The sequence below is a fragment of the Microcoleus sp. D3_18a_C4 genome (assembly GCF_036702415.1).
GTDB lineage: Bacteria > Cyanobacteriota > Cyanobacteriia > Cyanobacteriales > Microcoleaceae > Microcoleus.
Map to the genome: position 1 here is coordinate 1 of NZ_JAUBTI010000001.1, position 80,756 is coordinate 80,756.

The following is an 80,756-nucleotide window of genomic DNA, read 5'->3' on the forward strand; positions in this document are numbered from 1 at the left end:
ACTGAGCACCCTTTAGACAATTGAATTGAGATTTTGGGCTGCATCGTTCAATTGTTGAGTGCCTACTTTGGTTTGAGTAATACCACTAGCTGTTTCTTTTGCCGCTAGGTTGAGGGTGTTCATCGCCTCCACTACTTGTTTAATGGCCACTGCTTGTTGTTGAGCAGTTAGAGAAATTTGTTGATTGTTCAATACCACATTGTTAACAGCCTTTGCTACTTCCGAGAAAGCTACTGCCGTTTCTTGACTGATTTTGGTTCCTTCTTCTACTGTTTTAGTACCTTCCTTTGTCACCGTTACGGTGGAATTTATCGCATTCTTGATATCATCGACTAGGCGGTTAATTTTCTCGGCTGATTTCTTACTTTTATCTGCTAGTTTGCGGATTTCTGTGGCTATGACAGTAAAACCTTTGGCGTTTTCGCCCGCCCGCACTGCTTCTACTGAGGCATTCAGTGCCAGCATATTTGTTTGATTTGCTAAATCTGTGACATCAGTAGAGATATTCCCAATCTGATGGGTTTGTTCGCTCAATTGCAGAATTTGTGCCGCCATTGCCCCGACATTTTCTTTCAATATTGTCATCGATTCCAGGGTTTGCTCCACTGCTAGGGTTCCCCTTTCAGTGCTCTTTAAAGCTTGCCGTGCAGATTCCGCACCAGCTTGGGCTTGCTGGGCTGATTGTTGGGAAGCCGCGCCCAACTCATCCATTGTGATTGTCGTTTGATTTACAGAGCTAGATTGCTGTGTAGCTGTGCGTTCCTGCTGTTCTACTGTGGCCGCAATCTCTGTGGAAGAACTAACAATCATATTGACTGACTGATTCATGCTCTTTGCAATGCCTGAAGCAATCCACAGAGCGATCGCAATTGCCGTAAGTGCAGCTACAGCCGTGCTTAAAATCACCACTGTAGTCAGGAACTGCAAAGCTTGAATTTGCTCTTTTTCTTGCTCGATTAAAATCCCTTCCTCGGTGCTTTGAAACTCCTTAGCTATAGCATCAACCTGACGAAGCTTTGGTACAATTTGTGTCTTCCATAAGTTAACTCCATCGTCTCGCCTACCTTGAGCGACCAAAGAAAAGGCTTGTTTATAGCCTTGCTCTATCTGATTTTTTAAGACCTTCATTTCATCTAGCCGCTGGCGCTGTTGCGGGTTTTGTGCCCGCTCAAGTAAATCCTGATAGGATTTGTCAAAGCTGTTTGCCTCTTCATTGTATTCAGTTAAGAAAGCACTATCTTTTGCCAAAAAATACCCGCGAGCAGCTTTTTGCATACCTGCAAATCCTAGCTGTTGAGCTTTTAAGGCTATAACAACAGCATTAGAATTATTTAGAATTTTTGCTTTCTGTTCGACTTCTTTAGCATTAAAGAAAACCAAAGTAGCTGCTCCAACTGAAAGCAAAATCGGTAGGGAATATCCCCACAGAATACGCTCTCTTAATTTTGTGGATTTGAAGTTAATCATCTTAAATTTTTCCTATATTTAAAAAACGAACAAATTAATCGCCTACAAAGCAAGGGTAACTGCATATCCCAGTAGCCTCCGGCTTCTCAGCTTTAAGTTGGCAAACATGGCAATACCTCCTGTTGGGTTAGGTAGCGGAATTATCTCATTCTCAACCCTTGACTCAGACTCATCAAGAAAAACCTGAAAAAACTTCATATCGAGCAAGCTATGCAGGTCAAAGCCTTGAGAATTAAGGGTTGTTTTACCTGCTTGGATTTTGGATAAACCCTGTTTATTCGATTGTAGCGAGAAATTCAGGAACCAACCCCAAACATCGTCAATCGATTTTAGATTTGAGATTTGAGATTTTAGAGGCGACCCCACGGATAAATGCGGGGGCGTGAGGATTTTCGATTTTGGATTGATTCCACGGATAAATCACGTGGCGGGTACCACCTTTGAAATTCGTGGTCAAATTCTCTCCCCCACTCTTCCTCTCTCCCACTCTTCCTCTCTCCCACTATTGATTGGGGTTCAAGTCGATCGCATAAATGTTACAACCTAGTTAAGCAACAAAATTTTGAGTTCATGGAAATAGTAGTGACGCTGGTGCTGGGTTCGGTGCTGTTTGTCTGGGGAATGCGCTTCGGGCGGGTGTTAGTTCGCTCTGGAGTGACGGCTAACGATTTGTTTAAGGGCAGAAACTCGATCGCCCTGCTGTTTTTGGGTTTTTATATTGCCTTGCTGCTACTGGCTCTAAATATGCCTCAAATGCCTGCTTTGCCGATTGAGTGGCGTTTTCACGGGATGCGAGTTACTTGGACTTTGCTGAGAGTGATGCTGATGGGAGTCTGCGGTATTGGCTTTAGTATAAGTTGGTTGACAGCGCGAGCGCAAGTAATCGCAGTAATCTTAATTGGTTGCTTGGGATTGGGAGGATTTACAGGCGCTGAAAACTATTTTATGGCGCCAATTCACGATGATTTAATAGATAATTTGCAGCCAAACGGTGTATTTCGACAAACATCTAACAGCAGTTGCGCCCCCGCGGCGCTAGCAACAGTGTTAAGGCGTTGGGGAATCGACGCGACGGAATCGAGTGTAGCGCGTTTTGCCGGCACGAGTCGCTTGGGAACTTCGATGCCACAGTTAATAATAGCAGCAAGAGCTTTGGGCATAAATGCGATCGAACTAACGCCAACTTGGGAGCAAATTCAGCAAATTAATCGCCCCGGAGTGCTAGCAGTTTGGCTGTTTGACGGCCCTCGGAAGCTACCCCACGCGGTCGCTTTGCTGGGAATGAATGACAGTGTAGCGGCCATTGGAGACCCGGCGCGGGGCAGGATTTTCTATTTAGATAGAGCAACTTTTGCCCAGGTTTGGCGCGAGGAATACGTGCCGATTTTTCGTTCTGCGGATATCTGGTTAAGTGACAAACAAGCTATGGACTATTTGAGTAAATTAGGATATAATTCGGGTAATTTGCAAGCAGATATCGAGCGCTTTCAAACAGATAAAAAATTAAAAGTCAGTGGCAAGTTAGACCGGATGACTGAGTTAATGTTGAGCGGCAGTTTTTTGCAAGAAGTCCCCAGATTGGATGGGAAATAGTTATTGAAAATCGTCAACCGCAGAGGAACTGTTGACCGACAGGGAAGAGGAATCATGCGGTTTTTTTCAAACAATCTTTGAGTCATATTATTTCCGGTCTATTACCCATAATACGGTAGGGGCGGGTTCACGGAAAATATCTGCCAATAATTGACAATCTCAAAAACCCGCCCTTTTAATCGCTCGATCGGACATGATAGCATCCGTTCCTAGCGATCGCAAAGATTCGATCGCCCCAGCAGATAATCGGCGATCGCACATTGGTAGCGTGGCTGCATGAAATTACCGTAAGCGTAGGCAGTTACATCTCATTCCTGCTATATTTTTACGGTCGATCGCACCTTGGCTACGCCTCACCGTTTTTGACAATTGGGAACAGTTGAATCGCCCATTTTAGACTCAGACAGCTTGACTTCCCATCCAGGTAAATTCCACCAATTAACTCGCTGATTCGGCTGAATCCAAAAGTTTAGTTGCGTGATCTTGCCATCCTCAAACCTGAGTGTGGGAAAGGTAGGATAACTGGTATCATCGGTTTCGCGATAAGTACGTCCCAGGTAATTTAGGCAGGTCGTTAATCCCTCATTAATTCCCAATTCTTCCACTCCCGTTCCCTTCAATTTTGCATCATCGTAGCTGAAAGAACCGTTGAATGAATTGCCCGCTAACCCGCCTTTGGTAACAGTGATGGTGAAATCGTAGGTTACGGGAACTGCATAGGCTTGGGTTGCAGTTACAACTGTGCTCAGAATAGTCGTGGCGATGGCTACCGAGAGTTTAGAAATTGCTTGCACACTCGCATCCCGAAACAGAACAACACTATAAATTTCGTTTTCAGCCATCGGGAAACTCCTTAACTAGGCTTCGATCGTAAGTGATTTACCGGATATTGCAATCCTTACCCCAACCCTCCCCTTTGTCAGGGGAGGGAGTAAGAAATTCACAAATGATTTAGGATTGCAATATGATATCATAAGTAATCAGTTAAATGCGATCGCAGCCGAGTGCCAATCGAACAAAAACTACCGCATCTGGTTAATCATGTATACTTTTTTTGCACTGAAAAACCCAATAGAAAACACTCGTCTTTAATCGCCCAGAATTAACTCAGTAGATTTAACCACATTCATTCCCGCCGCCGCAAATTTTTGATAAGCTGCATCTGCTTGTTCCGTGAAATCAACAACACCCGGAACAACCACAGGCGAAGTGCAATCTTCCAGCAAATAAACCTTCTTTGCCAAATTCGGATCTCGCGCCAAAATTTCCGTTAACAAATCATCAATTGTCCAAGCAACGCAGTGACTTTTGGCTTGTCCGGCAATAATTACCGCATCAAAATCGAGCAATTTATCAATAAACTTAGCATTCTTTTCAGCAATCGGATTGCCGTCGAACCCATCTAACACTTCTGGCCGCAAAACCGAATAGTTTTCTGTCAGTGGATTCCCGCCTTTGATTTCAAAAAGTGCTTGGCTGTTGCGGGCTATAGTATGAAAAAATATTGCTTCTTCCACCGCAGAAACCAGCGCGTGTCCAATGCCACCCAGCATCGAGTGATAGGGCCAAATTGTCAGGGGATATTTCCCATCGGCGCTGAGTTTTTTGACGTAGTGGTAAGCGTGTTTTTCCAATGCTGAAAAATAGTCCCCGCTGATGCTGTTGGCGACGGCTGGATTGACTTTCCAAATGCCTTGCTGCACGTCTTCTAAAGTAATTGATGTGGCGGCTGGTAGGGGGTGTTCGCCTGCTTCGTTTATCCAAAAGATTGGATGAAAAATTTGCATGGCGGTGTGGGTATCCATTGTCGGCGCAATGGTTGTAATTGCGTTTAAATTGCGGTAGATAAATTCGCACAGCCGCCGGTTGTCGTCTACTGCACCGCTACCGGAACGCCCGCCCACAAATAATTCAAATTCGGGCAGACAAAAGGTATTTTGGGCGTCTATTATGAGCAAACAAATCTGATTTTTGTCGCTGGTGGCGGGCTGGATGCTGTGCTGCTTGGCCCACTCTTTGGCTTGGGCGGCGCGTTCTTGGTAGGGGAGTCGCCAGACTTCGCCTACTTTTTTGGGGTCGAAATGTTCGGGGATTGGAAGTTGGACTTTTGGTGTCATGACGATCGCTTTTAGGGTAGTTTACAGTAATAATTTAAGTTTGCAGTATAATGCTGATAAATATTTGCGGGTTAATCATGACAAAAGCACGAATCCAAGATTATGCTAGGGTAAAATTTAAACGCATAGTGTTGTTTTTTTCGATCGCACTTTTGCTCGCTCTCTTAATTGTAGCAACTAGATCCGCCTACGTTCAAGATGTTTTGAGAACTCTGTTAATGCGGATCGAGGATTTAGGGTGGTGGGGGCCGGTGGCTTTTGTCGCTACTTATAACTTGGCGACTGTGCTGTTTGTACCGGGTTCGGTACTGACGCTGGGAGGGGGGGCGATTTTTGGTTTGTGGTGGGGTTCGGTTTACGTCTTTGCGGCGTCCACTTTAGGTGCTGTATTTGCTTTTGCGATCGGGCGCTATTTGTGCCGCGATCGCGTGGTAAAATATATGGAATCTCACCCCAAGTTTACAGCTCTCGATCGCGCAGTTTCCCAACAAGGATTAAAAATAGTTTTTTTGACTCGTCTTTGTCCTTTATTTCCTTTCAATTTATTGAATTACGCTCTAGGAATTACTCAGGTTTCTTTGAAAGATTACGTGCTAGGTTCCTTTGGCATGATACCGGGTACAATTATGTACGTTTACTCTGGTTCTTTGGTGGGAGAGGTTGCTGCGATAGGCACGGAAACTGTGTATGCAAGTCCTCAAGATTCCGCAGTAAAATGGTTGATTAATATTATCAGTTTTCTGGCTACAGTCGCTGTTACTGTCTTTATCACTCGCATAGCCAGCAAAGCTTTGGAAGAAAGTATTTAATTAGGATAATTTGCCCATGTCGCAGTCAAAAGTCGATCGCGTAACTGTCCCCCCGATGGACGAGCACAACCAGAAATTAGTCTCCTATTTGCATCCGCCCGATTGGGTAAATCCGCAGCCTGCTAGCAGTTATAATTTAGTAGTAATTGGCGCGGGGCCCGCTGGATTAATTGTGGCTGCAGGTGCCGCAGGTTTGGGCGCGAAAGTTGCTTTGATTGAAAAACATTTGATGGGCGGCGACTGTTTGAATGTCGGTTGTGTGCCGTCAAAAGCTTTAATTCGCTCGTCCCGCACTGTTGGCGATATCTGGGAAGCAAATAAATTTGGTGTTAATGTTCCTGACAGTGTAGAAGTGGATTTTGCCGCTGTGATGGAACGGCTGCGCCGCATCAGGGCGGGAATCAGCGATGTTGATTCTGTTCAACGCTACCAGGACAAATTAGGCGTCGATGTTTTCTTAGGTTCCGGTCGTTTTACTAGCAATAATACAGTAGAAGTTGCAGGTCAAACTCTACGGTTTAAAAAAGCCGTAATTGCGACAGGTGCAAGGGCGCGACAACCACAAATTCCAGGTTTACAAGAAGCTGGATATCTGACAAATGAAACTGTCTTTAACCTGACAGAAAGACCTCAGCGTTTGGCCGTAATTGGCGCAGGGCCGATCGGCTGCGAATTGGCTCAAGCCTTTCGGCGGCTGGGTTCGGAAGTCGTATTGCTGCACAAAAATGCTCAGATTTTAGATAAGGAAGATGCGGAGGCTGCTAAAATCGTGCAGCAGGGTTTTCTACGCGAAGAAATTCAACTAATACTAGAATCCACAATAGACCGCGTTGAGAAAACAAATGCAGGCAAAGTAATTTATTATAAATCTCAAGGTAAGGAAGCATCGGTAACGGTAGATGAAATTATTGTGAGTACAGGGCGATCGCCCAACGTCGAAGGATTGAATCTGGAGGCTGTGGGCGTTGAATACGATACACAAACAGGCGTATTTGTCAACGACAACTTGCAAACTACTAATCCCCGCATTTATGCTGCTGGGGATATTTGCATGAAACATAAATTTACTCACGCTGCTGATTTTGCCGCGAGGATGGTAATTCAAAACACTCTATTTTTCGGGCGCAAAAAGCTCAGCGCTTTGACGATACCTTGGTGTACTTACACAAACCCGGAAATTGCGCGCGTCGGAATTGGGGAACACGAGGCTAAGGAAAAAGGCATTGATATCGATACCTTTTTAATTCCTTTCAGTCAAGTCGATCGGGCAATTATTGACGGCGAAGAGGAAGGATTTGTGAAAATTCACGTCAAGAAAGGCAGCGATAAAATATTAGGTGCAACTATTGTAGCCCGACACGCTGGGGATATGATCGGCGAGATTACTTTGGCAATGGTTAACAATATTGGTTTGGGAAAGATTGCTAGCACAATTCACCCGTATCCGACGCAAGCTGAGGCAATTCGGAAAGCGGGAGATGCTTACAATCGCACTCGTTTGACTCCGTTTGTGAAAAATTTGTTTAATCGCTGGCTGGCTTGGACTCGATAGTTTGAACTGTATTGAATCAACACCAGGTACAATTGAACCGTAGGGGCGGGTTCACCAACCATCTATGGAAAAAATTAATAATCTCCTAAACCCGCCCCCACCCGATCGCAAATACAAATTTACCATTAATTTATTGAATCAAATGTTGATGTAAAATTGGGCGGTGGCGGGGCGGGTTTATCAGATTGTTTGATTTGTGTTAAAAATTTCGGTGAACCCGCCCCTACAGAGATTGCGGTTTTCGACATTCCCATTTACGTTTCCGTACATTGATTGACTAATCAATTAAATGCAATCTATCCTCATAACCCCGCATTATCTTCTGTAATACGTGCCTTAACCTTTCAAAGTCAGCGTCTTCTAAGGAGAAAGTAATTGCGACCTCATCGCATTCTAGAAGAGTTATAGTATCGGAACCAAAGCGAACAGTAAATCGATCGCGACTAAGAGCAACCCAATCAACGCCTACATCTTCTGCCCAATATCGATCGTCCAATTCTGCATAGATATTTTTTCTGTTAGGAACAGCCTCTTCTTCAGACTCTTCGTCTCGTGCCAGGATGAAATAATGTTCGCCCCCCTTAGCTTCAGAGAAACCAATATATAAATTGGCTTCGATAGCCTCAAAGCTAGGAGCGAAAAATTCAGTTTTCATAATTTTAAAAATCCCCTTCATCTACTTGAAATACAGTCATTCCCAACGACCGCCACATATCAACAACTTGCTGGCGATCGTCCAAAACAAACTTTATGTTATACTTTCCATCAATATGCTGCCGATAGAATTCCTCTTTAATAATCGCATCCTTCCTCATATCTCCCGTTTTCCGCATATAAAGAGCAACATAATTGACATCGTACTGCTGCAACCATTTCTCAGTTTGAGGCTGACAATCATCCGTTCTCCCCGACACTACGATAATATTAGCGCTGGTTTGCCACTTGCGAACGGTATCTAAAACCGGCGGATTGGGCAAATCGCGATCGCACGTAGAAGCATCAAAAGGATTTCTGCCATTGAGAAGCGCTAATGTGCCGTCCATATCCACAATAATTGCATCCGGCAAATTCGGGTTATATTCCGGCGGCACAACTGGAACCCGCACGTACTTATTGTACATCTTCATTATCACATCTTTGCCCACCGAATTAAGCCTTTTCAAATCCCGTTTAATACATTCCTCAACCGGAACTTGTAGGAAAGAATCATTAACTTCGACAACAGCTTTACCTTTAACCAACTCCTTAATATGCTCGATGTGAGGCCCAAAATTAGTATCATCAACAATGACGTGCTTGCCGCTTTCCAAAGCCATCAAAATAATCGTATCTCTCAACTGCAAAATAAACTTTTCATTTGCCGACGACCAATGAGAAGCGTGAGCCATTTCTCTGAGCAAATCTTTATTGCTACGCACCCACTTTGCAGGTTCAGACAGCAGCAATTCCCTAGCAAATTGAGATTTTCCCGAAGCCGGTAAGCCGACAAGTACAATAACTCTTTTCATGGTAATTGGTAATTGGTAATTGGTAATTGGGCATTGGGCATTGGGCATTGGGCATTGTTTAAATACTTACCTCTTCATTCCATCCGTTACATCCCGTACATTGCTCGTTGCCGAACTTCCCTCTTCCTTAAACATCTGCCTCACGCTCGATAATTAATCCGTGTATCCGTGTCAAAATCCGTGTCGTGCCTTCTTCTTCACAATCCTAGGTGGATGTAATCTAAACCCAATAACTCTTCTATTTTATGAATAGTAACATCGCGGAGAGCTTCTTTCACTCCCGCAACTCTGCGAGCCCGCAAAGAAAACAAAATCCCAGAATACGGCAAATGTTTTACAGCTAACGCAAAATCTTTCTGAACTTCAATATGTTCGTGCTGTCGGTAAACCTCCTCGATTTCTTCAACCAAAGATTGATATTTGTCTTTAACTTGTTGATACAACTCACTCCACTCAGGAAAATAAGCTAAAAACTCTTCTCCTTCATTAGTTAAAACAATCTCGATCATCCTGCGGGTCGAAAACCCTTCGCGCAGATGGGAAATCGCGACATATTGCGGAGACTTTACTTTAACTCTGTTGAAGTTAGCATCGCAGATAATATACCCTTCCGAATTCATCGGATCTAAATGTTGAGCCGCTTCGATAACTTCTTTCCAGCTAGTTAAAGGATAGGATGCTACCAATTCCCAGCCGTATTTATTAGCCCAAATACTCGGATCGGTTTCTAGCAGCGTTTGAGTGTTGCGAACCCCGTGCAGCACGATTTGATTGTTTTGTTGCTGGACAACTATTCTATTGTAAGGCGTCATCAACTCAAAGATAAAACACTCGTCGGTTTCTTGTGGCAATTGATATCCTAATTCTTGCCAGACTTTCCAAAAAAGTTCGGCAAAGCTGAACCCAAAACCATTAACTTCGCCGGCGGCGTCGGGAGTGCCGCTAGATTGCACCCTCCATTCTCCCTTGTAAAAATACAGCACAGTCAGAGAACCGTCTAGTTTTTCATAAACTTTGGCATGACTCCAATCAATTGCAGCGGCGTGACCTTCCCCGTAATTAAAAAATTTGTCGTAGGGATAAGAAACTATCTGCCAATCTTGAGATGAATCTAAAATAATGCCTCGGCACTGCTGGACTATTTTTTCGCCCAAGGGAGATTCTATCTGCGAGTATTTCAGACAGACTAAATCGGGATATTGGCGGTGGCGGGTAACTTTGATATGATAAGTTTCGGACAAAGTTTCCAATCCGTACTGGCGCAAATACTCTTGCAGTTCCACGATCGACTCCTAAATTGCTCGCCTTCTCTATATTATATATGACTTCATATTCTGGCAACCTTGTCAAGATAGTCAAAAAACTTTTTTCCCGGAAAAGCGAATGTTAATTTGGTATTTTGAATTAGGGTTGTACATAGGTGAATGCGCTTCGCCGCCCAACTAAAATCTTGGAATATTAAGGAAAAATATCGTGAATAAAAAATTCTTACTTTTGGCTACTTCGGCTGGTGTATTAACTGCTTTATTACCTCTCTCGGTTGTTTTTGGATCTTCGCAATTGTCGCTGCGACAATCGGGCACAGCACAAATTGCTCAAGGAGGCACTGCGTTTCCGGTAAGTGAAATTTTGCCAAAGTTACAAGGCAAAACGCAAGTGCCTATTTTTATTCCCAGCAGGATTCCGCTTTCGCAAAAAATGTACTATCCAACTACAGCACAAGCAAACAGCTATAGTATTTCAATCGAGTATAAACCAGATTGCGGCGGTACGACAGTTTGCACTTTTGGGTCAATTCAAGGTCAAAAAGGCGGGGAGTTTACTACAAAACTAGAAGGGGTAACTAAGACGTTAAAAAATGTCAAACTTGCGGGCGGAGTGAAAGGAGTTTTTCATAACGGTTGCGGGGCTTACTGCACAGCAACTCTTCAGTGGAAAACTCAGGGTTTTATGTATACCGTCGCCATTAAGAACGGACGAGAATCTGATTTAATTTTAATAGCAAATTCTGCTATTCAAGCTGGGAAGCGTTAAGTTTTGGTAAGGGCGGGCAAAGATTATTTAAATTTCTCCAACTCCTCTTTCCAAAGCTGGCGAAGCAAGACAAAATGGTTGTGATGTCTACAGGGAAATCAGGATGAGGAGAAGATGGCTATCTGCGGCGATTTTTGCTTGTGTGGTGACTGCTTTTACGATTCCCTTGGGGATAGCTTCGCTTCACGCACCTTTGACACCAAACTCAGCGTTAGCAAGGACTGAACTCCCGATTACAGAAATCCGCTGGTTTAATTATTCCCCTGAAGATAGCTGGCAACCGATACAATTTATTGTACCCGATCGCAACACTGAAAAATCTGTCGGCAGCCGCAACTTGCGGTTGTACGATGTTCATATTGCCAAGATGTTTGAGATTTCTCATTTTCTGTGCGATCGCGATCGGGCTTCTGAGGGTTACAATTGGTCTTATCAAGGGGAAAATGGGAATATTGAGATAGGACGCTTCAAAATTAGCTGCAATCTCGCCCGTTCCACAGCCACAGCTTACGGCTTAGGGAAACCAGAAATTACAGTGATTCGCCGCAGCTTCAACCTGAAAAATGGTCGCCCTTCTTTTGCGCTAGAAAAATACTCTATTCCCACTTTGAACATTGCTAAAAATAGAGTTGTGCAGTGGAGGAATTTTGTGCAAAAAATTCCCCCAATCCCCGATAACTCAGGTGCAAACCAAGCTAACAGTCGTTTTCCTGCTAGTAACATCTTTAGACAAATCAAAGGCAAAACGCGAGTGCCTGTTTTTCTTCCGAGTAGACTTCCTTTATCTGACATTCAGCAACTTGATTTTGATGTGCAAGCCGGTGCCGGCGGTTACATTGTGGGAATGTATTTAGGCAAAGGATGCCGCGCGGGAGCCTGTTATTTCGGCACAATCGAAGCTAAAAGAAATGAACCGTTTTCGCCTCCTTCGCAATTGCCACAGGATACTTACAGAAGCGTTGAATTGGCGGGCGGATTCAGGGGGATTTATTTCAATAATTGTGGTGCTTACTGCACTGCTTTTGTTGAGTGGCAAAGGCTAGGGGTGCTGTACCGAGTCACAAGGAAAAACGGACGGCAGCAAGAAGTTGTCCAGATAGCAAATTCCGCACTTCAAGCAGGGCAACGTTAAATTATGGTGGGGAATGGAAAAGGTAGGGGCGAGCGAAGCTATCTTCCCGCAGGGGTTCCCGAAGAGTAGGGAATCGCCCTTTGGTCAACGAAGCTGCTACAAATAAATTCGATCGCCCTTTTCCCCTCGCAACTACATTTCTCTCCCCAATCGCGCAACCTTTGAGCTAATTCTTTCTCGCTGCAGCTAAGCTAACTCCTCATGTCAACCAGGTTCATCCGGCTCGACCCTAGGTAAATCTTACATCTTGCACCATTCTCAAGAACAGGCAAGATGCCTGTTCCACAAAGAGTAGATTTTCTTGTGGAACGGGCCGGAGAGCCCGTTCCTAAAAGGCTTATTGACAATGGTGCAACATCTCAGTAAATCATACATCGCCGGCAGGCTTTGCTTCGGAATGTCGATCGCCCCCATGCCAGCGACTCCCAATGCTGGATGGGAAACATCATCAAGACTCACTGCTACTGGCGGTCATACCATTTTAGATTTTAGATTTTAGATTTTAGATTGGCAATGGCTTATTATGTAAAGGTTTGGAGCTTGCCTACCGTTGCATCCTTTTTTCAAACAGGCCGTCAAAATCTGGTATTTCTATTTTATCGCCCGAATTATCCCAACCAGCAATTAAAGTCCCCACCTGCGGTACGCTAGATCAGGTGAATATATTGGCTGATTTCAAGCTATCCTCCGATCGATCTTATGTCTCCAACCACATCTGCCCCTTCCCGAACCGTTCGCATCGGTTCCCGCAAAAGCCAACTCGCTCTCGTGCAAACCCACTGGGTGCAAGAACAGCTACAGAAACACTTCCCGGAACACACTTTTGAAGTCCACACCATGTCCACCCAAGGGGACATAATTCTTGATGTCGCCCTCGCTAAAATTGGCGATAAAGGACTTTTTACCAAAGAATTAGAAACGGGAATGATTAACAATGAAACGGACTTTGCCGTTCATTCCCTCAAAGATTTGCCTACCAATTTGCCCGAAGGTTTAATTTTAGGATGCGTCACCGAACGGGAAAATCCCGCTGACGCCCTGGTAGTTCACTCCAAGCACAAAGACAAGCAACTCGACACCCTCCCAGAAGGTTCAGTAATCGGCACTTCTTCCCTGCGGCGGCTAGCTCAACTGCGGCACCATTTCCCTCATTTTGAATTTAAAGATATTCGCGGCAATCTCAATACTAGACTCGCTAAATTAGATGAGGGCGGTTACGACGCGATTATTTTAGCAGTTGCGGGATTGGAAAGATTGGGAATGGGCGATCGCATCCACCAAATTATCCCTGCTGAAATCTCCCTTCACGCCGTAGGACAAGGTGCTTTGGGCATCGAATGCCGCGCCGGAGACACAGAAATCATGGCACTGATTAAAGCTCTTGAACACTCGGAAACCGCCCAAAGATGTTATGCTGAACGCGCATTTCTGCGGGAATTAGAAGGCGGCTGTCAAGTGCCAATTGGCGTCAATACTAAAATAGAAAACGGTCAATTAACCTTAACCGGAATGGTATCGAGTCTCGACGGCCAGCGATTCGTCAAAGATAGTGTTTCCGGCGCCGCCGAGACTGCTGAAATGATCGGCATTGACCTCGCTCACCGCTTGCGCCAACAGGGTGCTAGTGCAATTTTGGAGGAAATATTTGTCGAAGTTCAACGTGGTTCCTAAAGGCGATCGGCATCTCTTTGTCAATGCTTTTAGACGCGATATATCGCCTTTTGTAAAATAAAAATAACAGGCGGTTTGCTTTGGCAAAACAGGTAGAGTAGCAGTCAGATTGTAGATTTTTGATGGGATTTTAGGTAGGACTTGCGCGATAGATTTCAAAAATATCTGACTAATTTAGGACGCTCCGCACGGGTGTTAAGCAACCCGGTTTCTGATGTAAGTCTCGCTGTATAGCCCAAGATTTATGGTAAAAACCGGTTTTTTTTCGTGAGTCCTATAATTCTTAACATCCCCATCCAAAATCTACAATCAAACATCGAAAATTAATCAGCAATTTATTTCAGGTAAAGGGCCAATATGAGCGCTAGAGAAACTCAATTAAAGCTGGAATTGAAAAAGGTTCAGCAACTTTATAGCAAAATGCAGGCAGACCAACAAGCTTTGCAGAAGCAATTGAAAGAGTTCAAAACTCAAGCCGGAAGTTTTTCGGATGTAGTCGAGCAAGTCTTGCCGTCCGTAGTTTCAATTTACGTCATGGATTGGGATACAGAAGAAGAGATTTCTTCAGGAAGCGGGTTCTTTGTATCGCCGGACATAATTGTCACGAACTATCACGTTGTAGAAGATATTGCCGATGAAGATTACTTCTATGAAGAAGATGAAATCGAACAGGTTTTAGTCGAAACTCACGACGGAAAATTGAGATTAGCAGAGGTGGTGTTTACTGGTAATGCTGAAGAAGATTTAGCATTACTCTTAATTAGCGATTTTACCTTCGACCCGAACACAGGGGAACAAGTGGACTCTCCCCAAGAATATCCTCCCCTAGAGTTGTCTTTGGATGTGAAAGTGGGAGATAGAGTAATTGCTGTGGGCAATCCTTTGGGGCAGTTTGCTTCAACTGTAACTCAAGGTATTGTGAGTGCAATTCGCGAACCAGAGGAATATGAAGAAGGCGACGATGAAGAAGATGTTGCTGAGGTGAAGGTGTTGCAAACTGATGCGGCGATTAATCCGGGAAATTCGGGCGGCCCGTTGATTAATATGGCTGGTCAAGTGGTTGGTGTGAATACCTGGGGATTGGAAGATGCCGACAGTATTAATTTGGCGATCGCCTCTGAAGCTTTGGATGATTTTCTAGCGGGATTTGAGGAGACTATTGAGGACAATTCTCAGAATTAGTCGGGAGTTTCTGTAATATGTCATTCGGGCGATCGCCCTCGATCGAAATAAGGGCGATCGTTCTTTTTTTACCGCAGATAAACGCAGATGGGATAAGAAAGATCGCCTGTTTTTTGCGAAAGAGCTCTCGCTATTTTCGATCGCAGATATATAGTAAATTTCACCACGTTTCATCTGTCAGTCCATCTGCAACTGTCGCGTCCCACTCCGGGTCATTTTCTAGAGATGCTTCTCGGTAGGCCGACTCTAGTTCCAGACTCCGCAATAACTTCAGTGCTACTTCTATTACTTGGGAGTCAGAGCCAAAAAACCGGGTTTTTTTATCAAAATACTTCGTTGGAACATGGCAGATTTGGTAACAAACCCGGTTTCTGACCGCCCGTGCGTCCAGGACTGTTTATGCAGCCTCAGTCAAAGTCCTGACACGCAAAACTTCATTAGACATCAACGGTTCAATTTCCGACTCAGCTAAGGTAATTACAGCTATAGTTTCACCTAAAGCATTAAAAACTTCGAGACTGTAGCCATCCTCATCGGGGTGGGGATGATGCTCAACAATAGTGGCAATATCTCCTCGACAGAGTTTGTACTTGGGTACATCGGTTCGTAATGCTACTCTTTTAAACAAAGGAAATTTCATTTTATACCTCCTTATTGGGATATAGGGTGATAAACTTGGTTTTTTGCGAGGGAAACTCTGTCATCCAAATAGTTACTACTGACAGGCTTGTTCCGTTAGGGCCAGTTAACGTGCCGCGAATTTCATACTTATTACCATAGCGCGTTTGTTCGGTTGGTGTTGCATCCAGAGGCAAAATTTGTTCTTTTAAGTCTTGTTCTAGTTGTTGCCAGTTATCTTGGGTGTAATTGGCTCGTGCAAGAAACAAAGATTTATCATCTTCTACTAAGAACTTGAGCAAATACTGAGTTATTTTTGCTTTAGCAATAATGGTATCATTGGGTAGTTTAACTTACTTAATTTGGTAAAATTAGTACGATTAATTTAAAATTATCTATTATTTTTAGAATATAGCACGAGCGAGCGAGTAAAGTAAATTTTACGCTTGATAATAGCGATCGCACTTCCCCAAAAAAGCGATGAGCTTGACAAAAGCGTAAAACAGGTGGTAATCTGAATAAGATGAATATAAATGGAAATTTTAATTATGCCAATTGCACAATTATTTCCTCTGCTTGGTCATTTATCCCGTGTGGATAAATTAAGAGTAATAGAATTTTTGGTTTCTGAGTTAGCAAAAGAAGAAGATTTGGCTAACTTAGAGTCTAAAGATAATTATTTTGAGATGTTGCATAATTCCGATGAAGGAGCACGTCAATTGGCACAGTTTCTAGAGGAACAAAAGCAACTGCAAAATGCTTAATGGTGAAAAATACTCTTTTGCCTCTAAATTCGATCGCTTTGGCGAGGTATCTTATGCGCCTTATTTACCGATAATATTAAGCTATCGAAACCAGTCAATTGAAGTGATGGGGTTGCTGGATACAGGGGCAAGCATGAATGTTTTGCCTTATGAAATTGGTTTACAATTAGGGGCTGTTTGGGACGAACAAACCTTTGTTATTTCTTTATCTGGAAATCTGGCAAATATCGAGGCTAGGGCTTTGTTGTTGTCAGGGACAGTCAGCAGGTTTGCACCAGTTAACTTGGCTTTTGCTTGGACTAGACAAAGAAATATGCCGCTCATTTTAGGAAGGTTAAATTTTTTGGCAGAGTTTGATGTTTGTTTTTATGTATCTGAACTAGGATTTGAAATTGCACCTAAGCAATCTCACTAATAGGTGGTTATAAGCGATCGCCCTTCCACACAAAAGAGCGATCGCCTCATAATATCTTTAGGGGCGATCGCTCTTTTTTTGAAAAGGCATGAAAAGAGCGATCGCGAACGAATAAAAATTATATATTATTTTTAGCAAGACCTGAATTGGTAATTACAAAGATTATTTTTAGATTATAGCACGAGCGATCGAGCCAAGTAAATTTTACTATTGACACAGCGAGATCCTGTTTTTTGGTAAAGCCTGTAGGGGGGGAACGCCTGTGATATTTGACACCGATCGACAAATTATGTAAACCCGCCCCCACCCCACCCAGAAATTAACAATTAATTGTATTTAAGGGTGAGGCGAGGATGGTTGTTCGGGGTTATCGGTTGGGTGGGGGCGGGTTTATCAAGATTATTGGTGGGTGGCAAAATTGATCGGCAAACCCGCCCCTACAGATTTTATTCAATATTTTACCATCAATTGTATCCCACATTTTACCATCCATGTAGGGGCGGTTTTATCAAGATATTTGACAGCCACCGCTCAATATCCACTATCCCAGTTAGGTGGACAAAGAATAGGCTTGTTTAAACCCAAGAAAGCAATTCTAGGATCGGTTTCCACCCCTTCCTGGCAAGATCCTGCGCGTGGGGCTAATCCACCAATAAACGTATTACAAATACCACATTGAGTTTTTCCATCTACAGGTCCGTCTTCTGTCATTACTGGTCCCTGGATAGCACATCCTCCCCGATTCATTGTCATATTATTGTACTTTTCAACACCTGTTACTCGGCAGTTTCTCAACTGCTGCTGTGCAGTTTGTAGACTTCCATCACATTCAGGAGGAGGTTGAGTATTACGTTGCGGTGTCCCAACAACCGTAGCGGTATAGGGTAATTGTCTTCTGGTCATATCTCTAGCCAGATCGCTATTAATTTTCGCTACTATTTGCTCAATACTTCCCTTACAAGGAGCATTAAAAGTTCCTCCACTCACTTGACCGTTATGGGAGTATTTATACTGAGCCGTGTATACACAGCAGGTACATACGGTACAACCCTCAGTTATAACTCTGTCTGCATCTGGATTATAGTCAAACTTTTCACAGTTAAGTCCCAGCCTCCTAGACTTAAGCATATTTTCAAATGATGACTTAAGGCGCTCTCTCGCAATTTCTTGTAGGTTATCAAAATTTATTCCTTTAGTTATAAGCTGAGTAATTGTGTCCCAATTATCTTTGACTTTTTTGATGAGTTTCAAAATCTTGTACTCAGATGAATCTTTTACAGCCTTCTCAAGAGCGGCATCAAGAGCAAGGTCTGTAGCATCGCCTGTAGCAGCATCAAGAGTCTTGTTGGTAATATCTTCACCAGCTTGACAAATTTCCCTGACTAGAGGTCTAAGAATACGTTCAGCAGGTCCCCCCATTTCCCTGAGTTTTTCGTCAACATCCTTTAATACTGAGGGGTCATTCCCCAAACCTAAGTCGTTTGCATTAATCCTGGGATCGTTTTCCGCTACCAGAATTGTAGTATTAGCTATCAAGATTGCTGGTTCTTTGTTGGTTACGGGTAAAAGCTTCTTTTTCGTAGAGTTTGGGCTTAATAAATTACTAGCTAAAACAAGATTTTGTGAAGTAGAATTCCTGTTTGGGTCAAAACGCAATACACCTTTTTTTCCTGAAATGTCATAGCGTAGTTCTATAAAGGGGTTATCGTCCACAAAGGTAAATTTTACATCAGAGCCAGCCTCAATATCAATTTGTTTACCATCTGGTTGGAACTGGTAAGAGTATGAAACCCCGCCGCAGGTGTTGTTATCAGGAGCAATAATTTGGATTGATTCTTGAAATATCTGCTCCTTATTAATGACTCTGAAAATTTTATTGACACGACAACCTTCTCCAGTAACAAACTGCGTTTCAAGTCGATCTGGCGCAATTTTTCGGGTGCCTACGAGTGAAGAGTTATTTCTCCTAGTACCGGAACGGGGTGACTGTGAATTAACAGGAATAGAAGGATTTGGAGACTGAGGACGATTTGGTGCATTAGAATTATCAAAATCAGGACGCAGCGGCTGATTCGGTCCCGGATCTTGAGGAAACGGCGGCGCCTGCGGATTACTCCCAGGCCGCACACTCGGTGCATCATCAAACTCCCCCGGAGCTCGCTGCACCAACCAATCCGAAATATTCCTTTCTACAGCAGGCGGAGTCGCCGCCACCACCCGATCGGACCAATTAGCTAAATTCACCGTGCAAATAGTAGAATTAAAACTAAAAACCGTACAAAGTGCAGCCGATAAAGCCCGATTAACAATCGTACCAGGAGCCAGCAAAGCACTCATTAAAAAAGCAAAAAAACTGACAATACCCAGAGCCAAAATACGAATATGACGCATAATTCACCTCAACTTAATGATTAAATGATTACTGAACAATAGTGACTAGAGTTCCTACCTTTACCTGAGAAAATAATTCCTCTGCATCCTGGCTATACATCCGCAAACAGCCGTGAGAAATAGCCTGTCCCACTGTTTGTGGCTGGTTGGTGCTGTGAAAGCCATACCAAATTCGACCTTCAGCAGAAAATCCAATCCAGTAACTACCTAGCGGATTTGCCGGATCGCCGGCGGGGACAATTTGACCAGTCAATGGGTTCATCCAAATTGGGTCGCGAACCATCTGAACAACGCTAAAAGTTCCAATAGGTGTTTCCCATCCAGCTCTGCCGATACCTAGGGGGTATTTTTTAACCTCAACTGCACCCCGGTAAACTGTCACTTGGCGACGACTAAGACGGACTTCTAGGCGAGTTTCCTGATTAACTGGCGGTTGCAATTCAAGAGATAAGCGATCGCTCACTTGGGCCAACACAAGAGGTTGGTGGCTAACAATTAAACCTGTGGCTGCTGTCCACAAAACTACCCAACTTGAGAGTGACGTGAAAATCTTAAACATCTTGTACATAAGCACTACCAACCACCACAAACCAGTTGAGAATTAGGAGGAAGGCGAGGCCAAGGCGCTTGTCGCTCCATTGTGAAGGGAATTGTCACTTTACTGCGATCGGGCTTACCATCGGAGAAGGCAATCTGACCCTTGATTTTGAAACCGCGATCGCTAATATCACCTGTTAATTGTCCGTTGCCAAATTGCAAAGGGATGCTGCTAGTAATCTGCTCTCCCAAACGCTGTCCTTTACCTAAACCGCTGCTATTTTGATAAAAACTGGAAATTGTGAGATTATCTCCATCCTCAGTAATTTCTACCATCGCAGTATAAGGTTGTCCTCCACCAACAAATCCCGATTCAGGGTTGTATCCAAAATCTGTAGGTGAACTAAATTTCCACTTGCCAGTAACAGGACAAGTAACCCTTGCGTTAGATATCGAGGGCGATGGAACGTTTGAATTTCGATCGGGATTATCAAATTCAGGGCGGATAATATTAGGCCCTGGATCTTCAGGATACGGCGGTGCTTGTCCATTGCTAGCAACAGACAGCGTACTTGCGACGGCAACAAAACTAGCGATTCCTAAAGCAAAACAACGAACATGACGCATGATTTCTTTCAACTCCTTTCAAATTCGTCTCTGCCAATAAATTAAAATCGATTGTCTTGTAAGGGCGGGTTCACCAATAACCATCGAACATTACAGACAAGACAAATAAACCCGCCCCCACCCCGTGAAAGCGCGATCGCCCTCACGCCCTAAAACGGCAAAATTCTCCGAATTCCCCTCTGAATCACATCCTTAAATACCTCTTGAGCAAAATCTCCAAACCAACCCTGCGCTTCCCCAGGTTTTACCTCTTCCGCATCCGCATTTTCCGCAGGTTTCTCATCAACCTTCAAAGCAGATTTCTCCATCCCCACCTGCGACATCATCCCCACAAAAGTATTAATCGGAATCGCTGAATTAAACCCCGTTTTTACTTCTTCTTGCCTTCCCCCTGCCTCATTTTGCACTCGCCCAACTGTATCTCCCTGTCCGTGAATGCCAATCACTCGGCCGCTAACATCAAATACTGGCCCACCACTCATTCCCCGCCGCGTCACTGCGTCGTAACGCATCGTATATCCTTGCTCGTTACTCGATCGCACATTAGTAACTTGCCCATTCGTAAACTGATATTCCCGTTCTTGACTTCCCACACCCGCAGGCAAAGGATACCCCGAAATATAAACCCCTGAACCGATTTCGGCTTCATCCGAATTGCTAATTGGTGCAACTGAATATTCCTCGTCACTCTCGAACATCACAACTGCTAAATCCGGCCCGCTGTCATTATTCTGAAAACCCTTAACTTCCGTCACTTTATGCTCTTTCTTCTTAGAAGTAACAATCACGTACTCGGAATTAGGATTTATCACCACATGATTCGCCGTTAACACCGTGTAAATCTTGCCTTTCTTAGCAATGATTACCCCAGAACCGCCTTTATCACTAGCTAGGGTATTATTAATTTGTACTGTAGTAGGAACGGCAATTCGAGCTACTTCTCTAGCCGTTTTTGCCATTGCGGGCTGACCGATCGCAATTGTTGCTACCGCTACCGTTCCTGCTATAATTCCAGGAATGTAATTAGACCGATTAAAACCTAAATTCATAAACTAACTCCGTTGATAATCTGAAACTAAATATCTTGCACTTTCTCGCCGATCCGACAGGGATTGAAATCCCTGTCTCAAAGCATAAGTCCACTTAAGTGGACTAAATATCCCGCTTATTTCTGAGTTCGCGTAGGCGGACTTCGTTTTTGTAGAAGCGATTTCAATCGCCGAGTGACTGAAAAATTCAGTCCTCTTTAGAGGACTTTAGCTAAAAGCCCCGTGGATTTTAATCCCTGGCGGATAATGGGTAATTTGCCGATCGACTGTAAGACGAAATAAATCGCAAATAGGTACTAATTGGAATTCCCCAACTAGAATTAACCATTTGCTCTAACATTGTCCCTGACGGTTCTGTTCCATCTTCAAACGCATACACTCCAAAATCTGGCTCGCGATTTTTTACCCGCCCATTAATGCCAATTAATAACCCCTGACTGTTAAAAATTGGCCCGCCGCTCATCCCGACAGCAATATCATTTGTGTAACCCAAACGATAGCCTTGAGCGAGGGATTTTGGCGGCAGCACTGATACAACGCCTTGAGTAAACCGAAAAGCTCGAATTCCTTGGTCGAATGTAGTAGTTGAACTACCTCCCCGATACATGGGAAATCCTGCGGCAAATACAGGTGCTCCTACTGTTAATAAATCAGTGCTAATTCTGGTTACTTGATACTGAATGGAACTGCGAAATTGGACGATCGCCAGATCCGCATTTCCCAACTGCAACGGCGCTCTCAAAAGCCGATACCTCTGGCCGTCGGGCGCAATAATGGTATGCTGCTGGCTGAAAGCCACAACGTGCCAACTCGTCAGCACCGTATAAACTTGCCCCTGTCGCCGGACGATCGCCCCGGAACCAGAAGAATTCGGTGTTAAAATTCGCACAGTCATCAACCTCGCCAACCGCTCAATATTGGCACTTTGACTGTCAGCAACCCCATAATTCGCCATCACCGGTTGAGCGGCGATTCTTATTGGAAAAAGACTCGCCGCGATCGCACAAATTGCCACGATGCGTAGCAAATTGCTCACCTTAAAGCTCCCGCATTCCACCACCAGTGGGCTGTTGAGGTGCCGGCTGATTGTTAGCCGGTGCTGGCTGATTGTTAGCCGGCGCAGGAGGCGCTACAGAGTTGCCGCCTTCGTCCCCTAACCGCGGGCGCGCGTCAATGTAAGGCATCGCATCGCTTTCAGACAGCGCAGGCGCACCCGCTTGCCCCTCGCGCAACCCCATGAATTGATACAATGTGCGAACCGCGTCTTGACCTGGTTTGAGTGTATAAATTAAGCCGTCGCAGCGTGAGTTGACTTGACTAGCGGTGCAAATCACTCGCTGTCCGTTCATGTAGCCAACTGTCACAAACTTTAGCTGTTTGTTCTGGCGGAAGGTTTCCAAGCGCCCGCTAACTTCGCGGCAGCGCGTCATGGGATCGTAGCCAGAGTCGCGGAAGTAGTCGGAAACCCAGTTAATCCAAACCTCCCGTACCCCTTGGCGGTTTTGGTAAACCGTCGATGGTGAACCGGAGGATGTGTCACACATAAAGCCTGACGCTGATTGGCTTTGGCTGGGTTTAGCGCTCAAAGCTAGGCTGCCGATCGCGATCGCCCCCGCTAAGACAGTTAGAAATTGTCGTTTAATCTCACTTTTCATCAACTTTACCTCACATTACAATTTGTTTCCTAAAACAACAGGCTGGGGGAAGTGGCAAAAAGATACAAAGTTCTTTGCCACTTCCCCCAGCCCCGCGAAACTCACATTCGTCACAGACTAGGCGCAGTGACTTGATATTCAGTAGTTTTTAAGGTCAAATGCTGTCGATATTCACAACCGTACAGCTACAATAGATACACTAATAGATACACTTGAGTTTTTTTCTCTATTGTTAATCATTATTGTAAATCCTTTTCAACAGCCTGTCAACGCCTCAATCAGAAATAAGTTTTTGGCTAGTAAAAGGTGGGGCGATCGCTATTTTTTTCACCGCACAGCGACGCGGATGGAAAAAGGGCGATCGCATTCTTGAGTAAAGTGCGATCGCTACAGCAACTCAGATTTATACTTGTTTTTGGAAGGCGCGTTAATATTGTGCCACTCGCCATTTAAACTTAATCTAGAGTAACAATCTCAAGGAACACAAAAAAATAATGCGTATTTTATTTGTATCCGCCGAAGCATCACCCCTCGCCAAAGTGGGCGGTATGGGCGATGTCGTCGGCGCTTTGCCGAAATTTCTGCGGCGCATGGGCCACGATGTCCGCATCTTCATGCCCTACTACGGTTTCGTCCCCGACAAAATGGACGTTCCCAAAAAACCTGTTTGGGATGGATCTGCCATGTTCCAAAGCTTCTCGGTGTTTGAAACTGTTTTGCCGGGAACCGATGTACCTTTATACTTATTACAACATCCATCTTTCTTACCGCGCCGCGTTTACGGCGGTGTAGATGAAGATTGGAGGTTCACTTTCTTTGCCAATGCTGCGGCTGAATTTGCCTGGAATCATTGGAAGCCCCAAATTATCCACTGTCACGACTGGCATACGGGGATGATACCTGTTTGGATGAGCCAAGATCCCGATATCAGCACGGTTTTTACTATTCACAATTTAGCTTATCAAGGGCCGTGGCGCTGGCGTTTGGAGCAGATGACTTGGTGTCCTTGGTATATGCAAGGTCACAATACAATGGCTGCCGCCGTACAGTTTGCCGATCGAGTAAATACAGTTTCACCGACTTACGCCGAGCAAATCAAAACCCCAGCTTATGGGGAAACTTTGGAAGGTTTGCTGTCTTATCTCGGCGGTAAAGTATCGGGCATTTTGAATGGAATTGATACAGAATCTTACAACCCAGCAACTGACAAGTACCTCCATCAACAATTTAGTGTTGATACTATTGAAAAGCGCCCCGCTAATAAAATTGCGCTGCAAGAAGAAGTCGGTTTGGAAGTAAATAAAAATGCCTTTTTGATCGGCATGGTGACAAGGCTGGTAGAACAGAAGGGATTGGATTTGATAATTCAAATGCTCGATCTGTTCATGGCCTATACCGACGCTCAATTTATTGTACTCGGAACGGGCGATCGCTACTACGAAACCCAACTCTGGCAAATGACAGCCCGCTATCCCGGTAGGATGTCCACCCAATTACTCTACAACGAGGCCCTCTCTCGGCGCGTTTACGCAGGCTGCGACAGCTTCCTGATGCCCAGCCGTTTCGAGCCCTGCGGCATCAGCCAAATGCTCGCCCTCCGCTACGGGTGCGTGCCAATGGTTCGCCGCACCGGCGGTTTAGTCGATACCGTTTCCCACAACAACCCGATCGACAATACCGGTACCGGTTACTGTTTCGATCGCTACGAACCCCTCGACTTGTTCACCTGCATGATCAGAACTTGGGAAGGTTTCCGCTACAAAGATAAGTGGAGAGAACTGCAACAGCGCGGCATGAGAGAAGATTTTAGCTGGGATATTTCGGCCCGGAAATACGTCAACTTGTACAGCGATATTTTGGGACTGCCACCCGAAGGAATCGCACCGGAACAAGAGCCAGAATTGATCGTTGGTAAGGGTTAATTGGTAATGGGTAAGTTGACTGTTGACAGTTGACTGGTGACAGTTGACTGTTGACAGTTGTTATTTGTTAGTTTTTGGTTCCAATGCCCAATTCCCAATTCCCAATGCCCAATACCCAATTCCCAATTAATCAACAAATAAATCGAGAGGTAAATGACCGTAAGTGCCACTAACTCCACCTTCTGAGGAAGATTGACACGACACCAAAACGCCCCGGTAAGTTCCGGGATAGCCATCAACATAATACGACCCCTTCAAAGTATTGAACTTAATATAAACCGAACCAGCAAAGGTCGAGACAGCATTGGGATCTAAAACAGCTTGATATCCCAAAGCTTTTAAATAAGCTTCTAAAGCTAAAAACCCCTCATCCGTCGAAGAAGCGCACACTCCCAACATTTGATAATCCGACAAACTTGCTACCAGCAAAATCGCTTGACGGAGTGCCTGTTTTTCCAGCGGCGATGCTACAGATTGCATATCCAGACAAGTAAAATCTTTGAGGATTTGCTGTGCTTCTTCAACAGTTAGGGTAGTCTGGTTTTGAGTAGACATGAATTGCTCTGATATTTCCCAAAATTACGATCGACACTGGGGTACTCGTCAACGAATTTCTGCCCTTGCAACCCTCGATCGACGGCGGTAACACTTGCACAAGTCCTGATTATAGCCCATTGTGTGCTCTGGCAATCCATTCGGGCGATCGTCTTCGAGGGCTTCGCCAACGCCCGTATCGCACAAAAAAGCTAGTAGTTTTTAGCGATGTTTTCAAGTTTAGATCAGTCCGCCTTTTTTCAGTTTTGCTAGCGCATCTTCAGCCGCATTTTTCTCAGCATCCTTTTTGCTTTTGCCTTTACCTTCTCCATAGAGTTTCTCTGCAACATAAACTTTAGCGAGAAATTCCGGCTTGTGGGGTGTGCCTCCTGCTTGGACTGTCACGTATTTGGGGGGAGTCGTGTCACCATTGGATTGTACCCATTCTTGAAAGCGATTTTTCGAGTCTACAGTCGATCGAGTTTCCACAACATTTTCGGGAACAGAATCAAACATTTGTTGCACAAAGTTGCGAACTTTGTCCATGTCTTGCGTGTCGAGATAGTAAGCGCCAATAAATGCTTCAAAAGTGCTGCTGAGCAAATTTGGATTAGTAATCCCACCTTCTCGATAAGCTCCTTTTCCGAGCCGCATTTTTAAGTCTAAACCTATTTCAGTAGCAAATCTGGCTAATTGTTTTTCATCTACTAATGCAGAACGTCGGCGAGTCAGTTGGTCTTCTCCCATTTCTGGATGACGCTGATAGAGGTATTCGCCGCTGAGAAAAGTCAGCAAAGCATCACCGAGAAATTCTAAGCGTTCGTTGTCTTCTTCGCGGAATGTGGGGTTTTCGTTGACGTAGGAACGGTGAGTGAGGGCTTGGCGCAGCAGTTTTTCATTGTTGAATTCGGGAAGGGTCATTTGTATTTCTTTTGTTGGGTTAGTTAATGGCATAGGAGTTTTGTAAGGGTTATTTTTTTTTGAGTTGGGTGTTATTATGTGGACATGAAAGAGCCGCAGATAACGGTTGGTTTGGAGAATCTAGTTTATCAAATAAACTGGATTTTTGCTATCTGCGACCTGGTGAATGTCTAGGAAGTTTAGGCAGTCAGTTTGTAAGTCTCGATCGACTTCGGCAATTCATCGACAAAGTAAAATCCATCCGCAAGCTTTTTGAGATTGTGACTATCATTACCTTTGCGGGCAACAATTATTACCTTCTTCCCCTTTTCATGCAGCTTGCGAATCAAAATTTCACCGTAGCCGTCTCCAGACACAATAATAAATGTGTGTGGGTATAGGCTACTTGACGCCTCGCTATAGCACTCGCCAAACAAATTAAAGTCTACAGCACCTGTGATTTTTACCGGTTCATGAACAAATTCAAAATCTAGACAGCGTAAAGTTTCTTTTGCTTCCTTATTTTGTTTTTCCCAATTGTTGTAAACTTTGCGGTTGACGACACATCCCAGTCCACTAGCAAAGAGTAATAAATCTTTGGCTCGTTTGTAATCAGGGATGTTCTGATAATCCCAATAAATGGAAACTAAAGGCTGAGACTGGCTTTTTTGTTGGCCTGTGGTTCGATGATTGTCTGTCATTGGATCGTTCCTAAAAAAGGGTTAGCAGACAGCATCAATAAATTACCCATCTAGCACGAAGTATTGTTTTTGGGTTCGCTCAAAAATGAGCTCGCCCATTTAACAAATGGCTCTAGTAACAAACTATGAATTTAGTTTGTAGTTGTTTGGTTAGCGTCTCAGCGATACGATGTGTAAACTTCGGCTAGGGGTTCTAAAAACCCGTTGATATACACATTTAAACAAATGTTGTGCCAGCCGAAATAAACCCATCATCCTCGCTGAGACGACTTAACCAACACTCCTTGCTTTTGAATGAGGGTGTTTATCTCAGCTATACTACTTGGATGCTTTCACATTAATTCTAAAATGTCAATGGGTAATCTGATTTATTTTTTGAGCTTGATTTTATGAACGGGACTTATGCGATCCGACAAAAGAAACCGGGATTTTTATCGAATCTGCGGGATGCAGCGAAGTATTTTCGCAAAAAAACCCGGTTTCTGGCTACTTGTGGGTAAGTCTCAATTGTCAGCTATAGTCTATTAGGGGAAATTTTACACCAAATGGGATGATACCATAATCCTAAAACAGTGTAATTTTTACCCTATGTTGCGAACTTGCAGAACGTCGCGACGCGACAAATGGTTTAGCTGGCTGAGTGAGTCAATGGAAGCTTGGGATTTTTGCCGTCGGTGGTTCCACGCCACACAAGAAGAAGAAAAAGCCAGAGGCTACAAAGCGCGTTGCAACCTGCTTCTGGTAAAGGTTTTAGGCGTTAATATTGATGCCGTCAAGCGGTGGGGGCCGAGTTTTGAAAAAATGCCAGACCACCACAAGCGTACCTTGTCATACGCTGACACGCTGCGAGAGATGATAGAGGTTGCTGGCAAAAATGAAGATTTTTTGGAGGAGGTACTAGAACGAATCAAAAACAAATCTAAGAAAATAGGGGAATATTTACACTGAATGGGTGGTGTCAAGCGGGCTGGGTGTTGTATTTTTTGGATGTAGCACTCAACTAGCAAAAGCCTTTAATCACTGTGACACAAAGTTTTTTATCGAATTCCAGCAGCGACGCCATTCAACTTCCCGCGTCCCTGCTAACTCCCGACGCAGCAAATCCTGAGAAAGAACCCCTCAAACATCTGCTGATAGGTTCTCCCCAAGCTGTCAGGAGTACAATTTACCTACTCCACGCGCGCGGGTACGCTGAGGTTGGTGTCTGGAGTCCCCTGCTACCAACTGCTAAAAGTGGTGAGGTGATGAGTATTTTTGTGAAATACCTTCGCATCTAATAGATTCAGATTGCATGGTGCCCCGGAATTATGCTGTGTGCGAAACAATTAGGGTTTGCTCTTCCGGGGCACCCCAGGCGGAGTGTCACTAGATTTTTGCTATTTTATATTAACTAAAAATTATTTTTCTGACATCCTTCGACCCACGCGCCCTGACCTCAGAAACCCGGTTTCTACGAAATTTTGCGACGAGTCACAAAAAATACAAGAAGAAACCGGGTTTCTCGCCTCCGATGCGATCGCCCCTCTCCCAGCAAGCCTCTCCCGCTGATCTGCGGCATTTAAACAGTAAATGTAAAAATATGTTGCAAACTTGGTACTGCTGTGTTAAGTTTAGTTACATAAGGTTGAAATTAAACGAGGTTTCTGGTCATGGAAAACAAAGACGCAAAGTTGGGCTTCACTGAGTTCGCTGAAACCTGGAACGGCCGTTTGGCAATGTTGGGCTTCGTTATCGGCCTAGCTACCGAATTCCTCACCGGTCAAGGCATTCTCTCTCAAATCGGTTTGATGTAATCAGCTTAACTGCATACAATAGCTGAAATTCAGTCGGGCGATCGACCCCATCACAAGTGCACTCATCCCCCCGCTAAGAAGTCCCCTTCACTTCACGCGGAAGGGGATGAGTGCATTTTTTATCAAAAAATCCCACAGAGGGCACAAACAAAAATCTTTTTCAGTCTCAATATTTATCGCGAGACTAACTCCAGCAAACTAAGCAATTTCTACAGAATCAAAAATCCTCAATTTAGGAGTCAAAGTAGCAACCTTCACCAAACCGTCGCGTTTGTGATTCCGCACGCTGTTACGTAAAATCATCTCCGACAGATCGGGCATTTCCTGCCAGCAGTGCGAGCAGAACCAATAAAGGCGATTGTGGCGAGCGTGGCGGAGCAATTGAGAGGAGCAACAAGGGCAACTATTCATGATATTTTAAACCTTTTTTGAAGATATGGAGCGATAACCCAATCATTAGAGAGATTCACGACTGCCTGCACATCTCAATTCCAGGCACCAAAATAAAAAATCTCTTTCACTCACAGCTTTGAGCGTCGCGCAAGTAGCACTTTTGGAGGCCCAAGAGTAACATCACAATCAAAAGCTGAACGCTCCAAGGAGCCCAAGAGAAACCCCAAATAAAACAACCCAGCCCGGCCCAAGCCACAAGAACAAAAATATCTTGAGAGGTTTGCCAGTAAACCCAGACTGCTGCCAGAGAAACTATTAGTAGCAAAATGTAAGCTGAGGGCATAATCGTCATCTCCCAATGTGTCTGTCAACAGTCAGGAGCGATCCCTGACGTTCTGCTTAAACATAAAACTAAAACCTGAAGAACTTATGAAGACGAGTGAGTTGTCACAAAAAGTAAAATACTCCTGCCAGCTTATATTTGTCCGAGAAATCCACAGGAATATTCAGTTCATGGCTGAGGTCGAATCCGGTTAAATGGACCCACTACCAATAGGGAATTAGGCATCATCTATTTGTGTCAATTTCACCTCAAAGATCGGCAGGGTTGAAACGCCTAAACGCCTGCCGGACTGCGGTTTTTAGTCTTAAGCTGACAGGACGAAAGGCACGGCGCCTAAGCTCCTACATATATCCTGTCCGATCGACCGGATTTTATCTAAGGAACCAGACCAAAGAAACCAAGTTTTTTTAACTCTCTTTGCCTGCAAAACTACTGCTTAAAAAGCTGCACAATTCAAGGCGGGCGATCGATCTATTCTTGCTCCCAGCCCAAAGCCTCAGCGACCTGAGCCGCCAAAAACATCGGTTCAAAAGGCTTAGCAATCACGCTCACCACCCCCAAATCCGCGAACATCCGCCTGTCGCCAGCCAGAGCCTTAGCTGTCAATAAAATTACCGGAATGTGCTGCGTAGCCTTATTAGCTTGTAACTGTATAAAAGTAGTAGGCCCGTCTTGGTCGGGCATCATCACGTCCAATAGAATCGCATCAGGCTGTTCAGCAAGAGCCTTAGCAACACCCTCGCGGCCCGAACTCGCTGTCAGGACTTCCCAGCCCCCCACCAGTTCAAGACTGACTTGAGCTACTTCCCGAATATCTTCCGCATCGTCAATAACCAAGATGCGCTTGGCAGTCAAAATTAACATTTTTTTAGCAAGGAGAACTAATTACAGATTAGAGGCGAAATGTGAATATTTTATAAAGCAAATAATCTTACCCGATCGGACTTTACCGAAAAACTGGGTCTAAAGCCCAGTCCTTCGCTTGACGGCTTTTCCTCTTTAAGCTTATCAATCCAGTCCTCTACAAGTTGGGTCATTCTTTTTTCTTTCTGTTTGGCAATTCTCCGCAACTTCTCTAGCCGACTCACGGCAATGCGAATACTTAATCTTTCTCTGACCATTTGGCTACCCACTCGCTACCTATTAGGTTATCATAGTTAGCATGAAAACATTGAAGTTCAAGCTATATCAAAGCAAGCGGAATAAACACCTCAAGCGAAGTATCAATGCTGCCGGGGTGATTTATAACCATTGCATTGCACTTCACAAACGGTACTACCGGATGTGGGGAAAGCATTTGAATTGTGCAAAACTTCAATCGCATATTGCCAAACACAGAAAGCGTAAAGCGTTCTGGCAAACGGTCGGCTCTCAAGCGGTGCAGGATATCTGCCAACGCATTGAGAAAGCCTACCAACTGTTTTTTAAACATCACAAGAAAGGAGTTAGACCGCCCGGATTCAAGAAAGTTCGCAGATACAAATCCTTCACTCTCAAGCAAGCTGGCTACAAATTCTTAGGCGGCAATCGAATTAAGATTGGGAATCGCGTTTATCAGTATTGGAATTCCAGAGAGATAGAGGGGACGGTCAAGACGTTAACCATTAAACGCACGACATTAGGAGAGCTATTTATGGTTGTGGTCGTTGACAGCGTTGAAGAACCTGAAACCAAAGCCGAGACGAGTAGAATCGCTGGCGCAAGATTTCGGCTTGAAAACGTTTCTCACCTGCTCAGATGGAACAAAAATCGAATCACCGCAATTTCTGAAACAGTCCCTCAACGCTATTAAGAAAGCAAATCGTCAGCATTCCAAAAAACGGAAAGGCTCAGCGAACCGGGAAAGAGCAAGACTCAATCTAGTTCGCAAGCACGAGGATGTAGTGAATCGTCGCTCTGATTGGTTCTGGAAATTGGCTCACGAACTAACTGATAAGTTCGACGTGCTGTGCTTTGAGACGTTGAATCTAAAAGGAATGCAACGACTTTGGGGACGTAAAATCTCAGACCTGGCATTCGGCGAATTTCTCCAAATTCTCGAATGGGTTGCCAAGAAGAAAGGAAAACAAGTAGTTTTCATTGATCGTTGGTATCCATCTAGTAAGACTTGTTCCCATTGTGGACACAAACTGAAAGAGTTGGATCTCTCAGTTCGTGAATGGCGCTGTCCGTCCTGTCAAAAGGTGAATGATAGAGACGAGAATGCAGCTAAAAATATTTGTGCGGTTGGGGCATCAACCGTTAAGTTAGGTGATGTTAGACAGGCTATGCCTGCAATTGCTGTTTGAGCTTAGAATCCCCTCGCCTGAAGGCCCGGGAGTATGTCAAAGTAAATTTTCAAAACTGTATAGCAGATGTTGAAGGAAGAAGGAACAAGGAAGACCGAAGTTGTAATCGACCGCCAGGGTTTTAACTAAGAACGTCCTAACCGTCTGGCGCGGTTGCTGTAAAATATCCCACCCAAAAAAAGCCGCTTTTCGACCTCAAATTGTGCTTTTTGCCCGCAGTCCCCAAACTGCAGAAAAGGCTGAGATTGTTTGTCGATGAGTCGATCGAACAATCTGCACAAAATCACTAACGTTGGGTACGCCTGGGTAGAAATTAACTTTCATTTGCCAGCCCCTCCCTCAGAAGTGGCAGACTTAAGAAAAAAGTGCTGCCCTCCCCCACAACGCTCTCCACCCACATCCGCCCCCCGTGCTGCTGCACGATACTGCGACAAATAGCCAGCCCCAAACCAGTACCTCCCTTCTGGCGAGAATCAGAAGCATCAACTTGTTGAAAGCGTTCAAAGACCATCTCCAGTTTGTCTGACGGAATACCCCGCCCTTGGTCTTTCACAGCAATGACGATGTACCACGAGCTCGGAACTGGCAAATGCGGAGGCGCGGCGGCAGGCTCAGGAGACAACAAAGACGGAGACGACACCGACTTGGGCGCTGCTTTTTCTGCCAAATCCGGATTGTGGGTCAACTCCCCGCTCAGCCAAACCGTAGCGCCGGAGGGAGAAAATTTAATAGCATTACTGAGTAAATTTGTCAAGGCTTGAATTAGCCGATCGGGAACAGCTTGCAATTGCGCCCCCACAGGCTTCACCGACAGAGTAACTCCCGCCGGCTTCGCCATTCCCTGCATCTCGTCAGCCGCCTGCAACATCAGGTCAGCCACATTGCAAGTTTGTTTGATGGCAGTGCTGTAACTCGACTCCATCCGCTCTAAATCTAGGATGTCGTTGACCAAGCGCACCAAACGGTCAGTGTTAGTGACAGCAATCTCCAGCATCCGCTTAGCTTTCTGGGGGTAAGCGTCCAGCAGGCCGCTGTTGAGGAGGCCGAGGGCGCCGTGAATCGAGGTCATGGGCGTCCGCAGTTCGTGGCTGACAACAGAGATGAATTCATCTTTCATGCGCTCGACGGCAAGCTGCTCCGTGATATCCTTAAAAGTCACCACAGCTCCAATAATTTCGCCTTGTTCTCGCATCGGAGCGACAACGTACTCAACCGGAAAACTGCTGCCGTCTCGCCGCCAAAAAATCTCATCGGTGACGCGCCGCGCCTCTCCGTCTTCCAAGGTGGCTAAAATTTGAGAACTTACCCGGTTCGGCAGCAGTTTGCCCGCCTGCGGTGCGGCGCAGTGTGGGACAAGTTCAGAGCCTGAATTGATGTCTGTTGCAGGCGACAGTTGCTCGATCGCCCTTGAGCATTCTTGCTGTGCACGGTGTAAACTTTCATAGAGTGGTCGATCGATCAATTGCTTCGATTCGCACCCAGCCATTCTCACCGCCGCAGGATTGACAAAAGTTACTTTTCCCTGTTTGTTCAACCCGCAAATTCCTTCTCCTGCGGAGAACAAAATCATTTCTGTTTGGTGGCGGAGTTGTTCAAAGGCTTTTTCGACTCGCTTGCTGTCGCTGATGTCGCGAGAGATTGTCGAAACGCCCGTTACCGCTCCAGTCGCGTCTTTAATCGGAGAAATCGTCAGGGAGACATCTATCTGTTGGCCATCTTTCCGCAAGTGCACGGTTTCGTAATGGTCGATGGTGGCTCCAGCTCTAATATTTTCCAATATTTGAGGCATTTCCTTGGGGCGTTCGGGTATTGCTAAAATCTCGATCGACTGCCCCTTGATTTCCGCCGCACAGTAGCCGTAAATCTTCTCTGCTCCTGCGTTCCAGCTCTGAATTGTCCCGGTGAGAGTTTTGCCGACGATGCCGTCGTCGGAAGACTCGACAATCGACGCCAAGCGCACGAGTTCGTCTCTAGTTTGCTTGTATTCCGTGATGTCGCGGCCCAAAATCACGATACTTTTGCGTCTGCCGTCGGGGTGAAATACGGGTACTTTAATCACGTCGTAGATTTTCACAGTACCGTCCGATCGGGGAATCATTTCTTCACCCCTAGAAAGCTTACCTTTTGCCCACGCTTCTCGATCGCTGACCTCGCACGCCTGTAGGGCCTCGCGGTAAAAAATGCTGAGTTCTCCTAGCTGAAAATCTTTAAGGCCGCGGTAGTCTATTTTTTCTAGCTCGAACACTTCCAATATCGCTTGATTTGCCTCCTGCCACCTGCCCTCGCCATCTTTAAAGCAGACAATATCTGGCATGGCATTCATCAGCAAGTCGAGATACGAGTTTTCTCGCGGTGCAGCTTCTACCTCGGCCCGCTTGGCGATTTCCCGTTGCAGGTTTTCGTTTGCCGTTTGCAGCGAGTCCTTTAACAAACTTTCTGTAAAAGTCTGTTCTTTAATTATTTCCTGAAGTCTGTGGAGTTCTAGCGACTGCCGCCTGCGAGCCAACAAATTCTCTACCCGCAAGTGCAGTTGGGCAGGTTCGGCGGAAGTTACTATCAATTCGTCTATTCTGCCTTCGAGTTGTTTTGCCTTCAGCGAAAATGGCGGCTCAAAAACAGCAGGCGTTTGGGATTTACTAACAAGCAAAAACGGTAAAAATATCGGCTCGGCTGCAGCTTTTAATGATTCTACCAGCGGCCCGATACGATCGAAAGAGGCCTCGTCGAGAATGCACAAGTCAAAAGCGATTTGGGGAATGGGAAATTCCGAGTTGGGTTCTAAAGCGCGATCGAGTACAATCACCTCATGCTCGGTCTTGAGGTGGGCGATCGGCAAATTAAGTTGTTGGTGGCGATCGACCAAGAGTAAAATGCGGCTCATTAGTGTGTTAATTTCCCCATGACTAATGATATGATGAGCGGTAAATTAACTCTTATAATAAAGTTTTTATTCATGACTTTAGTCCTCTTTTTTCTGAGGACTGAAGCCCTCATTACAAACATATTCTATCGCGCCAGATCGACCGTATGCGATCGGGATGATAAAGGTATTAGGCAGCCAGAGTTGAAGCCGCAATTCAATAAAATTGGATAATTATTGAATTGTTGGTTCGTTAAAAAAATGAGTTTTGACTAATGACTGTTGAATGACTGTTGGCGGGGGCGGGTTTAGATTTATTTGGGTTAGCAGTTCTATGAAAGCTGGTGAAACCCGCCCCTACAGCCTAATGACTAATGACTAATGACTAATGACTAATGACTTTTTACGGCATTCCGATCGGAATCAAAGAATCGAACGGCATACAGCTAGAGTAACGACTCCCATCCGATAAAACCGCAATCAGCCTCACCTGCCAGTCGGGCATAATTTGCAAATCCGCCCAGGGTACTGCTACCTCCAAACATTTATCCACTCCCACTTGAGCGCGGCTAATGCGGGGCTGCCACCGATCGCCCTCTTCTGCTTCCTGAAACCAAATCGATTTCGTCAGCAAATTAATCTCTAACTGATGGTGGTATCGATAGTTTAGGGGTGCTTCGTCAGGCAAACCCGACAGCGGAATCAGACTGTTGTGCATCGTGCGATCGGGATAAAACCAGAACAAATTTAACTGCTGCGGGCAATCAATTCCCGGCCGCACCCCTACCTTGAAGTCGGCACGAATGTAAAAATTCAAGTGGTCAACCCCGTACCAAAGCCGCTGAATTGCCGAACTCCGGTGCATCGTACCCCTTGCTCCCCCAACTTCAATCCGACCGGCTTTGTCCCAATCCTGTTCGTTGCCGATACCGTCAATCACCGGGTGAATAAAGCTCAGCGGCAGGTGGTCGCCTTGAACCTCATGCACCTCTACTTGCCGGCGCACTTCCGGGGGTACGGGCTCGCCGAGAGCTTCGTAAATTCCCGCTACGTGTTCCCGAAATAGCTGGTCGAACATGGCATCTTGGTTCGATGTGTGGCCTTCGCCAAACCACCAGAACCAGTCGGAACCTTCGGCCGCATAAAGCGCTTCCCAAGCTTCTGGGTTGCTTTCTTCTGTGGCCTCTGGATGGTTTGCCAGCATTTGTCTCGCGGGCCCTAACAAGTCCCAAGCGCGATTTTTCGCGGGATCGCCAATCCAAGTTGTCAGAGAACCGTCCACCCAGGAACCGGTGTGCAGTTGGGCTGCGGGAATTGTTTCGGTTGCTGGGAATTGGTCGAGAAATTCCGAGACTGTGACTAATTTGATATCTGGATTATCGCTGAGAGTTTGATAGAGGGATTCTAAGAACGGTTTGCCGTCTTGGGGATAGAATTCCCAGCAATTTTCGCCGTCTAGGGCGATCGTCACTAACCAGGGATTTTCTAAAGCTGTTTGACCATCGGACTGTCGGTTTTTGAGCGTTCTGCCGATCGCTTCTAAGTGTCCCACTAAATCTGATGCTGCTTTTTCCGGTTCCATCGAGCCGTAGGTAAACCCGATCAAGTCGGACAATCTGTGGTCTCTAAATACTATGGCTAAATCGCCGTCAGGAGTTTCTAAACGGTAAGGGCGATATAAGAATTCTGGTTCGTAGACATTCCCTGTCGCGTCGCGGTTGAAAAAGTGTTTAATTGTCCACCCCAATACTGCTTCGTCCGAGACTATCCATTTAAAGCCTTGTTTGGCAATGTATGGCAAAATTTCCGGGCTGACTGCTTGTTCCGACGGCCACAAACCGCGCGGTTGGCAATCAAACCGATCTTGATACATTTCCCAGGATTTTCTCAGGTGTCGGGGAATATCTTCTTCCCACTGAAACCGGTGTTGTGGCAGCGTCATGTTTGGAATAGCTATGCGGCCGCCATTAGTGTCGGCAAGCAACGGTAAAATCGGGTGTGTGTAGGGGGTTGTGGAAACTTCCAACTGTCCCTCAGCTTGCATTTTACGGTGCTGGGGAATGATGCGAGCGAGGATTTCTTTTTGTTTTGAGTAGATGTTTTTTCGGTCTACCAAACTAAAATTTTGTCCTTGTTTGAGCCACCCTGCAATCTCGGGGTCGTCCCAAAACAGCGGGTCAATCCAAGCTAAATTGTGCCAAGCCAGCAAGTCGCTAAAATCCTGCAATTTCCAGTTTGCCAAACACCACTGAATGCCTTTTTCCTGCCGCTGAGTGTAGAGTTGAGCGTAGCGGGGGTGTGGCTGAATCAGGGTGTGGTAATTGGCGTCAAAGAAGTGTTCTAAAATGAACTCTTGTTCTTCGATATTTAAAGTTTCTGCTGGCTTTAATGTCACCGCCAAGTAAGGGTCTAATGCTCTGTCTGCGATGCAGTCTTCTATCTGCAAAATCAAGGAGGGAACCAAGTTTACGGTTTGATGCAGGTTGGGATATTTTGCCAGGAGGAGCACTAAATCCAAATAGTCTTTGACTCCGTGCAAGCGCACCCAAGGCAGTCGGTAATGAGCTGCTCCTGCGCTAGCTGATACTCTGGATTTATAGAGCGGTTGGTGTTGGTGCCAAATGAAGGCTACATAAAGGGGGTGAGACATTGAATTTAGTAATTGGTAATTGGTAATTGGTAATTGGTAATTGGTAATTGGTAATTGGTAATTAGCAATTAAATTGGGTAATTTGCAACCGTCAACCGTCAACCGTCAACTGGTAATTGGTAACAGTCAACTACCAACTGCCAACCGTCAACTGTCAACTGTCAACCGTCAACTGTCAACCGTCAACTGGTAATTGGCAACAGTCAACAGTCAACTGTCAACTGTCAACCGTCAACTGGTAATTGGCAACAGTCAACAGTCAACAGTCAACCGTCAACTGTCAACTGTCAACTGCCAACTACCAACTGCCAACGGACTAATTACATTACCTGTTCGACTTCGGCAATTTCTGGGATAGCCTCGCGCAGGCGACGTTCAATCCCCATTCTCAGAGTCATTGTGGAACTCGGGCAAGAGCCACAAGCTCCTTGCAGTCTCAGGTGTACCACTGGGCCGTCAATTTCTACGAGTTCAACGTTGCCACCGTCGGATATCAGGTAGGGGCGCATTTCATCGAGAACTGTTTCGACGTTATCTCTGGTTAGTGCTAGTGTCATATTTCGCCTCTGTGATGATTTCTTGCAGTTGATGAAAGTTCGATTTGACTCAGGGACAGCATTCTCAACCCGCGCGAGATTTAAGAAACCGGGCTTGTTGAAAAAAGACTTGCGTACTCAAATGAGCTGGCTGCTGCAAACCCGGTTTCTGTCACCGACAAACGAGCGAGAAGCCCCTGAATTTAGGCATGGGGAGGACAGCGGCAGCGACGACCGTCGCATTAAAATCCCCTTTCGGGGTTGGAGAGGTATGGTTGCCTCTCCAGTGAGGTATGGTTGCCTCAAACTCCCTTGCGGGGTAATGTTAGCTTCGCCAATGTTTTAAGAGCTTGTTAGGCTAGCAGCACGTCCTTAACCCTTGTACAGATGTTTAACCACTAGCGACAGAGCGGAAAACTAGCTTCGCATTCTCCGGTGTCGTGACTCAAAAAACGTAGTCAGTAAAGACTTAGGCTGGTAAGGTAAGCTCTCGATTCAATCCCGCTCAAAGAGCCGGACAGTCTTAAAAGCCTCCGCCTTTAGGCGTGGGGTTCCTTACGCTGATGCTCGATCCCAATTCGCTCTCTCGTTCGATCGTAGCGTTACTTGCCGCCAAATCAAGTTGATTCTGATACGTTAATCAAAAAAACCCGTTTTATTTAAGAAATTGGGTTTTCGATCGCGCTACACTACTGCTGGTTCTAGCAGTTTGACATTGGAGTAGTTGAACTCGGTTGTTGTCAGTTGACCTTTTTCTTTCGATCGAACTACTTGCTTGGTCATGACATAATAGTCGCCTATCTTGTCAAAGGTATCTTCAAATTCGAGTTCTTTGATGATTTCGTCTGTTTGGGGGTTGCGGAAAACGGCATCGTAGTGGCTGGCCAAAGAACCTTCGGGTGTCTCTAAGCTTTTGTGCGTGTCAATTACGAAAGCCATGCGGCCCATCACCCGGCTGACTTGACAAATTGAGAGACCTCGGATTTTATAATTCGATCCCATTGAGTCGCCTTGCACCAAGATGTCCACAGCGTCGGTGCTATCCTTCTCGCCCAGGGTAAAGCTATTTTTGCCGTGAGATTTTTCAAATGTCGATCGTTTGCGGTGGGTGACAATATCGCGCATTTGGGTGTAGACGCTTTGCTGCACTTCCTCATCTTCAATGCCGCTAACTTCCACGCTCATGTCGGATTTGATGGAAACATGACCCGTATATACTTCGTCGCCCTGTTTAAGTTCAATATCGGCACTGTAACCGGGAAAATTGGCATCCCAGGTATAGCGGTGTTCGTAAGCAGCGCGAAACAAATCGCGAGCGTTGGCTTGCTCTGTCATAAATCCCTCTTTCTCTTGACACCCATCTAGTTTAGCTTAACCGCGAGAAGCCCCACATTCACTGGATAGGGGAGTTACCCGCACTCAGAAGCGAGCACTTCTTGGGGGTGCGGCTGGGCTGGCTATTAGGGCGCAACAAGAATTTACCGCAAAAGTGGGTCTAAAGCCCCGTCCTTCTAGGACGGCTTTAATTTCTACAATTTGTAAATAATTGTTAAATAGGTAGATTTTGTGGGTAAAAGTTGCAGTAAAAATAATGATAAACTATTCCCATGATAGTATTAGAGTTTAAGTTGAAAGGCAAAGCGGAGCAATATCGGATCATGGACGAAATGATTCGGACGGCTCAATTTGTCCGAAACAAAACTCTTAGACATTGGATAGACAATCAAGGAATTAAGCTGGTAGACCTATACAAACAGTGTGCCATTATGGCGAAAGAGTTTGAAGGGGCGGGCAAGCTTAACTCGACGGCACGTCAAGCTTCGGCGGAGCGTGCCATTTTTGCTATAGGGCGTTTTTTTGCTAATTGCAAAGCAAAGAAACCAGGGAAAAAGGGATTCCCGCAGTTCAAAAAACACACTCATTCCGTTGAGTACAAACAATCGGGTTGGTCACTTTCTGCCGACAAAAGATGTTTAACATTTAAAGACGGCTTCGCTGCTGGGAAGTTCAAGTTGGTTGGTAGTCGGGATTTGTATTTTTACGCGCCAAACGAGATTAAACGAATTAGAGTCGTGCGTCGTGCCGACGGATACTACGCTCAATTTTGTATCAATGTGGAACGGAAAGAGGAAGCTATTTCCACTGGTAAAGCCATTGGAATAGATGTCGGATTAAACCATTTTTATACTGATAGCGATGGCGAAACAGTTCCTAATCCTCGGGATCTCCGCAAAAGCGAAAAAGCTCTGAAGAGATCGCAGAAGCGAGTTTCTCGGAAAAAGAAAGGTTCTAAAAATCGAAAAAAAGCGCTCAACAAGTTAGGAACAAAACACCTGAAGGTCAGTCTACAGCGTAAAGACTTCGCCATTAAGACGGCGCCCGGCGCGGTGAAATCTAACGATTTTGTAGCCTACGAAGACCTTCAGGTGCGGAACATGGTTAAGAACCATAAACTGGCTAAATCAATTAGCGATGCTGCGTGGTCACAGTTTGCTCAATGGTTGGAATACTTTGGAAAAGTGTACGGCAAAACAGTTATTGCTGTTGCTCCTCAGTACACATCTCAGGAATGTTCAAACTGTGGCAACCTGGTTAAAAAAACTCTGTCAACTCGAACCCATATTTGTGGTTGTGGTGTGGTGTTAGATCGCGACCATAATGCCGGAAAAAATATTTTGGCAAAGGGATTGAAGCAGGCAGGAATCAATTTAAATACGGTGGGGCACACCGAAATTTACGCTGGGGGACAGACCGATCTCTACTCGCTGATGGTAGCCAAACAGAGATAAGTTCGACTGGATGATCCAAGAATCCCTGCGCCTTTAGGCAAGGGAGTGTCAATTTCTCTATCGGTTGCTATGATTTGAAGATAAAGTCCCAAAATGCCTGGTTATTGAGAGCGCGATGGGTCGCAAGCCAGACACCAGTCTTAGTTATGGGTTATGTTGAAAAAACTTGTGTCCGCTTTTTAGGGGTTGCACCCGCAGGCAACTATTAGATTCCCCCCTTAATAAAATGCTAGAAACTGTCTACCAACACTTAAAAATATTGCAGGAACAAGCTAAGGAATTGCCACCGTCGCAACAGGTAATTTTAACAAAAACTTTGGAAAATCTTTCAAATTCTTTACAGGAAATGGCAGGCAGCCGCTTGTTTGAAAGCGCGACAAATAACGCGGCAAAGCTGGTTGAAATTGAAAAAAATAATCGCCTATTGGAACGCACTGTAGCCCAGCAAGTAGGGCAAATCAGACAGCTACGGGAGCAGGTGGAAAAACAAATCAGCCACCATCGCAGGGACACTCAAGCATTAACTAAAAGTGAAGCAAAACTGCAAGCTATGCTGCGTAATTCTCCCGATTTAATTAGCATTGTCGGCTCCGACGGGCGAGTTCGATACCACAGCGCAGCTCTACAGCGGCTTTTGGGTTATAACCCAGAAGAAAGAATTGGCAAATTTCACGGCGAGTTAATCCATCCAGACGATTTGCTGGCTTGGCAGACGTATTTTGGTAAGTTGTTAGAATCTCCCGGAATTGGGGGGGCAATCGAATATCGGAAACGCCACGCTGACGGTTCTTGGATCTACATGGAGTCAATAGGTAACAGTTTGCTTTACGATTCTAGCGTGCAGGGAATTATAATTAATTCGCGGGAAATAGGGGAACGAAAGCAAGCCGAAATCGCAGTCCGAGAGTCGGAACTCCACTACAGAGTTATGTCGCAAATTACTTCGGATTTTGCCTATTCTTTTAAGGGACTGCCCGACGGCAAGTTCGCCTGCGAGTGGGCGACAGAAGCTTTTGAGCGCTGCACTGGGATCGTTCCTGAAGAATTAGAATCGTTTGGTTGGTGGAACTCGGAACTCGTTCATCCCGACGACAGGGAAATGTTAATTAAACAATTAGAAGGCTGTACTTTGAGCCGCACTGGAGCTAATGAGTATCGCATTATTAATCAAAAAGGCGAGGTGCGCTGGGTGCGGGACTACTGGCAAGTGGTGTGGGACAAAACTGCTGAACGGGTTGTCCGTTTGTGGGGCGCTTGTCAAGAAATTACCCATGGCAAGCAAGTAGAATTGAAACTGCAACTCGTTAACCAAGTTTTGCAAGCCCAGATAGCATCGGCGCCGCTGGCGATTAACTGTACCAGCAATGACGGCAATACCGTTGTTTGGAACCGCGCCGCCGAACAACTTTTTGGCTGGACTGCGGCTGAGGTTTTAGGGAAACCTTTACCGAATATTCCTGAAGGCCAAAAGCAAGATTTTTACGCGCTGCTAAAGTCGGCGTCTAATGGCAAACCGCAAAACGGTTTGGAAATATCTTTGTTGAAAAAAGACGGTAGTTCGATCGATGTTTGGCTTTGGGCCGCACCTGTGCGAGATGCGGGCGGCCAAACTGTCGGCAGTATCAACATATTTTCCGATCTTTCAGAACGCAAGCGCATAGAGGAAGAGCGCCAAAAACTAGCAGCGATGAAAGATATGGAGGAACCTTTTTGGGCGCGCTATGTCAGCCCTCCAAAAACTCCGAAAAAAAAGGGCGGTGGGTAATTCTATCAAGCACAAGTTAAAAGCATTAAAAGTGCGAAACTGCAATCTTATGCTGGCAATATCCTTTCCGGTAAAATAACCTATTTGATGGGAGTCGTTTGAGCGAACATAATATGATAAATACACCGGGCTACTACGTGTGGTAGTTGCTATGCTGTACTGTGTAAAACTATAATTACCTAAAAAAAATTGATGAACTAGCTACCGAAGTTAGTGAGGGAATCTATCGATAAAGTGTCAGCTTTTTCAGGGGTAAAACTTGTGGGTACGGTCACTATTATACTTGTTAAATACGCCAATCGAAGGTTTACTGATGCCCAGATTTTTCCTGGTTCCTGAAATTGGCTAACTCTGCGTGAGTTTGGCAAGCTTCACTTAACTCAATGTAATCTAAGATATTAGAAATTACCTTAGAAAGGTGGATAGCCGAACGGTGAGCTTCTTGGATAAAATCTCTCTCCTCTATCGGATCGTCAGCTTGATCGTCTATGGTTAGTTGTAGATAACCGATGATGTGATTTAGCGGAGTGCGGAGCTCGTGGGACGCTTTCAACAAAAATTGCTTTTTGAGCTGGGATAGTCCTTGTACTCGCTTGCTGCGCTCTTGGTAGAGGGTGGCGAGGGCGATCGCGCTTCCTACTTGATCGGCAAGTTCTTGTGCGAAATCGATCTGGGATTTAGTCCAAGGTCGATCGGTCTTACCCTTCCGCGACGATCGACCTTTGCACTGATGCAAGCTAATTATGCCGTTAGCTTGCTCTTGATAAGCGGTAGCCACCACTAGCAGCGACTGTGGCCCTAAAGGGTCATTGGCTGCAAAGGACTCTACTACCACCGGTTCGAGGGTGGCTAAAGCTTGAATGAAATGAGGTGCTGCTGTGAGCGAGATTTCCATTCCCAGCATGGGTAAAAATGGTTCTTGGCAGTATTCAGCAGCTACTTTGACTTGCAGGCTAGAACTTTCATAGGGACAAATGATGCAGCGGCTGACGCCTAGTGTTTCTCCCAGACTGTTAACTGTTTGCTGCCAGATGCTATCGAGATCCAAGGTTCGACGAATCTTTCTGCCAATTTGGAGTAAAAGTTTTTGCGATTGAGCTGATATTTGCTGATTCATAGCAACCCTTTTTCTAATAGACTGGCAAAAGTTTACCATTCCGCCAACAGAGCAGGAATTTACTGAATTTGCCAGCCTGCCGCTGCCCGGCTTAGGGATTACGTAATTCTACTTAAATCTTCCCACACCCCGTCAAACATTACTAAGTAGTTTCGGTGTCTTTACAAGATCTTTATGATTTTCACAGAGAACTGAGAGCGTCCAGTATGCTTAATAATCCTTTACAGTAGGGGGTTGGGAAGCTTAATCAGTCGTATAAGCTGGCATTAAGTTTTTGTAAAGCTGGCGGTGTGCGCGGGTTTACTCGGAGGTGTGAGATCCCAGCGGACAAATAAAGATGAGCTTTGTTATCCGTACCCCCCGGATTTGAGTTATGCGAATTCTGGGTGGGGATTGGAAGTGGCAGGGACGATCGCTCTCAGTTGCAAGCTCCCAAGGAGGGAGATTGGCGATGGATAAAAGTTAAAATTGATACAGGGGCGATCGAACTGTGTTTGTAGGATAATTACCAATTATTGATGACTTTTATTCACGCAACGGAACTCACGAATACAGGAATATAGCAATTTGTAAGTGAGTAAGGTACAGTTTGGTAATTGGTAATTGGTAATATCAATTCCGGCTGCGCCGGAATGATATCAAATCCGTCCTTCATCGTCGGGCGTAAAGTCTAATCAAGATGCCCACAAATAATTCGCGCAATTTTCATTTTTTTGACCCCTCCTTCTACAATCAACAGTCAACAGTCAACAGTCAACAGTCAACAGTCAACAGTCAACAGTCAACAGTCAACAGTCAACAATGATTCCGGTTGCACCGGAATCGATATGATTAATTTTTAAATAGTGGTTCTTGATAAAGCGGCACAGTAAAAGTAACAGTCGATCCGAGTCCTTCCCCCATACTGTAAAAATTTACTGTACCGCCCATTGCTTCTACCAGTTTTTGAGAAATAGCCAATCCCAAACCGGTGCCGCCGTATTGCCTGGTACGATCGCCGTCCACCTGAAAAAACGACTCAAATAATTTATCTTGCTTGTCGAGAGAAACGCCAATGCCAGTATCAGCGACTCGGATTTTTACCATTCCGGGGAACTGCTGGTTGTGAACAGTCACCTTTTTCTTAATAACCTCGGCACTGATGCGAATTCCCCCTTCCCCGGTAAATTTAATTGCATTGCCCGTGAGGTTCAAGATTACTTGAAGCAGGCGTTGGTAGTTGCCATACAAAATAATCTCGTCCTCCACAGGGGGTTTTTGGATTTGAAATTGCAATCGCTTTTGCTCGACTTGAACCCGTGTAAAATCCTCAACTTGTTGCAACAGTTCACCGAGTTTGACGGGAGCGAGGTCTAACTCCATTTTGCCAGCTTCGATTTTAGCGACATCCAAAATATCGTTAATCACATTGAACAAATGTACTGCTGAGCGGTAAGCTTCTTCGATAAATTGGTGCGCTTCTTCGGGGTCATCTGCCATGCCGTCCATAAGCAGTTTTAGGAAGCCGAGGATGCCGTTGAGGGGGGTGCGGAGTTCGTGAGAAGTATTAGCAAGAAATTGACTTTTAAGTTGGGAAAGAGCCACGGCTTCGGCGCGGGCCTGTTCTAATTCTTGGTAAAGTGTAGCGTGGGCGATCGCACTCCCGACTTGAGCGACTAACTCGCGGGCGAATTCGAGTTCGACAGGACTCCATTTCGGAGAATTGCCGCAGCGGTGCAAACATATCAGTGCATTGGGTTGGTCTTCATAGGAGGTAGCTGCTACGAGCACGGAATGGCGGTAGAAGGGATCGGCGGCGGGGGAGGCGTAATCGACTGCTACTGGTTTTAAGGTGGCTAAAGTTTGAATCCACCCCGGCTGTTCGGCTGCGCGCAGTTCTAATCCCAGCATGGAAGAGTAAGCTTCTTGGCGGTACTCAGCTACTACTTTAAAAGTTTTCGATTGGAGATTTTCGATTTGAGCGGGGGAAAGCCGGAGCGAGGGGTCGCTAGCTATGGACTGTTGTAATTGGGCTGCTGCGGCGGTAGAATTTTGCTGATTTTCTGAGGCAAGGAAGGGGGAGGAATCGATATTTTCGCTGTCTTTTTTGTAGGAACAGATGATGCAGCGACTCGCGTTTAAAACTTGACCCAAGCTGTTAACAGTTTGCTGCCAAATGGTGGCTAAATCGAGGGTTTTGTGCAGGTTTTGAGCGATTTGGGAGATGATTTTACGATCGATTTCCGAGTAGGGAGGGAGCGATCGACCGGGGATACGGCTCGCTGGAAGCGACATTCGTTGGCGGGCGTCCAAGAGGGATGGCAAAGCTCGATAGAGCATGAATTCTGGGGAGTCTGGCCGTCTGTCTGTGGGTTTGTCAGACAGCAGCCTTCCCATAACTAAGACTTTTGTAGCTTTGCCGTTTGAGTCGATCGCCGGAGTGAGTGTCAAATCGAAGAGAAAATATTGTCCGGCGTGGCAAAATGGATAGCTGAACCGTTGCGGTACAAGGGTTTCGAGTACCCGCCGCAGCATATCGAGATAAGGCGCAGGGGCGATGGGTTGCAGGGTTTCGCTGAGGGGGCGATCGACAATTTGTTCTGCTGTAAGGTTGTACTGCTCGGCTTTTTGCCAGTAAAAAGATAGATATCGACCAGAGGCGTCTTGGGTAAATACTAATTCTGCCCCTAACTCTTGAAAAAAAACTGTAGAGGCGAGGCTCGATCGCCGAAAATCTGTGTTAGAGTCCATCAGAGTAGGGGATGAAAGTAGTTCGGATTTTTGAGTATTGAGTTTTTAATAAAGAACTCAATACTCCCCCTTGTTTGGGGCTTCTACTGTTAATTTGTGAGTTATTAATCAATTAAAAAGTTTTTGGCTTTTTAATTAAAACATTAATCGCTCAAAACTCACAATTTGCAAAACTTTTAGGCTTCTACTATTGACTTTTGAGTGATTAATGAACTCATAAAATATTATTTTTTTAATTCTGAACTCAACTCACAACTCAAAACTATTCGTTCTCAGCCGTTTTGGGTAATTTAAAGATAAAAATTAAGATTGAGAAATTAGGAATCTGCACCGATTAACTATCAAGTGTGAAAATTACGCCAAAATATGAGGCTGCGAACAACTCAAGTCGGGGAATGGCTCACGCATTTTTTCCCTCACCTAGAATAGTTCCGAGGTTGTGATTTAGCCGAGTTCACTCGCCCACCACCTGTAGCTTTAGCCACGAAATCTGCAGGAGATCGCCCGCGCGATCTAAATTTCACAGCCTGCAGATTTGCGCGCGCCGTCTGGGGCGAGATCGCCTCAGTCGTTCCATTCACCGCGTGGCGGGACTGGGGGGTTGCGACGCAAACCCAGAGCCAGTTCGTCTTCGCGGCGCTCGCCTCTGAGCCACTGCTTGATTGCTGTTTCAATGACTTTGCTGGGGTCATTCGTCAAGTGCTTAATTTGGTCTAGCAGTTCAGGATCGATATGGATGGACAGTTCGACTTTTTCTGACGAACTGTGGGAAGGTATTCTTGATTCGCTCATAGTTTAAAAATCCTAGTTTTAATTCTTAAGTTTCAATTCTTTTGATGACAACCGACTGGACTAGATATTGGCAGTCCCTGATTTGCACCCAACCTTTCCTCAACCGCTTAACCGCTTTCTGTACAATGAGAGAGAGAAAAGTTTTTTCCTTTTGGGTGTCCGGGCTCGGTCGGACACTTGAAAGGCTAATAACTGATACTCTTGAGGTTTGCCTCAGTTGTGGTTTCATCTCAATCCCCAGTAAGAGGTTGAAGTAAGCACTCGACTCTTGCTTGTGTAATCATACAACAAAAAGTATCCTTTGCCGATTAGCTCTTCGATAAAAAACATGACTAACGTCCCTGTATCTCGCATTCGTAATTTTTCGATTATTGCTCACATCGACCACGGAAAATCGACCTTGGCCGATCGCCTGTTGCAGGCGACTGGGACTGTGCAGGCACGGGAGATGAAGGAGCAGTTTTTAGACAATATGGATCTCGAACGCGAACGCGGCATTACGATCAAGCTGCAAGCGGCTCGGATGAATTATACTGCCAAGGACGGTCAGGAGTACGTGCTGAATCTGATCGACACTCCCGGACACGTGGACTTTTCTTACGAGGTGTCGCGATCGCTCGCTGCTTGCGAAGGGGCGCTGCTGGTGGTAGACGCATCTCAAGGCGTGGAAGCACAAACCCTGGCAAATGTCTACCTTGCCTTGGGCAACAATCTGGAAATTATTCCAGTTTTAAATAAAATTGACCTGCCGGGGGCAGAACCGGAACGGGTAAAAGGGGAAATTGAAGAAATTATCGGTCTCGACTGTAGCGGGGCGATTGAGGCTTCGGCTAAGGAAGGAATTGGTATAGATGAGATTTTGGAGTCGATCGTCGAATTGGTGCCGCCGCCGCAGGATACTGTTGACAAACCGCTGCGGGCGCTAATTTTTGACAGTTATTACGACCCTTATCGCGGGGTAATTGTGTATTTCCGAGTGATGGACGGAAGTGTCAAAAAGGGCGATCGGGTTTTGTTGATGGTTTCGGGTAAGGAATATGTCATCGATGAATTGGGCATCCTTTCACCGACTCAAGTTCCTGTAGACGAACTGCACGCCGGGGAAGTGGGTTATCTGGGCGCGGCAATTAAAGCCGTAGCTGATGCTCGCGTCGGCGATACGATTACTTTGGTCAAAAAGCCGGCACCGGAGCCTTGGCCGGGTTATACAGAGGCAAAGCCGATGGTTTTTTGCGGCTTGTTCCCGATCGATGCTGACCAATTTCCCGATTTGCGGGAAGCTTTAGAAAAACTCGAACTCAACGATGCGGCGCTTTCTTACGAACCGGAAACTTCGAGTGCGATGGGATTTGGTTTTCGCTGCGGTTTCTTGGGTTTGCTGCACATGGAAATTGTGCAAGAAAGACTGGAGAGAGAATACAATTTGGATTTGATTGTTACGGCTCCTTCTGTGGTTTATCAAATCACAACAATTAAAGGGGAAGTGTTAACAATTGACAATCCCAGCCACTTGCCAGATCCTCAGTATCGCGAGAAAATTGAGGAACCTTATGTACGGGTAGAAATGCTGTCGCCGGAAACTTATGTGGGCGCGCTGATGGAACTGTCTCAAAGTCGGCGCGGCATTTTTATGGATATGAAGTATCTGAGTCAAGGCCGAACTACGCTGGTTTACGAGTTGCCTTTGGCGGAGGTGGTGACTGACTTTTTCGATCAGATGAAATCGCGATCGCGCGGTTATGCGAGCATGGAGTATCACCTCATCGGTTATCGCGAAAATCCGTTGGTGAAAATGGACATTTTAATTAATGGCGATCCGGTTGATGCTTTGGCGATGATCGTACACCGGGATAAGGCTTATAATGTGGGCCGCGGGTTGACGGAAAAACTCAAGGAGTTGATTCCCCGCCATCAATTTAAGGTGCCGATTCAAGCGACAATTGGTGCGAAGGTGATTGCTTCGGAGCACATTCCGGCTTTGCGGAAGGATGTGTTGGCGAAGTGTTACGGCGGTGATATTTCGCGGAAGAAGAAGTTGCTGCAAAAGCAGGCGAAGGGTAAGAAGCGGATGAAGTCTGTGGGTACTGTGGATGTGCCGCAGGAGGCTTTTATGGCTGTGCTGAAGCTCGATCGCGATTCGTAATCTGTGTGGCTTTTTGTTAGGAACAGGCAAGATGCCTGTTCCACAAAGAGTCTGTTTTTTGTAGTTGTTTGCAGTCATCTAGAACAGGCAAGATGCCTGTTCCACAAAGAGTCTGTTTGATTGTGGGATTTTGTCAGGAACAGGCAAGATGCCTGTTCCACAAAGAGTCAGTTTTCTTGTGGAATTTTGTCAGGAACAGGCAAGATGCCTGTTCCACAAAGAGTCAGTTTTTTGTAGTTGTTTGCAGTCATCTAGAACAGGCAAGATGCCTGTTCCACAAAGAGTCTGTTTGATTGTGGGATGGGCATCTTGCCCCTCCCTGTGGAGACCCAGAAACCGTTCCACAAAGAGTCAGTTTTTTGTAGTTGTTTGCATTTTTATAGAACAGGCAAGATGCCTGTTCCACAAAGAGTCAGTTTGATTGTGGGATGGGCATCTTGCCCGTCCCTGTGGGGGTCCAGAAACTCTTTGTCGGAGTGCCTCCAGGACTGTTTAAATCCAGATAAATACAAAGAGTTAGGGAAGTTAGATTAAGAGCGATTCCCTACGGGATAACTAAGCTTCACGCACTTTTGGACAGGTCGGGCGATCGCACTGTGGCATAATAAAGTTTACTTTTCAGAGCCAGAATTTATCAAATAGAATTAGGAACAATATGACAGCGCAGCCACTCAGTAAATTCATCGCGGGCGATCGCGCTTGATGTGACTTGTAATATAATTTGTTCTTGCTCTTCCACAGGTGCAGAAATCTCAAAGCCATTCAAAACTAGAAAGACTTCCATTGCTGCGTGACCGATGCGTTTGTTACCATCTAAGAAAGGATGATTTTTAATCAACGCAAATCCAAGGGCTGAAGCTTTTTCCACGATAGTTGGGTAAAGTTCCTCCCCGCCAAACGTCATGCGCGGCTGAGCTAAAGCTGACTCTAAGGCTCCTAAATTAGCGATGCCAAATGCTCCGCCCGACTGCTCGATAATGCGCCGATAAAGTTCTAAGATTTCTGTTAAAGTTAGATAGCGCATTACGCGAGCTTTTGGTAGAGTTCAAAATTCTTTTTGAGGACGTATTCCATAGCATTTTGGAAGGATGTTTCTGGTGGTGCGAGTAAGTTTTCAGCGCCCGCAAGCAGTAATGCTTCTAGGGAAACGCCGAGGCGGTTGGCGGTTTCTTGGAGCTTGTGGAGGCGATCGTCTGGAATTGTGATGGTAATGGTTTGCATTCTGTTTGTGGCTGTGACGATACTCTGAGTTTAGCACGTCAACTGTCTGAGCAGGAGTTAGGGTTTTTAAAAGAGCGATCGCACTTTTGGACAGGTCGGGCGATCGTCCTTGACCAAAGAAATTGGTTGAGCTAAACTAAAACTTAGTTTAAATTGCGTATAGTAGATGCACATAATCAGCTACCGACGGGTGCGTGAATACAGCGAAACTCATGCTGATTGCGGGGAAGCTTTGGATAACTGGTTTAAAATTGCTAGCAAGGCTAAATGGTCTAATTTAATTGAGGTACAATCTGTTTTTCCTAAAGCCGAAGCTGTTGGAGGGTTTACAGTTTTTAATATCAAAGGTAATAATTATCGATTAATAGTTAGTATTGATTATGAAAGCAAATTAATTTATATCAAATATATTCTCACCCATGCCGAGTATGATAAGGAGAAATGGAAAAATGACCCTTACTTTTAATCCAGATAAATACAAAGAGTTATTGTCTCAGTATCAGCCGAAAATAATTAGAAATGAAGCGGATAATGAGAAAGCTCTGGCTATGGTGGAAGAGTTGATGCACCAGCGAGATCGCACTCCTGAACAAAATGAGTTATATGAATTGCTGATTGCATTGATTGAAAAATTTGAGCAGGAATATTACGCACCAGGAACCACAGCAACGCCTCATTCAATACTGCTGTTTTTGATGGAACAAAGAGAGTTACAACCTGCTGATTTGGTAGGAGTCATTGGCTCTGAAGAAAAAGTGTATGAACTGGTTAATGGCGATCGAGATATTGGTGAAGAGCTGGCGTTGATTTTGGGGAGTTTCTTTCATGTAGATCCGAGTTTGTTTTGTAATTAAGGGAAGTAAGATTAAGGGTGATTCCCTACGCGATAGCTACGCTCGCGCGCACTTTGAGAGATTAAGGGCGATCGCACTTTTGGACATGAAGGGCGATCGCACTTAATTAACAAATAGCCGAAGCAGGCGCAATTTCGCGGAGTGGCATCAGGAATTCTTGCTTTTCTTCGCGGGTGATATAGCCGCCATTTAGAGCCATTTCCATGAGTTGTTCGACAAATCCCTTTAACTCTGTTATAACTTGAGTTTTATTCAGTTCAAAGTGTTGATTTCTGGATTTTAGGGTAAACTGGTTTGGAGATAAATATCCAAATTATTTGAAATTACAGCTAATTTTATCGTTGGTTAATGGCTGCAATTCAAGAGTAAGGCACACACTTTCAATAAATTCTATTTTGATGGGTTTCCCTTGGGATAACTCACTAATTTTTTTGGGGAGTTCATCTTCTAGGAGCATACAGATATCGGGGTCTAAAAAAACTTTTAGTTTTTCTTCACCAATTTCTATTGAGACTGGGCGATCGCATTCAAAGCAAAATAGTTTCAAACCTAATTCAAAATGCGAAAGTTCTCCTAATGAGTCATCGGGTGCGTCAGCATATTGTTCGCAATTAGGTTTTTCTAACTGGATTGTAAAATTGATATAGTTATTCATTTTCATCGCTCCTATCTAATGAGGACAGCGTAGCATCATTGAGAACAGGATAAGCAGATTTGAATGTTCCATCTGGTTTCGTTTTAATAAAAGCATGGGTAACATTTTCAATTATTTTCCCATCGGGATAGTGAACTTTCCCAATAGAACGCTTAAAATTTATAATGTAACAACCGGGATATTTCGGTGTCACTTGTTCAGCTTTTACCCAGCCTTGAGCATTTAGCCACTGGCCTTGAGGCAGTTTTTTGGATGCCGCCCTGCCTCTAAAATTAAGGGGTTTCAGTTTGGGGTCATGATGGCGATCGATATGATCGTAGGCTTTGATGGATTTTGGATTATGCCACTGAGGTTCTACTCCACTGCCTGTCCAGTCACAACCACTTCCTACTTCAATCGTTTGGTCTATTATATCCTGTTCTATAACTTGTGGAGTGTCTTCAGAAGTATCTCTGCCATTATTCAAAATAAGTGGTTTACTCCTAAATGGTATGCGATTGATGATTATACCATTAACTAATTTTAGGAGGTCGATCGCACTTTTGGACAGGAAGGGCGATCGCTCATCCTGAGAGCGGCTTACATCTTATTTGATAGGTTTAATTTCGGCTATTGGCCGATCGTCTTGCAAGAGTACCAAGATATTCCCATCTTGGATGAGTTTAAGAAAGCTCGACAGATCCCTCTGAATTTCATCAATATTAATGTCGATCGCAGTTGCGCTGGAAATAACTGACTCAGCATGGGAAGATAAAGGAGGGGATTCATTAGCGGCTATTTCGCGCAGCAAATGCGTACATAAATCCCGATTTTGAGAATCTGTAGAATGTAACATCTGGCTATATAAATTCCGGGCTAAATCCTGATTGAGGATTCCATAAATTAGAATCATTGTCCATTCTTTAGCATTAACAATCATCCGGTCTATGCTATCAATAAACGCCTGCAACTGGTCTTTGAGTTCAAAAGACTCCATAAAATGAATGAGACCATACATGACTTCATGTTGTTCGCATCTGTCATCTAAAACCAGATAGAGTTCTGGCAAATATTCGCTGTTAAGATGTAGGGCAAGTTCGGCTAAAGCGTATCCAAAACTCATCACTTCCTCATTAGAGCGCATAAATTTATTAGCATTTAATGTTTCTATTAATTGAGTAACGTTCATCTTATTTCTCCCACTTTCTCAAAATTACCCTACCATGCCAGCTTGTAGTGAAAAAGGGTTTGCTATTTTAATTAAATCATGGAAGATTACTTGGGGTGAATGGGAAGCGATCGCACTTTTGGAGCTTAAGGGCGATCGCTCTGATTCTAAACTTGTCTGAAGACGAGATTAGAAAATAATGATATTAGCCGCCGTCAGAGGTTGAGTGTGAAGCACTTGGATCGTATTCCCAGGACTGAGAGTGATCCGAGAAAACAGGGCTCCAGTAAAAGTATTGGGGCCATTGAAGAAGTTTCCACTAGCAGCAAAAGCAGCCGCTCCGTCACTAAAACCAAGACTAGCAGCTAGCTGTATCTTGTCATCAGCCACAACAAAATCACTGATATTATCTTGACCATTAGCATCACCAAATACAAAAGTATCCTGACCATCACCACCAGTAAGGTTGTCATTGCCAGCACTTCCAATCAAGCTATCATTGCCACTGCCGCCGATGAGGATATCATTACCATCACCACCGACGAGGATATCATTGCCACCGCCACCATTGCTCGTATCATTGCCACCACCTCCAATCAGGCTATCATTACCAGCGACACCGTAAATGCGATCGTTACCGCCTAAACCGTTGAGAGTATCAGGCAAATCTGTGCCAATGACGTTATCATCTCCCTCAGTTGCAGTGGTTGGTGTTGAATCTTGAGCCGTAAATCCGTCAAATTTGTAGCCAATATCTGCCAACAGTGACAAGTCAACCTTAGTGGGGATTTGTAACCCTGCACCGCCGCCGTCACCTAGAAGAGATGGCAAACCACCACTGCTCACAATACTGATTAAATGAGATAAGTCAGGAGCGGGTTTAAGAGGCAAAGGATTACCCCCATTAGCAGCCCTGGCATTAGGGCCGTCAAAAGAGCTTCCATTTATTCGCGCATTGAAAGCTGGTGATCCATTAGTAAACCCCAGTGCGTGTTGTAACTCATGGGCGGCACTGATAAAAAGGCTGGTAACACCACCGCCAGGGCCAGGAGTGCCCGGTTCGCTGGGAGTGTCAGTAAAATCAAATGGCGTTGAATCGACTACATAGGGGATATTGATATCAAATGCAATGCTCCCTACAAAAGGTTCGTAATTTACTCCGTCGATTCGATCGCGGAAAGCTTTTGGATCGGAATACCCGTAAGTTATCCCCGCAGCATTGATAGGACCAGCGCCTACAAAGATCAGGAAATCGTCAATTTCCCGATCTAAAACCACAGTCTCTATCTCTTTTGTAGAAGGATTCTGCACAGAAAGTTTAGTGCCAACGGGAATGTTTTCAAATTCATCTTGAATGACAGATTCCCAGTAGGTAGCTGCGGATTCCAAAACAGCTTGACGGTTGGGGTTATTCTTGAAAAACCCAGTCGTATCAAACCGATAGTCGAATTCAATGTTAAAAGTGCTCACAAAAGAAGGGGCACTGGCGCGACCTTCAACTTTACCTACAGTTTCGTAGTGTTCCAAAGCATTTTTTACGCTCCTAGTAGAAATAGCCTTGGTTGCATCGTAATTCATCATTAGATAGAATTTTTCATCAAACGCTGTCGGTTTTACACGTGCAGGTGTCGGAGTCGTCACAGGCGTCGGAGTCGTCACAGGCGTCGGCGTCGTCACAGGCGTCGGAGTCGTCACAGGTGTCGGCGTTGTGACAGGTGTCGGAGTCGTCACAGGTGTCGGAGTCGTCACAGGTGTCGGAGTCGTCACAGGCGTCGGAGTCGTCACAGGCGTCGGCGTAGTCACAGGCGTCGGAGTCGTCACAGGCGTCGGCGTAGTCACAGGCGTCGGAGTCGTCACAGGCGTCGGAGTCGTCACAGGCGTCGGCGTTGTGACAGGTGTCGGCGCAGGTGTCGGAGTCGTCACAGGTGTCGGCGTTGTGACAGGTGTCGGAGTCGTCACAGGTGTCGGCGTTGTGACAGGCGTCGTCACAGGTGTCGTCACAGGTGTCGTCACAGGCGTCGGAGTCGTTGCACTTGGGGTGATTGAAGGCTTCGGCTCCGGTGTCGGAGTCGTCACAGGTGTCGGCGCAGGCGTCGGAGTCGTCACAGGCGCAGGCGTAGGAGTCGGCGCAGGTGTCGGCGCAGGTGTCGGTGCAGGCGTCGGAGTCGTCACAGGCGTCGGAGTCGGCAAAGGCGCAGGCGTCAGACTCACAATCTTGCTAGAATCAGCAATAGTCAATCTGGCGTCACCCTCCAAAACTGCCAAATATTGCCCTGTTAAGTCATCCTGAATAATCGTGTAGCCAGCATTAACCCCTGTGCCCACATAAATCTTGAGGTCATCAAAGGCAACATCGTTCCTTAACTGAATTACATCCTCACCCTCTGTATAATCAACAATCAAATCGGCATCCGAAAGCTCAGTACCCCCAGTATTTTTACCAATAAAAAAAGTGTCGTTACCATTCCCCCCAGTTAAGGTATCTGCTCCCTGATCTCCATAGAGAATGTCATTCCCCAAGTTGCCAAACAAGCTGTCATTGCCTTTACCACCGTAAACTGTATCGTTATCTATTCCGCCATCAACTGTATCCTCGCCTTCGTTGCCGTATATCAAGTTATCTCCAGCATTAGCAAATAGCCGATCGTCACCTTTGCCTCCGTAAACTGTATCGTTACCTTTGCCACCGTAGACGGTATCATTACCTTCATTACCGTATAGCTTGTCATCTCCTTGCTTCCCGTAGATTAAGTCGTCTCCATCACTGCCAAACACTAAGTCAGAGCCTTGTTGTCCAAATATTAAATCTGCATCGGGCGTGCCATTGAGAGTATCGTCAGCCAACGTTCCATTAATGTTCATGTTGCAATCTCAGTGTGAATACTAGATTTATCCCTATTCGAGCTACAAGTCTTTCTCCATCTCTGAAAAAATGACTTGCTAGCCTGTATTTTTAGATCCTGCGATCGCCCTAAATTTATGCGAAGTCAGGGATTTTCTATCGCAAAACTCTTGCATAGCAAAGCTTTCGTCGCGATCGCACTCACAAAGAACTCAGTCTGCAGAAGGCGCATTGCAGCCTCCCATTTATTTATCAGGGGCAAATCCAGAAAATTATGCAAAATCCCAGAAAATAAATTAAAAAAATTACTGGCAGTGGCCGAAACTAGAGTCAAAGCGAGAAACTTACCAAAGTTCAGCCTTACTCCCCTGTCGGGTCGCTAACTGTAGTCAGTGACGGCTAAAAAGCCCTCCCACAAAGGTTTTGACTTTTAAATTTCATTACTTGCGCTTTAGCATTCACTTATCATACGCTAGCGGAGTCTGGCAATAAACTGACACTCATCAGGAGTTATGTTAGAATTCCATCAGGAAATTTAGAGACACCCATCTATGGCATCCACAAACGATCGCTTCGTCGAAGCCGAAAGCCGCTGGGACTTAAAAACTCTGTACTCGGACTTGGCCGCCGTTAAGGGAAAGCCCCTCACCCCCGTAGAAAAGCTGCATCTGCGGGGGTTGCTTTGTGGCTACAGTCCCGCTGAAATCGCCGAAAAGCTGAAAAAGAATCCCAAGGGTGTTGAAACTGACCTGTGTGCCACTATTTATAAATACGTTAAAGCCTTTCTGGGTAAAGGCGTTGAAAAGATAGAAAATTGGAGAAATATTGCGGAATGGCTTGAGGATGCTGGATATAAAACTCAGTCGTCTGCTAAATTCCAAACCAAAGATTTATTACCGGAAAATAGTGTAGTTAATATAAGTAATATAAGTATTGAGAAAAATCAAATAGTAATTGTTTTCAAGCTGCAAATACCTACTTCACCAGATTCAGAACTCTCAATACAAAATCTAGACATCAACGATAACAACGGTAACTAAAATTTTGCCACAAATCAACAGATTGGTAGGGTGAAGCGACTAAAATCTGGAAGCGCGATCGCACCTTTACCCGATCGCGCGGGGCGATCGCACACTGCATTTCTCACAAAAGGGCGATCGCGCTTCTATTGTGCTATGATTCGATCGGAGCATCAGTGACTAAAAACAATAGCAAGAATTACCATTCAAATTCGCGACGAACTAGCGATTGCGATCGATAAATAGTAGTAGGTATTGCTAGTGCAATGTAACGCATCAGTCATAGATTAGAATAGAATAGAGACAAACGTGCAATCCCCCCGAACTGCAATAAAACAATAGCCAGCCGATCTTTACCTATGAGTATCACCCTCACCCCCGAACAAGAACAACTCATCCAAGCCCAACTCGCTAGCGGGCGCTATACCAACGTTACCGAAATCATTGCTGACGCGCTACGGCTGCTGGAAAAACGCGATCGATACAATCGCTGGGTAGAAGAAGTTTGCGCCAAAATCGACATCGCCGCCACACAACTCGATCGCGGTGAAGGAGTGGATGGTGAAACGGCGATCGCTCAAATTAGAGCCAAATTTCACAAAGCTCGATCGGTATAATCCCTGATGAGCCAATATATCATCTCACCTGAAGCGATTCGCGACCTTGACGAAATCGCAGACTATTTCGTCGCACGCAACGTTGAAGCAGGCGAACGATTCATCGATGAATTCACTAAAAAATGCCGCTACTTGACACAATTTCCTCTGATGGGACGCACTTATAGTCAACTTCGCCCCTACTTGCGCGGTATTCCTGTGCAAAACTACATTATCTTTTACCGCATCGCGAACGATGGAATTGAAATTATGAGAATTATCAGAGGCGATCGGGATTTAGAAGCTTTTTTTGAAGAGAATGGAGCATAGGTTAGGAATCAAATGACTGAAGAAGAACTCTGTAAGTTATATGAAAAAATTGACGCAGGTGTGAAAGTAGCAATTGCCGAAGCATATGAAAAACACTGCAGACTAGGACAATCAATTAGTATCTGGCGTGATGGTAAAATCGTGACTATAACTGCTGCTGAGATTCCACCGCTATCCAATAACGACCCTATATAATTATAATTCCCGTCGTCTATTGTGCTACCATTCAATGAGAGCGTCAGTGAGTAAAAAAATGGCAACAATTACCCTTCAAATTCCCGACGAACTAGCACTGCGGCTAGATACTCTCAAAGATGAGTTACCACAGATTTTGATGCTGGGATTGAGGGAAGTCGAAGCCAATCCTTCAAGCGGATTTTCGGGGCTAACGAAGATATTAGAATTTATAGCAAGTTTACCCTCGCCACAAGAAATATTAGCCCTGCGTTTATCCGACGATCTTCAAGCTGAAATCGATACTTTATTAGAGAAAAATCGCACAGAAGGACTCACGCCGATGGAGCAGCGTTTGTGGCAGCAATACGAATTTGTCGAACATTTAGTACGCATTGCCAAAGCGCAAGCCCTGCTGAAACTGAGCGAGGCAGCATGAGTAAAACCTACGTTTCAGCTAGTCTGCGACGAATGGTATGCGATCGCGCCAACGGATACTGCGAATATTGTTTAATCCCAGAAACACTCGCCCTCTCGTCTCATCAAATAGACCATATCATTGCAGAAAAACACAGTGGCGAAACAGTAGAAAATAATCTGGCTTTGTCTTGCTCAATTTGTAACAAAAATAAAGGCAGCAACATTGCCTCGATCGATCCAGAAACAGATGAAGTGGTTCGACTTTACAACCCTCGAAAAGATAGCTGGGAAGACCATTTTCAACTTCAAACTGAAAGTGGTACAATCGAACCTCTAACTGCGATCGGTCGAGTCACTGTGCGTTTATTGCAGGTTAATCGTGCAGAATGTCTGACCGAACGTAAGCTATCGATCAAAATTCGATCGTTAACAAAACCCAATTAAGCGATCGTGTTCAAGCCACACCATAACCTCTATATTGAATTTGATCTAGAAGACTATGAGTAAAAGTTGAAACGCAATTATGCCAAATATTTACATTATTGGCGGCCCTAATGGTTCAGGCAAAACGACAGTTTCCCTGAGATTGTTACCTGATTTTTTAGAATGTTTTGAATATGTCAATGCAGATGCGATCGCCGCCGGGATGTCCCAATTCAATCCAGAGTCAGTCGCCATCCTCGCAGGACGCTTAATGATACAAAGACTGCGGACTTTATCAGACTCTGGCACTGATTTCGCTTTCGAGACAACTTTAGCAGCTCGTAACTTTGCTCGATTCTTGAGCAACTGTAAAACCAAAGGCTACACAATCAACCTGATTTACTTCTGGCTGCAATCCCCAGAAATGGCAATTGAACGGGTGCAACAACGGGTGGAAAGTGGTGGACATTCTATTCCGGAAGATGTCATCCGCAGGCGATACGATCGCGGACGCAGAAACTTAACTTCATTATACTTACCATTGTGCGATAGCTGGATAGTCTATGATAATTCTAGAGATACTATCCGACTAATTGCTGAAGGAAGTGCGGAAGGGGAAACCCTAATCTCTGACCGTGAAACTTGGAATCGCATTATAAATTAGTAAAATGACTGAAAAAAGACTTGTCAAGTTATCCGATCGCATTGACGCAGGTGTCAAAGCAGCCATCGCCGAAGCAATTGAAAAACACCGCAGACTAGGACAATCGATTAGAATCTGGCGTGACGGAAAAATCGTGACTTTAACTGCTGCTGAGATTCCACCCAGAGCAGACAGCGATACTGCTTTTTAGCCTTGAGAAATCGGGTTGTTTACGGAAATACTTCATTGACGCTTTAACAGTCGCGAACAACCCGGTTTTTTGGGTATTTATGCGTAAACCCTTACATAACTAAACACAGAAGCTAGCGCATAACAAACAACCAATAATCCTTAACTCAAAACAGAATTATTGTCAACAGTATTTTTGCGGAAATATTAAAAGTTAAATAAAAATTGCTACCCACATTTGCGAATTATAGCACTTTGTTCAAAGTATTGGCAAATGCTAAGTTAATTAAAGATTTGATGAAAGAGACGCAGAAGTGTTTACATTGGCGATCGCAATTTTGTTATTCTATTAGTAAGTTTCATTCGAGCGACTGAATTTTTGTACTCCAGTCCTACCCCTAAACAGAACGGCAGTTTCCACAATGAGAATTTTAGTCACAGGCGGCGCGGGTTTCCTCGGTTCCCACCTAATCGATCGCTTAATGGCCCAAGGACATGAGGTAGTCTGCCTAGATAATTTTTACACCGGTACTAAACGCAATATCCTCAAATGGCTAGACAACCCGTATTTTGAGCTGATCCGCCACGACATCACCGAACCGATTCGGTTAGAGGTAGATCAGATTTACCATCTGGCTTGTCCCGCTTCCCCAATACACTATCAGTACAACCCTGTCAAGACAATTAAAACAAACGTCATCGGTACGATGAATATGTTGGGATTGGCTAAACGGGTAAAAGCAAGATTCTTTCTGGCTTCCACTTCCGAAGTGTACGGAGATCCTGACGTACATCCACAAACAGAAGATTATCGCGGCAACGTTAATTGTATCGGGATCAGATCGTGTTACGACGAAGGGAAGCGAGTAGCTGAAACCCTATCTTTTGATTACCACCGTCAAAATGGTGTAGACATTCGAGTTGTGCGAATCTTCAATACCTATGGCCCGCGGATGTTGGAAAATGACGGCAGAGTAGTCAGCAATTTTATTGCTCAAGCTTTGCGGAATCAACCGCTGACAGTATACGGCGACGGTTCCCAAACGCGGAGTTTCTGCTACGTTTCTGATTTGGTGGAAGGATTTATTCGTTTGATGAATAGCGACAAAATCGGGCCGATGAATTTGGGGAATCCCGGCGAATACACTATATTGGAACTGGCACAAAAAATTCAAAACACGATTAATCCAGGGGCAGAAATTATCTTTAAACCGCTGCCGGAAGACGATCCAAAACAGCGACAACCGGATATTACTCGTGCTAAAACTTGGTTGGGGTGGGAGCCAACTGTGCCGCTGGATCGAGGTTTAGAGTTGACTATAAAGGATTTTCGCGATCGCATCGAGGGAAACCAAAAGTAGAGAGTGAGGATTTGTAGGGGCAAACCCCCCGTGGTTGCCCCAGAGATTGGTAGGGGCAAACCCCCCGTGGTTGCCCTCGCTAGGGGTATGCACGGGGAGTAGGGGTAGCACTACCCCTACAAGCTGTTTTTTCCTTCTCTCCTAGATAACTAAAGCCTTCTCCGTTCTTCCTTCTTGTTTCAACATCCCATCTGATTTATTTACCAACTTTGAGGACATTTGTATGCAGGTTTGTGTCATCGGTACAGGATATGTTGGCTTAGTCACCGGCACTTGTTTGGCCCACATCGGCCACCACGTGATTTGCGTAGACAACAACGAAGAAAAAGTTAAATTAATGAAGTCGGGACAGTCGCCTATTTTTGAACCTGGACTGTCTGAATTAATGTCCTCTGCATCTGCGTCGGGCAATCTAGAATTTACTTCGGATTTAGCAGCAGGAGTGTCTCACGGGGATATTTTGTTTATTGCCGTGGGGACGCCTCCTTTGCCTACTGGGGAAAGCGATACTCGCTACGTGGAAGCGGTTGCTCGTGGAATTGGAGCTCACCTCGACGGCGATTACAAAGTAATCGTAAACAAATCTACAGTGCCCATCGGTTCCGGGGACTGGGTGCGAAGAATTGTACTAGACGGTTTAGCAGAACGTCAAAAACCTCACAGCGGTGACGAGGTTACTGGTGAGGAAGTAGCAGCAAACAAAGGTGTTCAATTTGATGTGGTTAGCAACCCGGAGTTTTTGCGGGAGGGCTGTGCTGTTTTCGATACTTTTAATCCCGATCGCATTGTTCTCGGCAGCAATTCTCGGCGGGCTATGGATATGATGCTACAGTTATACCGGCCGATTGTCGATCGCAAGTTCGCAGAAAATCCGTCTTTGCCGGAAGTTCCTGTGGTGATGACTGATATCAGTTCAGCGGAGATGATTAAGTACGCAGCTAATGCTTTTTTGGCTACGAAGATTAGCTTTATTAATGAAGTTGCTAATATTTGCGATCGCGTCGGTGCAGATGTTACTCAAGTGTCCCGAGGTATCGGTTTAGATTCACGGATTGGCAACAAGTTTCTGCAAGCTGGCATTGGTTGGGGCGGTTCTTGTTTCCCCAAAGATGTCTCGGCTTTAGTTCACACTGCTGACGATTACGGTTACGAGGCGCATTTGCTGAAAGCGGCAGTGGAAGTTAACCAACGCCAGCGTTTCATTGCTATTGAAAAGTTGCAGCACGTTTTGAAGATTCTCAAAGGTAAAACTATCGGACTTTTGGGTTTGACTTTCAAGCCGGATACTGACGATTTGCGGGATGCTCCAGCGCTGATTTTAATCGAGAGTTTGAATCGGTTGGGAGCGAAAGTTAAAGCTTACGATCCGATTGTTTCTCAAACTGGGATGCGTCACGGTTTGTCGGGAGTTTTGGTAGAAACTGACCCGGAAAGGTTGGCAGACGGTTGCGATGCTTTGGTGTTGGTGACTGACTGGGAACAGTTCCGCAATTTAGATTACGAGAAAATGGCGAAGTTGATGGATCATGCGGTGATGATTGATGGCCGCAATTTCTTAGACAAGAAGGCTTTAGAAGCGGCTGGTTTCCAATATGTGGGGATTGGAAGGTAAAGAAGAGTTTTGAGTAGAATCTCAATTTCGTAGGGTGCGCCGAAGCGCACCTTACATTTATCTTGCTGGTGGCCAACAATTGCCGGTTTACCCGCCCCGCCTGCTCTAAAAATTTTCCATCAATGTTTTTTCTTGAACGTAAACATCTCGTAGCTGTTGCAGCGCTGAGGCAGAAATTACCGATTTAACTGTAGCTACTAATTTACCCCACTCAAGCAAGCTGTCAACTGAAACAGCCGCTTTGAAGTTGTACGTATAGAATTTAGTCCAAAATTCGGGTGCTTGTGTCCGTTTCCAGCGTTTGTACCAGGCGACAAAATCTTGAGCACAGGGCCGTTTTACTTCTAAGATAGGGGGGAAATCGGCGTAGCTGACAAATCGACTCAGGCCTTTGGCATGAACGTACACCACGTTGTGGCAGCATTCGATCCGGTATATCTGTTCCGGTGATATGTTGAACAGGAGTGCTACTGTTTCTTCGGTGACAAATCTCGATCGCGGATTGACGATCGACGATTTGTGAATAATTTTTGATTCGCCGATCGCTGACGATCTTAACTGATTCTCTGATATCATTGGAGTTGCATCTGGTTGTGGTAGCTAAATCTATCTCTGCTAAGTGCGATCGACAGAAATTATCTGTCGGGATTAATTTTAACTGGTGTTCGTCTTTAGTTTCGTTGACTCCGCCGCAAAACGGAGACAATCCGCGACTTCTGCCATGAGAGGCGCAAAATTTTCGACCAACGTTCAAGCTCCCAGATTCATCTTTAGAGTTAATCTAAAATCTAAAATCTAAAATCTAAAATCGAATGACCGGGGCGATCGCTTTTTGATATATTATACTAAATCCAAAATTTTGTAAATAGTGAATATGAGCAAAGGCTTAGTCAGATTGCGGGTTCGAGAGTTGGCTGCCGAGAAGGGATGGACGCTCAAGGAAGTTGCGGAGCGATCGGGCGTGGGCTACAGTACGATTAGCAATTATGCCCGTTCTCAGGGGATGGCAATGGTTGACTTTGCTGCAGTCCACAAGCTGGCTCGCACCTTTGATGTGATGATTGAGGATTTCGTGGTAATCCTCGAAAAGTAGGTGCTGTTTGGCGATCGAGTTTTGTTTTGCGCTCGACCTTTTGGTGTAGATTATTGACCAATAGGCGTTTGTGACCAGAAGTCTTCCCGCCAAGTAAATAAGACTTGTTCTTCAGCTTGCCTAAATTCAATGTTGAAGCGATCGAACACGACTTCTCGGCCTAAAAGCAATTGTTCTCCACCTGTATTGGTTTGCAACCAGGCGACGGGAGCAATAAAACCGTGTCCGTCAATAGTCATTTCAACATTGCGGATTACATACTCAACTCTTCCGCCTACAGTTTCTGCCAATAACGAAGATTCTGCATCAGCTAAAGCAAATCCTAAGTCTTGACCAAGTTTAAAGGAAATTAAACTCTGTTCAGCGCCGGAATCTACTAACATAGTTGTAGAAATTTCTACATCTCTATGCTTCATTTTAACATGATAGTTGGGCTGCCAATTATGGCGAGAAACTGTCCGAAAGCGAATAGATAAAATTTGAATAGAAGCAGTGGAACGGGGAACCAAATAAATTGCATAAAGCTCTCCAGAAGCTTGAGCTAAATCCAAAATTTCCCGCAAATTTTCACTGTGAGCGATTAATCGATCGGCGTTGTAAGCAACATATTGATTGCGATAGAAATCTAATAAATCCAGTCGATTGCGGTTGAGCCACTTTAGCATCTCGCGACTTTGTTCTTTCGAGGGTGTATTAGTCATAAATTTGGGGATTATTATGATTATACAATTTAGGATAATTAATTATAGCATTTGGAATCTGGTTGTGCGATCGCAGAGCGGATTTATGCAAAAAATGGAAGAGTTATATAGTCTTTCTCCGTCACATGAGGTATGCGGGCGAAAAAGGGCAAGAGAGCCAAAGTAATCGGTTCAGGTACAAATCAATTCAGAAGTGTCATAGTCTCTGCGATCGCTTCGTTCCTCTCTTCCGACAACCTTCGCACTTAGCAGTATTGGTCTATCATTGAAATAACCCGCTTGGAGCCTGAAATTAGGAGAACCGTCAAATGCTAGATGCTTTGCTATTGGGAGGTCTTCTCAAGGTCGCTTTCGATGGGATAGTCGGCACTCAAGCCAATGATGCAGTCAAGCACCTCTGTTTGAAGGGAGTAAATAAGCTATCACGAAATGGTAAAATTGTCAATCACGATTTAGAAAAAGCGCTGAAACGTTCTTTCCTGAAAGCTCAGCAACAAATCGCCTCAGAATGTTATAAAGAATTGGTTGAGCCGTCTCGCAGGGCTTCTAAAGCACTCCTGATTTACTTGCCTCAAGACCGTCCTTATTTAGAATGGCTAGATAAGAAGATTAAGCACTTAAAATCTGAATTAAAGCAGGTTAACAAAGAAACAGCCCCTTCTGGGATTCCCATAGAAGGTTTAGATGAGATAGAATTGCTGCTAAGTTCCAGAAACGAGTTAAGCCAAAATCGCTTTCAAGAAGTTGAAAGTAAACTGCTGGAAGTGGCCATAAAAGATTGTGATGTCACACTTTATCAAGCTAAATTAAAGGAAAATTTGTTTAGCTTAGTCTCTGCATACTTTGCCGAGGAAATCAAGGACAATGAAAAGGTGTTCCAGATTTTTACAGCGCAAAGTTTAACGCGAAATGATACCCAAACCGCAGAAACTCACGCTTTGATTGAACAGCTAAAGGCTTTGCTTGAGGAGATAGTTGAAAAGAGCAGCATTGCATACGTGCCGATTGACTGGCAAGCTATTTGCCAGCAGATATTAGAGGAGAAAGAACAGCAGCGGCTTAGTAGCAATCAGCTAACTTTTGGCAACCATCAAATAGATGATGTTTATGTGCCGCTGGGATTAGTGGAACGACAGAAAGTGACTCAGCGACGCGAGGAGGTTGGGGCTGAGGAAGGTTCGGATTTGTACCGGGAAAAGGAAGTTACTCAAACATTTGAACACAGGGAGTTTCTTGAGCAAGTAATCCAGCAAGGAAGTAGCCCTAAAAGCAAGGGGAAGCGGTTAGGAATTATTGGGGAACCGGGGGCAGGGAAAACAACGCTGTTGCGGCAGATTGCGAATTGGGTAGCGGCTGAAATTTCCGAGGCGATTGTAATTTGGGTATCCTTGGCGGATTTGCAGGGGAAGGAATTAGAACCGTATTTATTTGATAATTGGCTGTTGGCGGCTATTAAGAGAATTGGGAAGGCTGAGGCGACTGCGGAAATTAAGGATGATTTTTTAGCACAGTTTAATGCTGAGCGCGTTTGGTTGGTGTTGGATGGGGCGGATGAGATGGCTGTAGGAGATGAAAATCCTTTGGCGGAAATTCAGCGGCAAATTAGAACCGGCGGCTGCATTCAAAAGGCGCGAATTGTGCTAAGTTGTCGGCAGAATGTTTGGGATGCGATCGGCTCTGCGTTGGATACTTTTGATACTTATCGCACTCTGGAATTTTCCTATCCCGAACAAGTAGAAATGTTTATCGATAAATGGTTTCGATCCCCCCCTACCCCCCCCTTAAGAAGGGGGGGGACAAGAGAAGACGGGGGCGGGAAACAAGAAGGGGAAACTCTTACTCCCCCCTTATTAAGGGGGGCTGGGGGGGATCTTTCTCAACAGCTACGCGAAGCATTAGCAGCATCGGGAAAAGAGCGAATTCAAGATTTAGTGAAAAATCCCCTGAGATGTTCGTTATTGTGCGGCACTTGGCAGTCGTTGGATGGGGATTTACCGGATACTAAGGCTAAGCTTTATCAGCGGTTTGTGACAACTTTTTATCAGTGGAAAAAACCGGGCCTGAATTTGATTCAGCAGCAGGAATTGAATGTGGCTTTGGGGAAATTGGCACTTTCAGGGATGTTAAATGAAACGGATCGGTTTCAGTTGCCCGAAAGTGTGGGATATCGGGTGATGGGTGCATCGCAGTTTGAGTTAGCTTGCGATTTGGGTTGGCTGAATTTAGTGGCGAGGGATGCGGAGACGGCGGAGGGGATTTATGCTTTTTACCATCCGACGTTTCAGGAATATTTTGCGGCGTTGGCGGTTGAGGATTGGCACTTTTTCTTGAATCACTTTCCTAAGAATCCGCAACATCCTGATGCTAGATATCGCATTTTTGAGAAGCAGTGGAAAGAGGTTATTTTGCTGTGGTTGGGGCGTGAGGAGGTTGGGAAGGAGGAAAAGGAAGCTTTTATTAAGGCGTTGGTTAAGTTTAAGGTTGGGTGGGATAAATTTTATGGATATCGGGCATATTTTCTAGCGGCTGCGGGGATTGCTGAGTTTAAAGATTGTAGTCTTGCTGATGAGATTGTGTCGCAGATTGTTATTTGGCGATTTGGTTATTTTAATAAGCAAAAACAGGATTGGCGGACATTTCTCGATCCAATTGTCGATAGAGCAAGGGAAGTTCTGAAAGAGACGGATCGGGAAAAGGCGGGTTCCGCTTTAGTCGAGTTAATCCGCAATTCAGGTGATGAATATACCCGGAGGGAAGCGACAAGAAGTTTGGGGGAAATCGGCAAAAATAGCCCAGACGCGATCGCCGCTTTAGTCGAATTAATCAATACTACTCAGGATGAAGTTACTCGGTGGCAAACGGCAGATATCTTGGGTAAAATTGATAAAGATAGCCCAGTAGCGATCTCCGCTTTAGCAGAGTTAATTCACACTTCAGTTGAGAAAGACACCTGGAAGCGAGCGGCATATAGCTTGGGGGAAATAGGAAAAGATAGCCCAGAAGCGATCGGCGCTTTAGTCGAACTAATCCGCAATTCAGTTGAGAACGGTTTCTACCCGGTTTTCGGGTGGAATCACGTACCTACCTGTATAATAGTGGCATATAGCTTAGTGAAAATAGGCAAAGATAATCCTGTTGCGATCGCCGCTTTAGTCGAGTTAATTCGCACTTCAGAGCATAAAGTTACCCAAGAGCGAGCGGCAGAAATTTTAGGTAGGATAGACAAAGATAACCCGGTAGCGATCGAAACTTTATTGGAGTCAATCCGCAACTACCGTCCTAAAGATACTCGTTATCAAGCAGCAGAAAAATTAGCAAGAATCGGCAAAAATAACCCAGTTGCGATCTCCGCTTTAGTCGAGTTAATCCGCACTTCACGTAATCAAGTTACCCGGTGGCGAGCGGCAGAATGCTTAGGGAAAATAGATAAAGATAACCCAGTTGCAATCAGCGCTTTAGTCGAGTTAAGCCGCAATTCCAATGAAAGGACCCGGTGGTCAGCGGCAGATAGCTTAGGTAAAATAGGTAAAGATAACCCAGTTGCGATCGCCGCTTTAGTCGAGTTAATCCGCAATTCCGGTGCTGAAAGTACCCGGTGTCAAGCAATAAAAAGCTTAGGGGCAATAGGCAAAAATAACCCAGAGGCAATCTCCGCTTTAGTCGAGTTTCTCGGTACTTCTCAAGGTGAATATACCCGGCTTGAAGCGGTATCTAGCTTAGGGGAAATAGATAACAATAACCAAGTTGCGATCTCCACTTTAGTCGAGTTGCTTGGCACTTCTCAGAATGCCTATCATCTGTGGGAATTGGGAAATAAATTAAAAAGAATAGGCAAAAATAACCCAGTTGCGATCGCCGCTTTCATCGAGTTAATCCGCACTTCAGGTGATGAACTGACCAGGCTTCAAGCGGCAGAATATTTGGGTGAAATAGACAAAAATAACCCAGTTGCGATCGCCACTTTAGTCGATTTCATCCGCAATTCACGTGATGCAGATACCCGGTGTCGAGCGGCATCTAGCTTAGGGAAAATAGAGAAATATCACCCAGTTGCGATCGCGACTTTAATAGAGTTGATTCCTAATTATCACCCTGAATATTCTATTTTTGACCCGGCAGATAGCTTACTGAAAATTATGAAAGGTAAACATTTCGCTACCGCAGTTTCAGGTTTAAAAAAATGCCTAACTTCCGAAATCTACAAAAATAATTTTGGTCGGAATGAAAGATGTCACGAAGTCATCTGGGAGTGTGCCGAAAATATGACTTACCCAGAATTTTATCAAGCATGGCACGCTTAACCCACCGCTGGAATTGCCGTTAACAGGTTTTCCGCGAAATCAAGAGGACTTGCCGAATGCGGTACAGAATTGGATTGGGGCGAGGGGATAAGTCCCAGATCCAGGGGCCGGACACGGCAATGCCGTTTCCCTACAGGAATCACAAAAACGTGCGATCGACCAAAAGCAGATGCGAACCAATCCTTTAACCTACAATACTATTTCTAGAGATGCCATCACCGAGCCTCCCAAAGACTCCCCCAAACCATGCCCAAGCCAAAAAAGACCCCAGCCAAAACCTACACTGAAATCAACCTCAGCGATCCTCAATACTACTTCAACCGAGAACAAAGTTGGCTAGAATTCAACAACCGCGTGCTCCACGAAGCCCTCGACCCCCGCACGCCCCTCCTAGAAAGACTCAAATTTCTAGCTATTTTTAGCTCCAACCTAGACGAATATTTTATGGTGCGCGTGGGCGCCCTCAAACAACAAGTACACGCAAAAGTCAGCAAATTGACCTCCGACGGCCGCACGCCCCAACAACAGCTAGATGCCCTGAACAAGCGGCTTTTGCCGATGGTTACTCAGCAGCACTCGTATTTTGAGCAAACCCTGCGGCCGAAACTAGCAGCAAGCGAAATCTACATTCTCGACTACATTGACCTCAATCAAGAACAGCGCAATTACTTGCACCGCTACTTCAAAGAACAAGTATTTCCCGTACTCACTCCCCTAGCAGTTGACCCCAGCCACCCATTCCCCTACCTTTCCAATCTCAGCCTCAATTTAGCAGTAGTAGTCAGAGACCCCGACACGCGCGAAGAATTGTTTGCCCGCGTCAAAGTCCCGCAGGTTTTGCCGAGGTTTGTGCCGCTACCGGGGGATTTGCAGTGGCAGCAGAGGGGCAAATCTCCTGTTTGGACTGGCGTGCCCCTAGAACAGGTGATTGCCCACAATTTAGAAGCTTTGTTTCCGGGGATGGACATTCAGGAATATCACCCGTTCCGCATTACTCGCAATTCCGATTTGACGGTGGAGGAAGATGAGGCAGAGGATTTGCTGCTGGCAATAGAACAGGAACTCCGCAAGCGCCGGTTTGGAGGTTCTGCGGTACGGATGGAAATTCAAGCGATTATGCCCCCTGCGCTGCGAGATATGCTGATGGAGGAGCTGGATCTCAGTGAGCAAGATGTTTACGTCGTAGAGGGGCTGCTAGGCCTCAAGGATTTGATGTCTTTTGTGGGGCTGCCGGTGCCGGAACTGAAAGACCCGCCTTGGACTCCGGTTGTGCCGCCCCGTTTGCGGAACTCGGAATCACCCATGATTTTAGGCAAATTGATGTTGGATGCTGAAGAGGGTGAGGATATTTTCACCGCCATCCGGCAGGGGGATTTGATGCTGCACCATCCCTATCACTCGTTTGCGGCGACGGTACAGCGGTTTATTACTGAGGCGGCGCACGATCGCTCCGTGTTAGCGATTAAGATGACTTTATACCGCACTTCGGGTGATTCGCCGATCGTCAGCGCCTTAATTCAAGCAGCGGAAAACGGCAAGCAGGTAGCCGTTTTAGTAGAGCTCAAAGCTAGGTTTGACGAAGAAAATAATATTAATTGGGCTCGCAAGTTAGAACAAGCTGGAGTCCACGTAGTTTACGGTTTGGTGGGACTCAAAACCCACACCAAAATTGTGATGGTAGTGCGTCGCGAGGACGATTACATCCGCCGCTACGTCCACATCGGCACTGGCAATTACAATCCCAAAACAGCCGGACTCTATACCGATGTGGGTTTGTTGAGTTGTCGCGAGGATTTGGGATCGGATTTGACGGATTTGTTTAATTATTTGACTGGTTATTCGCGGCAGGTATCTTATCGCAAATTATTGGTGGCACCGGTCAATATGCGCGATCGATTTTTAGCTTTAATCCGCCGCGAGGCAGAATTCTGCCGCTTGCAGGCCGAAGGCGGCATCGGTAGCTGTGGCCGCATTGTCGCTAAAATGAACGCTTTAGTTGACCCTCAAATCATTGTTGCTTTGTACGAAGCTTCGCAAGCGGGAGTTAAAATTGATTTGATTATTCGGGGGATTTGCTGTTTGCGTCCCGGCGTTGAGGGTGTTAGCGAAAATATCCGAGTTATCAGTATTATCGGTCGCTTTTTAGAGCATTCTCGGATGTTTTATTTTTTCAACGGTGGCGACGAAGAGGTGTATATTGGTTCTGCTGATTGGATGCAGCGCAATCTCACAAGACGGGTTGAGGCCATAGTTCACGTGGAAGACCCAACAATTGCCAAGGAATTGCAAGAAATTTTGGGAGTAATGCTGGCTGACAACCGCCAAGCTTGGGATTTGCAGCCCTCGGGACACTACTCTCAACGGCGGCCGCCTGCTAATTGCCCGGAGGTGAGCTCTCAGCAAATTTTGATGGATATGGTTTTGAATTAGTTATTAGTCATTAGTCAGTAGTCAGTAGTCATTAGTTGTCAGTTGTCAAATTTGCAGTTAGCAGTGGTCGGTTCTTGTTAGCTATTAAGCTGTACTGCATTTGATTTTAACTTTTTGGGCGGGCTAGAAGCCCACCCCACCAGATTTTTACTAACATGACTATAGCAATCCTTGCATGATTTGTGGGATGGGCTTCTAGCCCGTCCCTCCCAGTTGTGGGATGGGCTTCTAGCCCGTCCCGACTAGAAACCCAAACCACGTTTATAACTGACGAAAGGATTGCTATGTGCAAATTAAAGGCGCGACAGCTTAGCCAACCACTGACAACTAATGACTACTGACTACTGACTACTGACTACTGACTAATGACTACTGACTACTGACTACTTAACTGTTAAAAGTACGCTTGAATTCTTCTAAGAGATCATCAATTTCTTCGATCGCCTGACTCACATCTATTCTCATGGCTCCCAAGTCCGATCGATCTAACAGCCGCACGAGGGATTCCCGCTTGACTTCGATCTGTGCTACGCGCTCTTTGATTGTCTGTGCATCCATTGTTTTTTGCCTTTGCTAGTATTAACAAAAATATTTGACATTCCCCTCTGCGAACAGACGGAGATTCTTAATTCACCGACATACCTTTTTGGGCAAATCCTTCACTGTTTATATATGGGAAGTGATGAACCTGCTCAGGGTTTTTGAGTCTGTGTGATAGTTTGATGGTACATCAAAACCTCAGCCAAACTCCAGCCACATTTTAGCGCAAAAAAGGCGGACGTTTGGTATCTGCGGGTTTATTTTTCATCATTCCAGCTAAAAATCGCTTCAGGGCTTTCTCCCGGTTTTTCATAAAAGCAGCCCAAAATCCCGGTTGATATTCATCCATTGTCTTGGCTAGGGCCCAGACATCGATCGCTAAGATATTATAAAGCCTTTCATCTTCGCGCTTGAGCGAGTTAATCTGCTCCAGAACTGCCTTGTTTGCTCCAGCAGTTTGTTTGTCTTCGTCTTTAATCATGTCCGAAAAATGGTTGAAAGGGCAAGAGTGTCGATCGCGATGCCACTCTGTATACTTTGATGATACTGCCGATCTCGATTGCCTTCTGGAACCAAAGCCACGCTATTAACACGGATATTTACCGATGGCGCGCCCGGGCGAGTCCGGCTGGATAAGCTTCTGAAGCTAGAGACAAGACTGTGGATGCACACCGCTCCCGCGCTCATAGATGCTAGCAGTTTTTGCACGTCTTTTGGCAAAAAAACTAAATTTATTCAAGACTTTTTGACAGATAATAATTAAAGTATATTATTTCTGTCGGACTACTTACCTCACTAATATGTTACGCAAAATTTCTTTAGCAAACCTAGCCTTAGTTGTTGGCGGTATTATAGCAGCAGTCGGGTTCGGAGCCTACTTCACAGACAGACCTACCCTGAACCTAGCCGGGTTTTTTTATGGAATTCCGCTGTTGCTGGGAGGTTTGGCCCTGAAAGCGGCCGAACTCGAACCCGTGGAGTTCACCGAACCAACCTCTGCTGAAGTTCTCCTCCTGCGAGAAAGTCAGGCCACAGATACTCAAAACCAAGTCCGCAAAGATATCACTCGATTTCGCTACGGCCAACCCGCGCACTTAGATGATGCTTTGGAGCGCTTGGGCCTGGCCCCGACAGACGAGGAACGGCCTCTCCTGCAAGGGTTACGGGAAGTTGATGTTGACGGTGCTTATGGGTTAATTTTAGAGTTTTATTCGCCACTACTGCCGATCGACTTATGGGAAGAAAAGCAAGACAAAATAGCTACTTTTTTTGGGCCGGGTTTGCGCGCACAAGTGACTCAAAAGGCTGGTGACAAAATTGAATTGGCTCTCATTAAAAATGCTCAAGCTTAAAGTAGTCTTAAGTTTTGAGTGCGTGAATTTTGAAGTCATCCATTAAACATTAATCCTGCATCAGCTTAGATACTGATTTTAGCGGCAGCTTGAAACCTGTCGCTATCAACAAAAACTCAAGCCGCAATTGGGCGATCGCGCAAATTAGATTTTCCTTAATTAAAATAGTAGTTTAGAAGCGATCGGCAATCTTAAATCTGGAGAAGCACAAAAGGTTTCGTCCCAGAGTAGGATAGGTATTATCGGCGCAGGAACATCAGGAGCTTATCTGGCAATTTTGCTGATTCAACAAGGGTTTAATTTTTGGCAACCAAACTCAAATAATGGCTGAAACCTTTGTCCAGCAACTCTTATAAAAATAAGATGCCTTTGCCCTCGTCATAAAATTGGTCATCGTTAGCCCACGCGAGAAACTTAGATAAAAACTTAAATAAAATAGGTTTTTTCGCTCCCCTGAAAGAAACCGGGTTTCAGACTTAAGCAAATTAATGTTTTTAGAGAAACTGGAGGCAAGTTAAGGATAAACAGAGTTAATCAGCCTTAGCAAACAAGCGAGAACGAGTAATAAAACGTTCTCCATCCGGCCCTTCCAGGGAAAAATCGCTGCCTCCTGGCCCCGATGCCACGTCTATAATTAACTGCGTGTGCTGCCAATATTTGTATTGCTGCGCTGCAATATAAAAGGGACAACCGCCTATTTCGCCGAGTAATACGTCACCATCACCGATTATCAATTCGCCATCGGGAAAGCACATGGGAGAACTACCGTCGCAGCAGCCGCCGGATTGGTGAAACATCAATTCTCCGTGTTGAGTTTTGAGATGATTGATTAATTTTAAAGCGGCTTCTGTTGCGGTGACTTTGGCAGTTTCCATTGCAGTCTGTTTAGAACAATTTCTAGTTATTATTATGAGTTTGTAGTAAGCTTTCGGGCATCTAAATTGTATTTTTGGGCGGGCGGGACGCCCACCCCACAAGCAGAAAATTCACTCTTTGTGGAACAGGCATCTTGCCTGTTCCTGACCGAATTTAATAGTTGAAGGACTTTAGTCCTCACTACAAACCAATGAGTGAAGAATTTAGAAAAAACCTAAAGCTTTCGGGCTGTAACTTATTAACAAATTCTTGGTTTGCTGGTAGTGATCTAACATCATTTTGTGATTTTCGCGGCCTATTCCAGATGATTTGTAGCCGCCGAATGCTGCGTGGGCTGGATATAGGTGATAGCAGTTTGTCCACACGCGGCCTGCTTGAACGGCGCGGCCCATGCGGTAGGCGGTGTTGATGTCGCGAGTCCAAACTCCTGCACCTAAACCGTAGAGGGTATCGTTGGCAATTTCTAATGCTTCGGCTTCGTCTTTGAAGGTGGTGACTGCTAATACTGGGCCGAAGATTTCTTCTTGGAAAATTCGCATTTTGTTGTTTCCTTTGAAGACTGTTGGCTGGAAATAATAGCCGTCTTGCAAGTCCCCGGATAAGATGTTTCTTTCGCCACCAATTAGACATTCTGCGCCTTCGGCGTGACCGATTTTGACGTATTCGGCGATTTTTTCCATCTGGTTGATGGAGACTTGCGCGCCGAGGGCTGTTGTCGGATATAAGGGGTTGTCTTGTTTGATTTGGCGGATGCGATCGATCGCCCTTTCCATGAATCGATCGTAGATTGACTCCTGAATTAAGGCGCGGGAGGGACAGGTGCACACTTCGCCTTGATTGAACGCAAACATGACTAATCCTTCGACTGCTTTGTCGAGGAATTCATCATCTTGGGCGCAGACATCTTCAAAGAAAATGTTGGGGGATTTGCCACCTAATTCTAGGGTGACGGGGATGACGTTTTGGGAGGCGTATTGCATGATTAGCCTGCCGGTGGTGGTTTCGCCGGTGAAGGCGACTTTGGCAATCCGGGGACTGGTGGCTAGGGTTTTGCCGATTTCGGCGCCGGGCCCGTTAATCACGTTGATTACGCCGTCTGGTACTAAGTCGGCGATGATTTCCATCAGTACCAAGATTGAGGCGGGGGTGGGGCCTGCTGGTTTGAGCACGACGCAGTTGCCGGCGGCGAGGGCTGGGGCGAGTTTCCAAGCGGCCATTAATATCGGGAAGTTCCAGGGGATGATTTGTCCGATGACGCCTAGGGGTTCGTGGAAGTGGTAGGCGACGGTGGTTCCGTCGAGTTCGCCGATCGATCCTTCTTGAGTTCGGATGCAGCTTGCGAAGTAGCGGAAATGGTCGATCGCCAGTGGTATGTCTGCGAGGCGGGTTTCGCGAATTGGTTTACCGTTGTCCCAGGTTTCGGCGATGGCGAGGCGATCGAGGTTTTCTTCGATGCGATCGGCAATTTTGTGTAAAACCCGCGCCCTATCGGCTGGGGAAGTCTTACCCCACTTGTCTTTCGCAGCGTGGGCGGCATCTAGTGCCAATTCTACATCCTCGGCGGTCGATCGGGGAACTTGACAAATTGATTTTCCTGTAATTGGAGACAGGTTTTCCGAGTATTTCCCTTTCACCGGTGGCACCCACTTGCCGCCGATAAAGTTGTCGTAGCGAGGTTGAAAAATCGACTGACTGCCGGATTGAACAGGTGCTGCTACTACCATTTTATTACCTGATTAAAATTTGTTTTCGCGGAGGATTGAAATCTCTTGAACATCTACTATCCTCTATTTTCCGCAACTTCGGTCAGTTCATATACAAAATTTTACATTTTTCCAATTTTTTGCAGTCCCTGTAGGGGCGGGTTCACCAACAATCTGAGGCTAAAACAAACCATCTCAAAAACCCGCCCCCACCAACGGTAAATACGAGCAATTAACTGTGACGCACCTCTCTTTTGTGCGGCTATAAAATTAGCAGATAGCTGATAGTAATTTTGACGAAATGGCTGGTGCTGCCCGCCAACAAGGGAGCAAAAAGGGGCGCTTTAAGGTATTTGGTAATTTCCCTAGTGTTATCAGCAACATCAATATAAATCCCCTGAAAATCTACCACATCATTGCCAACCCAAATCACCGGCTTAAATTTGATTTATTGCAACTATTACAACTCTTGAGCCGACTCTTATAAAACATCGCGTGATTGAGGCTATTCAGAAAAAGGTGATTTATCTGAGATATTGCACCATTTTCAATAAGCTTTTTATGAACAGGCTTTTCGGCCTGTTCCACAAGAAAATTCACTCTTTGTGGAACAGGCCGAAAAGCCTGTTCTTGAGAAGGGTGCTGTGAGATTTATCCGAGCTGCATACCGCTCAATCTGTGGTAAATTGCCGAATTGTTTCATCACCTTGATGCCTAGCAGTCCGTCGCAAATAATCACGTTTTTTAAATTCGCACCCCGAAAGTCAAACCTTCGCAGCGTTTTATTGCTAAGATTGAAAAAAATAGTAAATAAGTGCATTCATCATTATCAATGTGACGAGGTTGCATAATATTTATTAGCACCATAAGCAATAAGGGTTAAAATATTGAATGTCTGCTCAAGGGTTTTATCGTCGTTCACTCCCCGATTCTGCTATTGCCTTTTCCTCCGTAGAGGGAAAGCAAATATTTCGAGAATCCTTGGCATTGGGAGGTATGGAAGGGTATTTTGCTCTAGCGGAACAGTTTCATACTCAAGCAGAACCCGCTTTTTGTGGATTGGGTAGTTTAGTTGTTGTTCTTAATGCCTTATCCATCGATCCGGGTCGCATTTGGAAAGGGGTGTGGAGATGGTATGGAGAGGAATTTTTAGACTGTTGTTTACCTCTTTCAGTCATTAAAGAAAACGGTATTACCTTTGATGAGTTTGTCTGTATAGCACGTTGCAACGGTGCTGTTGTAAAACCTAATCGTTACCACCAAAGCAGCTTGGAAAACTTTCGGCAAGCAGTTGAGAAAGTGACTGCGGCGTCAGGTGATATTCATCTAGTTGTTTCCTACAGCCGAAAGGTATTGGGACAAACGGGTGATGGTCACTTTTCACCAATTGGTGGCTATCATCCAAAGCGGGATCTAGTTCTTCTGCTGGATGTTGCCCGTTTCAAATATCCACCTCACTGGGTTTCTCTGCCTTTGTTATGGCAAGCATTTGAACCTGTCGATCCCGTCACTAATCAATGTCGAGGTTATATTTTATTGCAGAAGAGTGAAAGGTTGCCAGAAACCTTCTTTCATGTTGCTTGTGATTTACATCAATGGCGTAGTGTTGCTCCTTTCTTTGCAGAAATACTCCCAGACATTCTGAGTAAAGAGCAACCTGATTCAATTGCTTCATTTGTCAGTACCATCCTGCACCATTGGCCTGTTGAATTCACAACTATGGTGCATACCTCCTCAGAGACTGCAGAGAAACTTGAGAAATTACGGGCCGCTATTGAGTTAAATTCACTGTTTGATATTGTTCACCAATGCTTGTCAAGCGATGACTCGGATGCAATGTGTGTTGTAGGGAAGTGGCCGCACCAGCCATTCGTAGCAGAGATAATAACAGCAATATTACTCTCCTGTCCCGAAACGCTCTATGCAACTCTCAAACCCGAGTTACGACTGTGGTTTAGTGAGGTTCGTCACCTTGAGAAACTACTCCCTCCCTTGGATATAGAGATATTTAGATTGAGAGAACAAATGTCCGCACTCCAGGAGTTTTACACTTTATATTCAAAGGGACATCAGTGTAATATCCCTAGTGCGGGCTTTGGAAAGTGGGAATGAAAACTGGCTGCGCTGCGCCCTCCAAGACAAAATTCACCAACCTTACCGACAATCTCTGATTCAGGGATATGAAGCGGTGCAAGAAGCTGCGTTGAAGGCAGGGGCTTTTGGAATGGTGATTAGTGGTGCCGGGCCGACGCTTTTGGCTTTAACGGATGCTACTAATGCTGATGCGGTTGTGAGGGAAATGGTGGCTGCTTGGATGGAATCTGGGGTAAAGGCTGATGTAAGGGCGATCGGGCTTGACACTCAAGGAGCGCAAATCTCCAGTTAGTTGGTTTAGCTTGACAAAAAATCTAATTTGTGGTGTGCGATCGGATTTTATTACCTCTTTGGTATCAAAAAGCGATTTCCTGCAGGATAACTCCGCTTCACGCACTTTTTTAAAGCCAACTTTCCGCACCCTTTAGTTTCACGATCGTTTTTTTCGTAATTTTGCGAACAAATTAAGTTACTTTTTATACAATAAACAGTCAAGCCGTTGGGCGATCGCCAGTCCCAAATCCTCACTCATCTCAAAACTCGTAGCGTGACACTTCAGTACACGGAAGTGGATTAAAGCTTCGATGAAGTTTACTTCCTGATGGCCAAAAGCACTTGCGAGCGATAAAAGTTACTGATATTCTTAAATCTATCGGTTAACAACAGCAATAAAAAAAACCAACTTATTGCCATCACATCAAATTTTTGTCAGCCTCGCTGGCAGGTTTTCACCTGTCGAGATAACACATTGCGGGCGCAAGGTAAAACCCAAAAATCCAGCATGGCATGGACTAGCTTTGCTTGCGAAATTTCATAAACAAACATCCTCAAAATCAGCATTTTTGGGTCACTTTTATTGCAAGCAAAGGACTTAAATCATGTTACAAATCGAAGCATCTACTCCCCAACTAACTGCTAATAATTCCATCATTCCAGACATTGCAGAAGACTTGCAACTTGCAAATTATACCAGCAATCATTCTTCCCCCTCCGCCCCGAAAAATCCCCTAACAACAAACGAAACATCCTCCACAAACTCCAGCATCGAACTATCATCATCAAACAACCAAATCCTCGACAAAAACCCAGAAAACTCTCCCCAACCAGACACAGACGCCTTCATCCTCAACAAAAATCCCACACCAACAACCAACCAAATCCCCCAAGAACCGCAAACATCCACCACTAAAACCGACCCAATAACAGGCGATACAGCCAAACCAGCAACTCAAAATAACATTTCTTTCGACTCCGGCATTTTCCAAGCAGACGAAACAGGTAAAATTGTGTTCGATTACCTATCAGACGGAGGCTGGTATCAAGGAGAACTAGCAATTATCAGCCTCACAGGAATGCAAGAATTTGTTCCCGATTCCGAAGCATTCATACTAGAAGCAGCCAGACGCGCAGGGAGCAACTCCTCACTCGGTTATATCGCCATTTCTGACAGTACAGAAGCAGCTTCATTCTCTAGTTTAGAGGGAGAAAACAACTTCAATATCGGAGAATACCGAGGAATCAAAACCTTCGCAATGACACCAGGAGACGAACTTGGCATCATCCTAGTTCCCAACGGCACAATACAGCAAGTATACGACAACCCAGGGATTGGCGGCGACAAAAAGCCCTTATTCTCAATGGCGACAGCTAATTCCAGCGATGCTTTTCAACGGGGACAAATAGCCAGTGTTGCGAATGGTGGCAGTATATTTGTCATGGAAGATATGGGGATAGGAGAAGGTAGCGATGCTGATTACAATGATATCATATTTTCCCTCAAAGGCGCAACCCCTAGAGTCATTTCAATGGATGATGTAATTGCCAAAAACTCCGATTGGCGTACATCAGAAAAAGGCAAAGAATTGATAGGTGACGCTGCGCCAAAAACTGAGACTAAATTAGAAGACAAAAAAGCAGATACTACTTCTGCAACAAATCCTGTTGAAACAAAACCAGAAAATTCTCCAGCGACAGAAACCAAAAATCCGACTGTTTCCGAAAATCCCAATTCAGATCCAAATCCTGCCGATCCAAAAACGGAAAACTCCTCTGCGACAGAAACTGAAAATCCGACTGTTTCCGAAACTCCCAATTCAGATCCAAATTCTGCCGATCCAAAAACAGATTCTCCCGCAGTCGAAACCAAAAATCCGACTGTTTCCGAAACTCCCAATTCAGATCCGAATTCTGCCGATCCAAAAACAGATTCTCCCGCAGTCGAAACCAAAAATCCGACTGTTTCCGAAACTCCCAATTCAGATCCGAATCCTGCTGAGATAAAAACGGAAAACTCCTCAGCGACAGAAACTGAAAATCCGACAATTTCCGAAAATCACAATTCCGATCCGAATCCTGCTGAGATAAAAACGGAAAACTCCTCAGCGACAGAAACTGAAAATCCGACAATTTCCGAAAATCACAATTCCGATCCGAATCCTGCTGAGATAAAAACGGAAAACTCCTCAGCGACAGAAACTGAAAATCCGACAATTTCCGAAACTCCCAATTCAGATCCAAATTCTGCCGATCCAAAAACAGATTCTCCCGCAGTAGAAACCAAAAATCCGACTGTTTCCGAAATTCCCAATTCAGATCCAAATTCTGCCGATCCAAAAACAGATTCTCCCGCAGTAGAAACCAAAAACCCGACAATTTCCGAAATTCCCAATTCAGATCCAAATCCTGCCGATCCAAAAACAGATTCTCCCGCAGTAGAAACCAAAAATCCGACAATTTCCGAAATTCCCAATTCAGATCCAAATCCTGCCGATCCAAAAACAGATTCTCCCGCAGTAGAAACCAA

83 protein-coding genes are annotated in these 80,756 nt (G+C 45.2%); 42 read left to right on the forward strand and 41 right to left on the reverse strand.

Translation table 11 applies throughout. From position 1 onward, the window contains the following. Positions 1–12 precede the first annotated feature (12 nt). Positions 13–1,467 carry a methyl-accepting chemotaxis protein gene (locus QUB16_RS00005; RefSeq protein WP_333313146.1) on the reverse strand — a complete coding sequence of 485 codons (1,455 nt, stop codon included), beginning with the start codon at positions 1,465–1,467 and terminating at the stop codon, positions 13–15. 570 nt (positions 1,468–2,037) lie between these two features. On the opposite strand from QUB16_RS00005, the gene QUB16_RS00010 reads away from it, so the two are divergent. Further along, positions 2,038–3,060 (forward strand): cysteine peptidase family C39 domain-containing protein, encoded by a 1,023-nt coding sequence (locus QUB16_RS00010; RefSeq protein WP_333313147.1) that lies wholly within the window; start codon positions 2,038–2,040, stop codon positions 3,058–3,060. 353 nt (positions 3,061–3,413) lie between these two features. On the opposite strand, the gene QUB16_RS00015 is transcribed toward QUB16_RS00010, so the two are convergent. Next, positions 3,414–3,902, reverse strand: coding sequence for a hypothetical protein (locus tag QUB16_RS00015; protein WP_333313149.1), 489 nt, complete (start codon positions 3,900–3,902; stop codon positions 3,414–3,416). Between the two features lie 246 nt (positions 3,903–4,148). Next, on the reverse strand, positions 4,149–5,177 hold the full coding sequence (locus QUB16_RS00020; RefSeq protein WP_333313150.1) for an isochorismatase: 1,029 nt from the start codon (positions 5,175–5,177) through the stop codon (positions 4,149–4,151). A gap of 77 nt (positions 5,178–5,254) precedes the next feature. Between QUB16_RS00020 and QUB16_RS00025 the strand changes: the two genes are divergently transcribed. Both QUB16_RS00025 and QUB16_RS00030 read left to right on the forward strand, forming a co-directional pair. After that, entirely contained in the window at positions 5,255–5,986 is a 732-nt protein-coding gene (locus QUB16_RS00025) for a TVP38/TMEM64 family protein (protein WP_333313152.1), read from the forward strand. A gap of 16 nt (positions 5,987–6,002) precedes the next feature. After that, the gene (locus QUB16_RS00030; RefSeq protein ID WP_333313153.1) at positions 6,003–7,538 is read left to right on the forward strand and encodes a mercuric reductase; all 1,536 of its coding nucleotides are present in this window, start codon (positions 6,003–6,005) and stop codon (positions 7,536–7,538) included. Between the two features lie 277 nt (positions 7,539–7,815). On the opposite strand, the gene QUB16_RS00035 is transcribed toward QUB16_RS00030, so the two are convergent. The 3 genes from QUB16_RS00035 to QUB16_RS00045 all read right to left on the reverse strand — a co-directional run bounded on the left by QUB16_RS00035 (position 7,816) and on the right by QUB16_RS00045 (position 10,329). Further along, positions 7,816–8,193, reverse strand: a complete 378-nt coding sequence (locus QUB16_RS00035) for a hypothetical protein (protein WP_333313154.1) — start codon at positions 8,191–8,193, stop codon at positions 7,816–7,818. Positions 8,194–8,197: 4 nt separating this feature from the next. After that, positions 8,198–9,046: a phosphatase domain-containing protein gene (locus QUB16_RS00040; protein ID WP_333313156.1), complete on the reverse strand. Its 849-nt coding sequence runs from the start codon at positions 9,044–9,046 to the stop codon at positions 8,198–8,200. A gap of 197 nt (positions 9,047–9,243) precedes the next feature. Beyond that, positions 9,244–10,329 (reverse strand): T4 RnlA family RNA ligase, encoded by a 1,086-nt coding sequence (locus tag QUB16_RS00045; RefSeq protein ID WP_333313157.1) that lies wholly within the window; start codon positions 10,327–10,329, stop codon positions 9,244–9,246. 190 nt (positions 10,330–10,519) lie between these two features. On the opposite strand from QUB16_RS00045, the gene QUB16_RS00050 reads away from it, so the two are divergent. Beyond that, entirely contained in the window at positions 10,520–11,080 is a 561-nt protein-coding gene (locus QUB16_RS00050; RefSeq protein ID WP_333313158.1) for a hypothetical protein, read from the forward strand. Positions 11,081–11,183: 103 nt separating this feature from the next. Further along, positions 11,184–12,212, forward strand: a complete 1,029-nt coding sequence (locus QUB16_RS00055) for a hypothetical protein (protein ID WP_333313159.1) — start codon at positions 11,184–11,186, stop codon at positions 12,210–12,212. A 258-nt stretch (positions 12,213–12,470) separates the two neighbouring features. On the opposite strand, the gene QUB16_RS00060 is transcribed toward QUB16_RS00055, so the two are convergent. Next, positions 12,471–12,671, reverse strand: a complete 201-nt coding sequence (locus tag QUB16_RS00060) for a hypothetical protein (protein WP_333313160.1) — start codon at positions 12,669–12,671, stop codon at positions 12,471–12,473. A gap of 240 nt (positions 12,672–12,911) precedes the next feature. Between QUB16_RS00060 and hemC the strand changes: the two genes are divergently transcribed. Together hemC and QUB16_RS00070 are read left to right on the forward strand one after the other, a co-directional pair. After that, a complete protein-coding gene (hemC, locus tag QUB16_RS00065; RefSeq protein ID WP_333313161.1) occupies positions 12,912–13,883 on the forward strand; it encodes a hydroxymethylbilane synthase in 972 nt (323 codons plus the stop codon). 357 nt (positions 13,884–14,240) lie between these two features. Next, a complete protein-coding gene (locus tag QUB16_RS00070; protein ID WP_333155354.1) occupies positions 14,241–15,065 on the forward strand; it encodes a S1C family serine protease in 825 nt (274 codons plus the stop codon). A gap of 397 nt (positions 15,066–15,462) precedes the next feature. Here the strand turns inward: QUB16_RS00070 and QUB16_RS00075 are convergent, their stop codons facing one another. Both QUB16_RS00075 and QUB16_RS00080 read right to left on the reverse strand, forming a co-directional pair. Then, positions 15,463–15,705 (reverse strand): DUF4926 domain-containing protein, encoded by a 243-nt coding sequence (locus tag QUB16_RS00075; RefSeq protein WP_015176446.1) that lies wholly within the window; start codon positions 15,703–15,705, stop codon positions 15,463–15,465. A gap of 1 nt (position 15,706) precedes the next feature. Then, positions 15,707–16,015, reverse strand: a complete 309-nt coding sequence (locus tag QUB16_RS00080; RefSeq protein WP_333313416.1) for a DUF6883 domain-containing protein — start codon at positions 16,013–16,015, stop codon at positions 15,707–15,709. A gap of 201 nt (positions 16,016–16,216) precedes the next feature. Between QUB16_RS00080 and QUB16_RS00085 the strand changes: the two genes are divergently transcribed. Beyond that, entirely contained in the window at positions 16,217–16,447 is a 231-nt protein-coding gene (locus QUB16_RS00085; protein ID WP_293225189.1) for a hypothetical protein, read from the forward strand. Beyond that, positions 16,440–16,862, forward strand: a complete 423-nt coding sequence (locus QUB16_RS00090) for a retroviral-like aspartic protease (RefSeq protein ID WP_333313163.1) — start codon at positions 16,440–16,442, stop codon at positions 16,860–16,862. The genes QUB16_RS00085 and QUB16_RS00090 overlap by 8 nt, the downstream gene beginning before the upstream one ends. A gap of 531 nt (positions 16,863–17,393) precedes the next feature. On the opposite strand, the gene QUB16_RS00095 is transcribed toward QUB16_RS00090, so the two are convergent. From QUB16_RS00095 to QUB16_RS00120, 6 genes are all read right to left on the reverse strand, one after another. Further along, the gene (locus tag QUB16_RS00095; protein ID WP_333313165.1) at positions 17,394–19,253 is read right to left on the reverse strand and encodes a hypothetical protein; all 1,860 of its coding nucleotides are present in this window, start codon (positions 19,251–19,253) and stop codon (positions 17,394–17,396) included. A 28-nt stretch (positions 19,254–19,281) separates the two neighbouring features. Then, positions 19,282–19,821, reverse strand: a complete 540-nt coding sequence (locus QUB16_RS00100) for a L,D-transpeptidase (RefSeq protein ID WP_333313167.1) — start codon at positions 19,819–19,821, stop codon at positions 19,282–19,284. A 5-nt stretch (positions 19,822–19,826) separates the two neighbouring features. Beyond that, positions 19,827–20,417 carry a hypothetical protein gene (locus QUB16_RS00105; protein ID WP_333313169.1) on the reverse strand — a complete coding sequence of 197 codons (591 nt, stop codon included), beginning with the start codon at positions 20,415–20,417 and terminating at the stop codon, positions 19,827–19,829. Between the two features lie 149 nt (positions 20,418–20,566). Continuing rightward, complete coding sequence (locus QUB16_RS00110) at positions 20,567–21,466, reverse strand: serine protease (RefSeq protein WP_333313171.1); 900 nt, start codon at positions 21,464–21,466, stop codon at positions 20,567–20,569. A 229-nt stretch (positions 21,467–21,695) separates the two neighbouring features. After that, positions 21,696–22,502, reverse strand: a complete 807-nt coding sequence (locus QUB16_RS00115; RefSeq protein WP_333313173.1) for a serine protease — start codon at positions 22,500–22,502, stop codon at positions 21,696–21,698. Between the two features lies 1 nt (position 22,503). Beyond that, the gene (locus QUB16_RS00120; RefSeq protein WP_015176452.1) at positions 22,504–23,121 is read right to left on the reverse strand and encodes a COP23 domain-containing protein; all 618 of its coding nucleotides are present in this window, start codon (positions 23,119–23,121) and stop codon (positions 22,504–22,506) included. A 229-nt stretch (positions 23,122–23,350) separates the two neighbouring features. Between QUB16_RS00120 and QUB16_RS00125 the strand changes: the two genes are divergently transcribed. Together QUB16_RS00125 and glgA are read left to right on the forward strand one after the other, a co-directional pair. Further along, the gene (locus QUB16_RS00125) at positions 23,351–23,494 is read left to right on the forward strand and encodes a hypothetical protein (RefSeq protein ID WP_333155340.1); all 144 of its coding nucleotides are present in this window, start codon (positions 23,351–23,353) and stop codon (positions 23,492–23,494) included. A 121-nt stretch (positions 23,495–23,615) separates the two neighbouring features. Further along, positions 23,616–25,043, forward strand: coding sequence for a glycogen synthase GlgA (gene glgA / locus QUB16_RS00130; RefSeq protein WP_333210888.1), 1,428 nt, complete (start codon positions 23,616–23,618; stop codon positions 25,041–25,043). A 126-nt stretch (positions 25,044–25,169) separates the two neighbouring features. Here glgA and QUB16_RS00135 read toward each other — a convergent pair whose 3' ends face one another. The 3 genes from QUB16_RS00135 to QUB16_RS00145 all read right to left on the reverse strand — a co-directional run bounded on the left by QUB16_RS00135 (position 25,170) and on the right by QUB16_RS00145 (position 27,178). Continuing rightward, positions 25,170–25,598, reverse strand: coding sequence for a DUF1824 family protein (locus tag QUB16_RS00135; RefSeq protein WP_333313174.1), 429 nt, complete (start codon positions 25,596–25,598; stop codon positions 25,170–25,172). Positions 25,599–25,817: 219 nt separating this feature from the next. Further along, positions 25,818–26,498, reverse strand: coding sequence for a ribonuclease III (gene rnc, locus QUB16_RS00140; RefSeq protein WP_333313175.1), 681 nt, complete (start codon positions 26,496–26,498; stop codon positions 25,818–25,820). A gap of 179 nt (positions 26,499–26,677) precedes the next feature. Further along, positions 26,678–27,178, reverse strand: a complete 501-nt coding sequence (locus tag QUB16_RS00145; protein WP_333313176.1) for an NYN domain-containing protein — start codon at positions 27,176–27,178, stop codon at positions 26,678–26,680. A 588-nt stretch (positions 27,179–27,766) separates the two neighbouring features. Here QUB16_RS00145 and QUB16_RS00150 point away from each other — a divergent pair. From QUB16_RS00150 to QUB16_RS00160, 3 genes are all read left to right on the forward strand, one after another. After that, entirely contained in the window at positions 27,767–28,126 is a 360-nt protein-coding gene (locus tag QUB16_RS00150; RefSeq protein WP_333172864.1) for a hypothetical protein, read from the forward strand. Between the two features lie 74 nt (positions 28,127–28,200). Then, positions 28,201–28,455, forward strand: a complete 255-nt coding sequence (locus QUB16_RS00155) for a hypothetical protein (RefSeq protein ID WP_015176458.1) — start codon at positions 28,201–28,203, stop codon at positions 28,453–28,455. 372 nt (positions 28,456–28,827) lie between these two features. Continuing rightward, positions 28,828–28,971, forward strand: coding sequence for a chlorophyll a/b-binding protein (locus tag QUB16_RS00160; protein WP_006632525.1), 144 nt, complete (start codon positions 28,828–28,830; stop codon positions 28,969–28,971). Between the two features lie 198 nt (positions 28,972–29,169). Here the strand turns inward: QUB16_RS00160 and QUB16_RS00165 are convergent, their stop codons facing one another. From QUB16_RS00165 to QUB16_RS00180, 4 genes are all read right to left on the reverse strand, one after another. Then, positions 29,170–29,382 (reverse strand): hypothetical protein, encoded by a 213-nt coding sequence (locus tag QUB16_RS00165; RefSeq protein ID WP_333313178.1) that lies wholly within the window; start codon positions 29,380–29,382, stop codon positions 29,170–29,172. Positions 29,383–29,488: 106 nt separating this feature from the next. Next, on the reverse strand, positions 29,489–29,707 hold the full coding sequence (locus tag QUB16_RS00170) for a hypothetical protein (RefSeq protein WP_333313180.1): 219 nt from the start codon (positions 29,705–29,707) through the stop codon (positions 29,489–29,491). A gap of 471 nt (positions 29,708–30,178) precedes the next feature. After that, on the reverse strand, positions 30,179–30,571 hold the full coding sequence (locus QUB16_RS00175) for a response regulator (protein WP_333104178.1): 393 nt from the start codon (positions 30,569–30,571) through the stop codon (positions 30,179–30,181). A 50-nt stretch (positions 30,572–30,621) separates the two neighbouring features. Further along, positions 30,622–30,828 (reverse strand): hypothetical protein, encoded by a 207-nt coding sequence (locus tag QUB16_RS00180; protein ID WP_333313182.1) that lies wholly within the window; start codon positions 30,826–30,828, stop codon positions 30,622–30,624. Positions 30,829–30,869: 41 nt separating this feature from the next. Between QUB16_RS00180 and QUB16_RS00185 the strand changes: the two genes are divergently transcribed. After that, a complete protein-coding gene (locus QUB16_RS00185) occupies positions 30,870–31,499 on the forward strand; it encodes a hypothetical protein (protein WP_333313423.1) in 630 nt (209 codons plus the stop codon). Next, positions 31,402–31,995, forward strand: coding sequence for an RNA-guided endonuclease TnpB family protein (locus tag QUB16_RS00190; protein WP_333313418.1), 594 nt, complete (start codon positions 31,402–31,404; stop codon positions 31,993–31,995). Before QUB16_RS00185 ends, QUB16_RS00190 begins: the two co-directional genes overlap by 98 nt. A gap of 313 nt (positions 31,996–32,308) precedes the next feature. On the opposite strand, the gene QUB16_RS00195 is transcribed toward QUB16_RS00190, so the two are convergent. From QUB16_RS00195 to QUB16_RS00210, 4 genes are all read right to left on the reverse strand, one after another. After that, positions 32,309–34,876: a PAS domain S-box protein gene (locus QUB16_RS00195; RefSeq protein ID WP_333313184.1), complete on the reverse strand. Its 2,568-nt coding sequence runs from the start codon at positions 34,874–34,876 to the stop codon at positions 32,309–32,311. Between the two features lie 382 nt (positions 34,877–35,258). Then, complete coding sequence (locus QUB16_RS00200; protein WP_333313185.1) at positions 35,259–37,505, reverse strand: glycoside hydrolase; 2,247 nt, start codon at positions 37,503–37,505, stop codon at positions 35,259–35,261. A gap of 320 nt (positions 37,506–37,825) precedes the next feature. After that, a complete protein-coding gene (locus tag QUB16_RS00205) occupies positions 37,826–38,062 on the reverse strand; it encodes a NifU family protein (RefSeq protein WP_006632519.1) in 237 nt (78 codons plus the stop codon). Positions 38,063–38,725: 663 nt separating this feature from the next. Next, positions 38,726–39,376: a DUF3386 domain-containing protein gene (locus QUB16_RS00210; RefSeq protein ID WP_333313187.1), complete on the reverse strand. Its 651-nt coding sequence runs from the start codon at positions 39,374–39,376 to the stop codon at positions 38,726–38,728. 272 nt (positions 39,377–39,648) lie between these two features. On the opposite strand from QUB16_RS00210, the gene QUB16_RS00215 reads away from it, so the two are divergent. Beyond that, entirely contained in the window at positions 39,649–40,830 is a 1,182-nt protein-coding gene (locus tag QUB16_RS00215) for a transposase (RefSeq protein WP_333313189.1), read from the forward strand. 226 nt (positions 40,831–41,056) lie between these two features. Continuing rightward, positions 41,057–42,595, forward strand: a complete 1,539-nt coding sequence (locus QUB16_RS00220) for a PAS domain S-box protein (protein ID WP_333313191.1) — start codon at positions 41,057–41,059, stop codon at positions 42,593–42,595. Positions 42,596–42,902: 307 nt separating this feature from the next. On the opposite strand, the gene QUB16_RS00225 is transcribed toward QUB16_RS00220, so the two are convergent. Continuing rightward, complete coding sequence (locus QUB16_RS00225; protein ID WP_333313193.1) at positions 42,903–43,712, reverse strand: GAF domain-containing protein; 810 nt, start codon at positions 43,710–43,712, stop codon at positions 42,903–42,905. 344 nt (positions 43,713–44,056) lie between these two features. On the opposite strand from QUB16_RS00225, the gene QUB16_RS00230 reads away from it, so the two are divergent. Beyond that, positions 44,057–44,212, forward strand: a complete 156-nt coding sequence (locus QUB16_RS00230) for a hypothetical protein (RefSeq protein ID WP_333313195.1) — start codon at positions 44,057–44,059, stop codon at positions 44,210–44,212. Between the two features lie 331 nt (positions 44,213–44,543). Here QUB16_RS00230 and QUB16_RS00235 read toward each other — a convergent pair whose 3' ends face one another. Then, a complete protein-coding gene (locus QUB16_RS00235) occupies positions 44,544–46,442 on the reverse strand; it encodes an ATP-binding protein (RefSeq protein WP_333313197.1) in 1,899 nt (632 codons plus the stop codon). A gap of 564 nt (positions 46,443–47,006) precedes the next feature. Further along, positions 47,007–47,234, reverse strand: a complete 228-nt coding sequence (locus QUB16_RS00240) for a type II toxin-antitoxin system CcdA family antitoxin (protein ID WP_190740850.1) — start codon at positions 47,232–47,234, stop codon at positions 47,007–47,009. Between the two features lie 328 nt (positions 47,235–47,562). On the opposite strand from QUB16_RS00240, the gene lepA reads away from it, so the two are divergent. After that, a complete protein-coding gene (lepA, locus tag QUB16_RS00245) occupies positions 47,563–49,377 on the forward strand; it encodes a translation elongation factor 4 (protein ID WP_333207713.1) in 1,815 nt (604 codons plus the stop codon). Between the two features lie 92 nt (positions 49,378–49,469). Further along, a complete protein-coding gene (locus QUB16_RS33435; protein ID WP_445251081.1) occupies positions 49,470–49,670 on the forward strand; it encodes a hypothetical protein in 201 nt (66 codons plus the stop codon). Positions 49,671–50,011: 341 nt separating this feature from the next. On the opposite strand, the gene QUB16_RS00250 is transcribed toward QUB16_RS33435, so the two are convergent. Together QUB16_RS00250 and QUB16_RS00255 are read right to left on the reverse strand one after the other, a co-directional pair. Further along, positions 50,012–50,401 carry a type II toxin-antitoxin system death-on-curing family toxin gene (locus QUB16_RS00250; RefSeq protein WP_333313199.1) on the reverse strand — a complete coding sequence of 130 codons (390 nt, stop codon included), beginning with the start codon at positions 50,399–50,401 and terminating at the stop codon, positions 50,012–50,014. Further along, positions 50,401–50,598, reverse strand: coding sequence for a DNA-binding protein (locus QUB16_RS00255; protein ID WP_333280570.1), 198 nt, complete (start codon positions 50,596–50,598; stop codon positions 50,401–50,403). Before QUB16_RS00255 ends, QUB16_RS00250 begins: the two co-directional genes overlap by 1 nt. Positions 50,599–50,764: 166 nt before the next feature. On the opposite strand from QUB16_RS00255, the gene QUB16_RS00260 reads away from it, so the two are divergent. Both QUB16_RS00260 and QUB16_RS00265 read left to right on the forward strand, forming a co-directional pair. After that, positions 50,765–51,064 (forward strand): type II toxin-antitoxin system HigB family toxin, encoded by a 300-nt coding sequence (locus tag QUB16_RS00260; RefSeq protein ID WP_333252426.1) that lies wholly within the window; start codon positions 50,765–50,767, stop codon positions 51,062–51,064. After that, positions 51,048–51,452 (forward strand): transcriptional regulator, encoded by a 405-nt coding sequence (locus QUB16_RS00265; RefSeq protein WP_333313200.1) that lies wholly within the window; start codon positions 51,048–51,050, stop codon positions 51,450–51,452. Before QUB16_RS00260 ends, QUB16_RS00265 begins: the two co-directional genes overlap by 17 nt. A 313-nt stretch (positions 51,453–51,765) precedes the next feature. Here QUB16_RS00265 and QUB16_RS00270 read toward each other — a convergent pair whose 3' ends face one another. The 3 genes from QUB16_RS00270 to QUB16_RS00280 all read right to left on the reverse strand — a co-directional run bounded on the left by QUB16_RS00270 (position 51,766) and on the right by QUB16_RS00280 (position 53,275). Then, on the reverse strand, positions 51,766–52,107 hold the full coding sequence (locus QUB16_RS00270) for a hypothetical protein (RefSeq protein WP_333313201.1): 342 nt from the start codon (positions 52,105–52,107) through the stop codon (positions 51,766–51,768). Beyond that, the gene (locus QUB16_RS00275; RefSeq protein ID WP_333313203.1) at positions 52,100–52,573 is read right to left on the reverse strand and encodes a hypothetical protein; all 474 of its coding nucleotides are present in this window, start codon (positions 52,571–52,573) and stop codon (positions 52,100–52,102) included. The genes QUB16_RS00270 and QUB16_RS00275 overlap by 8 nt, the downstream gene beginning before the upstream one ends. A 120-nt stretch (positions 52,574–52,693) precedes the next feature. Then, entirely contained in the window at positions 52,694–53,275 is a 582-nt protein-coding gene (locus tag QUB16_RS00280; RefSeq protein ID WP_333313205.1) for an Imm30 family immunity protein, read from the reverse strand. A 34-nt stretch (positions 53,276–53,309) separates the two neighbouring features. On the opposite strand from QUB16_RS00280, the gene QUB16_RS00285 reads away from it, so the two are divergent. Further along, positions 53,310–53,435 (forward strand): hypothetical protein, encoded by a 126-nt coding sequence (locus QUB16_RS00285; protein ID WP_333313207.1) that lies wholly within the window; start codon positions 53,310–53,312, stop codon positions 53,433–53,435. Positions 53,436–53,443: 8 nt separating this feature from the next. Here QUB16_RS00285 and QUB16_RS00290 read toward each other — a convergent pair whose 3' ends face one another. Then, positions 53,444–56,116 carry a hypothetical protein gene (locus QUB16_RS00290; RefSeq protein WP_333313208.1) on the reverse strand — a complete coding sequence of 891 codons (2,673 nt, stop codon included), beginning with the start codon at positions 56,114–56,116 and terminating at the stop codon, positions 53,444–53,446. A 531-nt stretch (positions 56,117–56,647) separates the two neighbouring features. On the opposite strand from QUB16_RS00290, the gene QUB16_RS00295 reads away from it, so the two are divergent. From QUB16_RS00295 to QUB16_RS00345, 11 genes are all read left to right on the forward strand, one after another. Then, positions 56,648–57,136 (forward strand): helix-turn-helix domain-containing protein, encoded by a 489-nt coding sequence (locus QUB16_RS00295; protein ID WP_333313209.1) that lies wholly within the window; start codon positions 56,648–56,650, stop codon positions 57,134–57,136. A gap of 30 nt (positions 57,137–57,166) precedes the next feature. After that, on the forward strand, positions 57,167–57,295 hold the full coding sequence (locus tag QUB16_RS00300) for a hypothetical protein (protein ID WP_333223213.1): 129 nt from the start codon (positions 57,167–57,169) through the stop codon (positions 57,293–57,295). Between the two features lie 179 nt (positions 57,296–57,474). Continuing rightward, positions 57,475–57,732 (forward strand): type II toxin-antitoxin system ParD family antitoxin, encoded by a 258-nt coding sequence (locus QUB16_RS00305; RefSeq protein WP_333199092.1) that lies wholly within the window; start codon positions 57,475–57,477, stop codon positions 57,730–57,732. Positions 57,733–57,738: 6 nt separating this feature from the next. Further along, positions 57,739–58,041 carry a type II toxin-antitoxin system RelE/ParE family toxin gene (locus QUB16_RS00310; protein WP_333223215.1) on the forward strand — a complete coding sequence of 101 codons (303 nt, stop codon included), beginning with the start codon at positions 57,739–57,741 and terminating at the stop codon, positions 58,039–58,041. 12 nt (positions 58,042–58,053) lie between these two features. Then, positions 58,054–58,236: a hypothetical protein gene (locus tag QUB16_RS00315; protein WP_333313212.1), complete on the forward strand. Its 183-nt coding sequence runs from the start codon at positions 58,054–58,056 to the stop codon at positions 58,234–58,236. Positions 58,237–58,294: 58 nt separating this feature from the next. Beyond that, on the forward strand, positions 58,295–58,654 hold the full coding sequence (locus tag QUB16_RS00320; protein WP_333199098.1) for a hypothetical protein: 360 nt from the start codon (positions 58,295–58,297) through the stop codon (positions 58,652–58,654). Then, positions 58,651–59,079 carry an HNH endonuclease signature motif containing protein gene (locus QUB16_RS00325; RefSeq protein WP_333313213.1) on the forward strand — a complete coding sequence of 143 codons (429 nt, stop codon included), beginning with the start codon at positions 58,651–58,653 and terminating at the stop codon, positions 59,077–59,079. Before QUB16_RS00320 ends, QUB16_RS00325 begins: the two co-directional genes overlap by 4 nt. Positions 59,080–59,158: 79 nt before the next feature. Next, positions 59,159–59,722, forward strand: coding sequence for a zeta toxin family protein (locus tag QUB16_RS00330; protein ID WP_333313214.1), 564 nt, complete (start codon positions 59,159–59,161; stop codon positions 59,720–59,722). 4 nt (positions 59,723–59,726) lie between these two features. After that, positions 59,727–59,912, forward strand: coding sequence for a hypothetical protein (locus QUB16_RS00335; protein ID WP_333280537.1), 186 nt, complete (start codon positions 59,727–59,729; stop codon positions 59,910–59,912). 400 nt (positions 59,913–60,312) lie between these two features. Further along, a complete protein-coding gene (locus QUB16_RS00340; protein ID WP_332984036.1) occupies positions 60,313–61,251 on the forward strand; it encodes a UDP-glucuronic acid decarboxylase family protein in 939 nt (312 codons plus the stop codon). Between the two features lie 223 nt (positions 61,252–61,474). Then, positions 61,475–62,863 carry a UDP-glucose/GDP-mannose dehydrogenase family protein gene (locus tag QUB16_RS00345; protein ID WP_333313216.1) on the forward strand — a complete coding sequence of 463 codons (1,389 nt, stop codon included), beginning with the start codon at positions 61,475–61,477 and terminating at the stop codon, positions 62,861–62,863. A gap of 105 nt (positions 62,864–62,968) precedes the next feature. Here QUB16_RS00345 and QUB16_RS00350 read toward each other — a convergent pair whose 3' ends face one another. Beyond that, positions 62,969–63,439 carry a hypothetical protein gene (locus tag QUB16_RS00350; protein WP_333313217.1) on the reverse strand — a complete coding sequence of 157 codons (471 nt, stop codon included), beginning with the start codon at positions 63,437–63,439 and terminating at the stop codon, positions 62,969–62,971. Between the two features lie 298 nt (positions 63,440–63,737). On the opposite strand from QUB16_RS00350, the gene QUB16_RS00355 reads away from it, so the two are divergent. Next, positions 63,738–63,956, forward strand: a complete 219-nt coding sequence (locus QUB16_RS00355) for a helix-turn-helix domain-containing protein (protein ID WP_006632503.1) — start codon at positions 63,738–63,740, stop codon at positions 63,954–63,956. A 50-nt stretch (positions 63,957–64,006) separates the two neighbouring features. Here QUB16_RS00355 and QUB16_RS00360 read toward each other — a convergent pair whose 3' ends face one another. Next, positions 64,007–64,657, reverse strand: a complete 651-nt coding sequence (locus QUB16_RS00360) for a retropepsin-like domain-containing protein (RefSeq protein WP_333313219.1) — start codon at positions 64,655–64,657, stop codon at positions 64,007–64,009. 308 nt (positions 64,658–64,965) lie between these two features. Here QUB16_RS00360 and QUB16_RS00365 point away from each other — a divergent pair, with 308 nt between their 5' ends. Together QUB16_RS00365 and ppk1 are read left to right on the forward strand one after the other, a co-directional pair. Then, positions 64,966–68,958 carry a HEAT repeat domain-containing protein gene (locus QUB16_RS00365; protein ID WP_333313221.1) on the forward strand — a complete coding sequence of 1,331 codons (3,993 nt, stop codon included), beginning with the start codon at positions 64,966–64,968 and terminating at the stop codon, positions 68,956–68,958. A 246-nt stretch (positions 68,959–69,204) separates the two neighbouring features. Then, entirely contained in the window at positions 69,205–71,388 is a 2,184-nt protein-coding gene (gene ppk1 / locus QUB16_RS00370) for a polyphosphate kinase 1 (RefSeq protein WP_333313222.1), read from the forward strand. Between the two features lie 387 nt (positions 71,389–71,775). On the opposite strand, the gene QUB16_RS00375 is transcribed toward ppk1, so the two are convergent. Together QUB16_RS00375 and QUB16_RS00380 are read right to left on the reverse strand one after the other, a co-directional pair. Next, positions 71,776–71,946, reverse strand: coding sequence for a hypothetical protein (locus tag QUB16_RS00375; protein ID WP_333104150.1), 171 nt, complete (start codon positions 71,944–71,946; stop codon positions 71,776–71,778). Between the two features lie 202 nt (positions 71,947–72,148). Continuing rightward, positions 72,149–72,409, reverse strand: a complete 261-nt coding sequence (locus tag QUB16_RS00380; protein WP_006632500.1) for a hypothetical protein — start codon at positions 72,407–72,409, stop codon at positions 72,149–72,151. A 319-nt stretch (positions 72,410–72,728) separates the two neighbouring features. On the opposite strand from QUB16_RS00380, the gene QUB16_RS00385 reads away from it, so the two are divergent. Continuing rightward, the gene (locus QUB16_RS00385) at positions 72,729–73,280 is read left to right on the forward strand and encodes a DUF2854 domain-containing protein (protein WP_333313224.1); all 552 of its coding nucleotides are present in this window, start codon (positions 72,729–72,731) and stop codon (positions 73,278–73,280) included. A gap of 530 nt (positions 73,281–73,810) precedes the next feature. Here the strand turns inward: QUB16_RS00385 and QUB16_RS00390 are convergent. Both QUB16_RS00390 and exaC read right to left on the reverse strand, forming a co-directional pair. After that, entirely contained in the window at positions 73,811–74,155 is a 345-nt protein-coding gene (locus tag QUB16_RS00390; protein ID WP_333313225.1) for a DUF779 domain-containing protein, read from the reverse strand. Between the two features lie 204 nt (positions 74,156–74,359). Further along, positions 74,360–75,880 (reverse strand): acetaldehyde dehydrogenase ExaC, encoded by a 1,521-nt coding sequence (exaC, locus tag QUB16_RS00395; protein ID WP_333313226.1) that lies wholly within the window; start codon positions 75,878–75,880, stop codon positions 74,360–74,362. 870 nt (positions 75,881–76,750) lie between these two features. Here exaC and QUB16_RS00400 point away from each other — a divergent pair. The 3 genes from QUB16_RS00400 to QUB16_RS00410 form a co-directional block, all read left to right on the forward strand. Then, positions 76,751–77,971, forward strand: a complete 1,221-nt coding sequence (locus QUB16_RS00400) for a phytochelatin synthase family protein (protein ID WP_333313227.1) — start codon at positions 76,751–76,753, stop codon at positions 77,969–77,971. Then, positions 77,946–78,245 carry a hypothetical protein gene (locus QUB16_RS00405; RefSeq protein WP_333313228.1) on the forward strand — a complete coding sequence of 100 codons (300 nt, stop codon included), beginning with the start codon at positions 77,946–77,948 and terminating at the stop codon, positions 78,243–78,245. Before QUB16_RS00400 ends, QUB16_RS00405 begins: the two co-directional genes overlap by 26 nt. Before the next feature lie 586 nt (positions 78,246–78,831). Continuing rightward, positions 78,832–80,756: DUF4114 domain-containing protein (locus tag QUB16_RS00410; RefSeq protein ID WP_333313230.1), on the forward strand; the 1,925-nt coding region annotated here is incomplete at its 3' end.

Coding starts and splice junctions, on each gene's coding strand:
- QUB16_RS00265 (WP_333313200.1), top strand. CDS start 51,048: ATGACCCTTACTTTTAATCCAGATAAATACAAAGAGTTATTGTCTCAG.
- QUB16_RS00145 (WP_333313176.1), bottom strand. CDS start 27,178: ATGACAGACAATCATCGAACCACAGGCCAACAAAAAAGCCAGTCTCAG.
- lepA (WP_333207713.1), top strand. CDS start 47,563: ATGACTAACGTCCCTGTATCTCGCATTCGTAATTTTTCGATTATTGCT.
- QUB16_RS00110 (WP_333313171.1), bottom strand. CDS start 21,466: ATGAATTTAGGTTTTAATCGGTCTAATTACATTCCTGGAATTATAGCA.
- QUB16_RS00030 (WP_333313153.1), top strand. CDS start 6,003: ATGTCGCAGTCAAAAGTCGATCGCGTAACTGTCCCCCCGATGGACGAG.
- QUB16_RS00105 (WP_333313169.1), bottom strand. CDS start 20,417: ATGCGTCATGTTCGTTGTTTTGCTTTAGGAATCGCTAGTTTTGTTGCC.
- glgA (WP_333210888.1), top strand. CDS start 23,616: ATGCGTATTTTATTTGTATCCGCCGAAGCATCACCCCTCGCCAAAGTG.
- QUB16_RS00335 (WP_333280537.1), top strand. CDS start 59,727: ATGACTGAAAAAAGACTTGTCAAGTTATCCGATCGCATTGACGCAGGT.
- QUB16_RS00090 (WP_333313163.1), top strand. CDS start 16,440: ATGCTTAATGGTGAAAAATACTCTTTTGCCTCTAAATTCGATCGCTTT.
- ppk1 (WP_333313222.1), top strand. CDS start 69,205: ATGCCCAAGCCAAAAAAGACCCCAGCCAAAACCTACACTGAAATCAAC.
- QUB16_RS00280 (WP_333313205.1), bottom strand. CDS start 53,275: ATGAACGTTACTCAATTAATAGAAACATTAAATGCTAATAAATTTATG.
- QUB16_RS00310 (WP_333223215.1), top strand. CDS start 57,739: ATGAGCCAATATATCATCTCACCTGAAGCGATTCGCGACCTTGACGAA.
- QUB16_RS00340 (WP_332984036.1), top strand. CDS start 60,313: ATGAGAATTTTAGTCACAGGCGGCGCGGGTTTCCTCGGTTCCCACCTA.
- QUB16_RS00185 (WP_333313423.1), top strand. CDS start 30,870: ATGAAAACATTGAAGTTCAAGCTATATCAAAGCAAGCGGAATAAACAC.
- QUB16_RS00180 (WP_333313182.1), bottom strand. CDS start 30,828: ATGGTCAGAGAAAGATTAAGTATTCGCATTGCCGTGAGTCGGCTAGAG.
- QUB16_RS00035 (WP_333313154.1), bottom strand. CDS start 8,193: ATGAAAACTGAATTTTTCGCTCCTAGCTTTGAGGCTATCGAAGCCAAT.
- QUB16_RS00285 (WP_333313207.1), top strand. CDS start 53,310: ATGCCAGCTTGTAGTGAAAAAGGGTTTGCTATTTTAATTAAATCATGG.
- QUB16_RS00220 (WP_333313191.1), top strand. CDS start 41,057: ATGCTAGAAACTGTCTACCAACACTTAAAAATATTGCAGGAACAAGCT.
- QUB16_RS00165 (WP_333313178.1), bottom strand. CDS start 29,382: ATGAATAGTTGCCCTTGTTGCTCCTCTCAATTGCTCCGCCACGCTCGC.
- QUB16_RS00120 (WP_015176452.1), bottom strand. CDS start 23,121: ATGAAAAGTGAGATTAAACGACAATTTCTAACTGTCTTAGCGGGGGCG.
- QUB16_RS00215 (WP_333313189.1), top strand. CDS start 39,649: ATGATAGTATTAGAGTTTAAGTTGAAAGGCAAAGCGGAGCAATATCGG.
- rnc (WP_333313175.1), bottom strand. CDS start 26,498: ATGACCCTTCCCGAATTCAACAATGAAAAACTGCTGCGCCAAGCCCTC.
- QUB16_RS00160 (WP_006632525.1), top strand. CDS start 28,828: ATGGAAAACAAAGACGCAAAGTTGGGCTTCACTGAGTTCGCTGAAACC.
- hemC (WP_333313161.1), top strand. CDS start 12,912: ATGTCTCCAACCACATCTGCCCCTTCCCGAACCGTTCGCATCGGTTCC.
- QUB16_RS00315 (WP_333313212.1), top strand. CDS start 58,054: ATGACTGAAGAAGAACTCTGTAAGTTATATGAAAAAATTGACGCAGGT.
- QUB16_RS00345 (WP_333313216.1), top strand. CDS start 61,475: ATGCAGGTTTGTGTCATCGGTACAGGATATGTTGGCTTAGTCACCGGC.
- QUB16_RS00365 (WP_333313221.1), top strand. CDS start 64,966: ATGCTAGATGCTTTGCTATTGGGAGGTCTTCTCAAGGTCGCTTTCGAT.
- QUB16_RS00055 (WP_333313159.1), top strand. CDS start 11,184: ATGAGGAGAAGATGGCTATCTGCGGCGATTTTTGCTTGTGTGGTGACT.
- QUB16_RS00295 (WP_333313209.1), top strand. CDS start 56,648: ATGGCATCCACAAACGATCGCTTCGTCGAAGCCGAAAGCCGCTGGGAC.
- QUB16_RS00240 (WP_190740850.1), bottom strand. CDS start 47,234: ATGAGCGAATCAAGAATACCTTCCCACAGTTCGTCAGAAAAAGTCGAA.
- QUB16_RS00350 (WP_333313217.1), bottom strand. CDS start 63,439: ATGATATCAGAGAATCAGTTAAGATCGTCAGCGATCGGCGAATCAAAA.
- QUB16_RS00400 (WP_333313227.1), top strand. CDS start 76,751: ATGTCTGCTCAAGGGTTTTATCGTCGTTCACTCCCCGATTCTGCTATT.
- QUB16_RS00360 (WP_333313219.1), bottom strand. CDS start 64,657: ATGACTAATACACCCTCGAAAGAACAAAGTCGCGAGATGCTAAAGTGG.
- QUB16_RS00085 (WP_293225189.1), top strand. CDS start 16,217: ATGGAAATTTTAATTATGCCAATTGCACAATTATTTCCTCTGCTTGGT.
- QUB16_RS33435 (WP_445251081.1), top strand. CDS start 49,470: ATGCCTGTTCCACAAAGAGTCTGTTTGATTGTGGGATTTTGTCAGGAA.
- QUB16_RS00005 (WP_333313146.1), bottom strand. CDS start 1,467: ATGATTAACTTCAAATCCACAAAATTAAGAGAGCGTATTCTGTGGGGA.
- QUB16_RS00100 (WP_333313167.1), bottom strand. CDS start 19,821: ATGTACAAGATGTTTAAGATTTTCACGTCACTCTCAAGTTGGGTAGTT.
- QUB16_RS00325 (WP_333313213.1), top strand. CDS start 58,651: ATGAGTAAAACCTACGTTTCAGCTAGTCTGCGACGAATGGTATGCGAT.
- QUB16_RS00385 (WP_333313224.1), top strand. CDS start 72,729: ATGTTACGCAAAATTTCTTTAGCAAACCTAGCCTTAGTTGTTGGCGGT.
- QUB16_RS00095 (WP_333313165.1), bottom strand. CDS start 19,253: ATGCGTCATATTCGTATTTTGGCTCTGGGTATTGTCAGTTTTTTTGCT.
- QUB16_RS00010 (WP_333313147.1), top strand. CDS start 2,038: ATGGAAATAGTAGTGACGCTGGTGCTGGGTTCGGTGCTGTTTGTCTGG.
- QUB16_RS00020 (WP_333313150.1), bottom strand. CDS start 5,177: ATGACACCAAAAGTCCAACTTCCAATCCCCGAACATTTCGACCCCAAA.
- QUB16_RS00170 (WP_333313180.1), bottom strand. CDS start 29,707: ATGCCCTCAGCTTACATTTTGCTACTAATAGTTTCTCTGGCAGCAGTC.
- QUB16_RS00235 (WP_333313197.1), bottom strand. CDS start 46,442: ATGGACTCTAACACAGATTTTCGGCGATCGAGCCTCGCCTCTACAGTT.
- QUB16_RS00175 (WP_333104178.1), bottom strand. CDS start 30,571: ATGTTAATTTTGACTGCCAAGCGCATCTTGGTTATTGACGATGCGGAA.
- QUB16_RS00290 (WP_333313208.1), bottom strand. CDS start 56,116: ATGAACATTAATGGAACGTTGGCTGACGATACTCTCAATGGCACGCCC.
- QUB16_RS00015 (WP_333313149.1), bottom strand. CDS start 3,902: ATGGCTGAAAACGAAATTTATAGTGTTGTTCTGTTTCGGGATGCGAGT.
- QUB16_RS00330 (WP_333313214.1), top strand. CDS start 59,159: ATGCCAAATATTTACATTATTGGCGGCCCTAATGGTTCAGGCAAAACG.
- QUB16_RS00070 (WP_333155354.1), top strand. CDS start 14,241: ATGAGCGCTAGAGAAACTCAATTAAAGCTGGAATTGAAAAAGGTTCAG.
- QUB16_RS00380 (WP_006632500.1), bottom strand. CDS start 72,409: ATGATTAAAGACGAAGACAAACAAACTGCTGGAGCAAACAAGGCAGTT.
- QUB16_RS00195 (WP_333313184.1), bottom strand. CDS start 34,876: ATGAGCCGCATTTTACTCTTGGTCGATCGCCACCAACAACTTAATTTG.
- QUB16_RS00320 (WP_333199098.1), top strand. CDS start 58,295: ATGGCAACAATTACCCTTCAAATTCCCGACGAACTAGCACTGCGGCTA.
- QUB16_RS00205 (WP_006632519.1), bottom strand. CDS start 38,062: ATGACACTAGCACTAACCAGAGATAACGTCGAAACAGTTCTCGATGAA.
- QUB16_RS00225 (WP_333313193.1), bottom strand. CDS start 43,712: ATGAATCAGCAAATATCAGCTCAATCGCAAAAACTTTTACTCCAAATT.
- QUB16_RS00075 (WP_015176446.1), bottom strand. CDS start 15,705: ATGAAATTTCCTTTGTTTAAAAGAGTAGCATTACGAACCGATGTACCC.
- exaC (WP_333313226.1), bottom strand. CDS start 75,880: ATGGTAGTAGCAGCACCTGTTCAATCCGGCAGTCAGTCGATTTTTCAA.
- QUB16_RS00150 (WP_333172864.1), top strand. CDS start 27,767: ATGTTGCGAACTTGCAGAACGTCGCGACGCGACAAATGGTTTAGCTGG.
- QUB16_RS00390 (WP_333313225.1), bottom strand. CDS start 74,155: ATGGAAACTGCCAAAGTCACCGCAACAGAAGCCGCTTTAAAATTAATC.
- QUB16_RS00025 (WP_333313152.1), top strand. CDS start 5,255: ATGACAAAAGCACGAATCCAAGATTATGCTAGGGTAAAATTTAAACGC.
- QUB16_RS00375 (WP_333104150.1), bottom strand. CDS start 71,946: ATGGATGCACAGACAATCAAAGAGCGCGTAGCACAGATCGAAGTCAAG.
- QUB16_RS00135 (WP_333313174.1), bottom strand. CDS start 25,598: ATGTCTACTCAAAACCAGACTACCCTAACTGTTGAAGAAGCACAGCAA.
- QUB16_RS00040 (WP_333313156.1), bottom strand. CDS start 9,046: ATGAAAAGAGTTATTGTACTTGTCGGCTTACCGGCTTCGGGAAAATCT.
- QUB16_RS00260 (WP_333252426.1), top strand. CDS start 50,765: ATGCACATAATCAGCTACCGACGGGTGCGTGAATACAGCGAAACTCAT.
- QUB16_RS00200 (WP_333313185.1), bottom strand. CDS start 37,505: ATGTCTCACCCCCTTTATGTAGCCTTCATTTGGCACCAACACCAACCG.
- QUB16_RS00270 (WP_333313201.1), bottom strand. CDS start 52,107: ATGAATAACTATATCAATTTTACAATCCAGTTAGAAAAACCTAATTGC.
- QUB16_RS00305 (WP_333199092.1), top strand. CDS start 57,475: ATGAGTATCACCCTCACCCCCGAACAAGAACAACTCATCCAAGCCCAA.
- QUB16_RS00250 (WP_333313199.1), bottom strand. CDS start 50,401: ATGCGCTATCTAACTTTAACAGAAATCTTAGAACTTTATCGGCGCATT.
- QUB16_RS00255 (WP_333280570.1), bottom strand. CDS start 50,598: ATGCAAACCATTACCATCACAATTCCAGACGATCGCCTCCACAAGCTC.
- QUB16_RS00210 (WP_333313187.1), bottom strand. CDS start 39,376: ATGACAGAGCAAGCCAACGCTCGCGATTTGTTTCGCGCTGCTTACGAA.
- QUB16_RS00355 (WP_006632503.1), top strand. CDS start 63,738: ATGAGCAAAGGCTTAGTCAGATTGCGGGTTCGAGAGTTGGCTGCCGAG.